Origin of the sequence: Teichococcus coralli (assembly GCF_009829925.1) — a bacterium.
GTDB classification, from domain to species: Bacteria; Pseudomonadota; Alphaproteobacteria; order Acetobacterales; family Acetobacteraceae; genus Pseudoroseomonas; species Pseudoroseomonas coralli.
Map to the genome: position 1 here is coordinate 53,014 of NZ_SNVJ01000004.1, position 107,670 is coordinate 160,683.

At 71.7% G+C, this 107,670-nt stretch carries 112 protein-coding genes and 1 other RNA gene (2 of these 113 cut by a window edge); 49 read left to right on the forward strand and 64 right to left on the reverse strand.

Annotation, left to right across the window (positions count from 1 at the left end; translation table 11 throughout):
- Positions 1–18 carry the start of a GntR family transcriptional regulator gene (locus E0493_RS05810; RefSeq protein ID WP_160935990.1) on the reverse strand. The gene continues 678 nt to the left of window position 1, outside the view, so the window shows 18 of its 696 coding nt (coding positions 1–18); it begins with the start codon at positions 16–18; the stop codon falls past the left edge of the window.
- A 141-nt stretch (positions 19–159) separates the two neighbouring features.
- On the opposite strand from E0493_RS05810, the gene E0493_RS05815 reads away from it, so the two are divergent.
- The 4 genes from E0493_RS05815 (at position 160) to E0493_RS05830 (ending at position 4,393) form a co-directional block, all read left to right on the forward strand.
- Positions 160–1,224 (forward strand): 4-hydroxythreonine-4-phosphate dehydrogenase PdxA, encoded by a 1,065-nt coding sequence (locus E0493_RS05815; RefSeq protein ID WP_235913617.1) that lies wholly within the window; start codon positions 160–162, stop codon positions 1,222–1,224.
- Between the two features lie 82 nt (positions 1,225–1,306).
- Positions 1,307–2,308: a Bug family tripartite tricarboxylate transporter substrate binding protein gene (locus tag E0493_RS05820; protein ID WP_160935991.1), complete on the forward strand. Its 1,002-nt coding sequence runs from the start codon at positions 1,307–1,309 to the stop codon at positions 2,306–2,308.
- Positions 2,309–2,355: 47 nt separating this feature from the next.
- Positions 2,356–2,862 carry a tripartite tricarboxylate transporter TctB family protein gene (locus E0493_RS05825; protein WP_160935992.1) on the forward strand — a complete coding sequence of 169 codons (507 nt, stop codon included), beginning with the start codon at positions 2,356–2,358 and terminating at the stop codon, positions 2,860–2,862.
- 13 nt (positions 2,863–2,875) lie between these two features.
- Positions 2,876–4,393 carry a tripartite tricarboxylate transporter permease gene (locus E0493_RS05830; protein ID WP_160935993.1) on the forward strand — a complete coding sequence of 506 codons (1,518 nt, stop codon included), beginning with the start codon at positions 2,876–2,878 and terminating at the stop codon, positions 4,391–4,393.
- A 286-nt stretch (positions 4,394–4,679) separates the two neighbouring features.
- Here the strand turns inward: E0493_RS05830 and E0493_RS05835 are convergent, their stop codons facing one another.
- The 3 genes from E0493_RS05835 to E0493_RS05845 all read right to left on the reverse strand — a co-directional run bounded on the left by E0493_RS05835 (position 4,680) and on the right by E0493_RS05845 (position 6,888).
- Entirely contained in the window at positions 4,680–5,093 is a 414-nt protein-coding gene (locus E0493_RS05835) for a hypothetical protein (protein WP_160935994.1), read from the reverse strand.
- Between the two features lie 80 nt (positions 5,094–5,173).
- The gene (locus E0493_RS05840) at positions 5,174–6,007 is read right to left on the reverse strand and encodes an inositol monophosphatase family protein (RefSeq protein ID WP_160935995.1); all 834 of its coding nucleotides are present in this window, start codon (positions 6,005–6,007) and stop codon (positions 5,174–5,176) included.
- Positions 6,004–6,888 (reverse strand): diacylglycerol/lipid kinase family protein, encoded by an 885-nt coding sequence (locus tag E0493_RS05845; RefSeq protein WP_160935996.1) that lies wholly within the window; start codon positions 6,886–6,888, stop codon positions 6,004–6,006. Before E0493_RS05845 ends, E0493_RS05840 begins: the two co-directional genes overlap by 4 nt.
- A gap of 136 nt (positions 6,889–7,024) precedes the next feature.
- Here E0493_RS05845 and E0493_RS05850 point away from each other — a divergent pair, with 136 nt between their 5' ends.
- A complete protein-coding gene (locus E0493_RS05850; protein ID WP_160935997.1) occupies positions 7,025–7,276 on the forward strand; it encodes a hypothetical protein in 252 nt (83 codons plus the stop codon).
- Positions 7,277–7,332: 56 nt separating this feature from the next.
- Here the strand turns inward: E0493_RS05850 and E0493_RS05855 are convergent, their stop codons facing one another.
- The 4 genes from E0493_RS05855 to E0493_RS05870 form a co-directional block, all read right to left on the reverse strand.
- Positions 7,333–8,100, reverse strand: a complete 768-nt coding sequence (locus E0493_RS05855) for an SDR family NAD(P)-dependent oxidoreductase (RefSeq protein ID WP_160935998.1) — start codon at positions 8,098–8,100, stop codon at positions 7,333–7,335.
- Between the two features lie 95 nt (positions 8,101–8,195).
- On the reverse strand, positions 8,196–8,360 hold the full coding sequence (locus tag E0493_RS05860) for a hypothetical protein (RefSeq protein WP_160935999.1): 165 nt from the start codon (positions 8,358–8,360) through the stop codon (positions 8,196–8,198).
- 88 nt (positions 8,361–8,448) lie between these two features.
- Positions 8,449–9,399: a glucokinase gene (glk, locus tag E0493_RS05865; RefSeq protein WP_160936000.1), complete on the reverse strand. Its 951-nt coding sequence runs from the start codon at positions 9,397–9,399 to the stop codon at positions 8,449–8,451.
- A complete protein-coding gene (locus tag E0493_RS05870; RefSeq protein WP_160936001.1) occupies positions 9,396–10,352 on the reverse strand; it encodes a 1-phosphofructokinase family hexose kinase in 957 nt (318 codons plus the stop codon). The genes glk and E0493_RS05870 overlap by 4 nt, the downstream gene beginning before the upstream one ends.
- A gap of 244 nt (positions 10,353–10,596) precedes the next feature.
- On the opposite strand from E0493_RS05870, the gene E0493_RS05875 reads away from it, so the two are divergent.
- Positions 10,597–11,439, forward strand: a complete 843-nt coding sequence (locus tag E0493_RS05875) for an esterase/lipase family protein (protein ID WP_160936002.1) — start codon at positions 10,597–10,599, stop codon at positions 11,437–11,439.
- Between the two features lie 381 nt (positions 11,440–11,820).
- On the opposite strand, the gene E0493_RS05880 is transcribed toward E0493_RS05875, so the two are convergent.
- The 5 genes from E0493_RS05880 to E0493_RS05900 form a co-directional block, all read right to left on the reverse strand.
- Positions 11,821–12,618 (reverse strand): ABC transporter ATP-binding protein, encoded by a 798-nt coding sequence (locus E0493_RS05880; RefSeq protein WP_160936003.1) that lies wholly within the window; start codon positions 12,616–12,618, stop codon positions 11,821–11,823.
- A 103-nt stretch (positions 12,619–12,721) separates the two neighbouring features.
- Positions 12,722–13,600, reverse strand: a complete 879-nt coding sequence (locus E0493_RS05885) for an ABC transporter ATP-binding protein (RefSeq protein ID WP_160936004.1) — start codon at positions 13,598–13,600, stop codon at positions 12,722–12,724.
- Positions 13,593–14,510, reverse strand: coding sequence for an ABC transporter permease (locus E0493_RS05890; RefSeq protein WP_160936005.1), 918 nt, complete (start codon positions 14,508–14,510; stop codon positions 13,593–13,595). The genes E0493_RS05885 and E0493_RS05890 overlap by 8 nt, the downstream gene beginning before the upstream one ends.
- Positions 14,511–14,512: 2 nt before the next feature.
- Positions 14,513–15,583 (reverse strand): ABC transporter permease, encoded by a 1,071-nt coding sequence (locus tag E0493_RS05895; RefSeq protein WP_160936006.1) that lies wholly within the window; start codon positions 15,581–15,583, stop codon positions 14,513–14,515.
- A gap of 7 nt (positions 15,584–15,590) precedes the next feature.
- A complete protein-coding gene (locus E0493_RS05900) occupies positions 15,591–17,231 on the reverse strand; it encodes an ABC transporter substrate-binding protein (RefSeq protein ID WP_160936007.1) in 1,641 nt (546 codons plus the stop codon).
- 145 nt (positions 17,232–17,376) lie between these two features.
- On the opposite strand from E0493_RS05900, the gene E0493_RS05905 reads away from it, so the two are divergent.
- The 4 genes from E0493_RS05905 to E0493_RS05920 all read left to right on the forward strand — a co-directional run bounded on the left by E0493_RS05905 (position 17,377) and on the right by E0493_RS05920 (position 23,466).
- Positions 17,377–18,381, forward strand: a complete 1,005-nt coding sequence (locus tag E0493_RS05905; protein WP_160936008.1) for a serine hydrolase domain-containing protein — start codon at positions 17,377–17,379, stop codon at positions 18,379–18,381.
- Positions 18,382–18,408: 27 nt separating this feature from the next.
- Complete coding sequence (locus E0493_RS05910; protein ID WP_160936009.1) at positions 18,409–19,956, forward strand: M81 family metallopeptidase; 1,548 nt, start codon at positions 18,409–18,411, stop codon at positions 19,954–19,956.
- A gap of 787 nt (positions 19,957–20,743) precedes the next feature.
- Positions 20,744–21,526 carry a winged helix-turn-helix domain-containing protein gene (locus E0493_RS05915; protein WP_160936010.1) on the forward strand — a complete coding sequence of 261 codons (783 nt, stop codon included), beginning with the start codon at positions 20,744–20,746 and terminating at the stop codon, positions 21,524–21,526.
- Positions 21,527–21,885: 359 nt separating this feature from the next.
- The gene (locus E0493_RS05920; protein ID WP_160936011.1) at positions 21,886–23,466 is read left to right on the forward strand and encodes an aldehyde dehydrogenase (NADP(+)); all 1,581 of its coding nucleotides are present in this window, start codon (positions 21,886–21,888) and stop codon (positions 23,464–23,466) included.
- Positions 23,467–23,680: 214 nt separating this feature from the next.
- Here E0493_RS05920 and E0493_RS05925 read toward each other — a convergent pair whose 3' ends face one another.
- From E0493_RS05925 to E0493_RS05940, 4 genes are read right to left on the reverse strand one after another with little or no spacing between them, the layout of a single operon-like run.
- A complete protein-coding gene (locus E0493_RS05925) occupies positions 23,681–24,970 on the reverse strand; it encodes an NAD(P)/FAD-dependent oxidoreductase (protein WP_160936012.1) in 1,290 nt (429 codons plus the stop codon).
- A gap of 14 nt (positions 24,971–24,984) precedes the next feature.
- Positions 24,985–25,722 (reverse strand): amino acid ABC transporter ATP-binding protein, encoded by a 738-nt coding sequence (locus tag E0493_RS05930; protein WP_160936013.1) that lies wholly within the window; start codon positions 25,720–25,722, stop codon positions 24,985–24,987.
- Positions 25,719–26,378, reverse strand: coding sequence for an amino acid ABC transporter permease (locus E0493_RS05935; protein ID WP_160936014.1), 660 nt, complete (start codon positions 26,376–26,378; stop codon positions 25,719–25,721). Before E0493_RS05935 ends, E0493_RS05930 begins: the two co-directional genes overlap by 4 nt.
- Entirely contained in the window at positions 26,375–27,139 is a 765-nt protein-coding gene (locus E0493_RS05940) for an ABC transporter substrate-binding protein (protein WP_160936015.1), read from the reverse strand. The genes E0493_RS05935 and E0493_RS05940 overlap by 4 nt, the downstream gene beginning before the upstream one ends.
- A gap of 129 nt (positions 27,140–27,268) precedes the next feature.
- Between E0493_RS05940 and E0493_RS05945 the strand changes: the two genes are divergently transcribed.
- Positions 27,269–27,847 (forward strand): helix-turn-helix domain-containing protein, encoded by a 579-nt coding sequence (locus E0493_RS05945; RefSeq protein ID WP_160936016.1) that lies wholly within the window; start codon positions 27,269–27,271, stop codon positions 27,845–27,847.
- A 54-nt stretch (positions 27,848–27,901) separates the two neighbouring features.
- On the opposite strand, the gene E0493_RS05950 is transcribed toward E0493_RS05945, so the two are convergent.
- The 6 genes from E0493_RS05950 to E0493_RS05975 all read right to left on the reverse strand — a co-directional run bounded on the left by E0493_RS05950 (position 27,902) and on the right by E0493_RS05975 (position 33,485).
- On the reverse strand, positions 27,902–28,867 hold the full coding sequence (locus tag E0493_RS05950) for an ABC transporter substrate-binding protein (protein WP_160936017.1): 966 nt from the start codon (positions 28,865–28,867) through the stop codon (positions 27,902–27,904).
- Positions 28,868–28,869: 2 nt separating this feature from the next.
- Positions 28,870–29,982: an LLM class flavin-dependent oxidoreductase gene (locus tag E0493_RS05955; protein WP_160936018.1), complete on the reverse strand. Its 1,113-nt coding sequence runs from the start codon at positions 29,980–29,982 to the stop codon at positions 28,870–28,872.
- Positions 29,983–29,993: 11 nt separating this feature from the next.
- Positions 29,994–31,136: an acyl-CoA dehydrogenase family protein gene (locus E0493_RS05960; RefSeq protein ID WP_202396940.1), complete on the reverse strand. Its 1,143-nt coding sequence runs from the start codon at positions 31,134–31,136 to the stop codon at positions 29,994–29,996.
- A complete protein-coding gene (locus E0493_RS05965) occupies positions 31,136–31,873 on the reverse strand; it encodes an ABC transporter ATP-binding protein (protein ID WP_202396941.1) in 738 nt (245 codons plus the stop codon). Before E0493_RS05965 ends, E0493_RS05960 begins: the two co-directional genes overlap by 1 nt.
- Positions 31,874–31,878: 5 nt before the next feature.
- Positions 31,879–32,736, reverse strand: a complete 858-nt coding sequence (locus E0493_RS05970; RefSeq protein WP_160936021.1) for an ABC transporter permease — start codon at positions 32,734–32,736, stop codon at positions 31,879–31,881.
- 251 nt (positions 32,737–32,987) lie between these two features.
- Positions 32,988–33,485 (reverse strand): Lrp/AsnC family transcriptional regulator, encoded by a 498-nt coding sequence (locus E0493_RS05975; protein ID WP_160936022.1) that lies wholly within the window; start codon positions 33,483–33,485, stop codon positions 32,988–32,990.
- 256 nt (positions 33,486–33,741) lie between these two features.
- Here E0493_RS05975 and E0493_RS05980 point away from each other — a divergent pair, with 256 nt between their 5' ends.
- Entirely contained in the window at positions 33,742–35,907 is a 2,166-nt protein-coding gene (locus E0493_RS05980) for an HWE histidine kinase domain-containing protein (protein ID WP_160936023.1), read from the forward strand.
- Positions 35,908–36,115: 208 nt separating this feature from the next.
- Here the strand turns inward: E0493_RS05980 and E0493_RS05985 are convergent, their stop codons facing one another.
- Entirely contained in the window at positions 36,116–36,358 is a 243-nt protein-coding gene (locus tag E0493_RS05985) for a DUF3297 family protein (protein WP_160936024.1), read from the reverse strand.
- Positions 36,359–36,434: 76 nt separating this feature from the next.
- Positions 36,435–36,815: a hypothetical protein gene (locus E0493_RS05990; RefSeq protein WP_160936025.1), complete on the reverse strand. Its 381-nt coding sequence runs from the start codon at positions 36,813–36,815 to the stop codon at positions 36,435–36,437.
- Between the two features lie 274 nt (positions 36,816–37,089).
- Between E0493_RS05990 and E0493_RS05995 the strand changes: the two genes are divergently transcribed.
- The 5 genes from E0493_RS05995 (at position 37,090) to E0493_RS06015 (ending at position 43,812) form a co-directional block, all read left to right on the forward strand.
- The gene (locus E0493_RS05995; protein WP_160936026.1) at positions 37,090–39,177 is read left to right on the forward strand and encodes a hydantoinase/oxoprolinase family protein; all 2,088 of its coding nucleotides are present in this window, start codon (positions 37,090–37,092) and stop codon (positions 39,175–39,177) included.
- Positions 39,174–40,847, forward strand: a complete 1,674-nt coding sequence (locus E0493_RS06000) for a hydantoinase B/oxoprolinase family protein (protein ID WP_160936027.1) — start codon at positions 39,174–39,176, stop codon at positions 40,845–40,847. The genes E0493_RS05995 and E0493_RS06000 overlap by 4 nt, the downstream gene beginning before the upstream one ends.
- A 73-nt stretch (positions 40,848–40,920) precedes the next feature.
- Positions 40,921–41,919, forward strand: a complete 999-nt coding sequence (locus E0493_RS06005) for a TRAP transporter substrate-binding protein (RefSeq protein WP_160936028.1) — start codon at positions 40,921–40,923, stop codon at positions 41,917–41,919.
- 1 nt (position 41,920) lies between these two features.
- Positions 41,921–42,511 (forward strand): TRAP transporter small permease subunit, encoded by a 591-nt coding sequence (locus E0493_RS06010; RefSeq protein WP_160936029.1) that lies wholly within the window; start codon positions 41,921–41,923, stop codon positions 42,509–42,511.
- Positions 42,508–43,812 carry a TRAP transporter large permease gene (locus E0493_RS06015; RefSeq protein WP_160936030.1) on the forward strand — a complete coding sequence of 435 codons (1,305 nt, stop codon included), beginning with the start codon at positions 42,508–42,510 and terminating at the stop codon, positions 43,810–43,812. The genes E0493_RS06010 and E0493_RS06015 overlap by 4 nt, the downstream gene beginning before the upstream one ends.
- A 199-nt stretch (positions 43,813–44,011) precedes the next feature.
- Here the strand turns inward: E0493_RS06015 and E0493_RS06020 are convergent, their stop codons facing one another.
- Entirely contained in the window at positions 44,012–44,701 is a 690-nt protein-coding gene (locus E0493_RS06020; protein WP_160936031.1) for a fumarylacetoacetate hydrolase family protein, read from the reverse strand.
- 175 nt (positions 44,702–44,876) lie between these two features.
- On the opposite strand from E0493_RS06020, the gene E0493_RS06025 reads away from it, so the two are divergent.
- Positions 44,877–46,277: an ethanolamine ammonia-lyase subunit EutB gene (locus E0493_RS06025; protein WP_160936032.1), complete on the forward strand. Its 1,401-nt coding sequence runs from the start codon at positions 44,877–44,879 to the stop codon at positions 46,275–46,277.
- Complete coding sequence (gene eutC, locus E0493_RS06030; RefSeq protein ID WP_160936033.1) at positions 46,267–47,016, forward strand: ethanolamine ammonia-lyase subunit EutC; 750 nt, start codon at positions 46,267–46,269, stop codon at positions 47,014–47,016. Before E0493_RS06025 ends, eutC begins: the two co-directional genes overlap by 11 nt.
- 34 nt (positions 47,017–47,050) lie before the next feature.
- On the opposite strand, the gene zwf is transcribed toward eutC, so the two are convergent.
- Entirely contained in the window at positions 47,051–48,529 is a 1,479-nt protein-coding gene (gene zwf / locus E0493_RS06035; protein ID WP_160936034.1) for a glucose-6-phosphate dehydrogenase, read from the reverse strand.
- A gap of 240 nt (positions 48,530–48,769) precedes the next feature.
- Between zwf and E0493_RS06040 the strand changes: the two genes are divergently transcribed.
- Both E0493_RS06040 and E0493_RS06045 read left to right on the forward strand, forming a co-directional pair.
- Positions 48,770–50,263 (forward strand): serine hydrolase domain-containing protein, encoded by a 1,494-nt coding sequence (locus tag E0493_RS06040; RefSeq protein ID WP_160936035.1) that lies wholly within the window; start codon positions 48,770–48,772, stop codon positions 50,261–50,263.
- Between the two features lie 297 nt (positions 50,264–50,560).
- A complete protein-coding gene (locus E0493_RS06045; protein ID WP_160936036.1) occupies positions 50,561–52,600 on the forward strand; it encodes an NAD(+) synthase in 2,040 nt (679 codons plus the stop codon).
- Between the two features lie 52 nt (positions 52,601–52,652).
- Here E0493_RS06045 and E0493_RS06050 read toward each other — a convergent pair whose 3' ends face one another.
- From E0493_RS06050 to aroA, 11 genes are all read right to left on the reverse strand, one after another.
- The gene (locus tag E0493_RS06050; RefSeq protein ID WP_160936037.1) at positions 52,653–53,900 is read right to left on the reverse strand and encodes a DUF2254 domain-containing protein; all 1,248 of its coding nucleotides are present in this window, start codon (positions 53,898–53,900) and stop codon (positions 52,653–52,655) included.
- Between the two features lie 189 nt (positions 53,901–54,089).
- Positions 54,090–54,920, reverse strand: coding sequence for a tryptophan synthase subunit alpha (gene trpA, locus E0493_RS06055; RefSeq protein ID WP_160936038.1), 831 nt, complete (start codon positions 54,918–54,920; stop codon positions 54,090–54,092).
- On the reverse strand, positions 54,917–56,158 hold the full coding sequence (trpB, locus tag E0493_RS06060; protein ID WP_367614461.1) for a tryptophan synthase subunit beta: 1,242 nt from the start codon (positions 56,156–56,158) through the stop codon (positions 54,917–54,919). The genes trpA and trpB overlap by 4 nt, the downstream gene beginning before the upstream one ends.
- A 190-nt stretch (positions 56,159–56,348) precedes the next feature.
- Positions 56,349–57,017: a phosphoribosylanthranilate isomerase gene (locus tag E0493_RS06065; protein ID WP_160936039.1), complete on the reverse strand. Its 669-nt coding sequence runs from the start codon at positions 57,015–57,017 to the stop codon at positions 56,349–56,351.
- Position 57,018: 1 nt separating this feature from the next.
- Entirely contained in the window at positions 57,019–57,729 is a 711-nt protein-coding gene (gene pyrF / locus E0493_RS06070; RefSeq protein ID WP_160936040.1) for an orotidine-5'-phosphate decarboxylase, read from the reverse strand.
- 1 nt (position 57,730) lies between these two features.
- Positions 57,731–58,075, reverse strand: a complete 345-nt coding sequence (locus tag E0493_RS06075; RefSeq protein WP_160936041.1) for a lipopolysaccharide assembly protein LapA domain-containing protein — start codon at positions 58,073–58,075, stop codon at positions 57,731–57,733.
- Positions 58,072–58,401, reverse strand: coding sequence for an integration host factor subunit beta (gene ihfB, locus E0493_RS06080; RefSeq protein ID WP_160936042.1), 330 nt, complete (start codon positions 58,399–58,401; stop codon positions 58,072–58,074). Before ihfB ends, E0493_RS06075 begins: the two co-directional genes overlap by 4 nt.
- Before the next feature lie 85 nt (positions 58,402–58,486).
- On the reverse strand, positions 58,487–59,398 hold the full coding sequence (sppA, locus tag E0493_RS06085) for a signal peptide peptidase SppA (RefSeq protein ID WP_160936043.1): 912 nt from the start codon (positions 59,396–59,398) through the stop codon (positions 58,487–58,489).
- Positions 59,399–59,539: 141 nt separating this feature from the next.
- Positions 59,540–61,261, reverse strand: a complete 1,722-nt coding sequence (rpsA, locus tag E0493_RS06090; protein WP_160936044.1) for a 30S ribosomal protein S1 — start codon at positions 61,259–61,261, stop codon at positions 59,540–59,542.
- Positions 61,262–61,820: 559 nt separating this feature from the next.
- Entirely contained in the window at positions 61,821–62,486 is a 666-nt protein-coding gene (cmk, locus tag E0493_RS06095; protein ID WP_160936045.1) for a (d)CMP kinase, read from the reverse strand.
- Positions 62,483–63,868, reverse strand: coding sequence for a 3-phosphoshikimate 1-carboxyvinyltransferase (gene aroA, locus E0493_RS06100; RefSeq protein ID WP_160936046.1), 1,386 nt, complete (start codon positions 63,866–63,868; stop codon positions 62,483–62,485). The genes cmk and aroA overlap by 4 nt, the downstream gene beginning before the upstream one ends.
- A gap of 82 nt (positions 63,869–63,950) precedes the next feature.
- Between aroA and E0493_RS06105 the strand changes: the two genes are divergently transcribed.
- Positions 63,951–64,268, forward strand: a complete 318-nt coding sequence (locus tag E0493_RS06105; RefSeq protein WP_160936047.1) for a TIGR02300 family protein — start codon at positions 63,951–63,953, stop codon at positions 64,266–64,268.
- A 229-nt stretch (positions 64,269–64,497) separates the two neighbouring features.
- Here the strand turns inward: E0493_RS06105 and ltnD are convergent, their stop codons facing one another.
- Entirely contained in the window at positions 64,498–65,409 is a 912-nt protein-coding gene (ltnD, locus tag E0493_RS06110) for an L-threonate dehydrogenase (protein WP_160936048.1), read from the reverse strand.
- A 121-nt stretch (positions 65,410–65,530) separates the two neighbouring features.
- Between ltnD and E0493_RS06115 the strand changes: the two genes are divergently transcribed.
- From E0493_RS06115 to E0493_RS06125, 3 genes are all read left to right on the forward strand, one after another.
- Complete coding sequence (locus tag E0493_RS06115) at positions 65,531–66,253, forward strand: DUF1868 domain-containing protein (RefSeq protein WP_160936049.1); 723 nt, start codon at positions 65,531–65,533, stop codon at positions 66,251–66,253.
- 65 nt (positions 66,254–66,318) lie between these two features.
- Positions 66,319–66,834: a DUF5872 domain-containing protein gene (locus E0493_RS06120; protein WP_160936050.1), complete on the forward strand. Its 516-nt coding sequence runs from the start codon at positions 66,319–66,321 to the stop codon at positions 66,832–66,834.
- Positions 66,831–67,193: a DUF3140 domain-containing protein gene (locus E0493_RS06125; RefSeq protein WP_160936051.1), complete on the forward strand. Its 363-nt coding sequence runs from the start codon at positions 66,831–66,833 to the stop codon at positions 67,191–67,193. Before E0493_RS06120 ends, E0493_RS06125 begins: the two co-directional genes overlap by 4 nt.
- Positions 67,194–67,281: 88 nt before the next feature.
- Here E0493_RS06125 and E0493_RS06130 read toward each other — a convergent pair whose 3' ends face one another.
- Positions 67,282–67,431, reverse strand: a complete 150-nt coding sequence (locus E0493_RS06130) for a hypothetical protein (RefSeq protein ID WP_160936052.1) — start codon at positions 67,429–67,431, stop codon at positions 67,282–67,284.
- Positions 67,432–67,449: 18 nt separating this feature from the next.
- Here E0493_RS06130 and E0493_RS06135 point away from each other — a divergent pair, with 18 nt between their 5' ends.
- The 4 genes from E0493_RS06135 to E0493_RS06150 all read left to right on the forward strand — a co-directional run bounded on the left by E0493_RS06135 (position 67,450) and on the right by E0493_RS06150 (position 70,501).
- A complete protein-coding gene (locus tag E0493_RS06135; RefSeq protein WP_160936053.1) occupies positions 67,450–68,688 on the forward strand; it encodes a methyltransferase in 1,239 nt (412 codons plus the stop codon).
- 10 nt (positions 68,689–68,698) lie between these two features.
- Positions 68,699–69,199, forward strand: a complete 501-nt coding sequence (locus tag E0493_RS06140; protein WP_160936054.1) for a YdcF family protein — start codon at positions 68,699–68,701, stop codon at positions 69,197–69,199.
- Between the two features lie 77 nt (positions 69,200–69,276).
- Complete coding sequence (locus E0493_RS06145) at positions 69,277–69,462, forward strand: hypothetical protein (protein ID WP_160936055.1); 186 nt, start codon at positions 69,277–69,279, stop codon at positions 69,460–69,462.
- Positions 69,463–69,544: 82 nt separating this feature from the next.
- Positions 69,545–70,501, forward strand: a complete 957-nt coding sequence (locus E0493_RS06150; protein ID WP_160936056.1) for an SMP-30/gluconolactonase/LRE family protein — start codon at positions 69,545–69,547, stop codon at positions 70,499–70,501.
- A 278-nt stretch (positions 70,502–70,779) separates the two neighbouring features.
- On the opposite strand, the gene E0493_RS06155 is transcribed toward E0493_RS06150, so the two are convergent.
- A complete protein-coding gene (locus tag E0493_RS06155; RefSeq protein ID WP_160936057.1) occupies positions 70,780–71,076 on the reverse strand; it encodes a phosphoribosylamine--glycine ligase in 297 nt (98 codons plus the stop codon).
- Positions 71,076–72,002, reverse strand: coding sequence for an NAD(+) diphosphatase (gene nudC, locus E0493_RS06160; RefSeq protein WP_160936058.1), 927 nt, complete (start codon positions 72,000–72,002; stop codon positions 71,076–71,078). Before nudC ends, E0493_RS06155 begins: the two co-directional genes overlap by 1 nt.
- 105 nt (positions 72,003–72,107) lie before the next feature.
- On the opposite strand from nudC, the gene ffs reads away from it, so the two are divergent.
- The 5 genes from ffs to E0493_RS06185 all read left to right on the forward strand — a co-directional run bounded on the left by ffs (position 72,108) and on the right by E0493_RS06185 (position 75,713).
- Positions 72,108–72,199: signal recognition particle sRNA small type (gene ffs / locus E0493_RS06165), an RNA gene on the forward strand.
- Between the two features lie 85 nt (positions 72,200–72,284).
- Positions 72,285–74,144, forward strand: a complete 1,860-nt coding sequence (locus E0493_RS06170) for a DNA polymerase III subunit gamma/tau (protein WP_160936059.1) — start codon at positions 72,285–72,287, stop codon at positions 74,142–74,144.
- 31 nt (positions 74,145–74,175) lie between these two features.
- Positions 74,176–74,526, forward strand: a complete 351-nt coding sequence (locus E0493_RS06175) for a YbaB/EbfC family nucleoid-associated protein (protein WP_160936060.1) — start codon at positions 74,176–74,178, stop codon at positions 74,524–74,526.
- A gap of 2 nt (positions 74,527–74,528) precedes the next feature.
- A complete protein-coding gene (gene recR, locus E0493_RS06180) occupies positions 74,529–75,134 on the forward strand; it encodes a recombination mediator RecR (protein ID WP_202396944.1) in 606 nt (201 codons plus the stop codon).
- Between the two features lie 108 nt (positions 75,135–75,242).
- Positions 75,243–75,713, forward strand: coding sequence for a hypothetical protein (locus tag E0493_RS06185; protein ID WP_160936062.1), 471 nt, complete (start codon positions 75,243–75,245; stop codon positions 75,711–75,713).
- Between the two features lie 4 nt (positions 75,714–75,717).
- On the opposite strand, the gene E0493_RS06190 is transcribed toward E0493_RS06185, so the two are convergent.
- From E0493_RS06190 to hslV, 3 genes are read right to left on the reverse strand one after another with little or no spacing between them, the layout of a single operon-like run.
- Positions 75,718–76,551, reverse strand: coding sequence for an EcsC family protein (locus E0493_RS06190; protein ID WP_160936063.1), 834 nt, complete (start codon positions 76,549–76,551; stop codon positions 75,718–75,720).
- A gap of 15 nt (positions 76,552–76,566) precedes the next feature.
- Positions 76,567–77,892, reverse strand: a complete 1,326-nt coding sequence (gene hslU / locus E0493_RS06195) for an ATP-dependent protease ATPase subunit HslU (protein WP_160936224.1) — start codon at positions 77,890–77,892, stop codon at positions 76,567–76,569.
- A gap of 3 nt (positions 77,893–77,895) precedes the next feature.
- Entirely contained in the window at positions 77,896–78,462 is a 567-nt protein-coding gene (gene hslV / locus E0493_RS06200) for an ATP-dependent protease subunit HslV (protein ID WP_160936064.1), read from the reverse strand.
- A 196-nt stretch (positions 78,463–78,658) separates the two neighbouring features.
- Here hslV and hisB point away from each other — a divergent pair, with 196 nt between their 5' ends.
- From hisB to hisA, 5 genes are read left to right on the forward strand one after another with little or no spacing between them, the layout of a single operon-like run.
- Complete coding sequence (hisB, locus tag E0493_RS06205; RefSeq protein ID WP_160936065.1) at positions 78,659–79,264, forward strand: imidazoleglycerol-phosphate dehydratase HisB; 606 nt, start codon at positions 78,659–78,661, stop codon at positions 79,262–79,264.
- Positions 79,264–79,704 carry a DUF2628 domain-containing protein gene (locus tag E0493_RS06210; RefSeq protein ID WP_160936066.1) on the forward strand — a complete coding sequence of 147 codons (441 nt, stop codon included), beginning with the start codon at positions 79,264–79,266 and terminating at the stop codon, positions 79,702–79,704. The genes hisB and E0493_RS06210 overlap by 1 nt, the downstream gene beginning before the upstream one ends.
- A complete protein-coding gene (gene hisH / locus E0493_RS06215; protein WP_160936067.1) occupies positions 79,701–80,354 on the forward strand; it encodes an imidazole glycerol phosphate synthase subunit HisH in 654 nt (217 codons plus the stop codon). The genes E0493_RS06210 and hisH overlap by 4 nt, the downstream gene beginning before the upstream one ends.
- Complete coding sequence (locus E0493_RS06220; protein WP_160936068.1) at positions 80,355–80,924, forward strand: GNAT family N-acetyltransferase; 570 nt, start codon at positions 80,355–80,357, stop codon at positions 80,922–80,924. It abuts the gene before it with no gap.
- 21 nt (positions 80,925–80,945) lie between these two features.
- Positions 80,946–81,665, forward strand: a complete 720-nt coding sequence (gene hisA, locus E0493_RS06225; protein WP_160936069.1) for a 1-(5-phosphoribosyl)-5-[(5-phosphoribosylamino)methylideneamino]imidazole-4-carboxamide isomerase — start codon at positions 80,946–80,948, stop codon at positions 81,663–81,665.
- 157 nt (positions 81,666–81,822) lie between these two features.
- Here the strand turns inward: hisA and E0493_RS06230 are convergent, their stop codons facing one another.
- The 5 genes from E0493_RS06230 to E0493_RS06250 all read right to left on the reverse strand — a co-directional run bounded on the left by E0493_RS06230 (position 81,823) and on the right by E0493_RS06250 (position 85,549).
- Positions 81,823–82,413, reverse strand: coding sequence for a malonic semialdehyde reductase (locus tag E0493_RS06230; protein ID WP_160936070.1), 591 nt, complete (start codon positions 82,411–82,413; stop codon positions 81,823–81,825).
- A gap of 132 nt (positions 82,414–82,545) precedes the next feature.
- On the reverse strand, positions 82,546–83,115 hold the full coding sequence (locus E0493_RS06235) for a NifU family protein (protein WP_160936071.1): 570 nt from the start codon (positions 83,113–83,115) through the stop codon (positions 82,546–82,548).
- Positions 83,116–83,251: 136 nt separating this feature from the next.
- The gene (locus E0493_RS06240; RefSeq protein ID WP_160936072.1) at positions 83,252–83,731 is read right to left on the reverse strand and encodes a universal stress protein; all 480 of its coding nucleotides are present in this window, start codon (positions 83,729–83,731) and stop codon (positions 83,252–83,254) included.
- Positions 83,731–84,573, reverse strand: coding sequence for a TIGR02186 family protein (locus E0493_RS06245; protein WP_160936073.1), 843 nt, complete (start codon positions 84,571–84,573; stop codon positions 83,731–83,733). The genes E0493_RS06240 and E0493_RS06245 overlap by 1 nt, the downstream gene beginning before the upstream one ends.
- Positions 84,574–84,583: 10 nt before the next feature.
- Positions 84,584–85,549: a sulfite exporter TauE/SafE family protein gene (locus E0493_RS06250; RefSeq protein WP_456316343.1), complete on the reverse strand. Its 966-nt coding sequence runs from the start codon at positions 85,547–85,549 to the stop codon at positions 84,584–84,586.
- Between the two features lie 99 nt (positions 85,550–85,648).
- On the opposite strand from E0493_RS06250, the gene E0493_RS06255 reads away from it, so the two are divergent.
- The 5 genes from E0493_RS06255 (at position 85,649) to E0493_RS06275 (ending at position 90,328) form a co-directional block, all read left to right on the forward strand.
- Entirely contained in the window at positions 85,649–87,268 is a 1,620-nt protein-coding gene (locus E0493_RS06255; protein WP_160936074.1) for a bifunctional metallophosphatase/5'-nucleotidase, read from the forward strand.
- Between the two features lie 110 nt (positions 87,269–87,378).
- Positions 87,379–87,903: a GNAT family N-acetyltransferase gene (locus E0493_RS23855; protein WP_160936075.1), complete on the forward strand. Its 525-nt coding sequence runs from the start codon at positions 87,379–87,381 to the stop codon at positions 87,901–87,903.
- Positions 87,904–88,195: 292 nt separating this feature from the next.
- The gene (locus E0493_RS06265; protein WP_160936076.1) at positions 88,196–88,945 is read left to right on the forward strand and encodes an amino acid ABC transporter ATP-binding protein; all 750 of its coding nucleotides are present in this window, start codon (positions 88,196–88,198) and stop codon (positions 88,943–88,945) included.
- An 18-nt stretch (positions 88,946–88,963) separates the two neighbouring features.
- Entirely contained in the window at positions 88,964–89,644 is a 681-nt protein-coding gene (locus tag E0493_RS06270; RefSeq protein WP_160936077.1) for an amino acid ABC transporter permease, read from the forward strand.
- Positions 89,645–89,656: 12 nt separating this feature from the next.
- Complete coding sequence (locus E0493_RS06275) at positions 89,657–90,328, forward strand: amino acid ABC transporter permease (protein ID WP_160936078.1); 672 nt, start codon at positions 89,657–89,659, stop codon at positions 90,326–90,328.
- Between the two features lie 384 nt (positions 90,329–90,712).
- Here the strand turns inward: E0493_RS06275 and E0493_RS06280 are convergent, their stop codons facing one another.
- Positions 90,713–91,267, reverse strand: a complete 555-nt coding sequence (locus E0493_RS06280; RefSeq protein WP_160936079.1) for a GNAT family N-acetyltransferase — start codon at positions 91,265–91,267, stop codon at positions 90,713–90,715.
- 284 nt (positions 91,268–91,551) lie between these two features.
- Here E0493_RS06280 and E0493_RS06285 point away from each other — a divergent pair, with 284 nt between their 5' ends.
- Positions 91,552–92,898, forward strand: a complete 1,347-nt coding sequence (locus E0493_RS06285) for a GDSL-type esterase/lipase family protein (protein ID WP_202396945.1) — start codon at positions 91,552–91,554, stop codon at positions 92,896–92,898.
- Between the two features lie 21 nt (positions 92,899–92,919).
- Here the strand turns inward: E0493_RS06285 and E0493_RS06290 are convergent, their stop codons facing one another.
- From E0493_RS06290 to E0493_RS06300, 3 genes are all read right to left on the reverse strand, one after another.
- Positions 92,920–93,585: an acetyltransferase gene (locus E0493_RS06290; protein WP_160936080.1), complete on the reverse strand. Its 666-nt coding sequence runs from the start codon at positions 93,583–93,585 to the stop codon at positions 92,920–92,922.
- A 2-nt stretch (positions 93,586–93,587) separates the two neighbouring features.
- The gene (locus tag E0493_RS06295; RefSeq protein ID WP_160936081.1) at positions 93,588–95,477 is read right to left on the reverse strand and encodes a potassium transporter Kup; all 1,890 of its coding nucleotides are present in this window, start codon (positions 95,475–95,477) and stop codon (positions 93,588–93,590) included.
- A 198-nt stretch (positions 95,478–95,675) separates the two neighbouring features.
- Positions 95,676–97,409 carry an MFS transporter gene (locus tag E0493_RS06300; RefSeq protein ID WP_202396946.1) on the reverse strand — a complete coding sequence of 578 codons (1,734 nt, stop codon included), beginning with the start codon at positions 97,407–97,409 and terminating at the stop codon, positions 95,676–95,678.
- A 467-nt stretch (positions 97,410–97,876) separates the two neighbouring features.
- On the opposite strand from E0493_RS06300, the gene E0493_RS06305 reads away from it, so the two are divergent.
- Both E0493_RS06305 and E0493_RS06310 read left to right on the forward strand, forming a co-directional pair.
- Entirely contained in the window at positions 97,877–98,272 is a 396-nt protein-coding gene (locus tag E0493_RS06305; protein WP_160936082.1) for a hypothetical protein, read from the forward strand.
- A gap of 128 nt (positions 98,273–98,400) precedes the next feature.
- The gene (locus E0493_RS06310) at positions 98,401–98,910 is read left to right on the forward strand and encodes a MarR family winged helix-turn-helix transcriptional regulator (protein ID WP_160936083.1); all 510 of its coding nucleotides are present in this window, start codon (positions 98,401–98,403) and stop codon (positions 98,908–98,910) included.
- 222 nt (positions 98,911–99,132) lie between these two features.
- Here the strand turns inward: E0493_RS06310 and E0493_RS06315 are convergent, their stop codons facing one another.
- The 7 genes from E0493_RS06315 to E0493_RS06345 form a co-directional block, all read right to left on the reverse strand.
- Complete coding sequence (locus E0493_RS06315; RefSeq protein ID WP_160936084.1) at positions 99,133–99,546, reverse strand: hypothetical protein; 414 nt, start codon at positions 99,544–99,546, stop codon at positions 99,133–99,135.
- 6 nt (positions 99,547–99,552) lie between these two features.
- Positions 99,553–99,819 (reverse strand): hypothetical protein, encoded by a 267-nt coding sequence (locus E0493_RS06320; RefSeq protein WP_160936085.1) that lies wholly within the window; start codon positions 99,817–99,819, stop codon positions 99,553–99,555.
- A gap of 181 nt (positions 99,820–100,000) precedes the next feature.
- The gene (locus E0493_RS06325; RefSeq protein ID WP_160936086.1) at positions 100,001–100,192 is read right to left on the reverse strand and encodes a hypothetical protein; all 192 of its coding nucleotides are present in this window, start codon (positions 100,190–100,192) and stop codon (positions 100,001–100,003) included.
- An 84-nt stretch (positions 100,193–100,276) separates the two neighbouring features.
- Positions 100,277–101,983 (reverse strand): sensor histidine kinase, encoded by a 1,707-nt coding sequence (locus tag E0493_RS06330; RefSeq protein WP_160936087.1) that lies wholly within the window; start codon positions 101,981–101,983, stop codon positions 100,277–100,279.
- A gap of 62 nt (positions 101,984–102,045) precedes the next feature.
- Positions 102,046–102,264, reverse strand: a complete 219-nt coding sequence (locus E0493_RS06335) for a NepR family anti-sigma factor (RefSeq protein WP_160936088.1) — start codon at positions 102,262–102,264, stop codon at positions 102,046–102,048.
- Positions 102,264–102,905: a sigma-70 family RNA polymerase sigma factor gene (locus E0493_RS06340; protein ID WP_160936228.1), complete on the reverse strand. Its 642-nt coding sequence runs from the start codon at positions 102,903–102,905 to the stop codon at positions 102,264–102,266. Before E0493_RS06340 ends, E0493_RS06335 begins: the two co-directional genes overlap by 1 nt.
- Positions 102,906–103,072: 167 nt before the next feature.
- On the reverse strand, positions 103,073–103,597 hold the full coding sequence (locus tag E0493_RS06345; RefSeq protein WP_202396947.1) for a sigma-70 family RNA polymerase sigma factor: 525 nt from the start codon (positions 103,595–103,597) through the stop codon (positions 103,073–103,075).
- A gap of 53 nt (positions 103,598–103,650) precedes the next feature.
- On the opposite strand from E0493_RS06345, the gene E0493_RS06350 reads away from it, so the two are divergent.
- Positions 103,651–104,376: a response regulator gene (locus E0493_RS06350; protein WP_160936090.1), complete on the forward strand. Its 726-nt coding sequence runs from the start codon at positions 103,651–103,653 to the stop codon at positions 104,374–104,376.
- Between the two features lie 280 nt (positions 104,377–104,656).
- A complete protein-coding gene (locus tag E0493_RS06355) occupies positions 104,657–104,818 on the forward strand; it encodes a DUF1328 domain-containing protein (RefSeq protein ID WP_160936091.1) in 162 nt (53 codons plus the stop codon).
- A gap of 153 nt (positions 104,819–104,971) precedes the next feature.
- Here E0493_RS06355 and E0493_RS06360 read toward each other — a convergent pair whose 3' ends face one another.
- From E0493_RS06360 to E0493_RS06370, 3 genes are all read right to left on the reverse strand, one after another.
- A complete protein-coding gene (locus E0493_RS06360) occupies positions 104,972–105,427 on the reverse strand; it encodes a hypothetical protein (RefSeq protein ID WP_160936092.1) in 456 nt (151 codons plus the stop codon).
- A 353-nt stretch (positions 105,428–105,780) separates the two neighbouring features.
- On the reverse strand, positions 105,781–106,386 hold the full coding sequence (locus E0493_RS06365; protein ID WP_160936093.1) for a DedA family protein: 606 nt from the start codon (positions 106,384–106,386) through the stop codon (positions 105,781–105,783).
- Positions 106,383–107,670: the 3' portion of an ArnT family glycosyltransferase gene (locus E0493_RS06370; RefSeq protein WP_160936094.1), read on the reverse strand. Its footprint extends 386 nt past the window's final position; the window shows 1,288 of its 1,674 coding nt (coding positions 387–1,674); the start codon falls outside the window, past its right edge — the gene reads right to left on this strand; the stop codon is at positions 106,383–106,385. The genes E0493_RS06365 and E0493_RS06370 overlap by 4 nt, the downstream gene beginning before the upstream one ends.

The following is a 107,670-nucleotide window of genomic DNA, read 5'->3' on the forward strand; positions in this document are numbered from 1 at the left end:
CGAGGCGATGCTGGTCATGGCACCCTGTCTTGTGATCACCGGAAGTATATGGCCCCTTTGGGGGGTGGCTGCGAAGCCTCTTGCGGAGTTTCTGCATACAGTGCACAAAACTCTCAACGCAGACTGGCCCTCCAGGGCCGGCTATCCCGGGAGAGATGCATGCCGGACGCCACCCTTCCGATCCTTGCCCTGGCCATGGGCGACCCCGCCGGGATCAGTCCTGAGCTGACCGCCCGCGTGCTGGCCGAGCCGGAAGTGCGCGCCGCCGCGGGCCTGATCGTCATCGGTGACCGCCGCGTTCTGGAGGAGGGCGCCCGGGTGGCCGGCGTCGCTCCCGCCCTGCGCTTCGTCGCGCCCGACGCGCCGCTGCCGCGCGACCTGGCTGAGCCGGTCTTCGTGGACCTCGGCACGCTGGATCCGGCCGCCATCGAGCGTGGCAAGATCAGCGAGGCGGGCGGCCGCTTCGCCGCCGAGAACTTCCGCTACGCCCTGGCCCTGGCCATGCGCGGCGATGTGGACGCCGTGACCTTCACGCCCTTCAACAAGGCGGCGATGCGGCTGCACGTGCCGGACTATGACGACGAGATCTCCTTCACCGCCCGCTTCATCGGCTTCGACGGCGTGGCCAAGGAGTTCAACGTGCTGGAAGGGCTGTGGAACGCCCGCGTCACCTCGCATGTGCCGCTCTCCGGCGTGGCGCCGCTGATCACCCGCGAGGCGATCCTGAACAACCTGCGCCTGACCGAGGCGGCGCTGCGCGATTCCGGCGTGGCCAGGCCGCGCATCGCGGTGGCCGGGCTGAACCCGCATGCCGGCGACGGTGGCAATTTCGGCCGCGAGGAGATCGACGTCATCGGGCCGGCGGTGGAGGAGGCGAAGCGCGAGCAGATCGGCTGCGACGGCCCCTATCCCTCGGACACCGTCTTCGTCCGCGCCAAGCGCGGCGACTTCGACGCGGTGCTGACCATGTACCACGACCAGGGGCAGATCGCGATGAAGCTGATCGGCTTCGAGCAGGGCGTGACGCTGCTCGGCGGCTTCCCCTTCCCGATCTGCACGCCGGCCCATGGCACGGCCTATGACATCGCCGGAAAGGGCATCGCCCATCCCGGCGCTGCCCGCAACGCGCTGCTGCTGGCCGCCCGGATGGGCGCGGCGCAGCGGCGCCAGCGGCCGGACGCGGCCGGCTCGCTGCTCGAGGCACGGGCCGCCATGGCGGCCTGAGACCCTCGCGGGTGCCGGCCCGGCGCCCGCGCAAGGCCCCGCAAGAGGGCCGGCGCAACGCTTCAAGGAGGAACAACGGATCATGCGCATGACCATCGCGGCGTTCGGCGCCGTTCTCGGCCTGAGTGCCACGCTGCCGGCGGCGGTCGCCGCCGAATGGAAGCCCACCAAGCCCGTGGAGTTCGTCGTCGCCTCCGGTCCCGGCGGCGGCACCGACAACTTCGCCCGCACGGTGCAGGCCATCATCGGCAAATACGACCTGCTGCCGGTCTCGGTCATCGTCTCGAACAAGGGCGGCGGCTCCGGCGCCGAGGGCTTCGTCTACACGAAGCTGGCCGGGGGCGACACGCACAAGCTGATCTTCGGCACCTCCAACGAGTGGCTGCTGCCGCTGGTCTCCAAGGTGGCCTGGAAGCCCGAGGAGCTGACGCCCGTCGCCGCCATGGCCTTTGACGAGTTCGTCCTCTGGACCAAGGCCGACGCGCCCTACAAGGACGCGGCGGACTACGTGAAGGCGCTGAAGGCCGCGCCCGAGGGCAAGTTCCGCATGGGCGGCGCGCAGTCCAAGGATACCGACCAGATCCTCACCCGGCTGATCGAGAAGGGCATCGGTGCCCGCTGGACCTATGTGCCCTTCCGCTCCGGCGGCGAGGCCGGCGTGCAGCTCGCCGGCGGCCACATCGACTCCAACGTGAACAACCCTTCCGAGAGCCTGGGCGCCTGGCGCGGCGGACAGGTGAAGCCGCTCTGCGTCTTTTCGCCGGAGCGCCTGCCGGAGGGGCCGGCGGTCACCGAGGGCAAGGGCTGGCACGACATTCCGACCTGCAAGGAGGAAGGCATCCCGGTCGCCGAGTACCGCATGCCGCGCACCGTCTTCCTGCCGCCCAAGGTCTCCGACGGGGTGCGCGAATACTACGAGGGCGTGCTCCGCCGCGTCGCCGAGACGCCGGAATGGAAGGAGTTCGTCACCCGCACCTCGCAGACCGCCCGCTTCATGGACGCCGAGCAGCTCAAGACCTTCATGGCCAAGGACCAGAAGAGCTCGACCGAGCTGTTCCGCGAGGAAGGCTGGCTGGTGAACTGAGGCGCCGGGCGGACGCGCCGGGCTGACGGGCAGGGGAGGACCGCGCCATGGACGAGAGCACCGAGGACAGCCCGCTGCTGTCCCGCCTCGCGCTCGAGCTGCTGGGGGCGCTCGTCGTCCTTGGCTTCGGCATCACGGTGGCGATGGGGGCGCTGGAGCACCCCGTCGCCTGGTCGGACCAGGGGCCGCAGGCCGGAACCCTGCCTTTCTGGCTCGGCGTCATCGCCATCCTGGCCAGCCTGGGCATCGCTGGCCAGGCTCTGGCGCAACGCCGCGTGCTGGCGGCGCAGGGCGTGCTGGGGCGGCAGGCGGCGCTGCGCATCGGCCGCTTCCTGCTGCCGATCGTCGCGCTGGTGGCGCTCGCCGTCCCGCTCGGCCTCTACCTGACCATGGCGCTCTACCTCGCGGGGATGCTGCTCTGGCAGGGCCATGGGTGGAAGGCGGCGCTGCTCACCGCGGCCGCCGCCGTCCTCTTCAGCTGGTTCGCCTTCGAGCACTGGTTCATGCTGCCGCTGCCCAAGGGACCCATCGAAGCCTGGCTCGGCCTGTACTGAGGAACAACGGCGCATGGAAAACCTTGAAGCGCTGATGCACGGCTTCACCGTCGCGCTGACCGTGCACCACATGGCGCTGATGATCGGTGGCGTGCTGCTGGGCATCCTGGTCGGCGTGCTGCCGGGGCTGGGAGCACCGAACGGCGTCACGCTGCTGCTGCCGCTGACCTTCACCATGGACCCGGTCTCGGCCATCATCCTGCTGACCAGCACCTACTGGGGGGCGCTGTTCGGCGGCTCGACCACCTCCATCCTGTTCAACATCCCCGGCGAGCCATCCTCCGTCGCCACCACCTTCGACGGGCACCCGATGGCGCGCCAGGGCCGCGCGGCCGAGGCGCTGACCACCGCCTTCCTGTCGGCCGGCTTCGGCGCGCTGGTGGGCATCGTCACCATCACGCTGCTGTCCAGCTTCGTCGCCAGCTTCGCGCTGCGCTTCGCGCCGCCGGAATATTTCGCGGTCTATTTCCTCGCCTTCGCCTCCTTTGTCGCCTTCGGCGGCGGCAAGCCGCTCAAGACCATCGTCTCCATTGTCACCGGCTTCGCGCTGGCGACGGTCGGCATGGACATCGTCTCCGGCGGCATGCGGCTGACCTTCGACATGCCGGAGCTGATCCGCGGCGTCAGCTTCCTGGTGGTGGTGATCGGGCTTTTCGGCATCGGCGAGCTGCTGCTGACCATGGAGGAGACGCTGGAGTTCCGCCCGGTCTCCGCGCATCTCTCGCCGCGCGCGGTGCTGCAGGCGGCGGCGCGGCTGCCGCGCTACTGGGTGGCGCTGCTGCGTTCGGCGGCCATCGGCGTCTGGATGGGCATCACGCCCGGCGGGCCGACGGCGGCCTCCTTCATGTCCTATGGCATCGCCCGGCGCTTCTCGCGCAACGGCGCGCGCTTCGGGCGCGGCGAGCCGGAAGGCATCGTCTCCCCCGAGACCGCCGACCACGCCGCCGGCACCGCCGCCATGCTGCCGATGCTGGCGCTGGGCGTGCCCAGCTCGGCCACCGCCGCGGTGATGCTGGGCGGCCTGATGATCTGGGGCCTCAACCCGGGGCCGATGCTGTTCATCGAGCAGCGCGACTTCGTCTGGGGCATGATCTCCTCGCTCTACCTGTCCAACGTCGTGGCGGTGGTGCTGGTGCTGGCGACGGTGCCGCTCTTCGCCGCCATCCTGCGCCTGCCCTTCACCGTGGTGGCGCCGCTGATCGTGGTGATCTGCGCCATCAGCGCCTGGAGCGTCGCCAGCGCCGGCTTCGACCTCTGGCTGATGCTGGTCTTCGGCCTGGTCGGCTGGGGCATGAAGAAGCTCGATTACCCGATCGCGCCGCTGGTGCTGGCCATGGTGATCGGCGACAAGGCGGAGGACGCCTTTCGCCAGTCCATGATCATCAGCCATGGCTCCTTCGGCATCTTCTGGGGGAACGCGCTGGTGGGCGGCATTTCCACCCTCGCCATCCTGTTCCTGCTCTGGCCGGTGGTGACGCTGATCCGGCGCCCGGCACGGGCGGAACCCGGCCCCGCGGAACATCTGTCGTGAAAACTCCGGGGGAAATGAATTCCCCCGGTTTCGGTGGCACCCGCGGGCGATGCGGCCTGCCACCGTCGCCCGTCATCGGCTGGCGGCGCACGGCGGAAAGTTTGAGCGGCTAAGGCGGTCGCTCTGTCACAGGAGCGTAGCAAACCGTGGAATCCGCCTGAGTCGCCACCCGGTTTTCCCGGTTGTCCACCAGCTTTTCCACAGGCATGTCCACCCGATCTGGGGATAAGGGCGCTGCCGCCGGCCAGCTTTCCAGCCTGGCCGCCTGTTGCGCCGCAGCGCGGCGCTATTGCGCCAGGGATTGCCGCAGATCGCCGACCGTGGCGCGCAGGGCCGCGGCCTTCGCCGCCACCTCGGGGCGCAGCAGGAAGGTGCGCAGCCTGCTGTGGATGTCGGCGGAAGCCGCATCGCCGCCGCCCTCCACGAGGTGCAGCGCATCGGCCAGGAAGCCCTGCATGGCCTCGGGAGAAGGCGTGGCGCCCTTCGCTCCCGCCTCGTCGATCCGCAGCATCAGGTTGCTGAAGCCGCGCAGCCAGGCGAAGTCGGGGTCGTGCATCACCGCCTGCAGCAAGGCGTAGGGGTTGCTGGCCAGGGGGCTGCCGGCCGCCTGGGCGTTCAGCAGGGCACGGTGCAGGTCGGCCAGGGCGGCGCTCAGGCGGCGGTGCGGGGGCGGAGCGGGGCGGGTGGGGCTTTGGGGCATCGGAAGGCCTTGTCGGAGGGAAGGGAAGGTCCTCGGACTGCCTAGCCGCACGGGCGGCGCGAGGCGAGCGGCGACCAGGGTCAGGAGGTCAGTTCGCAGAGTTGCCGGACCGCCTCCGGCCGCCCCAGGATCACCGGGCGGCGCCACTGCCCGGGATCGCCGTCGGGCGCCTCGGCGGCGAAGTCCGCGAAAGGCTTCCAGCCCTCCGGTCCCAGCGTGCGGATCTCGCCGCCGGTGGCGCGCACCAGCGCGAAGCCGCCAGCCACATCCCAGGCATTCGGCCGCTCGAAGCGGGCCACATCCATCACGCCGGCGGCGATGAAGGCGCATTCGATGGCCGCCGAGCCGGTCCGCCGCGCCTCCCAGGCTTCCGGCGAGCGCGGCGAGGCGTCCACGAAGCCGCCCAGCCGCCGCCGCACCGCCGGATTGAAAAGCGGCTGCACCGGCTCCTCCTCGAAGAACAGGCCGCCGCCGCGCATTGCATGGTAGACGCCGGCACGCAGCGCGTGGCTGGCGGCGCACCAGACCGCCCCGGCGACCGGCGCGCCGTCCAGCAGCACGCCGATGGAACCGGCATAGAGCGGAAAGCCGTTGATGTAGTTGGCGGTGCCGTCCACCGGGTCCACCGCCCAGAGGAAGCGGCTGCCGCGCGCCGGGCGTTCACCCGACTCCTCGCCGAGCACGTCATGCTCCGGGAAATGCTCCGCCAGATGCGCGCGGATCATCGCCTCCACCGCCTGGTCCACCTCGGAAACGGGATCCCTCAGGCTTTCCCCGCCATGCCCGCCGGGCTTGTAGCGGACTTCCGGCGTGCGGCGGAGCCCGGCAGCCATCTCCCGTCCCGCCAGCCGGGCGAGGTCGAGCGCCACCGCGCCGATCCGCTCCAGGGTTTCCTGCGGCAGCGCATCGCTCATGCTGAACTCCTTTCTGCGATTTCCGTGCTGGGCGGAACCAGCACCTGAAGCGCCTCGGCTTCCGGTTCGAGGCTGGCGGTGGAGGGCTGCTCATGCGGCATGCTCTCGTCGTCCAGGCGGATCGGGCCGCGGGGCCAGTCCACGGCGATGCGGCGGCCACGCCAGCTCTCCACCGGCGGCGGCCCCGCATCGGGCGCCTCCAGCCAGGCCAGCATGGCCTCGCGGCGCCCGGGAGGCAGGCTGACGACGTCCAGCCTGCCGTCGCCCGGTGCCGCTTCCGGCGCCAGTGGCAGGTTCGGGCCGAACAGGCCGATGTTCATGACCTCCAGGAACAGCGTTTCCACCTCGCGGCCCTTGCCGTCGATGGTCACGCAGGCGCGCAGCGGCTCCGCGGCCGAAAGAACGGCGCGAAAGGCGGCGCGGCCGGCCTCGACGCCCTTCAGCCCCTTCTGGTCGGCCCGCTCGACGGCCCGCGCGAAGGCGCCGAAGCCCGCCGCCTCGATGAAGCGGCGCCCTCCCCAGGGGCCGGTGGCGCGGATGCGGTTCAGCGGGCGGCGCTGGGCGGTGCGCCAGTTGGCGGCGAAGGCTTCCGGCGTCCCCCAGCTGCCAAGCGCGCGCGCGAGGTTGTTGGCCGTTCCCAGCGGCAGGATGGCGATGGGCAGCCGGTGGTCCCGCAGGCGGGTCGCGACCTTGCCCACCGTGCCGTCGCCGCCGGCGACGATGGCCAGCCCCTGCGCGGCTTCCAGCGCTTCGCGGAACCGCTCGCCCTTGGTGTTGCAGGGCCGGGCTGCCAGTCCGGCCGCCCGCAGCAGCTTCACCAGCGCTTCCGGGGAATGCCCTTCATCGCCGGCAGCGGGGTTGTGGAACAGTGTGGCGTCCATGCGGGCATGAACACCCGCCGGCGCGATGCGTTCCCGAAACGCTGCCGGGGCGTGCGGCGCATGGCTTCGGTTAAGAAACGCTTAACCGCATGGCCTCACCCTAACAGCCCTAACTAACCTGAAGTGGCAGCTGGCCGTGGAACAAGACGTCTATCGCGAACCTTCCGCCGAATTTAGCGCAGCGCTTGCCGCTGCGGCCGCCCGCAACACGCCGGAGGCCATCGAGCATGTCGCCGGCTGGATCGCCGATCACGCCCGGCTGGCGATCGAGGGCAGCGTGGAACTGCTGCCGGGGGATCTCGCCCTGACCGCCGGTGTTCTGCTGGCGATCGCGCAGGAGATGCGGCACGCACGCGTCGCGCCGCTGCGGCTCGTCGCCGCGCGCTGATCCCCGCGCGAGGCGAGCCGGGAACAGAGGGCTGCCCGGCTCTCCCCGCCTGCCGGTCAGGCGCCGCCCCAGTTCATCATCAGCCCGCCATCGATCACCCAGGTCTGGCCGGTGACGTAGTCGCCCGTGTCGGCGGCGAGAAACAGCGCGAGCTGCGCGATTTCTCCGGGCTGGCCGGCCCGGTGCCACGGGATCGCGGCGAAGGAGGATTCGCGCTCCTTCGGATCGTCGAGGCGCTTCTGCGTCATCGGCGTCTGGATCATGCCGGGAGCGATGTTGTTGACGTTGATCTTGTCCTCCGCCAGCTCCCGCGCCAGGCTGCGGGTGAGTGATCCCACCGCCGCCTTGGCCATGCCGTAGGGTGCGCTTTCCGGCGTCGGCAGGAACTGCGCCACCGAGCTGATGTTGACGATGCGGCCACGGCCGCCGTGCTGTCGGCGAAGGCGGATGAAGGCGCGGCAGCAGAACAGCGGGCCCTTCATGTCGGTGCGCAGGACGCGTTCCAGCGTTTCGTCGTCCAGTTCGGCAACGGGCATGTCCGACATCCCGGTGCCGGCATTGTTCACCAGCAGCTCGGGAACGCCAAGGCCGGCGGCCGCCCGGAACAGCGAATCGACCGAGGCCGGGTCGCCGACGTCGCACTGCACGACCAGCGCGCGCCTTCCTGCGGCCTGCACGCGGCGCCCGGTCTCCTCGCCGCCTTCCCGGTCATGGTAGTAGCTGAGGCAGACATCCGCCCCCTGCTGCGCGAACAGCTCGGCGATGGCGCGGCCGATGCCGGAATCCGCACCGGTGATGATGGCGAGCTTGCCGTCCAGTCTCATGCGTCTCTCCTGCCTTTGCGGATCAACCGGCAGGCGGCGCGGCGGTCGCACCGGCGCCGGTCACATCCACCGGCGCCGGCGCAACGCGCGGGCGGCTAGCGGAACTCCCAGTCGCGTTCCTCCTCGCGGCCGGGCAGCTCGGTGACCGCCTCCGAAACCACCACCGAAAGCAGCTCGTCCAGCGTGGTGCCCAGCTCGCTCGCCCGGCGTTCGATCTCCTCGGCGAGACTCTCTGGCAGCTCGATCCTCATCTCCGTCATCGCGGTTACCCTGGTCCCCGGTTGCACCGGAACAAGAACGCCTGTCCCGCCCACTGGATGCGCACCCGCCCCGCGATGTCGCCCCGATTCAGCCGGCGGTGAGGCGGGGACGATAGGCGGCGGCGCCGAGCAGACCGGTATGCGGGCGCAACACCTGCACAACAGGCACCGCTTCCAGCAGCCCGCCGAAGCGCCCCTTCGCGTGGAAGGCGGCCAGCAGGGCCTCCCGGTCCAGCAATGGGCCAAGGTTCCGGCAGAGGCCGCCGGCGAGGTAGACGCCGCCCTCGGCGAGCAGCGTCAACGCCAGGTTCCCGGCGGTCGCGCCGAGGATGGCGGAGAACAGCCGCAACGCCTCGGCGCAGACGGGGTCGCCGCCCGAGGCCGCCAGCCGGCTGACATCTGCCGGGTTCTCCACCGGCACCGGCCTGCCGCGGATCTCGCCCAGGCTGCGGGCGATCTGCAGGAGGCCCGGGCCGGAGAGCAGCCGTTCGGTGGAGACGTGCCCGCCATGGAGCGGCCGCATCCGCTGCAGGATCTCGGCCTGCAGCGCGTCCTGCGGGGCGAAGGAGGCGTGGCCGCCCTCGCTGGGCAGGATATGGGGCACGCCGCCTTCCCGCAGCACGAAGGCGACGCCCAGGCCGGTGCCGGGCCCCAGCACCACCAGCGGCCGCTCCGGCTGCGGCTGGCCGGGCTTGAGCACCCGCAGGTCCTCCGCCGACATCAGGCCGATGGCGGCCGCCTGGGCGACGAAGTCGTTGATCACCGTCAGCCGCTCCAGGCCCAGCGCGCGCTGCGCCTCCCGCACCGAGAAATGCCAGTCGTTGTTGGTGAAGGTGATGGCATCGCCGCCCACCGGCGTGGCGACGGCAAAGACCGCCTCCTCCACATGGCGGCCCTCCAGGTAGGCACGGGCGGCGGCCACCACGCCGGGATGGTCGGCCACCGCCAGCTTGCGCTCCTCCCGCGGCGGGCCGCCATCCTCGCTCAGCGCGAAACGGGCATTGGTGCCGCCGAGATCCGCCAGCAGCCGCCGGGTCACGGCAGGATCCCCGCCATCTGCGGCACGGAGGTGATGCGGGCGCGCAGCGCGCCCACTTCCGCCCGCGTGGGATGCGCCGTGCCGGCATTGGAAACCGCCGCCGCTCCGGCAGCGACGCCCCAGGCAAAGGCGTCCGTGGGCATGTCGCCGCGGGCCAGGGCGAGCGTCATGGCGGCGAGGAAGCTGTCCCCCGCGCCCACCGCGCCGCGCACCACCACGTCGAGCGCCGGCAGGCGCAGCGTGCCGTCCGCCGTGGCCAGCAATGCGCCGTCGCCCCCCAGCGTCACCGCCACCATCCGGGCGCCGCCGCCGCGGACCACTTCCATCGCCGCCGCTTCCTGCGCCGCCGCCTCGCGCAGCGGCCGGCCCATCAGCGTCTCGAACTCGCCAAGGCTCGGCTTGATCAGCTCCAGCCCACCCTGCCGCAGCGCCAGCTCCAGCCCCTCGCCGGACGTGTCGAGCACGCAGTGCAGCCCCTGCCGGGAAGCCTGGGCGGCCAGCCGGGCGTAGAAGTCGGCCGGCACGCCGGGCGGCAGGCTGCCGCTGGCCACCAGCCAGCCTTCGCGCAACTCGGCCATGGCGGCCAGGGCGGCCTCCCATTCCGGCGCGGAAATGGCCGGCCCCTCCGCCACGAAGCGGTATTCCAGCCCGGTTTTCCGCTCCAGCACCGTATGGCTGATGCGGGTGCGCCCGGCGATCGGGATGGCGCGGTGCGGCACGCCGCCTTCCTCCAGCAGCTCCTCCAGGAACCGCCCGGTGACGCCTCCGGCCAGGATGATGGCGAGCGTCTCCCCGCCCAGCTCCCGCACCACCCGCGCCACGTTGACGCCGCCGCCGCCGGGATCCTGCCGCTCGCCATGGGTGCGGATCTTGCGGACCGGATGCACTGTCTCGGCCTCGCTGGCGAGGTCGATGGTGGGGTTCAGGGTCAGGGTCGCTACGAACGAGGACATCGTGCCGGCACTCCTTGCTGGCCCCGACATATGGCGCGGGACTTGGTGTGTGTCATGGCGTGAGGCGGCGGAAGCCCGAAGGGTTGCCCCGCCCATGCCTCACCGCATCTTTACGAAGCCCTGGCGGCACCACGATATTGTTGCGGTTCGGCCCAGCCCGGAAGGAAGGCTCCTTGCGCACCACGCCCCGCCCACGTGTTTCCGTTCTGGCCGGCGCCCATGGGCGCCATGGAGGCTCCGGGCGATGCGCGTGAAGATGCGCACGCGGCGGTTCACGGGTGTGTTCCAGCCCTGGACGGATATCTGGTCCCGCTCCGGCTGGCGGGTGCAGACGCATTGCAAGACCGGCCTCGGCCGGGCGGTGGACCCCTTCGGTGGCATCGCGCTGACCGGGGCGGCGGAGGCCTGCCTCGCGCAGGCGTCGCGCCTGGCGCGCCCCGCCGGCTGCCGCCGCGCGGTGGTGGTGCTGCATGGGCTCGGGCACCATCCCGGCGGCATGGCGCGGATGGCCGGCGCGCTGGCCGATACCGGCTGGGCGGTGGCGAATATCGGCTATGCCAGCCTGCGGCAGTCCCTGGAGCACCATGCGCGTGCGGCCAGCCGCGTTGCCGCCGCGCTGGCGGAGGATGGGGCCGGCGAAGTCGCCTTTGTCGGGCACAGTCTGGGCGGGCTGGTGGCGCGGGCCGCCATGGCGCGCGCCGCCGAGGATGGCTGGCGGCCGGGGCGGCTGGTGCTGATCGGCTCGCCCGCGCGGGGTGCCGGAATCGCGGGGATGGCCACCCGGGTGGCCGCCTACCGGGCGCTGACCGGAAGCTGCGGCCAGACGGTGACGCCCGCGGGCGCGGCCTTGGTGCCTGTGCCGGATTGCCGTGGCCTGGCGGTGATCGCCGGAGGCACGGGCGGACGGGGCTTCAACCCGTTGCTGCCCGGCGACAACGACGGCATTGTCACCGTCGAGGAGACCCGCCTTCCCGGCCGGGAGGATGCCTTCACCCGCGTGCGCGCCCTGCACACGCCGCTGGCCGCCAGCCCCGGCGCCGTGATCTCGGCGATGAGCTTTCTGGAAAGCGGCCGGATGGCGGCCTGAGCACCCAGGGCCAAGGGGCTCGCTGCCGCAAAGCCTGCTTCTTCCGCGGCCGGTCTTCCGGCCGGAGAGCGGAGGCGGAACGCGGCGCTGACTTGGGGATGGGGAGGGTGCGGCCTTCCCGGCGCCTCTCTGGAGGAGGCGAGCATGCTCAACACCCGGGCCGTGCCCGCACGGGGTCGCAGCGGGCGCATGGGCGGCCAGGCCTGCCCGCGGGAACGCCGCCGTGAACGACGCGGACGCGCCCGCCGCTCCTCCGAACGACCGGTTGCCGCCGAAGCTGGCGCGGCTTCCGTTCGCCTTGGCGCACTTCAGCCGCTCCAGCCTTCTGTTTTGACGCGCATCTTCACCCAACCAGCCGGTGCCATCTGATCGGGATCTGCTCTAAGCCTCCGCGAAGGTGTCCTGCTCGGCGGCAGGCCGGTACCCGATGCTGGCGGCGAGAAGGGCCCGGCTGTACGGATCCGTCGCCTGCCCGGCGCGCAGCGCCGCGGCCGTCATTTCCTCGACGATGCGGCCGCCGTTCATGATGGCCAGCCGCTCGCAGAGATGCGCCACCACCGCGAGGTCGTGGCTGACCATCACGTAGGTGAGGCCCCGCTCGGCGCGCAGCCGGTGCAGGAGGTTGAGGATCTCGGCCTGCACGGAAACGTCGAGCGCGCTGGTCGGCTCGTCCAGCAGCAGGATCTTCGGCTCCAGGATCAGGCAGCGCGCGATGGCGACGCGTTGCCGCTGCCCGCCGGAGAGCTGGTGCGGGTAGCGGAAGCGGAAGGCGGGCCCGAGCCCCACCGCCCGCAGCACCTCGTCCACCCGCTGCTGCGGCCGGTCGAGCCCATGGATGACCAGGGGCTCCAGCAGCACCTGGTTGACCATCTTGCGCGGGTGCAGCGAGCCGTAGGGATCCTGGAAGACCATCTGCGTCTGCCGGAAGAACGCCTTGTCCCGCACCGCCGGCAGTTCCTGCCCGTGCAGCAGGATGGCGCCCCGGTACTCCGTGTTCAGGCCGGATAGGGCGCGGAGCACGGTGGACTTGCCCGAACCGGACTCGCCGATCAGCCCATAGGCCTCGCCCGGCGCGACGCGGAAGGCGACGCGCTGCACGGCGTGATTCGCCTTGGCGCCGCGGCCGAAGGTGATGTTGAGGTCGATGACCTCCAGCGCCGGCGGGATGGGAAGCGTCATGCCGTGTGAACCCTGGTCCAAGAGGCCGGGGGCGGGAATTCCCCAGGAACACACGGAAAAAAGAAGGGGGTTCGGGGGAATCCCTTCCTCCGATCTTGCTTTTTCATGCCAGCGCCTCCAGCCGATAGGTCGGCCCATCCCGCCAGGCGGGGTCGCGCGTCGGCACCGCCAGCTCCTCCACGGGCTGGTCGAGCCGCGGCAGGCTGCGCAGCAGGGCCTGGGTATAGGGATGCCGTGCGCTGTGCAGGTCCGCCGCGCGCAGCTCCTCGACGATCCGCCCGGCATACATCACCAGCACGCGGTCGCAGAACTCGGCGACGAGGTTGAGGTCGTGGCTGATGAAGATGAGGCCGACGCCGCGCCGCGACACTAGCTCGTCGAGGATGGTGAGCACCTGCCGGCGGATGGTGACGTCCAGCGCCGAGGTCGGCTCGTCGGCGATGATGAGGTCCGGCTCGGTGACCAGCATCATGGCGATCATGATGCGCTGGCCCATGCCGCCGGAAACCTCGTGCGGGTAGAGGTCAAAGACGCGGCGGGGGTCGCGGATATGCACCGCCTCCAGCATGGCCATCGCCTTGGCGTTGGCCTCGGCGCGGCCGGCGCGCTGGTGCAGCCGGCAGGTCTCGGCGATCTGGTGGCCGACGCGCATCAGCGGGTTCAGCGAGTATTTCGGGTCCTGCAAGATCATTGAGATGCGGGCGCCGCGCAGGCCGCGCATCCGCCGCTCCGAGGCGGCCAGGAGGTCGATGCCGGCGAAGTCCAGCCGCTCGGCGGTGACGCGCGCCGCCTTGGGCGAGAGCTTCAGCAGCGCGCGGCCCGTCATGGACTTGCCGGAGCCGCTTTCGCCGACGATGCCGAGCTTCTCGCGGCCGACGTCGAAGGATACGCCGCGCACCGCCTCGATGGGGCCGCTGGGGGAGGGAAAGGCGATGCGCAGGCCGCGCACGCGGATCAGGGGGGAGGTATCCGGGTCAGCCATGGCGCGGGTCCAGGATGTCGCGCAGCCCGTCGCCGAACAGGTTGAAGGCGAGGCTGGTGAACAGGATGGCGCAGCCGGGGATGGCGGCGATCCACCAGCTCGTCATGACGAACTGCCGCCCCGTGGAGAGCATGGCGCCCCATTCCGGGCTGGGCGGCTGCGCGCCGAGGCCGAGGAAGCCGAGGCCCGCGGCGGTGAGGATGATGCCCGCCATGTTCAGCGTGATGCGGACGATGACCGAGGGCAGGCACATCGGCACGACATGGTGCAGGATGATGCGCAGGCGGGAGGCGCCCTGCAGCCGCACGGCGGCGATGTAGTCGGACTTGCGCACCGTCAGCGTCTCGGCCCGCGCCAGCCGCGCGATCGGCGGCCAGGCGGCGAGCGAGATGGCGATGATGGCGTTCTCGATCCCCGGGCCGAGCGCGGCGACGAAGGCCAGCGCCAGGATCAGGCTGGGAAAGGAGAGAAAGATGTCCACCAGCCGCATCAGGATGGTGTCGGTCCAGCCGCCGAGATAGCCGGCGGTGGTGCCGATGACGAGCCCCAGCGGCGCCGCGATCAGCGCCGCCAGGAAGGCGATGTAGAGGGTGATGCGGGAGCCGAAGACGAGGCGGCTGTAGATGTCGCGCCCGAGGTCGTCGGTGCCGAGCCAGTGCGCGGCGGAGGGCGGCCGCAGCCGCGCCGTCAGGTCCTGGGCGTAGATGTCATGCGTGGCCAGCAAGGGAGCGGAAACGGCCACGGCGACCAGCAGCAGCAGGATCGCCGCGCCGGCCAGCGCCGGCGGGTTGCTGCGCAGCCGGCGCCAGCCGAGCCAGAGCGCCTGCATCCGCGCCTGGAAGGGCGAGGCGGGCACCGGCGCGCGCAGCCAGGCGCCGAGCGAGGAGGTGGGGAGGGAGGCGTCGGACATGTTCAGCGGGTCCGCGGATCGAGCAGGCGGTAGAGCAGGTCGGCCAGCAGATTCAGCGCGACGAAGATGATGCCGACAAGCAAGGTGCAGGCGACCACGGCGTTCATGTCGCCCGCCAGCAGGGCGTTGGTCAGATAACGGCCGAAGCCCGGCCAGGCGAAGACCGTCTCGGTCAGCACCGCGCCCTCCAGCAGGAAGGCATAGGCCAGCGCCACCACGGTGATGACCTGCACCACCACGTTGCGGAAGGCGTGCACCCAGACCGTGCGCATCCAGGAGAGCCCCTTCACCCGCGCGGCGATGACGTATTCCTGCGCGAGCTGCTCCAGCATGAAGGAGCGCGTCATGCGGCTGATATAGGCCAGCGCGCCGAAGCCGAGGATGGAGGCGGGCAGGATGATGTGGCTGAGGACGTTCCGGAAGATCTCCCACTGCCCGGCCATGGCGGTGTCGAGCAGCAGAAGGTCGGTCACCGGCTCGATGTCCCACTGGTAGGCGGTGTCGATCCGCCCGGGACCGCCGACCCAGCCGAGATTGGCGTAGAACAGCACCAGGCCCATCAGCCCGAGCCAGAAATTCGGCGTGGAATAGCCGAGCAGGCCGAAGATCCGGACGAAATAGTCGAGCGGCGTGTCGCGATGGGCGGCGGCCAGCACGCCCAGCGGGATGCCGAGGCCGGTGCCGATGAGGATGCCCACCGTGGCCAGCTCGATGGTCGCCGGGAAGACGCGGGCGATGTCCTCCAGCACCGGCTTGCCGGTGGTCAGCGCGGTGCCGAAGTCGAGCCGCAGCACGTCGCCGACATAGCGGCCGAACTGGATCCACAGCGGCTGGTCCAGGCCGAGCTGCGCCCGCATCGCCTCATAGGCTTCCTGCGTGGCGTTGTCGCCCAGGATGGCGGCGACGGGATCGAGCGGCAGCAGCCGGCCGATCAGGAAGGTCAGCGCCATCAGGCCGAACAGCGTGACGGCGATCGAGACGACCAGCCGCAGCGCCGTGCCGGACCAGGAGGGCAGGGCGGCGGCGGCACCGCCGCCGCTCCGCCGGGCGGGTGTCGCCGCCGCCTCAGCCATGGGAGCCTTACTCCTTGGAGGCCAGGTCGTAGTAGGCGCCGAAGCCGTTCCAGGTCCAGTTCTTCAGCGTGTCGCGCACGCCGGCGAGCATGATGGACTGGAACATGATCGCCGTCGGGCCGCGCTGCATCATGTCGCGCTGCAGCTCGTGGTACATCTCCGCGCGCTTCTCCTCGTCCTGCTCCAGCAGGGCGGCCTGGACCATCTTGTTGGCCTTCTCGTCCTGGAAGGAATGGCGCCAGGACGGGTACTGCGTCAGCTTCGCCTCGGCGCGGTTGTCGGGGTTGTAGATCTGGCGCGAGGCGTTGCCGTGCGCGTCCGGCACGCTGGTCTGCCAGGCCAGCATCGCCGTCTCGAACTCGCGGCCGCGGTGGCGGGCGAAGAGCTGCGCGTTGGCCATCTGCTCCAGCTTGATGCGCACGCCGATCTTGGAGGCGTTCTGCTGGATATGCTGCGCGATCGGCGCCGCATAGGGCAGGGTGCCGAAGATCATCGTCGCCTCGAAGCCGTCGGGATAGCCGGCCTCGGCGAGAAGCTGCTTCGCCTTCGCGGGATCGAGCCTGAAGGGCTGGCCTTCCTTCTCATCCAGCGCGCCGAAGGCGCCGAGCTGCGCGAAGCTGGCGCGCGGCACGCCGTTATAGGCCATCACCGTCTTGCCCAGGCCCTCGTAGTCGATCAGGTAGCGCATGGCGAGGCGCACCTTCTCCTTGGCGAAGATCGGGTTGGCGTTGTTGAAGCCCCAGTAGACGATCTGCGGCTTCAGCGTGCGCGAGAGGGTGATGCCGGGCATCTTCTCGATGGCCTGCATGTCCTCCGGCGTCAGGTCGCGCGCGATGTCCACATCGCCCTTCTCCAGCAGCAGGCGCTGCGTGCCGGCCTCGGCGACGTGGCGGATGATGACGCGCTTCAGCTTCGGCGCCGGGCCCCAGTACTTCGGGTTGGCCTCCAGCACCACGCTCTCGCCGGCGTTCCACTGACGCAGGTGGTAGGGGCCGACGCATTCGGTGTGCGTCGCGAGGTACTTGTTGCCGAGGTCGCCGTTCACCTCGTGCTTCATCACCGTCTCGCGGTCGAGCAGGGTGGCGACGCGGTTGGCGGCGACCGCCTGCAGCACGAGGTTCACCGGATAGGGCTTGTCCAGCTTCATCACCAGCGTACGGTCGTCCGGCGCGACGATGCGCTCGGCCGCGCTGTCCTTGGTGAAGCCGTATTCGGTCAGCGTCGCGGAGTTGCCGAAGCCGAGCTTCACCACGCGCTGCATGGACCAGGCGAGGTCCTTCGCCGTCGCCTTGTTGCCGGAAGGGAAGACCAGGTTGTCGCGCAGGTGGAAGGTGATCTGCTGCCTGTCGGGCGAAACCTCCCAGCGCTCGGCCAGGGCGGGGACGAGCTTTGATTCGTCCTTCGGGTTGAAGGCCACCAGCGAATCGCAGGTGTTCTGCATCAGCTCGCTGGTCACCACCTCGCCGATCTGCGCCGGGTCGAAGGTGCTGATGGCATCGATGTTCCAGGCCATCACCATGGCGTTGCCGGGGGTCGCGGCCTGCGCACCGCCGGTCAGCGCCGCCAGGCCGGTGCCGGCCAGCAGGCTCAGGGCGAGGCGCTGCCAAGGGCGCCGGATGGCGGCGCGGCCGGGATGGTGTTCGGTCATTCTGAGTTTCCCTCGCATGGCATAAGCGCTTGCGCTTGGCCGTCCGGCCAGCAAACCATGTGCCAGACTTTTCCCGTCTGTTTTCCCTGGCGCCATCCTTGCATCGGTCAGGGCGCCTGTAAAACGGTCAAAAGGAACAAATCCCGTGCAGAGAGCTCTCGGCGATGGAGATGCGGCGGAGGCCGAGCTCGGCGCCTGGCCGCGCTGGAACAGCCCGGAGGATGCCGGCTGGTCCGCGGCCGGCCTGCGGGCGGCGCTGGAGGATGCGGCGAACACGGACACCGCCGCCCTGATGGTGGTGGTGCGCGGCCGCGTGCTGCTGTCCGCCGGCCGGGTCGCCGCGCGGTTCAACGCCCATTCCATCCGCAAGAGCCTGCTCTCGGCCCTGATCGGCATCCACGCGGAAGCAGGGCGGATCGACCTGGAGGCCAGCCTGGAGGATCTCGGCATCGACGACCAGCTCGGCCTGACGCCGCGCGAGAAGCTGGCCACGGTGCTCGACCTGCTCTGCGCCCGCTCCGGGATCTACCACCCGAGCGGCTATGAATCGCCCTGGATGCTTTCCATCAAGCCGGCGCGGCACAGCGCCGGGCCGGGCACGGCCTGGTGCTACAACAACTGGGACTTCAACGCCCTGGGCACGATCTTCCGGCAGTGCACGGGCGCCGACATCTTCCGGGACTTCGCGGCGCGCATCGCCGCGCCCTGCGGCATGGAGGACTTCCGCCCGGAGCAGGACGGCGCCTATGTGCCGCTGCCCGAATCGCGCCACCCCGCCTATCCCTTCCGCCTGACGGCGCGCGATCTCGCCCGCTTCGGCCAGCTCTTCCTCGACGGCGGCCGCGCCGATGGCCGGCAGGTGGTGCCGGAGAACTGGATGCGGATGAGCGTGCTGCCGGTTTCCGAGGCCGGGCACCACGGCGCCTATGGCTACATGTGGTGGGTCGCGCGGCAGGGGGTGATGTTTCCCAACGTCGTGGTGCCGGAGGGCAGCTATGCCGCGCTCGGCACGCGCGGCCATGTGCTGCTGGTGCTGCCCGCCCTGCAGGCCGTGGTGGTCCACCGTGTTGATACCGACCAGCCCGGCCCCTCCGTCTCCTACGCCCGCTTCGGCCGCCTGCTGCGGCACCTGCTGGCTGCGGCGCCCTGAACTGCCCCATCCGGAAGCGAATCCCGCATGCGCAACAATCCCCGCATCGCCCTGCTCGGCTTCATGCTGGAGGCGAACGGCTTCGCGCCGGCCGCCGAGGAAGCCGAGTTCCGGCAGAAGCTCTGGCTCGAAGGGCAGGAACTGCTCGACGACGCGCGCGCCGCCCGATCGCGCGATCCCGGCGGCATCAAGGGCTTCGTGGAGGTGCTGGATGCCGCCGGCCCCTGGCGGCCGGTGCCGCTCGCCATCACCTCGGCCGGCGCCAGCGGCCCGGCCGAGCAGGGCTTCTTCAAGCGCTACCTCGCCCGCTTGGCGGAGGGGCTGAAGGCGGCAATGCCGCTGGACGGCGTCTTTGTCGAGGCGCACGGCGCCGCCTCCGCCACGGCCGAGCCGGACCCGGAGGGCGCCCTCTACGCCATGGTGCGCGGCATCGTCGGCCCGGAGGTGCCGGTCGTCTCCACGCTGGACCTGCACGCCAATGTCAGCCCCGCCATGGTGCGCAACACGGACCTGCTGATCGCCTTCCTGACCAACCCGCATGTGGACATGCGCGAGCGCGGCCAGGAGGCGGGGCGGGCGATGCTGGAACTGCTGGACGGGGTGAGGACGGCGAAGGCCTTCATCAAGCTGCCGCTGCTGCCGCCGTCCGTCTCGCTGCTGTCGGACCGCGGCCCCTATGGCGCGGCCATCGCGCGCGGGCAGGAGCTGTGCCGGGGCAGCATCCTGAACGTCTCCGTGCTGGCCAATTTCAGCCTCGGCGATTCGCCCAAGAACGGCATGAGCGTGATCGTCACCGCGCGGGGCGATCAGGCGGCCGCCGATGCGGTGGCGCGCGAACTCGCGGCCCTGCTCTGGTCGCGGCGCGAGGAACTGGCCGCGCGGCTGACGCCGATCCAGGAGGCGGCGCAGCGCCTCAGGGCCGCTTGCGACGACCCCGCCCTGCCGGCCCTGCTCTTCGCCGACGTGGCCGACAATCCCGGCGGCGGCGCGCGCGGCAACACCACCGACCTCCTGCGCGCCTTTCTGGAGGCCGGCGTCACCGAGACCGCCTTCGCCATCCATTACGACCCGGAGCTGGCGGTGGAGGCGCATGCGCGGGGGCAGGGCGCCCGTTTCCGCGCCGTGCTGAACCGCGCCGAGACGCAGGCGGACAGCCGGCGCCTGGAAGCCGGGGCGGAGGTGATGGCCCTGAGCGACGGCCACATCACCGGCCGGCGCGGCACCATCGCCGGCCGCCCCTACGCCCTCGGCCCCACCGCCTGGCTGCGGCTGGAGGGGCGGATCGACGTTGTCTTTGTCTCGATCCGCCACCAGTGCCACGATCCGGCGATGCTGGAGCATCTCGGCATCGACCTGCGCCGCCTGCGTGGGCTGGTGGTGAAGTCGCGCGGGCATTTCCGGGCCGGCTTCAACGATCTCTTCGCGGATTCGCAGATCCTGGAGGTGGATGGGCCGGGGCTGGTGACGCCGGTGCTGACACGCGTGCCCTTCCGCCAGGTGCCACGCCCGATCTGGCCGCTGGATCCCGCCATGACCTGGGAGGTGCCGGCCGCGCCGGCCATCGGCCCGGCCTGAGGAGAGGGGTGCCGGGAAGCCACGAACCCGGTGCCGCCCGGGCGGGCGAAGGATCGCGCTCGCCCCGCCTTCGTCGTCCCCGCTTCGTCAACCCGGAACCGCGGGCGTCGTGCGCGCGTGGTGTTGCCATGACAACACACCTGGGCGGGCCGGAAAGCGGCGCGTGAATCTCTCCTCCTGAAACGAACGCGCCGTGCTGTTCACAGAGTTGGGCGGGCTGCGGAGAATGAGACTTTCAATTCCTTGGCGCGGAAATTCAGCAAACGCGCCTTGTTCTGAGACTTTGACTCGTGGGCCGGAGTAATCCTCCGCTGTCGAAGCGGCTCAGATCCGCCAGCCCTCCAAAGCCCGGCGGAGGGGACCTTCTCTGGCGGCTTGCGGGAACCCGGCGCTGGCATGGCGAGAAGGTGGTTCTTCTCGAGGCGAGAAGGAAGCTTCGCGGCTCTGGTTCCGGCCGGCAGCGTCCAGGAGTCCTGATGCGGAAAGGGGGTTCGTCAGCCGCACGTCCCGACGCTGATGGTCTGCTGTTGAAACGATCCCATCTTTTCGACGTCCGTCTAAAATTCCAGGAATTGCCGTTTCGAAAGATACTATAGCCACCGGGCGACCTTCTGCGCTGCCTTCAAGACAACACCGGGAAAAGCAGGGGATTGCTACGAAAAATCCCTTGCGAGTGTTCAACCCCAGCTAGATTATCTTGTTTATCACGGATTCGTGAGTTAACCTCTGCTTGTTGGAGCCAGGAGGCTCTGACCTTCACCGCCAGCGAAAATCGCAAGGACGGGCCATGTACATTCTCCTCGCCAGCATCTTTGAGGATAAGTCGCGGTTGCGGGACAGCCTGATCCAAAAAGGATATGGCTGCGACCTCGCCCTCCCGTTCGCGGAGACGGCCGCGATCGCCCAGCACAGCGGGCCCTATGACGTCATCCTGCTGGAGGTGGACGAGATCCGCCTGCAGGCGCTGGCGATCCTGCGGGACATCCGCCGCCGCGGGGTGCAGGCGCCCGTTCTCGTTCTCGGAACGGCCCCGACGCATGACGAGGAGGTGGCGGCGCTGGAATTCGGCGCGGACGACGTGCTGCGCCGCGCCGTGCCGCTGGCGCTGCTGCATGCCCGGATGCAGGCGGTGCTGCGGCGCGGCTGCGGGCATGCCAGCGCACAGCTTCGCTGCGGCAACGTCGTGCTGGACCACACCCGCCGCACCGTGGCGGTGGATGATCGCCCGGTCCGGATCACCTGCCGCGAGTTCGACGTGCTGGAAATGCTCATGCTGCGGCGCGGCACGCTGCTCACCAAGGAGCACTTCATGGCCCGCTCCTACGGTGCCGAGGATGGGCCGGACCAGCGCATCCTCGACGTGTTCGTCTGCAAGCTGCGCCGCAAGCTGGCGGCCGCCGGCTCCGCCGAGATCGTGCGCACCATCTGGGGGCGAGGCTATGTGCTGGAGGAGCCGACCCCCGCCGCCCTTGAAGCGGCACGGCTGCGCTACCAGGCCGCGGCCCCGCGCACCCCGCGGGCACATCCCGGCCTCGGTGCAAGCGGCGGCCTGGCGATGGCCGTCGCCTGACCGCCCGTCGCTTGACCGCCCGTCCGCCGCCCGCCGCGATTTCGCGGCGCCCCGCTCCGCGCTGACATGCCGGCCTTCTCCCGATGGAGAGGGCCGGCTTCTTGTTTTCGCCGCCGCCCTCACTGGCATGTGTCGCCGCTTCTCCGCCACGGCCCGCCGCGCCGGTTGAGCGCCGGGGCGATATGCCCGAGGCTTTGCCCTCTTCCCGGCCGGCAGGCCTGGCCGGAATGCCCGGAACAGGAGGCAGCGCATTCCCGCTGGCCGCTCTTGCCCGCTCTGCCGAAAGCCTGTCCTATGACGTCAGACAAGTGCGGCGTGGCAGGAGATGGCCCGCCGCCCGAGCCACAAGGAACCACCGCATGGCCCTCACCGGCGAGATGCTGATCGGCGCCACGCGCCTGCGCGGGACGGAGCGCCCGGTCCGCGCCATCAATCCCTCCACCGGCGAGGCGATGGAGCCAGCCTATGGCGGCGGCACCGCGGCCGAGGTGGAGCGCGCCTGCGCCCTGGCCTGGGCGGCCTTCGACACCTACCGCGCCACCACCCTGGAGCAGCGTGCCAGCTTCCTGGAAACCGTCGCGCAGGAGCTGATGGAGCTTGGCGACGAACTGGTCGAACGCGCGGTGGCCGAGAGCGGCCTGCCGCGCGGCCGCATCGAGGGCGAGCGGGCGCGCACGGTCGGCCAGCTTCGCCTCTTCGCCCAGGTGGTGCGGGATGGGCTGTGGCTGGACGCCCGCATCGACCCCGCCCTGCCCGACCGCAAGCCGCTGCCGCGCCCCGACCTGCGCCAGCGCCAGATCCCGCTCGGTCCTGTCGCGGTGTTCGGCGCCAGCAACTTTCCGCTGGCCTTCTCGGTGGCGGGCGGCGACACCGCCTCGGCGCTGGCCGCGGGCTGCCCGGTGGTGGTGAAGGCGCATTCGGCGCATCCCGGCACGTCCGAGCTGGCCGGCCGAGCGGTGCAGGCGGCGGTGCGGAAATGCGAGCTGCCGGAGGGCGTCTTCTCCATGCTGTTCGGCGCCGGCAGCGTGGTCGGGCAGGGGCTGGTCGCCGATCCGCGCATCAAGGCGGTGGGCTTCACCGGATCGCGCGCCGGCGGCGTGGCGCTGATGAAGACCGCCGCCGCCCGCCCCGAGCCGATCCCGGTCTATGCCGAGATGAGCAGCATCAACCCGGTCTTCCTGCTGCCGGCCGCCATGAAGGCGCGGGCGGAGGCGATCGGCAAGGCCTTTGTCGGCTCGCTGACAATGGGGGCCGGCCAGTTCTGCACCAATCCCGGCCTGGTGCTGGCGGTGGAGGGGCCGGAGCTCGACCGCTTCGTCGCCGCCGCCGCCGAGGCGCTGGGCGCCGCCCCGGCCGCCACCATGCTGACGCCGGGCATCCTGAAGGCCTACCAGGAGGGCGTCGAGCGCCTCTCCAACGCGCCGAAGGTGCAGAAGGTGGCCGAGGGCCTGCTGCACAACGGCCCGACCCAGGGCCAGGCGGCGCTGTTCATGACCGACGCCGCCAGCTTCGCCGCCGACCCCGGCCTGGAGGAGGAGGTCTTCGGCGCCGCCTCCCTCATCATCCGCTGCCAGGACACCGGCACCATGCGGGACGTGGCGGAGAAGCTGGAAGGCCAGCTCACCGCCACCCTGCAGATGGAGAAGGAGGACGTGGAGGAGGCCCGCGCGCTGCTGCCGGTGCTGGAGCGCCGCGTCGGCCGCATCCTGGTGAACGGCTACCCGACGGGTGTCGAGGTCAGCCACGCCATGGTGCATGGCGGGCCCTATCCCTCCACCGCGGATGGGCGCAGCACCTCGGTCGGCACGCTGGCCATCCGGCGCTTCCTGCGCCCGGTCTGCTACCAGGACTTCCCGGCGGAGCTGCTGCCGGAGGAGCTGCGCGACAACAGCCCGCTGCACCTGCTGCGGCTGGAGGACGGCAAGCCCGTCCAGCACTGAGGAAAGGTCGGGGGAACGAAGTCCCCCGAACCCCCTTCTTCCTTCTGTCAGTTTCCGGTTTCGCCCCGGGTGGCGCCTCTCTGGCCGCTCTCATGGGGGCCGTCGCCGGGACGGTTTCCGTCGCGGCGCGGGCGCGTGCCGGCAGCGCTGGAAACCGGCAGAAAAGAAGAAGAAGGCGTCGGGGGGAGAATTCATTCTCCCCCGGTTGTCGACGTCAGGACAGCCCGAGCCGGTCCTTGACCCGCCCCTTCGCCACCGTTGCCGCGACGCCCAGCCGCCAGAAGCGGTGGAAGGGAATGGGGCGGATCGGCCGCAGGGGCATGTCGAGCGCCTCGGCCGGCGTGCCGAGCAGGCGGCGCGCCAGTTGGCCGCCCATGGCAGTGGCCATGGCGACGCCGCGCCCGTTGTAGCCCAGCGCCGCGAGCAGGCCCGGCGCCGGCTCGTGCAGGTGCGGATAGTGGTCCTGCGTCATCGCGAGCTGGCCGTTCCAGCCATGCGTCCAGGTGGCGCCCTTCAGCGCCGGCCACAGGCGCTCGGCGTAGCGCAGCAGGTACTGGACGGGGCCGGTGTCCTGCATCGGGCGCTGCGGGCCGCGCCCGCCCATCAGCAGGCGGTTCGCCTGGTCGAGCCGGTAATAGACGGTGATGTTGCCGCTCTCGTAGACCGAACCGCGCAGCGGCAGGATGCTCCGCGCCACGGCGTCCGGCAGCGGCGCGGTGGCGGCGATCGAGCTGAACACCGGCGCCAGGCTGCGGCGCAGCCCGGGCCAGAGGTCGCCGGTATAGCCGTTGGTGGCCAGCACCACCTGCTCCGCCAGCAGGCTGCCCTGCGGGGTGGCGATGCGCCACAGGGCGCCTTCGCGGGCGAGGGAGAGGGCCGGCGTTGCGCCATGGATGCGCGCGCCGCGCTGCGCCGCCGCCCGCGCGAGGCCGCGCGCGTAGGAGAGCGGGTTGAGGTCGCCGCCACGGCGGTCGAGCATCGCGCCGGCATAGCGGTCGGTGCCGGTCAGGGCGGCGACGGCGGCGCGGTCGAGATACTCCACCGGCATGCCGCGCCGGATGCACTGCGCCGCCGTGGCTTGGACGGCACTGGCGTTGGCCGGCGTGATGGCGGCGCGCAGCGTGCCCTGCTGGCGCGCGTCGCAGGTGATCTGGTGGCGCCGGATGATGTCAAAGACAAGCTCCGGCGCGCCGTAGGAGAGGGCGATCATTCGCGCCCCCAGCTCGGGGCCGAAATCGGCCTGCACCTGGTCGGGGTCCCATTTCAGGCCGGGATTGACCTGCCCGCCATTGCGGCCGGAGGCACCCCAGCCGGGTTCCGAAGCTTCGATCAGCGTCGGCGCGACGCCCTGCTCGGCGAGGTGCAGCGCGGTGGAAAGGCCGGTGAAGCCGCCGCCCACGATGGCCACCGGCACCCGGTGCTCGCCCTCCAGCGGCGGCGCGGGGAAGCCGGGCGCGGCGGTCTCGGCATAAAGGGAGGGCGGCAGGGGCGCGGGGGAGGGCATGCGGTTCGGCCTGTTCAATCCAGCGGCCGCAACACGCGGCGGAGGAATTCCTGGGTGCGCGGCTCGCGCGGGGTGGCCAGCACCTCGTCCGGCGGCCCCTCCTCGACGACGACGCCATGGTCCATGAAGACCACATGGTCGGCCACCTCGCGGGCGAAGGCGATCTCGTGCGTCACCACCATCATGGTCATGCCCTCGCGGGCCAGGTCGCGCATGACGGCCAGCACCTCGCCCACCAGCTCGGGGTCGAGGGCGCTGGTCGGCTCGTCGAACAGCACGGCCTGCGGGCGCATGGCCAGCGCGCGGGCGATGGCGACGCGCTGCTGCTGCCCGCCCGAGAGCTGCGCGGGGTAAGTGCCCTCCTTGCCGGACAGGCCGACCCGCGCCAGCAGCTCGCGCCCGCCCGCCTCGGCTTGCTGGCGTGGTTCGCCGAGGGCGTAGATCGGGCCCTCCGTGACGTTCTCCAGCGCGGTGCGGTGGCCGAACAGGTTGAAGCGCTGGAACACCATGCAGACGCGCTGCCGCACCGCGCGGATCTCCGCCTTGCGGCCGCGGTCCACAAGCCGCCCGTCCACGCGGATGGCGCCGCCCTGGTAGCCCTCCAGCCCGTTCACGCAGCGCAGCAGGGTGGACTTGCCGGAGCCGGAGGGGCCGATGACGCAGACCACCTTGCCCTCCGGCACGCGCAGCGAGATGCCCTTCAGCACCCGCAGCGGCCCGTAGCTCTTCTCGACCGCCTCGATCTCGATCATGCCCGGCCGAACCTCTTCTCCAACTGCCCGACCAGGATGATCAGCGGCACGCTGAGCGCCAGGTAGAGCAGCGCCGCCAGGGTGAAGACCTCCTGGTTCTTGAAGGTGGAGGCGGCGATCAGGCGGGACTGCGTGGAGATCTCGGCGACGGTGATGACGCTCGCCTGACTGCTGTCCTTCAGCATCATGATCAGCATGTTGCCATAGGGCGGCAGGACGATGCGCACGGCCTGCGGCAGCACCACCCGCGTCATGATGCGGAAGCGCGGGATGCCGAGGCTCTCCGCCGCCTCCACCGCGCCGGGATCGACCGCCAGCATGCCGGAGCGGAACACCTCGCCCATATAGGCCGAATAGGCGACGCCGAGGCCGATGACGCCGGCCTGGAAGGCGGTGAGGTCCAGGCCGAGCTCGGGCAGCACGAAGTAGATGTAGAAGAGCTGCACGATGATCGGGATGCCGCGCAGCGTGTTCACCACCGCCTTGGCCGGCCATTCCAGCCAGCGCGTGCCGGAGGTGCGCATCAGCGCCCAGAGCAGCCCGAGCAGGGTGGCGAGCACCAGGGCGCAGAGCGTGAGGGCGATGGTCACCCACACGCCCTGCAGCAGGATCGGCAGGAAGTCCCGTGCCGAGGTCAGGAAGCTTTCGAAGCTCATCCCTGCGCGGCGGGCGGCAGGTTCCACTTGGCGATCAGCTTGTCCACCGTGCCGTCGGAGAGCGCCTTGTGCAGCCCGTCGTTGATCTTCGCCATCACCGGGTCGCCCTTGCGGGTGCCGATGTTGATGGTGCCGACCACCGAGGGCTTGTAGCCCGGCAGCAGCTCGACGCCCTTGAAGCTGCCCTGGGCGATCTGGTAGCCGACGATCGGCCCGTCGCCGAAGCCCACCTGGATGCGGCCGAGCGAGACGTCGCGGATGATGTCGGCCACGCTGTCATAGGTGCGGACCTCGAGCCCGGCCTTCTTCGCCGCCTCGGCATAGGTGGTGCCGAGCTGCGCGCCGGCGGTGAGCCCCTTCATCTCCGCCATGGTCTTGCCGGGCAGCGTCGCGCCCGGCTTCACCACCGCGCCCTCGCCATAGGAATAGACCGGGTCGGAGAAGTCGATCTGCTCGCGCCGCGCCGGGGTCGCCGTCATGGCGGCGGCGATGATGTCGATGCGGCTGGTGGTGAGGGAGGGGATCAGCGCCGCAAAGGGCGTCGCCTGCACATCGACGGCGAAGCCCTGGCCCTTCCCGATCGCCTCGATCAGATCGACCATGAAGCCGGTGATGGTGTTGGTCTTGGTGTCGAGGAAGGTGAAAGGCACGCCGGTCGGCGTCGAGCCGACCTTCAGCGTCTGTCCCTGGGCGCGGGCCGGCAGCGCGGCTGCCCCCAGCGCCAGTGCGGTGCCACCCAGCAAGGCCCGGCGTGCGATCATCGCCAACTCCCCCTTCGCTTGAACGCTCGCGTGATTGGCGCACAGGGGCGCTGGCCTCGCAAGGCGAAATTTCATATCCATGAAATTCCAGGAAGGGACTTCATCTCGGTGGAAACTGCGGCGGAGCGCATGGTGGACCCCCTTGACGCCTCGATGGGCGGCCAGCTGCGGCGGCTGCGGCGGCAACGGGGCCTGTCCCTGCAGGAGGTGGCGGCGCGGGCGCAGCTTTCGCTCGGCTTCCTCAGCCAGATCGAGCGCGGGCTGTCCTCGCCCACGCTACGCGACCTGATCCGCGTCGCGGAGGCGCTGGAGGCCACCCTGGCCCAGCTGCTGGAGCCCGTGCAGCCCGCGGCGGAGCCCGCCGGGCCGGTGGTGCGGGTGGCGCAGCGGCGGGACGTCGCCTTCCACCAGGGCATCAGCAAGCAGGCGCTGACGCCGCCGGGCGCGCCCGGCCTGACGCTCTACCTGGTGACACTGGAGCCCGGGGCGCGCACGGGGGAGGGGCTCTATGCCCATGCCGGGCAGGAGGCGGGCATGGTGCTGCAGGGCCGCCTGCTGCTGACGGTGGACCGCACCGACCACTGGCTGAACGAGGGGGACAGTTTCGGCTTTCCCAGCACCGTGCCGCACGGCTTCGCCAATGCGGCCGCCGGTGTCACCCGCGTGCTGTGGAGCAACGCCACGCTGCCAGGGCCGGCCGACGCATGACGGGCCGGGGGCGCTGCCGCCCCCGGCCCGTGCCGCGTGCTCCGTGCGGGCGCCTCAGCTCGCCTTGAGCCCGGCCTGGACCGCGTCGTTGAAGCTGCGGTCGAGGATGTCGGCGGCCTTCACCGGACGGCGCACCAGCTTCGCGCGGGTGTAGAGGTCGATGTTCCACTGCTCGTCCCGCACCACGCTGTCGTCGATCGGCACGACGCGGGTGCGCGCGCGCTCGAACCAGCGCTGCGCCACCGGCTCGGGGACGTTCATCAGCCCCGACCAGGTGTTGGCGTAGGAGGGGATGTTGTCGTTCGCCCAGGCGCGCGCCGCGGCCAGCCGGCGGACGAAGTCGGCCAGTTCCGGCCGGCGGGCCTTGATGGCGTCCTCGCGCGCCGCCTGGAAGCTCATCCGCGCCATCTTCAGCGCGCCGCTGTCCACCACCGCGCGCGAGCCGGCCAGCACCTCCTCCTGCGAGACATAGGGCTCCCAGGTGGACCAGGCCTCCACCGCGCCGCTGCTGTAGGCCGCCTTGGCGTCGGAGGGCAGCAGGAAGACGAGCTGCACCGCGTCCTGCGGCCAGCCGGCATGCTCCAGCGCCGCCAGCACGAGCTGGTGGCCGATCGAGCCCCGCCCGGTGGCGATGCGCTTGCCCTTCAGGTCGGCGAAGCTCCGCGCCGGGCTGTCCTTCGGCACCAGGATGGCGAGGCCCTCGCCGCCCTCGCGCGTGGCGGCGATGGCCTTGATCGGCACGCCGGCGGCGGCGCCGAAGGTGAAGGGCGCGTCGCCCACCAGCCCGGTGTCGATGGCGTCGGCGTTCAGCGCCTCCACCAGCGGCGCGGCGGCGGGGAACTCGCTCCAGGCGATGCGGCCCTCGATGTCCTTCAGCACACCGGCCGCCTGCATCACCGCGCGGGCATTGCCGCGCTGGTCGCCGACGCGCAGCGGGGTTTCGGCGCGCAGGAGGCGCGGCGCGGCGAGGGTCAGCAGGCCGGCGCCGCCGGCGGTGAGGAAGGTGCGTCGTTGCAGCATGGTCACTCCGCCGCCTGAAGGTTGTTGTTGCGGCGGGCGAGGCGCTCGGCCACCAGCCGCCTGGTGAGGGGCAGCAGCGACCGCCCGTATTCCACGGCGTCCTCCAGCGGCTCGAAGCCGCGGATCAGGAAGGTGGTGACGCCGAGGTCGTGGTATTCGAGGAAAGCCTCCGCCACCTGCTGCGGCGTGCCGACCAGCGCGGTGGTGTTGCCGCGCGCGCCGGTCTCGCGGGCGATGGCGGTGTAGAGCCGCCCCTCCGGCCGGTCGCCCAGCGCGGCGGCGGCGAGCAGGCGCTGCGAGCCGGCGTTCTGCGGCCCGGGGCCGCGCCCGAGCGCCGCCTGGCCGCGCACCGCACGCACGCGCTGCAGGATGGCGTCGGCCTTGGCCCAGGCTTCCTCCTCGGTTTCCGCCAGGATCGGGCGGAAGGAGAGGCTGAAGCGCACCTCGCGCCTGTGCTTCGCCGCCTCGGCGCGCACGCGGGTGACGATCTCGCGCACCTGGGCATGCGTCTCGCCCCAGAGCGCATAGACGTCGGCATGCCTGCCGGCGACGCGCAGCGCGGCCTCCGAAGCGCCGCCGAAATAGATCGGGATGCGCGGCTGCTGCACCGTGCGCACCTCGGGCGAGGCGCCCTTGATGCGGTAGTAGGCGCCCTCATGGTCCACCGGGCCGCTGCCGGTCCAGACCGATTTCAGGATGGAGACGTACTCGTCCGTGCGGGCGTAGCGGTCGTCCTTGCCGAGCCAGTCGCCGTCGCGCGCCTGGTCGGCGTCGTCGCCGCCGGAGATGACGTGGATGGCGGCGCGGCCATTGCTGAGCTGGTCCAGCGTGGCGAAGGCGCGGGCGGCGTTGGTGGGCGACTGGAAGCCCGGCCGGTGGGCCACCAGGAAGCCGACCTTCGAGCTGTAGGCCGCCGCGTGCGAGGCGAGCAGCAGCCCGTCCGGCCCGTTGCTGTACCAGCCGATCAGGATGCGGTCGAAGCCGCCCTGGTCATGCGCCTCGACCGAGGCGCGCAAATAGCCGGGGTCGATCGCCGGGCCCTGGGCCGGATGGATCTCGGACTGCTGGCGCGGCTGCACCATGCCGATGAATTCGACGTCCGTTGCTTGCGTCATGGGGTCCTCCTTCAGCTTTGGCCGAGGGCGAGGCGCCCGGCGGCGAGATGGGCGGCATCGGGTTGCGGGGTATGGATGCGGGCGCAGAGCACGTCGCGCAGGTGGCGCTCCAGCGGGTTGCCGCGCGCCAGGCCGTGGTTGCCGCAGAGCGCGATGGCCTGCTGCACCACCTCGATGGCGTTCTCGGCGGCGATGGTCTTGATCAGCCCGGTCTGCGCGGCGGAGAGGCCCTCGCCGCGATCCTCCGCGGCGGCGGCATCGGCGGCCAGCCGGTCATTGGCCAGCAGCCGCGCCTCGATGCGGCCGACCGCCTCCTGCATGCGCGGCAGGGTGGCCAGCGCGGCGCCGAGGTTGGCGGGCCTGCGCGCGTTCAGGAACTCGACCAGCCAGTTCCGCGCGGCGCGCGCCACGCCGGTGTAGAGGGCGGCGATCAGCAGCGTGTTCCAGGCCGCCTGGCTGGCGTCCGGCCGGCCCCATGCGGCGGAAGGGCGCAGGTCGGGGGCGTTCTCCGGCGGCAGGGCGACGCCCTCGAACACCACGTCATGGCTGCCCGAGGCGCGCAGCCCGGCCTGGTCCCAGCTTTCCTCGATGCGCACGCCGCGGGCATTGGCCGGCACCAGCACGAGGCCGGTGCGCGGCTCGTCCTCCTCGGTGGCGGCGAAGACCAGCATCCAGTGCAGGCCCGGCGCGCCGGTCGCGTAGATCTTGCGGCCGGAAAGCACCCAGCCCTCGCCGTGCCGGCGCAGCCGGGTGGCCGGCAGGCCGCCGCGCGCCGGGGTGCCGAGCTCGGGCTCCACCCGCAGCGCGTTGACCAGCTCGCCGCGCCGCGCGGCGCCCTCGCCGAGCCGGGCGGCGAGCCCTGCCCAGCCGGCCTCGCGGCCGATCATGTGGTGCTGGATGAGCTGCATGGCCAGCACCAGGGCGGTGGCCGGGCAGCCCTCGGCGATGGCGCCGACCACGGCGGCGCTCCGCGCCAGCCCGCCGCCGCCGCCGCCATGCTCGCGCGGCACGGTCAGGCCAAGCAGCCCGGCCGCGTGCAGCGCGCGGAAGTTCTGGCGCGGGAAGCTGGCCTCGCGGTCGTGCCGCGCGGCGGTGGCGGCGAAGTCCCGCGCCAGGGTCTGGAAGGAAGGCGGGCGCAGCAGCAGGCCGTCCATCACGCCGCCTCCTGCTGGTCCACGCCGAGTTCCGTCAGCAGGCGGCGGCGCAGCGCCGCGAAGCCGGCATCGGCATGGGCGCGCGGGCGCGGCAGGTCCACCGCGATGTCGGCGGCGATGCGGCCGCCATCCAGCACCAGCACGCGGTCGGCCAGCAGCACCGCCTCGTCCACGTCATGGGTGACGATCAGCGTGGTCGGCCCGTGGTGGCGCCAGAGGTCCAGCACCAGCGCGTGCATGCGGATGCGGGTCAGCGCGTCCAGCGCGGCGAAGGGCTCGTCGAGCAGCAGCAGGCGCGGCTCGCGCACCAGGGCACGGGCCAGGGCGGCGCGCTGCGCCTCGCCGCCGGAAAGGGTGGCAGGCCAGACGTCCTGGCGGTGGTCGAGGCCGACCTCGGTCAGCGCCTGCGCGGCGCGGCGGCGCGCGCCGGCCGAGGGCAGCCCGAGCACCACGTTCTGCCAGACCTTCTTCCAGGGCAGCAGGCGCGGCTCCTGGAACACCACCGCCGCGGGGCGGGGCAGGTCGAGCCGCGCCTCGTGCGGCGCCTCGTCCAGCCCGGCCAGGGTGCGCAGCAGCGTGGTCTTGCCCGAGCCGCTGCGGCCGAGGAGCGCGGTGAAGCTGCCGGGCGCGAGGTCGAGGTTCAGCGCGTCCAGCACCGTGTTCTCGCCGAAGCGGCGGGTCAGGTTGCGGACCCGCAGCGGGTCGTGCGTGGCGAAGGCGGGGGCGTGCATGTCCATCGGTCTCATGCCTTCAGCAGGCCGGGGCGCCAGGCCAGGGCGCGGCGCTCGACCAGGCGCACCAGCGCGTCGGCGCCGAGGCCGAGCAGTGCGTAGACCACCAGGCCGACCACGATGACGTCGGTGCGCAGGAACTCGCGCGCATCGTTGATCAGGAAGCCGATGCCGGCGGTGGCGTTGATCTGCTCGGCGATCACCAGGGAGAGCCAGGCGCTGCCGAGCGCGTAGCGCAGCCCGACCAGCGCCGAGGGCAGGGCGCCGGGCAGGATGACGTGGCGGATCAGCCCGCGCCGGTCGAGGCCGAAGACGCGGGCGGCCTCGGCCAGCTTCGGGTCGGTGCCGCGGATGCCGGCGAACAGGGTGAGATACACGGGGAAGGTGGCGCCGAGCGCGACGAGCGCGATCTTCGGCGTCTCGCCGATGCCGAACCACAGGATGAAGAGCGGCACCAGGGCCAGGAAGGGCATGGTGCGCAGCATCTGCATCGGCGCGTCCACCACCTCCTCGCCGAGGCGGGACAGGCCGGCGACCAGCGCCAGCGCGGCGCCGGTGGTGACGCCGAGGGTGAAGCCGGTCAGCACGCGGCCGAGCGAAACCAGCAGGTGATAGGGCAGCTCGCCGGTCTCGATCAGCTCCCAGGTGCTGGCCAGGACGGTGGTCGGCGCGGCCAGGGTGCGCGGCGGGATCAGCCCGGCCATGGAGGCGGCCTGCCAGAGCACCACCAGCACCAGCGGCGAGGCGAAGCGGCGCCAGCGCTGGGCGGCGGGCTTGCGGGCGGTGGCCGGAAGGCGGGCCGGCGCGGTGGTGGCGGAGGCGCGGGGCGCGAGCTGGCGCGGGGCGGCCGCCACTTGGGTGTCGGGCATGCGGGCTCCTTCGCGGCCGCGGCCGCGTTCAGGGCGGGTTCGGAGGCGGGGGCGAGGGTTGGCGGGTCAGCGCCGACAGCGCATCGCGGGGTCGGCCCTGCCGCGCGCCAGCCAGGACACCGGCAGGGGGGCGGGATGTTGCATCGCCAAAAAAGCTAAGGATCGCAGGGCTTTGGCGAAAGAGAGGTGTTTTTCAAACTTTCCCGGCGCCGCAGCATGATCTTGTCGTCGCGAGGCCCGTGAAGGAAATTCTATTCCTTCGCCGGCTCCGGCGCGGCGCGGTCGCGGAAGGCGGGGCCGCCCAGCGGGTAGGCGGTGGTGTGCTTGATCCGCTCCATGGCGAATCGCGAGGTGACATCGCGCATCGGCACGGCTTCGACCAGCCGGCGGTAGAAGGCGTCATAGGCCGCCATGTCGGCCACCGCGACGCGCAGCATGTAGTCCACCTCGCCGGCCATCCGGTACACCTCCATCACCTCCGGCATGGCGGCGACCGCCTCGCGGAAGCGGGCCATCCAGGCCGGGCTGTGCTCGCCCGCCTCGATGGCGACGAAGACATGCAGGCCGAGCCCCACCGCCTCCGGCGCGACCAGCGCCACGCGGCGGGTGATCACGCCGGCGGCCTCCAGCTTCTGCACCCGCTTCCAGCAGGGGGTGGGGGAAAGCCCCACCCGGTCGGCGAGCTGGGCGACGGAGAGGGTGGCATCCGCCTGCAGCAAGGCCAGCAGCCGGCGGTCAATGTCATCCATGAAGCGGCGCCTCCCGTAGGTGTTGGCGGAGGGGGTGTGCTGCGGCGTTCCGGCCGGGCGCCGGCAGGCTCGGAGTGATGGCGGGAAGCTTTGGCCCGGCCTGGAGGTTCAGCGCGGGCGCGGGCGTGCCGGTGAAGAGTTTATTCACTTTTCCGTGCTCAACCTCGCCGCGAGAACAGCATCACAACGGGCACACAGCTCCGCGGCCACCTTCAGCGGTTGACGGCGGTCGCGAGAACACAGGTCGAGGCGAACCATGCGCGGACGGCAGGGACTGGGCAAGCTGCTGCGGCCGAAGCATCCGCGCGGACTCTGGCTCCCGCTCCTCGTCCTGGCGCTTGTCGCGCTGGTGCCGGCGCTTTCCGTGGGCGCGGCCGGCGCCTGGCTGGCACTGGCGTCGTACGACCGTGCCCTGCAGGACCGCCTGCAGGACACCACCCGCGCGCTGGGGCTCGCCGTCGAGCGCGAGATGGAACGGCACCGGGGCGTCGTGGCGAGCCTGGCGGCCTCGCCGGCGCTGGATGCGGGGCTGGAGGGCGACCTCGCGTTCTTCAACAGTCATGCCCGCCGCGCGGCGGAGGCGGTCGGGGCGTCGATCGCGCTGATCGGGCCCGACCTCCGCATCCGCCTCGACACCGGCAACCCCCTGGGCGCCACGCTGCTTGCCCCCCCGGCGCTTGCCCCCTCGGCGGCCGCCGCGGCGCGCATGGCCCTGGATGCCGGGCGCCCCGCGGTCAGCGCCCTGCTGGCGGGCCCGGCTTCCGGCCCCCCTACCGTGATGGTGAACAGCCCGGTGGTCCGGGACGGGCAGGTCCTGGCGGTGGTGAGCGGCAGGATCGAGCCGGCCAGCCTGTCCCGCCTGCTGGCGACGCCCGATCTGACGGGGGAGACCTTCGCCGCGCTGATCGACAGCCGCCACATCCTCGTCGCCCGCTCGCGCGCCGCCGAGCGCCTCAGCGGCGCCGCCATCCCGGCAACGCTGGTCCAGGCGATGCAGCACCGCAGCATGGGCGGCGGCGAGGGGCGGACGCTGGAGGGCGAGGAGGTGCTCTACGCCTTTCGCACCATCGCGGGGCTGCCCGGCTGGAACATTGTTGTCGCCGCGCCGCTCGCGGCCTCGCGGGCCACCTGGAACCGCCCGCTGATGGCGCTCGCCTTCGGCGGACTGGCCGCGGCGCTGCTGGCGATGCTGGCTGCGCGGCAGCTCGGCCGGCGCGTGCTGTCGCCGGTGGCGGTGCTGCAGCGTCAGGCGGAGGCGGTCGCGCAGGGCAGGGACCTCGCCCTGCTCGCCGCGGTGGCCGAGACCTCGGACGTCAAGGAGTTCGCCGCCCTGCAGCGCGCCCTGGCCGCCGCCGCGGTGACGCTGCGGCGGCAGATGGAGGCGGAGCGGCGCGCGGTGGAGGCGCTGAGGGCCAGCGAGCGGCGGTGCCGCGCCCTGGCCGAGGCCGGAGCGGTCGCGCTGTGGCAGGCCGATGCGGCCGGCAACGTCCTGGAAAGCCGCGGCTGGGAACTGCTGACCGGGCAGACGCGGGAGCAACTCCAGGGCACCGGCTGGACCGCCGCCCTCCACCCGGAGGACGCGGTTCCCGTCCTGACGGGCTGGCGCGCCGCCTTCGCGGGGCGCCGGCCGGTGGACGTGCAGTTCCGCGTCCGACGGCGCGACGGCGCCTGGCTCTGGGTCCGCAGCCGCGGTGTGCCGGTGCTCGGGCCGGAGGGCCGGCTGCTGGAATGGGCGGGGGTGGTGGAGGACACCGACGCCCAGCGCCGCGCCGCCGAGCTGCAGCGGCTGCTGGCGCGCGAGGTGGACCACCGCGCCAGGAACGTGCTCTCCGTCGTGCAGTCCGTGGTGCGGCTGACCCGGACGGAGGAGCCGCGGGCATTCGTCGCCGCCGTGGAGGCGCGCATCGCCGCGCTGGCCCGCGCCCATGCGCTGCTGGCGCAGGAGGGCTGGACGGGAGCCGAGCTGCGCGCCATCGCCGAGCGGGAATTCGCCCCCTATGCGACGGTGCGGTGCCATGCCGGCAGCAGCATCCGGCTTGAAGGGCCGCCGGTGCCGCTGGCCGCCGCGGTGGTGCAGCCGCTGGCCATGGTCCTGCACGAGCTGGCCACCAATGCCGCGAAATACGGCGCCCTTTCCCGGCCGGACGGCACCCTGACCCTGCGCTGGACCATCGACCCGGAGGCGGACCGGCTGGTGCTGGACTGGCTGGAGGGCGGCGGCCCCGTCCTGCAGGGACCGCCGGGCCGAAGCGGCTTCGGCTCCCGCGTCATCGAGACCTCCCTGCGCAGCCAGCTGCGCGGCCAGCTGGAGCGGCGGTGGGAAAGCGCCGGGCTGGCCTGCCGGATCACCCTGCCGCTGGGCCGGACGGTGCTGGCCGAAGCCGGGCAGCAGGGCCGCCGGATGCTGGTGGCCACGGGCTGAGAGCCCGTTTGAGAATGGCTGCGGGTCGGTCTGGCGGGTCGTTTCCGCGCCGGGGGCGTCAGACCCTTGCCCCGGCGCCCCGCATCGGGGCGGCAGGATCTTCCGGCATGGCACGAAAAATCCCTCGCCCGCCTTCCGCCGCCCCCTTCCCGAACGGCTTCTGAGGCGCGCCGGCGCCGCGACGCACCTCCAAGCGCCGCCTCCGCCTTCAGGAGGCGCTGCGGAAATAGGGCTCCACCGGACCCTGCAGCTTGACGGTCATCGGATTGCCCTTGCGGTCCATGGTGGTGCCCACGGTCAGCCGGACCCAGCCTTCGCTGACGCAGTACTCTTCCACGTTGTTCTTCTCGACGCCCTTGAACCGCACGCCGATGCCGCGCTCCAGCAGGGCGGCGTCGTAGAAGGGGCTGCGCGGGTTGCTCGACAGGCGATCGGGCGGGGTCTCGGTCATCGTCTGGCTCTTTCTCCGGCGGGGATGAGGGCGGGTGATAGCCAAGCCGCCCCGCGCTGCCAAATCGGCCCCCGGCTCAGCTCTCGCGGGCGATGATGCCGTTCACCGTGCGGCAGGCTGCCACCACCGCGAGCAGCAGCAGGCCCTGCCGGATCAGCCCGCCCGGGGTGAACAGGTACCCGCCTGCCCGCAGCTGGCCGGGGACGTAGTGCAGGAACTGCTGCAATTCCGGGTCGAGCGGCAGGCTGCCCAGGGCCTGCAGGCCCAGCCACCACAATGCGCCCACCAGCAGCAGCAGAGGGCCGGCCAGCTCCGCCACCAGCTCCACAAAGGTGAGGCCGAAGGTCACCAGCCCCCAGAACAGGATCGAGGCCCCGCGCAGAACCAGCCGGGAACTGCGGCCGCGGCTCGGGCGATAGGCGGCGAAGCTGTCGGAACGGGCCGGGGCGGTGGGCATGGCGGCGTTTCCTTCTGGAAGAGGCCGCCCCGCAGGCGCCGGGCGGACCCGTCGGTCCCTGCGGCGCGGCGGGCCTGCAAGCCATACCTGCAAAGGTGTCGGCGTTCAAACCAATCGCGCGTGTTGAACCGCATGCCTCGCCAAGCGGCGCCGGAATGGGCATGCTGGCACGAGGGTTGCTCCGGCTCAATCGCGCATGGCGGAGGCGGGCGCGGATCGTCGGGCCGCGGAGAGGCAGCCGGACGGGCGGTCCAGGAACGCAGGGAGACAGAAGTTGAGTTTGAGTTCGAACGTGCGGCTGGCGGCGGATATCGGCGGCACCTTTACCGACATCGTCCTCGATGCCGATGGCACGCGCCGCACGCGCAAGGTGCTGACCACGCCCGCCGCCCCGGAGGAGGGCGTGCTGCAGGGCATCTCCCTGGTTCTGCAGGATGCCGGGCTGCGCTTCTCGGACATCGACGTCTTCGTGCATGGCACGACGCTGGCCACCAACGCCATCATCGAGCGGCGCGGTGCCAGGACGGCGCTGATCGCCACCGAGGGCTTCCGCGACGTGCTCGAGATCGGCACCGAGAGCCGCTACGACCAGTATGACCTGACGCTGGAGAAGCCGGTGCCGCTGGTGCCGCGCGAGTTGCGCTTCACCGTGCCGGAGCGGATGGACGCCGAGGGCCGCGTGCGCCTGCCGCTGGACGGGGCGGCGCTGGATGCGCTGGTGCCGGCGCTGCAGGAGGCGGGGGTGCAGAGCGTCGCCTTCGCCTTCCTGCACGCCTATGCCAACCCGGCGCACGAGGCCGCCGCCGGGGCCCGGCTGAAGGCCGCCATGCCCGGGCTCTCCATCACCCTCTCGCACGAGGTCTGCCCGGAAGTGCGCGAGTACGAGCGCACCTCGACGGCGGTGGCCAACGCCTATGTGCAGCCGCTGATGGAGGGCTATCTCGGCCGCATGGCCGCCGCCCTGCGCGAGCGGCAGTATCGCGGCGCCACCTACCTGGTGACCTCCGGCGGCGGCCTCACCGCGCTGGAGACGGCGCAGAAGTTCCCGGTGCGGCTGGTGGAATCCGGCCCCGCCGGCGGCGCCATCTTCGCCGCGCAGATGGCGCTGCGGGCGGGCGAGCCGAAGGTGCTCTCCTTCGACATGGGCGGCACCACCGCCAAGATCTGCCTGATCGAGAAGGGCGAGCCGGCCACCTCCCGCTTCTTCGAGGTGGACCGCACGGCGCGCTTCCTGAAGGGCTCCGGCCTGCCGCTGCGCATCCCCGTCATCGAGATGGTCGAGATCGGCGCCGGCGGAGGCTCGATCGCCCAGGTGGATGCGCTGCAGCGCGTCACGGTGGGGCCGGAGAGCGCCTCCTCCGTGCCTGGTCCGGCCTGCTACGGCCATGGCGGCACCCGCCCGGCGGTGACCGACGCCGACGTGGCGCTCGGCCTGATCGAGCCGGAAGGCTTCGCCGGCGGCAGCATGACGTTGCAGCCCGAGCTCTCCCGCCAGGCGCTCGGCGCCGAGATCGGCGAGAAGCTCGGCCTCTCGCCCGACATGGCGGCCTATGCCGTCTACGAGATGGTCTGCGAGAACATGGCCAGCGCCGCCCGCGTGCACGCCGCCGAGCGTGGCGCCGTGATCGGGCAGCACACCATGATCGCCTTCGGCGGCGCCGCGCCGCTGCATGCCGCGCGGGTGGCCGAGAAGGTCGGCGTGCCGCGCGTGGTGGTGCCGCCCAATGCCGGCGTCGGCTCGGCGGTGGGCTTCCTGGCCGCGCCGGTGGCCTATGAGATCGTGCGCAGCCGCCACGCCCTGCTGGACGAGAGCTTCGACGGCCCGGCCATCTCGGCGCTGTTCGGCGAGATGGGGGACGCGGCCCGCGCCCTGGTGGAGCCCGGCGCGCGCGGCGCCCCGCTGTTCGAGCGGCGCACCGCCTTCATGCGCTATGTCGGCCAGGGCCACGAGATCACCGTGACCCTGCCGAACCGCGAGCTGGCCGCCGAGGACGTGGCCGAGCTGCGCCGCATCTTCGAGGCGGAGTACGCGGCGCAGTTCGCCCGCGCCATTCCGGCGGCGGCGATCGAGGTGCTGAACTGGTCGGTGCTGGTCTCCACGGTGGCCGAGCCGCCGGCGGTGACGCCGCCCGTCGCGCCCGCCCCCGCGCCGGAGCCCGCCGGGCGGCGGCGGGTCTTCGACGGCCGCAGCGAGAAGGCCGTGGAGGTGCCGGTCTACCACCGCACCGCCATGGCGCCCGGCGCCGTGGTGCCCGGCCCGGCGCTGATCGCCGAGGACGAGACCACCACCTACGTTTCCGGCAGCTTCGATGCCCATGTGGACGGCAGCGGCTGCATCGTGATGGAGCAGAAGGCGGCATGAGCACCGAGACCCGCCCGCAGGCGAGCCTGATCGACCTGCAGATCATGTGGAACCGCCTGATCGCCGTGGTCGGCGAGCAGGCGCAGGTGCTGATCCGCACCGCCTTCAGCCCGATCGTGCGCGAATGCGGCGACATCTCCGCCGGCATCTTCGACCTTGAGGGGCGGATGCTGGCGCAGGCCGTCACCGGCACGCCGGGCCATGTCAACTCGATGGCGGAATCGGTGAAGCACTTCCTTCGCCACTTCCCCGTCGAGACGATGAAGGAAGGCGACGCCTACATCACCAACGACCCGTGGATGGGCACGGGCCACCTGAACGACTTCGTCATCACCACGCCGGCCTTCCACCGCGGCAAGCTGGTCGGCCTGTTCTCCTGCACCAGCCACCTGATGGACATCGGCGGCATGGGCAACGGCCCCGAGGCCTCCGATGTCTTCATGGAGGGCCTCTACATCCCGATGCTGAAGCTCATCGACCAGGGCCGCGTCAACGAGACGCTGATGGCGATGATCCGCGCCAACACCCGGCTGCCGGTGGACACCGAGGGCGACACCTACTCGCTGGCCGCCTGCAACGACGTCGGCGCGCGCGCCCTCTCCGCCATGATGGAGGAGTTCGGCATCGACACGCTGGCGCCGCTCGCCGAATACATCATCGCGCGCTCGCGCGAGGCGGTGCTGGCCGAGGTGGCGAAGCTGCCCAAGGGCACCTGGCGCTACAGCATGACGGTGGACGGCTACGACCACCCGCTGACCCTGGAAGCCGCGCTGACCGTCTCCGAAAGCGGCATCCATGTGGACTATACCGGCACCTCGGAGCAGGTGCGGCGCGGCATCAACGTGCCGCTGGCCTATACCACGGCCTATACGGTGTTCGGCCTGGGCTGCGTGGTCGCCGCCGAGATCCCGAACAACGCCGGCTCGCTGGCGCCGCTCACCGTTTCCGCGCCGCGCGGGGTGGTGCTGAACGCGCCAAAGCCGGCGCCGGTCTCCTCGCGCCACATCCTCGGCCAGATGCTGCCGGACATGGTCTTCGGCTGCCTGCGGCAGGCGATCCCCGATCGCGTGCCGGCGGAAGGCACCTCCTGCCTCTGGAACATCACCGTGCGCGGCGAGCGGCGGGAGAGCCGCGGGCCGAACCATGGCTACGCGCTGACCATCACCACCAATGGCGGCACCGGCGGCCGCCCGGCGCAGGACGGGCTCTCGGCCACCGCCTTCCCCAGCGGCGTGCAGGGCACGCCGGTCGAGATCGTCGAGATCCAGACGCCGCTGATCTTCTGGCGCAAGGAGCTGCGGCCGGACAGCGGCGGCGCCGGCGCGCATCGCGGCGGGCTCGGGCAGGTCATGGAGATCGCCAGCAACGAGGAGGCGCCCTTCGAGCTGCTGGCCGCCTTCGACCGCATCACCTATCCGCCGCGCGGCGCGGCGGGCGGCGCCGGCGGCGCGGCGGGCCATGTCGGGCTCGCCTCGGGCGCCACGCTGCGCGGCAAGGGGCTGCAGGTCATCCCGCCGGGCGACCGGATGGTGGTGCTGACCCCCGGTGGCGGCGGCCTCGGCGACCCGAAGGCGCGCCCGGCGGCGCAGCTCGCGGCCGACCTGCGCAACGGGCTGGTGACGCCGGAGGCGGCGGCGCGGCTCTACGGGGCGCCACAGGCCGCCGAATAGCGGTTTTTCTGGATTCCACAGGGAAAAGCCGGGCCGCAGAGCCCGGCGCAGAGCTTCACGGGAGACTTTACGAATGACCACGCGTCGCATCCTGATGACGGCGGCCCTCGGCACGCTCGCCGCCCCCGCCCTGATCCGCTCCGCCCGGGCGGCCACCCAGCTCGACCTGGCCACTGTCTGGCCGGACGGCAACTTCCACACCCAGAACGCCAAGCGCTTCGCCGCCGAGGTGGGCAAGGCGACCGACAATGCCGTGCAGATCACCGTCCATTCCGGCGGCGCGCTCGGCTTCAAGGGACCGGAGCTGCTGCGCTCCGTGCGCGATGGCCTGGTGCCGATGGCCGACGTGCTGAACAACCAGCAGATCGGCGACGCGCCGATCATGGGCATCGAATCGATCCCCTTCCTGATCGGCTCCTTCAGCGAGCTGAAGGTGCTGGATAAGTACCTCGTGCCGGAATACGACCGCGTCACCAAGGCCAACAACCAGAAGATGCTCTACACGGTGCCCTGGCCGACGCAGTACATGCACCTCAAGACGCCGATCAACTCGCTCGACGGGCTGCGCGGCGTTCGCATCCGCGCCTCGGACAAGGGCGTGGCCGACATGTGCACCGCGCTCGGCGCCGCCGGCACCATGATGCCCTGGGGCGAGGTGGTGCCCGCGCTGGCGTCCGGCCGCATCGACGGCGTCTGCACCTCGGCGACCTCGGGCGTGGACGGGCGCTTCTGGGAGTTCATGAAGATCGCCTACCGCACCAACCACACCTTCTCCTCCCAGCTCGTCACCATCAACCTCGACACCTGGAACGAGCTTTCCGCCGCCAACCGCGAGAAGATCGAGGCGCTGGCCAAGAAGCTGCAGCCGGAGTTCTGGGATGTCGCCGCCAAGGACGACACCACCAGCGTGGCGCGGCTGACCAAGGAGGGCATGCAGGTGGTGGACGTGGATCCGGCCATGCTCGCCGAGATGCGCAAGCGCACCGCCTTCATGAAGGACGAGTTCATCAAGCGCGTGCCCTCGTCCAAGCCGATCATCGAGGCCTACCTGGCCGAGCTCGGGAGGGCCTGATTTGGCCTCTCCCGTGCTGCATCCGGCACGGGCGGCGCCATCCTCCGGGGTGGCGCCGGCGGTGCTGCGCTTCTCGGACGGCATCGCCACGGCCAGCGGCGCCTTCGCCTCCCTCTGCCTCGTGGCGCTGCTGCTGCTGATCCTGGCCGAAGTGGGGGCCGGCCTGCTCGGCAAGCTATTCCCCGGCTTCGGCGGCGAGATCACCGTCGCCTGGGAATACGGCGCCTACCTGATGGGGGCCGTCTTTCTGTTCGGCGCGGCGGCGGGGCTGCGCGCCGGCACCCATATCCGCGTCGCCATCCTGCTCGCCCGCGCCGGGCGCGGCTTCACCCTGGTGCTGGAACTGGCGGCGACGCTGATCGGCCTCTTCGTCACCGGCTTCCTTGCCTGGGCGCTGGTGCAGTTCGCCCTGCGCGCCTGGAGCAGCGGCCGCCTCTCCAGCGGCAGCCTGACGCCGCTCTGGATCCCCGACGCCGTGCTGGCGCTCGGCGCCATCCTGCTGGCCGTGCAGATGGCGACGCGGCTGGTGCGGGTGCTGCTCGGCCTGCCCACCGAGGATGAGAGCCTGAAGGCCGGGAGCGTCGGCGAATGACGGGCGTGATGGGCGCGCTCTTCGCCGCGCTGTTCGGCATGCTGGCGGTCGGCGCCTGGGTCGGCATCGCGCTGATCGCCACATCGCTGGTGCTGCTCTGGGGCTTCCGCAGCCTGCCGGTGGACCGGCTGCTGGCGCAGTACACCTTCAACATCCTGACCACCTCCGAGCTGGTGGCGCTGCCGCTCTTCATCCTGATGGGCGAGTTCCTGTTTCGCACCCGGCTCTCGCGCTCGCTGTTCAACGGGCTCGCCCCCTGGGCGGCGCTGCTGCCGGGGCGGCTGCTGCACGTCAACGTGGTGGGCTGCACCATCTTCGCCGCGATCTCCGGCTCCTCGGCCGCGACGACGCAGGTGGTGGGCCGCATCGCGCTCAGCGAGCTGAAGGCGCGCGGCTACGACCGGCGGATCGCCATCGGCAGCCTGGCGGGGGCGGGCACGCTCGGCTTCCTGATCCCGCCCTCCAGCGTGATGATCATCTACGGCGTGCTGGCCGACGAATCGGTGCTGCGGCTATTCACCGCCGGCTTTCTGCCGGGCATGCTGCTGGCCGGCTGCTTCATGGCCTGGGTGATGCTGCACAGCACGCTGCAGCCGGGGCTGCTGCCGCCGCAGAGCGCCGAGGAGCGCGGCATGCGCTGGGGCCAGCGCTTCGCCGCGCTGCGCGAGCTGGCGCCGACGCTGTTCCTGATCCTCTGCGTGCTGGGCTCGATGTATGCCGGCATCGCCACGCCCTCCGAGGCGGCCGCGGTGGGCGTGCTGGGCGCCGTGCTGGTGAGCGGCCTGCAGGGCGAGCTGAACTGGCCGACGCTGCGCGCCATCGGCCTTGGCGCGGCGCAGACCTGCGGCATGATCGGGCTCATCGTGCTCGGCGCCTCGATCCTGGGCAATGTCGCGGCCATCCTCGGCGTGCCGCGCCAGGTGGCGGAGATCGTCACCAGCTGGGGCCTCTCGCCGCTGATGCTGATCGTGGCGCTGACGCTGCTCTACCTGATCCTCGGCTGCTTCCTCGACGGCTTCTCGATGATCGTGATGACGCTGCCGGTGGTGCTGCCGCTGGTCACGGCGGCGGGCTTCGACAAGCTGTGGTTCGGCGTCTACCTCGTCGTCGCCGTGGAGATGGCGCAGATCACGCCGCCGGTGGGGTTCAACCTCTTCGTCATCCAGGGGCTGACGGGGGAATCGCTCGGCACCATCGCCCGCGTCACGATGCCCTACCTGCTGATCATGACGGGCTTCGTCATCCTGCTGGCATTGGTGCCGGGCATCGTCAGCCTGGGACCGTCGTTGCTGCTCGGATGAAACGCCGGGGGAGAATGAATTCTCCCCCCGGACCCCCTCTTCTTTTTTCTGGCAGTTTGGCTGCGCTGGTTCCGCGCGCGCACGCCGGGGCTCAAACAGCCCCAGCGGTTGTGTTCCGGCGCGACCCTTGCCGCGGGCGTGGGGACTCGAAGAAAGAAGATGGGGGGGCGGGGGGAATTCTTTCCCCCCGACCTTTTCCTCACCCCGCGTAGGTGACGCGCACCTCGCCGACGCCCTCGCAGGTGCCGTGCAGGCTGTCGCCCGGCTTTACGGCGCTGACGCCGGCCGGCGTGCCGGTCATCAGCAGGTCGCCCGGCAGCAGTTCCACGTAGCGCGAGAGGTAGGCGATGCTTTCCGGCACGGACCAGATCATCTGGTTCATGTCGCCGGTCTGCTGCACCTTGCCGTTCACGCTGACCTCGATCTTGCCCTTGCCGGGATGGCCAATCTTGGCGGCGGGAACGATGGCGCTGATCGGGCAGGACTGGTCGAAGCCCTTGGACAGTTCCCAGGGCCGGCCGAGCTTCTTGGCTTCCGCCTGGATGTCGCGCCGGGTCATGTCCAGGCCGACGGCATAGCCATAGACGTGCGAGAGCGCGTCCTCCACGGCGATGTCCTTGCCGCCCTTGCCGATGGCGACGACCAACTCGATCTCGTGGTGCAGGTCCTTGGTCTGCACGGGGAAGGGCAGGCTGCCGCCGCCGGGCACCACCGCCGTCGCCGGCTTGGCGAAGAAGAAGGGCGGCTCGCGGTCGGGGTCGTGGCCCATCTCGCGGGCGTGGTCGGCGTAGTTGCGCCCGACGCACCAGATGCGGCGCACCGGGAAGACGGCGGTCTCGCCCTCGACCGGCACGGTGGCCGGCTGCGGGGCCTCGATGACGTACTGCAAGGCAGGTCCTCCCCTGGCCCGCTGCCGGGCCGGTCCAAGCGGTTGCCCGGATGGGTTAGGAGTGCCCGGAAATCCCGTCAAGCCAGCGGCCCTGCGCGCGCCGCCGGGGCGCAATCCGGTGTTGGCCGCGGGGAGGGGAATGCTAGGCTGGCCGCCTCTGCGGAGGGAGGTGGCGATGGGCCGCTATGTCAGCGACTTCCGGGGCGAGCGGCACCGCTTCGACGACCTGCGGGCGGTGCTGGTCAAGGCCTCCCCCCGCCGATCGGGCGACGAGCTGGCCGGGCTGGCGGCCGAGAGCGACGCCCAGCGCATCGCCGCCCGCGCCGTGCTGGCCGACCTGCCGCTGACCCGCTTCCTGGAGGAGCCGCTGGTCCCCTACGAGCGGGACGAGGTGACGCGGCTGATCCAGGACACGCAGGACCTGGCCGCCTTCGCCGCCGTCCGGCACCTCACGGTGGGCGGGCTGCGGGACTGGCTGCTCTCCGACGCGGCCTCCGCCGAGGCGCTGGCCGCCCTGGCGCCGGGGCTGACGCCGGAGATGGCCGCCGCCGCCTCCAAGCTGATGCGCAACCAGGACCTGATCGCGGTGGCGCGCCGCTGCCGGGTGGTCACCGCCTTCCGCAGCACGGTCGGCCTGCCCGGGCGGCTGGCCACCCGCCTGCAGCCCAACCACCCGACGGACGACCTGCGCGGCATCGCCGCCGCCACGCTGGACGGGCTGCTGCTCGGCGCGGGCGATGCGGTGATCGGCGTCAACCCGGCCACCGACAGCCTGCCCAACTGCCTGGCGCTGCTGGAGATGCTGGACGGGCTGCGCGCCCGCCACGCCATCCCGACGCAGACCTGCGTGCTGACGCATGTGACCAACGCCATCCGCCTCGTCGAGCGCGGCGCGCCGGTGGACCTGGTGTTCCAGTCCATCGCCGGCACCGAGGCGGCCAATGCCGGCTTCGGCGTCAGCCTCTCCGTGCTGCGGGAGGCGCGGGAGGCCGCGCTGGCCCTCAAGCGCGGGACGGTGGGCGACAACGTCATGTATTTCGAGACCGGCCAGGGCGCCGCCCTTTCCGCCGAGGCGCATCACGGCATCGACCAGCAGACGGTGGAGGCCCGCAGCTACGCCGTCGCGCGCGCCTTCCGCCCGCTGCTGGTGAACACCGTGGTCGGCTTCATCGGGCCGGAATACCTCTATGACGGCAAGCAGATCATCCGCGCCGGGCTGGAGGACCACTTCTGCGCCAAGCTGCTCGGCGTCCCGATGGGGGTGGACGTCTGCTACACCAACCATGCCGAGGCCGACCAGGACGACATGGACACGCTGATGACGCTGCTCGCCGTCGCCGGCTGCAACTTCATCATCACCGTGCCGGGCGCCGACGACGTCATGCTCAACTACCAGAGCACCTCCTTCCATGACGCGCTCTATCTCCGCTCCACGCTCGGCCTGCGCGCCGCGCCGGAGTTCGAGGCCTGGCTGGAGGCGATGGGCATGATGGACGATGCCGGCCGCATCCGCCCCCTGGCGGAAGCCCCGACGCGCCGCCTGCTGGCGGGCGGAGGCGTCGCCGATGCCGCCTGAGCGCGACACCCCTGCGACCGATCCCTGGACCCCGCTGCGGCGGATGACCCCGGCGCGCATCGGCCTCGGCCGCCGCGGCGACGCGCCGCCGCTGGAGGCGGTGCTCGACTTCCAGCTCGCCCATGCCCGCGCCCGGGATGCGGTTCATGCCGCATTGGACGTCGATGCGCTTGCCGCCGCGCTGGAAGGGCGGCCGCATGTCGCCGTGCGCAGCCAGGCGCCGGAGCGCGGCACCTATCTGCGCCGCCCGGACCTCGGGCGCCGGCTTGAACCGGCCTGCCTGGAGGCGCTCCCGCGCGGCGAGTGGGATGCGGTCTTCGTGCTGGCCGATGGACTTTCCGCCACGGCGGTGCAGCGGCATGCCGTTCCGTTGCTGAATGCCACCCTGGCCCGGCTGCCGGGTTTTCGCGTCGCGCCCGTCGTCATCGCCACCCAGGCACGGGTGGCGCTGGGCGACGAGATCGGCGCCGCCATTGGCGCGCGGCTCTGTGCCATGCTGATCGGTGAGCGGCCCGGGCTTTCGGTGGCGGACAGCCTGGGCGTCTACCTCACCCATGCCCCGCAAAGCGGGCGGCGGGACTCGGAGCGCAACTGCATCTCCAACATCCACCAGTCCGGCGGGCTCTCCTATGCGGCCGCGGCCGACAAGCTCGCTTGGCTGATGGCCGAGGCGCTGCGGCTGAAGCTAACGGGGATCGGGCTGAAGGACGAGCAGCAGGCGGCGCTGCCGGAAGCGTAAGGCCGGGGAAGTTCCTTCCCCGGCCTTCCCCTTTTCAGTCCTCGCTCTCGTACCAGGTGCGCCCGTCACGCTCGATCATGGCGATCGCCGCGGTCGGCCCCCAGCTTCCCGCGACATAGGGGCGCGGTCCCTCCGGGCGCTCGGCCCAGGTCTCCAGCAGCGGCTCGACCCAGCCCCAGGCGGCCTCCACCTCGTCGCGCCGCATGAAGAGGGTGGTGTTGCCGCGCACCACGTCCATCAGCAGGCGCTCATAGGCGTCGGGGTAGCGGATGCCGAAGGTCTTCTCGAAGCTGATGTCGAGGCCGGTCGGGCGCAGGTGCAGGCCGCCGGGGCCGGGCTCCTTGGTCATCATCTCCAGCCGCATGCCTTCCTCGGGCTGCAGGCGGATCAGCAGGCGGTTCGGCTGCAGGTCATGCTGCTCGCGCGGGAAGATGCTGAAGGGCGGCGTGCGGAACTGGATGACGATCTCGGAAACCTTGCGCGGCAGCCGCTTGCCGGTGCGCAGGTAGAAGGGCACGCCGGCCCAGCGCCAGGAGTTCACCTGCACCTTCAGCGCCACGAAGGTCTCGGTCAGGCTGCGTTCGGTGCCGCCGATATCGGCGAGATAGCCGGGCACCGGGTGGCCGTTGGCCGCCCCCGCCGTGTACTGGCCGCGCACGGTGAAGCTGTTCACCTCGTGCGGCTCCACCCGGCGCAGGGCGCGCAGCACCTTCAGCTTCTCGTCGCGCACCGCGTCGGCGTCGAGCGAGATCGGGCTTTCCATGGCCAGCAGGCAGAGCAGCTGGAGCATGTGGTTCTGCACCATGTCGCGCAGCGCGCCGGAGCGGTCGTAGTAGCCGCCGCGCCCCTCCACGCCGACCGTCTCGGCCACCGTGATCTGCACGTGGTCGATCATGTCGGCGTGCCACAGCCGCTCGAAGATCGGGTTGGCGAAGCGCAGCGCCAGCAGGTTCTGCACCGTCTCCTTGCCGAGGTAGTGGTCGATGCGGAAGATCTGCGACTCCGGCATCACCTCGCCCACCGCGTTGTTGATGGCGCGCGCCGAGGCGAGGTCGTGGCCGATCGGCTTCTCCAGCACCACGCGGGAAAGCGGGTGCAGCCCGCCATGCCGCGCGAGCTTCTGGCAGATCGGGCCGTAAAGCTCGGGCGAGGTGGCGAGGTAGAAGGGCCGCACCTGCTCCGGCCGCTCCTTGAGGATGGCGACCAGGGCCGCCCAGCCCTCGTCGGAAAGCGCGTCCACCGTCTGGTAGCGGATCAGGGCAAGAAAGCCCTGCAGCGTCTCGGCATCGAGGCTGGCCGGAGTGACGAACTGGCGCAGCGCCGCCTCCGCCTTGGCGCGGTATTCCTCGGTCTCCATGGCGGTGCGCGCGACGGCGATGATGCGGCTGGTCGGAGAGAACTGCCGGTCCCGGAAACGGTCGTAGAGCGCGGGCAGGAGCTTGCGCATCGTCAGGTCGCCCGTCGCGCCGAAGACGACGCAATCGAAAGGCGCTACGGGTAGAAATCGGGCCATGCTGCCGCTCCTCAAGGATCAGAGGGAGGGCGCAAGGTAGCGTGCTGCGGCGCGAGGCTCCACGCGTGATCTGCGCTGTCGCTGCGGCCCATGGAAGGGGCGGGGCGGGCCAGCGATCTGGCCTGTCATCTGTTTGCCCCCGCCGCGGTTGACAACGCGCCGGTTGACAACGCGCCTGGGATCGGGCGGAGCGAAGCACGGCGGCCGTGGTCCGCCCGGAACAGTGGGGAAGCTGCGACGATGTCTCTCTCCTGGCGGCAGGCGGCGTCCTGCGCGGCCGAGTTGGTATCGGGCTGGAGGGCGGACGAGCCGGGGGGCCTGGTGCTCGGCTTCGACGCCTCCGGACCGCGCTTCGTCGAGGCGCGCGGCCTCGCCAGCATCGAGCACGGCCTGCCCTTCGGCCTCGCGACGCCGACGCGGCTGGCCTCCATCACCAAGCATGTGTTCTGCGCCGTCGCCTTGCGCGAGGGGATGGACATGGCGGCCCCGCTCGGCGCGCTGGTGCCGGACCTGCCGGAGGCGGTCGCCGCCGTGCCGCTCGGCCGCGCGCTGGGCATGACCGGCGGCCTGCCGGACCTGGTGGAGAGCTTCGGCCTCCTGGGCGTGCCCGCCAGCGCGAGCTTCGGCCGCGCCACCCTGCTGGCGATGGCGCGCGCCCTGCCCAGGCTGAACTTCGCGCCTGGCGCCAGCATCTCCTACACCAACACCGGCTACCGGCTGGCCGAGTCGGCGCTCCCCGCCCCCTTGGGCGCCTTGCTGGAGCGGCACTTCCCAGGCCTCGGCTTCTTCTATCCGGAAGACGAGACGGTGCCGGTGCCCGGCCTCGCCACCGGGTACTGGCGCGACGCCGGGCTTGGCTGGCGGCGCGGCCGCTACGGGCTGAACTACTCGGCCTCGGGCGGCCTCGCCTGCTCGGCCGAGGCGCTGATGCGCTGGTCCTTGCGCCTGCTGGCCGGGCAGGGCGGCACGGCCGGGCTGTGGGAGGCGCTCACCCGCTCCGGCAAGCTGCGGGACGGGCGCGAGACCGGCTATGGCCTCGGCCTCTCCCGCGTTCCGCTGGAAGGGCCGGTGCTCTGGGGCCATGGCGGCTCGCTGCCGGGCTACAAGAACCACCTGCTGCTGGCCCCGGAGCTGGGCGCCGGCGTCATCGTCCTCAGCAACCGCGAGGAGACCGGCGCCTATCGCCTGTCCCTTGCGGTCATGGCGGCGCTGGCGGGGCTGACCCTGCCGCCAGCCGGCCGTCTTCCCGCCGGCCTCTTCGCGCAGGCGGATGGCCCGTTCTGGGTGGAATCCACGGGCGACTCGCTTTTCCTGCTGGGCGCGCAGGAGGCCCTGACCCAGGGAGGCGGCGGGCTGGTGCATGGGTTGCAGGCGCATCTGGCCTTCGCCGTGCGGGCGGCGGCGGACGGCACGCTGGAAGGCAGCCTCGGCCACCAGGAATGCCGCCTGCTGCCCGTGCCGGAGGACGCCGCGCTCGATCCGCGCCTGCTCGGCGACTGGGTGGGCGAGGAACTGGGCTGCGAGGCCCGGCTGACCGTGGCCGAGGGAGGCCGCCTATGCCTGCCTGGCCAGCCCCGGCAGTGGACGGCGTTGCGCCCCCTCGGCCCCGGCAAGGCGCTGGCGGAGCGTGCGTCCCCGCCCTCGCGCAGCCGCTTCGCGCTCTGGCTGGCGGCGCCCGACGAGCTGCGCCTTGTCTCGCAGCGCAGCCGGGTGCTCACCTTCCGGCGCGGCTGAAAAGATGGGGGAAAGAAAGAACTCCCCGGCTTCCCCTCCTCTGGCCCGTTCTGGCGCTGTCCGCCAGGAGCGCAGGGAGCGCCAGGAGCGCAGGGAGCGCAGGGAGCGGCGGAGGAGGAGGGAGGAGGCAAGGCGCCCCATCCCTGCCGGCCCGCACTGCCCGTGCGGACACCCCCCAGGCTTGGCCGGGCCGGTCCTTTTCACGGCGGGAAAGGGAACCCCCGGCGGAGCCGCCGCGTTCCCCTTGCGCGGGCAGGTGACTGGACGGAAAGCCCGCTGCAAGGGCAGGCTGCGCGCATGAGCTTCCACGCCATCTATCGCCACGGTTTCGCGCGCGTCGCGGCCTGCACCACGCGCTGCACCCTGGCCGATCCCGCCGCCAATGCCGAGGCCATCCTGGCGGCCGCGCGACAATGCGACGCCGAGGGGGCCGCGCTCGCGGTTTTCCCCGAGCTGTCGCTCTCCGGCTACGCCATCGACGACCTTCACCTGCAGGACACGCTGCTGGACGCGGTGGAACGGGCCATCGGCACGCTGCTGGCGGCCTCCGCCGCGCTGCGCCCGGTGCTGCTGGTCGGCGCGCCGCTGCGGCATGGACGGCGGGTGTACAACACCGCCGTCGCCATCCAGCGCGGTCGGCTGCTCGGCGTGGTGCCGAAGCTCCACCTGCCGAATTACCGCGAATTCTACGAGCGCCGCTGGTTCGCCTCCGGCGCCGGCACCGAGGGCGGCGAGATCGCCCTCGGCGGCCAGCGCGCGCCCTTCGGCCCGGACCTGCTCTTCGCCGCCGAGGACCTTCCCGGCCTCGTGCTGCACGCCGAGATCTGCGAGGACTTCTGGGTGCCGGTGCCGCCCAGCGCCACGGCCGCCCTGGCCGGCGCCACCGTGCTCGCCAACCTTTCCGCCAGCAACATCACCGTGGGCAAGGCGGACACGCGCCGGCTGCTCTGCCAGTCGCAATCCGCCCGCTGCCTGGCGGCCTACCTCTACGCCGCGGCGGGCGTGGGGGAATCCACCACCGACCTCGCCTGGGACGGCCAGGTCTCGATCTTTGAGAACGGCGCCATCCTGCAGGAGAGCGACCGCTTCCCCGAGGCCGACCAGGTCGTCGTCGCCGACGTGGACCTCGACCTGCTGCGCCAGGAGCGTGCCCGCCAGGGCAGCTTCGACGACAACCAGCGCCTGCACGCCCGCGACTTCCGCACCGTGGCCTTCCGGCTCGACCCGCCAATGGAGGACATCGGCTTCCGCCGCGCGGTGGAGCGCTTCCCCTTTGTCCCGGCCAATCCGGAGCGGCTGAGCCAGGACTGCTACGAGGCCTACAACATCCAGGTCTCCGGCCTCGTCCAGCGCTGCCAGGCGACGAACAACCGCAAGATCATCATCGGCGTCTCGGGCGGGCTCGACTCCACCCAGGCGCTGATCGTCGCCGCCAAGGCGCTGGACCGCATGGGGCGCCCGCGCAGCGACATCATCGCCTACACGCTGCCCGGCTTCGGCACCTCCGCCGGCACCAAGACCAACGCCCACCGGCTGATGGAATCGCTCGGCGTCACCGCGCACGAGCTGGACATCCGCCCGGCCGCCCGGCAGATGCTGGCCGATCTCGACCACCCCTTCGCCAGGGGCGAGCCGGTCTATGACGTGACCTTCGAGAACGTCCAGGCCGGCCTGCGCACCGACTACCTGTTCCGCGCCGCCAACCGCCACGGCGGCATGGTGCTCGGCACCGGCGACCTGTCCGAGCTGGCGCTGGGCTGGTGCACCTATGGCGTGGGCGACCAGATGTCGCACTACAACGTCAATGGCGGGGTGCCGAAGACGCTGATCCAGCACCTGATCCGCTGGGTCATCGCCTCCGGCCAGTTCGAGGCGGGCGTGAACGAGACGCTGCAATCCGTGCTGGAGACCGAGATCTCGCCCGAGCTGATCCCGGCCGACGACGAGACCCAGCAGCTCCAGAGCACCGAGGCCAGGATCGGCCCCTACGCGCTGCAGGACTTCAACCTGTTCTACACGCTGCGCTACGGCTTCCGCCCTTCCAAGATCGCCTTCCTGGCGCTGCAGGCCTGGGGCGAGGCGGCGCGCGGCACCTGGCCGCCCGGCTTCCCGGAGGCCAGCCGCAAGGCCTACGACCTGCCGACCATCCGGCAGTGGCTGGAGGTCTTCCTGCAGCGCTTCTTCGGCTTCGCGCAGTTCAAGCGCTCGGCCCTGCCCAATGGGCCGAAGGTGGTGGCGGGCGGCTCGCTCTCCCCGCGCGGCGACTGGCGCGCGCCTTCGGATGGCAACGCCAACGCCTGGCTGGCCGAGCTGCGGAACAACGTGCCGGGCGAGTGAGGCAAGGCCTGAGGGGAGGGATTCCCCCGGACCCCGTCGTCTTTCTGTCAGCTCATGCGGCGGTCTGCGGTTCGGTGAGCGCCAACTCGCGCAGGATCCGGCGCTCGGAGGCCATGCCGAGCGCCTTTTCCGCATGCTCCAGGGCCGCCTGCGAATGCCGCCGGGCAGTGAACCGGAACCCGCCGAGTGGCGCCAGCATCTGCAACGTCTTTTGCAGCCGGATGCCCACCTCCAGCATGGCCGCCCCATCGCGCGCGATGGGCTGGAAGAAGTCGTCGAACAGGTCCTCCGCCGAAAGGCTGGGCGCATGGACATGCGGCAGCGGGCCTTCCGGCCGGACGCGCGCCTGGCCTTCCGCCCATTCGGCGAGCAGCTGCCCGCCCGCGGTGAGCACGCCGATCGCCGTGCCGGGGTCGTTCACCGCCGGCGAAAGGGCGCGGGAGGCGATCTCCGAGAGCACGATCATCCCGAAGCGCGGGTCCTGGTCGTAGGAGCGGTTGCTGCCGAGGGTGAAGGCCGCGCGCAGATGCTTGGCCACATCCTCCTCGCAGGGGCTTTCCAGCCAGAGCATCGCCCGGTGCGGGTGCAGGTAGGTGCCGGGAAGCGCCAGCAGATGCACCGCCTGCCCCATCTCCTCGCCCAGCTCGGAAAGCCGGCCAAGATCGACATGCTGCAGGTAGCCCCGCTCCTCCGGAAAGACCTGGTGCGCGGCCTCCGGCTGGGGCACGGAGGGTCGGGCTCCCAGATGGGGCCGGTCCACCCATTGCCGCAGCGCCTGACGCGTCGCCTCCTGCACGCGCATGACCGTCTCCTCGACGCGGCCCAGCCCGGAGAGCCGCTCGATCCAGCGCAGCAGGGTGACCACGATCCAGGCGATCACCAGGATGGTGACGACGAACAGGATGACCCGCCCGTTCTCGCCATAGATCCCCGTGCTGAGCGCGACGATGCCGGCGACGCTGAACAGGAAGCTGCCGAGGAAGGTGGCGATGGCGTTCTGCGCCGTCCGGTCCTCGATCACCAGGCGGGTCGCGCGGGGGGTGGTGTTGTTGGTGACGGCGGAATAGGCCGAGACCATGGCGGTGAGGGAGAAGGTGGTCACCGCCAGCATGCTGGAAGCCAGGATGCCGAGGATGTTGTCCACCGCCTTGGCGCCGATGCTGACGGTGATCTTGTAGGGAATGAAAGGCTCGGCCACCGAGGCCACCAGGGCGGTGGCCACGGCGAGCAGCGTGAACAGCGCCGCGCGGAACCACAGGCGACGCGTCAGCCGCCGCCAGAGCCATTGCCAGCGACTCATGCGGGCCTCCTTCCGATACGTGCCGGCTGAACCCGCCATGGCCTCGGGAAGTTGCCGCGCCACAGGCCGGGAGGATCAGCGCCGCCGCGCCGGGAACTGGCAGAAGAAGGCGGGGGGAGGGGGGAGTTCACTCCCCCAAGCTTGCCTTGTCCGGCGAACCAGGGGCCCTGGTTTGCCCGGCGCGCGGCTTCAGGCGGAAACGCGCGCCCCGCGCACCGCCTCGGCGAGGCCGCGCACCTGGTCCAGCACCTTGCGCAGCGTGTCCGGCCGGGCGCGGCCCTTCTCGTCCAGGCTGGCGGCGAGGGTCTCGATCAGCGCCGAGGCGACCACGGCGCCGTCCGCCACCTGCACCGCCTCGGCGGCCTGCTGCGGCGTGCGCACGCCGAAGCCGATGGCGATCGGCAGGTCGGTATGCCGGCGCAGGCGCGGAATGGCCGCGGCCAGCGCCTCCTGCGTGGCGCTGCGCGTGCCGGTGATGCCGGTGATGGCCACGTAGTAGATGAAGCCGCTGGTGCCTTCGAGCACCTTGGGCAGCCGCGCGTCATGGGTGGTGGGGGCGACGAGGCGGATCAGGTCCAGCCCCTGCTCGCGCGCCGGCCCGGCCAGCTCGTCGGCTTCCTCCGGCGGCATGTCCACCACGATCAGCCCGTCCACGCCGGAATCGGCGGCGCAGGTGCAGAAGCTCTCGATGCCATAGGAGAGGATGGGGTTCAGGTAGCCCATCAGCACCACCGGCGTCTCGTCATCCTCGCGGCGGAAGTCGCGCACCATGGCGAGCGCCCCGGCCAGGCTGCCGCCCGCCTTCAGCGCCCGCTGCCCGGCGCGCTGCACGGTCGGTCCGTCGGCCATCGGGTCGGTGAAGGGCACGCCGATCTCGATCAGGTCCGCCCCCGCGCCAGGCAGGCCGCGCAGCAGCGCCATGGAGGTCGCGGGATCGGGGTCGTAGGCCTCCAGGAAGGGCATCAGCGCGCCCCGGCCCTCCGCCTTGAGCTGCGCGAAGCGGGCGGCGATGCGGCTCACAGCGACTCTCCCAGGTGCTTGGCGACGGTGAAGATGTCCTTGTCGCCGCGGCCGGACAGGTTGAGGACGATGATCTCGTCCTTGGCCATGGTCGGCGCGAGCTTCAGCACATGCGCCAGCCCATGCGCCGATTCCAGCGCCGGGATGATGCCCTCCAGCCGCGAGCAGAGCTGGAAGGCGTCCAGCGCCTCCTGGTCGGTGATGGCCACATATTCCACGCGGCCGATCTCGTGCAGCCAGGAATGCTCCGGCCCGATGCCGGGATAGTCCAGCCCGGCGGAGATCGAATGCGCCTCCTGGATCTGCCCGTCGCCGTTCTGCAGCAGGTAGGTCTTGTTGCCGTGCAGCACGCCCGGGCGCCCGCCGCCGATGGCGGCCGCGTGCTCGCCCGATTCCATGCCGCGCCCGGCCGCCTCGACGCCGATGATCCGCACCTCGGCGTCATCGAGGAAGGGGTGGAACAGCCCCATGGCGGAGGAGCCGCCGCCAACGGCGCAGACCAGCGCGTCCGGCAGGCGCCCCTCGGCGGCCAGCACCTGCTGCCGCGTCTCCTCGCCAATCACGCACTGGAAGTCGCGCACCATCTGCGGGAAGGGGGCGGGGCCGGCGACGGTGCCGATGCAGTAGTAGGTGTCGGCGACGTTGGCGACCCAGTCGCGCATCGCCTCGTTCATCGCGTCCTTCAGCGTGCCGGCGCCGGAGGTGACGGGGATCACCTCGGCCCCCAGCAGCTTCATGCGGAAGACGTTGGGCTGCTGCCGCTCGACGTCGGTGGCGCCCATGTAGACGATGCACTTCAGGCCGAAGAGGGCGCAGGCGGTGGCGGTGGCCACGCCGTGCTGCCCGGCGCCGGTCTCGGCGATGATGCGCGGCTTGCCCATGCGCCGGGCCAGCAGGATCTGGCCGAGCACGGCGTTGATCTTGTGCGCGCCGGTGTGGTTCAGCTCCTCGCGCTTGAAGTAGACCTTGGCGCCGAGGTCCGGTCCCGCGCTGCCCGCGCGAAGGTGCTCCGTCAGCCGCTCGCAGAGCCAGAGCGGGCTGGGGCGGCCGACATAGTCCTTCAGCAGCCGTCGCCATTCCTGCATGAAGGCCGGGTCCTGACGCGCGGCATTGTAGGCCTGTTCGACCTCCTGGATGACCGGCATCAGCGTCTCGGCGACATAACGTCCGCCGAACTGACCGAAACGGCCCCGCGTATCGGGGCCCTGGCGCAAGGAATTGGGCAGAGGCTGGTTCACGCTTCCCTCCAGACGGCACCGACTGTTAGCGCGCCCTGCCATATGGGGATAGGGGAAGGAAAAGCGCGGGGGAATGAATTCCCCCGGACCCCCTGCTTCTTTTTGTCAGTTCTGGCGCGCGCGGGCGGCTTGGGCGGGAAACTCGGAAAAGGAAGACGGGGGCTTGGGGGAATTCCTTCCCCCAGCCTTTCTACTCCTGCTCCGCATGCGCGGCCGCGACGAAGGCGGCGATCAGCACCGGGTCCTTCACGCCGCGCATCCGCTCGACGCCCGAGGACACATCCACCGCGGGAGCGCCGGTCGCGCGGATGGCGGAGGCGACGTTGGCCGGCGTCAGCCCGCCGGCCAGCATCCAGGGGCGGGGGATCGGGTGCCCGGCCAGCAGGGACCAGTCGAAGCTGGCGGCGTTCCCGCCCGGCAGGGCGGCGCCGCGCGGCGGCTTGGCATCGAGCAGAAAGCGGTCCACGGCCGGAGCATAGGCCTCCAGCAGCCCGAGATCCTCCGGCGTGGCGATGCCAAGCGCCTTCATGACGGGCAGGCCGAAGCGCGCGCGGATGGCGGCGCAACGTTCCGGGCTCTCCATGCCGTGCAACTGCAGGAGGCTGAGCGGCGCGGACTTCAGCACCTCGCCGATCTCGGCATCGCTGGCGTCCACCAGCAGGCCGACGCAGAGCGGGCGGCGCCCGGTGCCGCCGCGTGCCGCCAGTTCGCCGGCCTCCTCGGGCGTCACCGCTCGGGGAGAAGGCGGGTAGAAAACGAAGCCGACCCAGTCGGCCCCGGCGTGGCAGGCCGCGTCATAGGCCGCCGCGTCGTTGATGCCGCAGATCTTGACCTGCACCTTGGGGAGAGGACCGCTCATCTCAGCCTGGCAGGCTGCCGGCGATGGCGGCCGCCGCGGCGGCAGGATCGGGCGCGGCGGTGATCGGGCGCCCCACCACCAGCCAGTCCGCCCCGGCGGCGGCGGCGTCCTCGGGCGTGGCGACGCGCGCCTGGTCGCCCTTGTCGCTGCCCGCCGGCCGGACGCCGGGCACCACCAGCAGCGGCGCCTGGCCAAAGGCGTCGCGCAGGCGGGAGATCTCATGCGGCGAGCAGACCAGCCCGTCCGCACCGGCCTCCAGCGCCAGCCGTGCCAGGCGCAGCACCTGCTGCACCGGGCCGCCGGCGACGCCGGTCTCGGCCAGGCCGGCGGCGGTGAAGCTGGTCAGCACCGTCACCGCCAGAATGGCGGGCCTCGCCTCGCCCAGGCTGTCCTCGGCGGCGCGGCGGGCGGCCTCGATCATGGCGCCGCCGCCGCCGCCGTGCAGGGTCAGCATGGCCGGGCGGGTGGCGCAGACCGAGCGCACCGCCCCGGCCACGGTGTTCGGGATGTCGTGGAACTTCAGGTCCAGGAAGACCGGCCGCTGCGCGGCGATGCGGGACACCACCGCCGGGCCGGCGGCGCAGAACAGCTCCAGCCCCACCTTCACCAGCCCGACATGCGGCGCCACCGCGCGTGCCCAGGCCTCGGCCCGAACTGCGTCGGGCGTGTCAAGCGCGGCGATCAGGCCGGTGCGATTGGGCTTGGCGCGCATCTCAGTGGGTCGGCGCCAGGGCGGTGGAAGCCGCCGGCGCGGTGGAGGGAACCGGGCTGGCCGCATCCTGCTGCGCGCGGATCTCGGCCAGCTCGGCTTCCAGCAGCTGCGCGGCCCGCTGCATCCTGCGGGCGCGGCGGCGGTAGTGCAGGGCGCTGCCCCAGGTCAGCAGCGCGCCCAGCAGAAAGGCGAGCGCTGCGGCACCGAGCACCGCACCGGCCAGCGGCACCTCCCAGCTCACGTCAAAGGGCCAGAGCTGCAGCGCCACCGGCGCGGCGTTGGAGACGGCGAAGAGCACCAGCACCAGCAGCAGCAGGGCGGTGAGCAGGAGGCCGATGATGGTCATGGAGAGGTCACCGTGGTGCGGGGGCTGCGCTTCGGCGCCTGCAGCGGGCCGCCATTGACGCGCTCGCGCAGTTCCTTGCCGGGCTTGAAATAGGGAACGGACTTGCCCGCGACCGGCACGGACTCGCCGGTGCGCGGGTTGCGGCCGGTGCGCGGGTCGCGCTGCTTGGCGGAAAAGGCGCCGAAGCCGCGCAGCTCCACCCGGTCGCCGCGGGCCAGCGCGGCGGTGATCTCGTCGAAGATGGTGCTGACGATCAGCTCCACGTCCGGTTGGCGCAGATGCGGGTTGGCCGCGGCCAATTGCGCGATCAGTTCGGATTTGGTCATGGCCCGCCTGCCTCCTGCCCCGCGCCGGAACCCCGGCCGGAAGATTGCCACCCCGCCGCAGGACCGCAAGCGCGCCCGCGGCACCTCATCGCGGAAGCTGCCAAACAGCCTGCGGGCCGTCAATTGCAAGCCATTCTGATATCAGGCTTTTTGTCAGCGCATGCACGGAGAAGCCAAGCGCGCGCTCCACCGCGTCGCGCGGGTCGAGGTCGCGCACGCGCAGATCGGCCGGGATGTCATGCGTGCCCGCGAGCCAGGCGCGCGCCTCCGGCTCGCCGCCGATGGCATCCACCAGCTTGAGGTCCAGCGCCTGCCGGCCGGTGTAGATGCGGCCATCGGCCAGCGCCTCCACCTGCTCGCGCGGCAGCTTGCGGCCCGCCGCCACCATGCCGACGAATTGCCCGTGCAGGTCGCGCAGCACGGCCTCCAGCACGGCCTGGCCCTCCGGAGCGAGCGGGCGGAAGGGGCTCGGCACGCCTTTCAGCGGCCCGGAGGTCAGCATCTCCGCCTGCACGCCCAGCATGGTCAGCAGCTCGCTGACGTCGAAGGACTGCAGGATCACCCCGATCGAGCCGGTGACGGTGGACTCGCGCGCGAAGATCCGCTCCGCCGGCAGGGCGATCATGTAGGCGGCCGAGGCGGCGGTGCCGCGCATCACCGCCACCAGCGGCTTGCGCGCGCGGAAGCGGGTGAGCGCGGCGTGCAGCCCCTCGCCGCCGGCGACCGTGCCGCCGGGGCTGTCGATGGACAGGATCATGCCGCGCACGGCCGGGTCGCGCGCCGCGCGGGCGATGGCCTCGGTGATGCGGTGGTCGTCCCCGATGGCGCCCTCTACGCTGAAGCGCAGCAGATGCGCCCGCGTCGTCTCCAGCTTCGTGCCGAACAGGGCGAACAGCGCCGCCGCGGCCAGCATGACGGCCGCCACGCGCCAGCCGAGCAGGCGGCGCTTGAGGCGGCGGCGATCGACCAGCAGGTCGTGTTCCAGGGGGGCGCTCATGCTGCGCGCATCAATGGCGGCGGGCGGGCCGCCGGGTCAAGGCTTGCCCTCGCACCGCGCCGGGGGCACCGCGAAAAGCAAACGCCCCGGGTGGCGGACCACCCGGGGCGCTGCGGTTCCTCCAGAAGGAAGAGCCGACGATTACTCGTCGCCCGCCATCTGGTTGCGGCGGCGGATGGCCGCGCCGAGGATGTCGCCCAGGGAGGCGCCGGAGTCGGCGGTGCCGTACTCCTTCATCGCCTCGCGCTCCTCCTCCACTTCCTTGCCCTTGATGGTCAGGGCCAGGCGGCGGGCGGCGCGGTCCACGGCGGTGACCTTCGCATCGACCTTCTCGCCGATGGCGAACTTGTCGGGGCGCTGGTCGCCACGGTCGCGGGCCAGCTCGGCGCGGCGGATGAAGCCGGTGAGCACGTCCTCGACCTTCACCTCGATGCCGTTCTGCTCGACCTTCGTCACGATGCAGGTGACGATGTCGTTCTTGCGGACGCGGTCCAGCACCTCGGCGGCGGGGTCGGCGGCCAGCTGCTTGATGCCGAGGGAGATGCGCTCCTTCTCGACGTCAACGTCCAGCACCTTGGCCTTGACCATGTCGCCCTTCTTGTAGTCGGCCATGGCCTGCTCGCCAGGGACGTCCCAGGAAAGGTCGGACATGTGCACCATGCCGTCGATCTCGGGAGCCAGACCCACGAACAGACCGAACTCGGTGATGTTGCGGATCTCGCCCTCGACGATGGAGCCCGGCGAGTGCGCCTCGAGGAACAGCTCCCAGGGGTTGCCCTGGGCCTGCTTGAGGCCGAGGCTGATGCGGCGCTTCGGCTCGTCCACGTCCAGGATCATCACGTCGACCTCCTGCGAGGTGGCGACGATCTTGCCCGGATGGACGTTCTTCTTGGTCCAGCTCATCTCGGAGACGTGGACCAGGCCCTCGACGCCCGGCTCCAGCTCCACGAAGGCGCCGTAGTCGGTGATGTTGGTCACGCGGCCGGTGAACTTGGCGCCGACCGGGTACTTGATCGACACGCCCTCCCACGGGTCGGACATCAGCTGCTTCATGCCCAGCGAGATGCGCTGCGTCTCGGGGTTGAAGCGGATGACCTGCACGCGGACCTGCTGCCCGATGGACAGCGCCTCGGAGGGGTGGTTGATGCGGCGCCAGGCGATGTCGGTGACGTGCAGCAGCCCGTCCACGCCGCCCAGGTCCACGAAGGCGCCGTAGTCGGTGATGTTCTTCACCACGCCGTCCAGGATCATGCCTTCCTTGAGGCCCTGGATCAGCTCGCTACGCTGCTCGGCGCGCGTCTCTTCCAGCACCGCGCGGCGGCTGACGACGATGTTGCCGCGGGCGCGGTCCATCTTCAGGATCTGGAAGGGCTGCGGCGAGCCCATCAGCGGCCCGACGTCGCGCACCGGGCGGATATCCACCTGGGAACCCGGGAGGAAGGCCACGGCGCCGCCGAGATCGACGGTGAAGCCGCCCTTCACGCGCCCGAAGATGACGCCATTGACGCGCTGCTGCGCGTTGAACGCCTTCTCCAGGTTGGTCCAGGCTTCCTCGCGGCGCGCCTTCTCACGCGACAGGACGATCGAGCCGTCCTTGTCCTCATAGCGCTCGACGAACAGCTCGACGGTGTCGCCGGCCTTCACCTCGGGCTTCTGGCCCTGCGGCGCGAATTCCTTGAGGGGCACCCGCCCCTCGCTCTTCAGCCCGACATCCACGACCGCGAAATCGTCGTCGACCCGGACCACCTTGCCGGTGACGACCGAGCCGGCGAAGCCGGTGTCGGCGCCCAGGGTGGCGTCGAGCAGGGCGGCAAAGTCCTCGCCACCGGCCGGGGTCATGGAAAGGCTGTCGGCATGTGCCATGTAGCAGTGTGTTCCTGATCCGCCCGGGAGGCTCCCGGAGGGATTCTTGCGCCCCCGCCTGCGCGAGCACGACTTGGCCGGGCGCCTGCCTCTGCAGGCGGCGCCGTTCGGCCCTGTTGCGATAAGCGGAATTGCGGCCCGCCCGTTCCGGTCCGGTGGCGCGGGCGCCTGGTCAGCGCACCGCAGAGAGCCGGACACCCCGGCACCGGCCGGTGACAGGGTTCAGCGTTCGCCTAGGCCAGTCAGCCCCTCGGCGTCAAGGGGATTCGGACAGGAGCGCAACGTTTCGCCGACGCGTGAAAACCGGAGCGGTGAGCCCCTTTCCAAAGAAGCGGGAGGAGAATGAATTCTCCCGCAGACCCGCACTTTTTTCTTTTCCATCAGCCTGTTGCATCGGCGGCGCGCGCTCGCGCCGGAGCGGGCGCCGCGCTTGCGGCCAGAACCGTTCTCGCCGTCGGCGAAACCGAAAACTGACAGAGAAAGAAGAAGGTTTGGGGGGTGGGCGCCGCCTGGCGCAGCTCTCCCATTCCAGTCTGGGCCAGGAAGCGGAGGACCGGCCTCAGAGGCCGAGGCGCTCCGCCACCAGGGCGCGCGCGGCCCGGAAGGCGGCTTCCGCATCCAAAGCGGTGGTGTCCAGCAGCAGGGCATCGGCCGCCGGCTTCAGCGGCGCCACGGCGCGGCCGGCATCCTGCGCGTCCCGCGCGCGGAGGTCGGCCAGCACCGCCGGCAGCTCGGCTGTCACGCCACGCCCCCGCAGTTCCAGCCAGCGGCGGCGGGCGCGCTCCTCGTCGCTGGCGGTGACGAACAGCTTCACCGGCGCGTCGGGAAAGACCACGGTGCCGATGTCCCGCCCGTCCAGCACCGCGCCATGGGTGCGGCCGAAGCCGCGCTGCCAGTCCAGCAGCGCGGCGCGCACGGCGGGAATGGCGGCAACGGCGCTGGCCGCGCGGTCGGCCTCGGGGCCGCGCAGGTCCGGGCGCTCCAGGTCGGCGGGGGAAAGGGAGCGGGCTGCCGCCTCGGCGGCGAGGGTGTCCCGCGGGTCGGCCCCGGCATCCAGCAACCGGCGGCCGGTGGCGCGGTAGAGCAGGCCGGTGTCGAGGTAGGGCAGGCCCAGCTCGGCGGCGAGGCGGCGGGCCAGCGTGCCCTTGCCAGCCGCCGCCGGCCCGTCCACGGCGATGACGACCCCGGCGAGGCCGCGGCCGCCGGCGTCCGGCGTGGGGTTCACGCCCGGGCCGGGCGGTTCAGGCGCTGCAGGGCGTCGCCGCCCGCCGCGCGGTTGATCAGCTCGGCGAAGCCGGGGAAGGAGGTGTCGATGAAGCTCGAGTCATCCACCGCCACCGGCGCCTCGGTCGTCAGTCCGAGCACCAGGGCGCTCATGGCGATGCGGTGGTCCATGTGCGTGACGACCCGGCCGCCGCCGGGCGGCGCGCCACCCACGCCGTGCACCAGCATGTCGTCGCCCTCGATCTCCACCTTCACCCCGTTGGCGGCGAGCAGCGCGGCGGTGGCGGCCACGCGGTCGCTCTCCTTCACCCGCAGCTCGGCCAGGCCGCGGAAGCGGCTGACGCCCTGGGCGCAGGCGGCCGCCACGGCCAGGACCGGGTACTCATCCACCATGGAGGGCACCCGCTCGGCCGGCACGTCCACCGCGCGCAGCGCGCCGTGGCGGGCGGTGAGGTCGCCCATCGGCTCGCCGCCTTCGGTGCGCGCGTCGCTGACCTCCAGCGTGGCGCCCATCTCGCGCAGGGTGGTGAAGAGCCCGGTGCGCAGCGGGTTCAGCCCGACGCTCTCCACCGTCACCTCGGAGCCCGGAACCAGCAGCGCCGCCACCAGCGGGAAGGCGGCGGAAGAAGGGTCGCCCGGCACCGCCACCGGCGCGGCGACCAGCTCCGGCTGGCCCTCCAGCTCGATGACGCGGCCATGCCCCTGCGGCGCCACCCGCACGGTGGCGCCGAAATGGCGCAGCATGTTCTCGGTGTGGTCGCGACTCGCCTCCGGCTCGACCACGCGGGTCACCCCGCGCGCGCCCAGCCCCGCCAGCAGCACGGCCGACTTCACCTGCGCCGAGGCCATCGGCAGGGTGTAGTCCAGCGGCAGCGGCTCGGCGGCGCCCTTGATGGCGAGCGGCAACCGGCCGCCCTCGCGGCCGGCGAAGCGGGCGCCGCAGGCGGCCAGCGGATCGGTCACGCGCTTCATCGGCCGCTTGCGCAGCGAGGCGTCGCCGGTCAGCACGGCGAAGATCGGGTGGCCGGCGATGAGGCCGCAGATCAGCCGCGCGGCGGTGCCGGAATTGCCCATGTCCAGCACGTCGGCCGGCTCGGTGAGGCCGCCGACGCCGCGCCCGGCCACCTGCCAGTGGCCGGGGCCCAGCCGCTCCACCGTGGCGCCGAGCGCGCGCATGGCGGCGGCGGTGCGCAGCACGTCCTCGCCTTCCAGCAGCCCGGTGATCTCGGTGCTGCCGACGGCGAGGGCGCCGAACATCAGCGCGCGGTGGCTGATCGACTTGTCGCCGGCGACGGTGAGGCGGCCGGAGAGGCCCTTCTGCGGCCGGGTGGCGCGCAACGGCCGTGCATTCGCTTCGTGTTCCACGGAGCGAGGGTTTGACATGGAGCCGGGGGGCGTGGCAATGCGCGCCCCTGTTTCGCGGCCGGCCCGCGCCTGGCCCCTTTTTCCCGGGATACTCACGCTGATGGCCAAGCCCGAACTGGGTCTGAAACGCACCTGCGTCGCCTGCGGCGCAAAGTTCTACGACCTCGCCCGCCAGCCTGCCGTTTGCCCGAAATGCGGCACCGAGCAGCCGGCCGAGCAGCCGCGCCTGCGCCGCGCCGCCGCGCCGGTGGAGGAGAAGGTCAAGAAGCGCCCTGCCCCCGAGGCCGACAGCGACGATGTCGACCTGGAGGACGTGGACACCGACGAGTCGCTGGACGACTCCGAGGACCTCGAGGACAGCGAGGACGACATCGACACCGACATCGAGGTCGAGACGGACCGCGAGGAAGAGAACTAGGCCGCGCCGGCCCGCAGGGGCGGCGGAACCGGGGGAGAATTCATTCTCCCCCGAACCTCCTCTTCCTGCTTTTCTGTCATTTTGTCGCTCTGGCTAGACGCGCCCACGCCGGGGCCGCGACAGCTTCGGCGGCCATCCGTGCGCTGATCATCGGACGCGCCTTCGCCGCAAGCCGCGCCGGGAATCGACAGAAAAAGGAGGGGGTCTGGGGGAGTTCACTCCCACAGCCTTATTTTTCATCCCCCGCCTCTTCATCCCCCGGCAGGGCGATCCCCGTCATCGCCTGCCAGACGCGGATGACGAACCCGTCGTCCTTCTGGCCCTGCCCCATGGCATGGGCGGCGGTGAAGAGCTGCTGCGCCTGCGCCGCCAGCGGCACCGGGAAGGCCAGCGCGCGCGCCATCTCCGTCACCAGCCCCAGGTCCTTGACGAAGATGTCCACCGCCGAGCGGGGGGCATCGTCGCCGGTCAGCACCCGCGCCATGCGGTTCTCGAACATCCAGGAGTTGCCGGCGGCCGAGGTGACCACGTCGTAGAGCGCCTTCGGGTCCGCCCCGGCGCGGATGCCGAGCGCCATGGCCTCCGCCGCCACCGCGATGTGCACGCCCGCGAGGAGCTGGTGCACCACCTTCACGGTGGCGCCGATGCCGGGCTGCTCGCCCAGCCGCCAGACCTTGGTGGCGATGGCCTCCAGCACCGGCGCCGCCTTGTCGAAGGCCGCGGCGCCGCCGGCCGCCATCACCGTCATGGCGCCCTCGCGCGCCTTGGCCGCGCCGCCGGAAACGGGGGCGTCGAGCGGCAGCATCCCGGCCTGTTCCAGTTTCGCGGCGATGGCGCGGGCCGCGTCCGGCGCCATGGTGGCGCAGGAGAGCACCGCCGCGCCCGAGGCCAGGCGGGGCAGGGCGCCCTCCGGCCCGAACAGCGCCGCCTCGGTCTGCGCGGCGTTCACCACCAGCACCACCAGCGCCTCGGTGCCCTGCGGCAACGCGCCGGCGCTGGCCACCGCCCTCCCGCCGGCCGCGATGAACTCCTCCCGCGCCGCCGGGCGGGGGTCGCACCCCGTCACCTCCAGCCCGGCCCGCAGCAGCGACCGCGCCGCGCCCATCCCCATGCTGCCCAAGCCGATGACGCCCACCCGCATGGCCGCCTCCTCCCGTTCCTGCGCCACAGGGTGGCGCCGGGCACGCCGGCTGCCAAGGCGCCCCCTTCGCAAGGGCCGCGGGATGCCCGCTCATGCGGTCGCCACCGCCGAAGGACCGCGCATGCCACCTGATGCCGCCGCCATCGCCCGCCTGGCCGGCAGGGCCGGCCAGCCGCACCCCGTGCCTGGCGTGAAGTTCGCCCGGAGTGGCGCGCCGCTGCCTTTCCCGGGCAACACGGTGCTCTGCCTGCTGCCGGCGGAGGCGCCGGAACACGCAGCCCTGGCCGCCATGGCCGCCGAACTGGCCCGGGCACCCGGCTGGGGCGCGAAGCTGGCGCCGCTGGATCCCGCCAGCTTTCACATGACGGTGTTCAACGGCGTGCACGACCGCGCCCGCCGGCCACGGGACTGGCCGGCGGGCCTGCCGCTCGACGCGCCAATTCCTGAGGTGACGCGCGCCTTCGCCGAACGCCTGGACGGGCTGCGGGCACCCGGCGGCTTCGCCATGCGCCCGGCCGGGCTGGGTCCGACCTCCGGCGGGGGCACCGTGCTGTGGCTGGAGCCGTGCGACGCCGCCACCGCGGGGCGGCTCGCCGCGCTGAGGGAGGACCTGGCGCGGGCGCTCGGCCTCCGGCAGCCCAACCATCGCCGCCACGCCTTCCACCTGACGCTGAACTATTCCCTGGCCTGGCTGGACCCGGCCGAGGCAGCCGCGCTCGCGGCGGCGCAGCGCCGGATGGGGGAAGGCTTCGCCACCCGCCACCCGGTGCTGCGCTTCCCCCCACCCGCCCTTTGCGCCTTCGAGACGCTGGGCGCCTTCCACCCGGTGCTGCGACTCGGTTGAACACCCCGCGCGGCAACCGGGCGGCGCTTCCTCACGTTGCAGGCGGGCGCAGCGGAGATGGCGAAATGGCAGGAACGGCGGAAAAGACCGACCCCGCGCTCTGGAACAAGGTGAAGCGGGCGGTCACGCGCGGGGCCAAGGGCGGCAAGCCCGGCCAGTGGTCGGCCCGCAAGGCGCAGCTCGCGGTCAGCGAATACAAGGCGGAAGGCGGCGGCTATCGCGGCCGCAAGTCGGCCGACAACCACCTGGAGCAGTGGCAGCGCGAGGACTGGGGCACCAAGTCCGGCCGCAAGAGCGGCAGCACCGGCGAGCGCTACCTGCCCCGCAAGGCGCGCGAATCGCTTTCCGACGAGGAATACCGCCGCAGCACGGCGAAGAAGCGCGCCGACAGCCGCCAGGGCCGCCAGTTCAGCGCCCAGCCCAAGGACGTGGCGCGCAAGGCCGCCAAGGCGCGCCATGCCGCCGATGCCGGGGGAACCACCAAGGCGGCGCTGATGGCCGAGGCGCGCAAGCGCGACATTCGCGGCCGCTCCCGCATGACCAAGGGCGAGCTGGCCAAGGCCCTGGGACATGCCGCATGACGGAGGCGGCGGACCGCAAGGAGACCCTCGCCGAGTTCCGCCGGGTGGTGAACATGACCCCCGCCAAGCTGCGCCACTGGCTGGAGAGCGAGGAAAGCCGCTCGGTCGGCATGGCGCCGGGCGGCAAGAAGGTGACCGGCCCGGAGCAGCACGAATCGGTCGGCCACCACATGGGCGAGCGGATCCTGGCGATCAAAGCCCGCAAGCAGGACGAGCTGACCGAGGCCGACTGGGCCGACATGCGCAAGGTCATCGGCTACGTGCATCGCCACATGGCGCAGCGGCCGAAGGGCGACGTCCGCGACACCCGCTGGCGCAGGTCGCTGATGAACTGGGGCCATGATCCGCTGGAAGATTGAGCGGGGGCACCCATGAATGTCGGGGTCAGGGGTGGTTCAACCACCCCGGCGGGTGGCTCCGGGGAGGGCGCCGCCCTCCCTGGCCGCGCTATCCCAGGGCATGGACGGCGATGCGGATGAGAGCGCTCACCACCAGCAGCGCGAGCACGATGCGGGAGAGGGTGGAAACCGGCGGCATGGCGGGGAGATGGGCGCCCTGAGCCCGAACGGGAAGCCCGCTGGCGCGCCCGCCGCGCATCGCCTATCCCAGCAGGCCATGGACGCCACCGATGCCCGCCTCGCCGCGCAGTACGAAGCCTACCCCTACCCGCAGCGCCACCCGCGCGAGGAGGCGAGGCGGCTGATCGTCGGCAGTCCCAGCCACCTGCGCGAAATCGACCACTGGATCTTCGGCGCCCGCCGCCCGGCAAGCCAGCCCCTGCGGGCGCTGATGGCCGGCGGCGGCAGCGGCGACGGCACCATGATGCTGGCGCAGCAGATGGCCTGGGCCGGCCGGCCGGGCGAGGTGGTCTGGCTCGACCGCTCGGCGGCGGCGCGCGAGGTGGCGGAGGCGCGGGCCAGGGCGCGCGGCCTCACCAACATCCGCTTCGTCAGCGGCTCGCTCCTGGACCTGCCGGAACTTGGCCTCGGCGCGTTCGACTACATCGACTGCTGCGGCGTGCTGCACCACCTGCCCGACCCGGCGGCGGGGCTGGCGGCGCTGGCGGGCGCGCTGGCGCCCGGCGGCGGCCTGGGGCTGATGGTCTATGCCCCGCATGGCCGCACCGGCGTCTACATGCTGCAGGACGCGCTGCGGCTGCTCGCCCCGGATACCGAGCCGCCGCCCGAGCGCGTGGAGGCCGCCAGGCGCCTCTGGAAGCAGGCGCCCGAGACCGCCTGGCTGCGCCGCAACCCCTGGATCACCGACCACATCGATGGCGGCGATGCCGGCCTTTACGACCTGCTGCTGAACCCGCGGGACGTCGCCTTCACCGTGCCGGCACTGGCGCGGCTGATCGAGGGCGCCGGGCTCACGCCGCGCTGCTTCGTCGAGCCGCTGCGCTACGACCCCGACCGCTACCTGAACGACCCGAGGCTGCGCGCCCGCACCGCGCGGCTGGACCCGGTGGCGCGCGCCGCATTGGCCGAGGCCATCACCGGCAACATGGGCATCCACATCGCCTACTGCACGCGGGGCCCCGCACCGCTGCCGGACTGGGAGGATCCCGCCGCCATCCCTGTGCTGCGCGAGCTGGATGGTCCCGCCCTCGCCAAGGGCCTGCCGGCGGACGGCATGCTGCGCGTCACTTTCGACGGGCTGCGCGTCGGCGTGCCGGTGCCACGCCTGGCGGCGGCCATCCTGGGCCAGGTGGACGGGCGCCGCAGCCTGGGCGAGATCGGCGACGTGCTGGCCGCGCGCGGCATCGCCCGCGAGGCCTATGCGCGCGACCTCGCCGCGCTGCGCGCCGCCATGGAGCCGCTGAACCGCCTCCTGCTCGCCGCCCCGCCCGGATGACCCGGCACCCGTGACCCGCCCGGCCATCATCATCTTCGGCGCGGCCGTGCGCGCGGATGGCGGCCCGAGCCTGACCCTCCGCCGCCGGGTGATGGCCGCCGCCAGCTTCGGCGCCACGCTGGAGGACCCGCTCTACATCCCCACTGGCGGCCAGGGCCGCCACGGCCCGCCCGAGGCCGAGGTGATGGCGCGCCTGCTGCAGGATCTCGGGGTTCCGGCCGCGGCGATCCGGCTGGAACTGACCGCCACCGATACCTTCAGCTCCGCCCGCGCCTGTGCCCGCATGTTGCGCGGCCATGATGGTCCGGTCTTCGCGGCCAGCAGCGGCTACCACCTGCCGCGCTGCGTGATGCTGCTGCGCGCCTTCGGCCTGCCGGCCCGCGCCGCGCCGCCACCGGAGGCGGCGCATGGCTGGCAGGAGCGCTGGTGGTGGCGCGGGCGGGAAGCGCTGGCGCTGCCCTATGACGCCGTGCTGGCGGGCTGGGAAAGGCTGCGGCGGCGCCGGAGCTGAGGAACCGGCCGCGGGCATGGAACAGTGCCTCCGCTCCGGCGTTCCGGAAGGGTATTCCAGGCACAAGGGAGCCCAGCATGACGGTAAAGCCACCGGAAGGCCCGAAGGCCCGCTATCCCGCCGAGAAGGCCTCGGAAGGATATATTCCGAAACCGCCCTCGAAAGGCGAGACGGACCGGATCAGCGAGCAGCAGGGCCTGATCACCGACGAATGGACGGGCGAGCCGCCCGCCGCGGGGAAGCCCGGCAAGCGCGGCGCCTGAGCGTGGATTGAGGGCCGCCCCTCCCTGGCCGCGCCCTGCCGCCCATGGCAGGCTGCGCCGACCCGACGGGGAGAGAAGCCTGATGATCCAGAACGAGACGCCCTGGGAGCCGAGCCAGCGCTACCCGGACCCGCGCTTCCGCGCCTTCCACCCCTCCTTCCATCGCTTCCGGGCGATGAACGGGGCGGTGGAGAAGCTGGCCGGCGGCTGCCGCTGGGCCGAGGGGCCGGTCTGGTTCGGCGACCACCGCGCCCTGCTGTGGTCCGACATCCCGAACGACCGCATCCTGCGCTGGGACGAGGTGACCGGGCAGGTCAGCGTGTTCCGCCAGTCCTCCAACTTCGCCAACGGCAACACGCGGGACCGGCAGGGCCGCCTCGTCACCTGCGAGCATGGCGGCCGCCGCATCACCCGCACCGAGTATGACGGCCGCATCACCGTCCTCGCCGACCGCTACGACGGCAAGCGGCTGAACTCGCCGAACGACATCGTGGTGAAGTCGGACGGCAGCGTCTGGTTCACCGACCCGCCCTTCGGCATCGCCGGCCATATCGAGGGCGAGAAGGCCGAGGCCGAGTTGCCGCACGGCGTCTACCGCATCGACGGCCAGACCGGCGCCGTGACGCTGCTGACCGACGAACTGGCCGGCCCCAATGGCCTCGCCTTCTCGCCCGACGAGCGCATCCTCTACGTGGTGGAGAGCCGCGCCGAGCCGCGCCGCATCGTCGCCTATGACGTGACGGAGGATGGCCGCATCGCGAACCGCCGCGTCGCCGTGCAGGGCGAGCCGGGCGACACGCCCGACGGCTTCCGCGTGGACACCGAGGGCAACCTCTGGTGCGGCTGGGGCATGGGAGGGCCGGAATTCGACGGCGTGCGCGTGTTCAGCCCGCAGGGCGAGCCGCTCGGCCATATCGACCTGCCGGAACGCTGCGCGAATGTCTGCTTCGGCGGCCGCCACCGGAACCGGCTGTTCATGGCGGCCTCGCGCTCGATCTACAGCGTCATGCTGACCGTGCAGGGCGTCGCGGGCGGCTGAAGGGAAGTGCGGGGGGGGGGGGGGGGGGGGGGGGGGGGGGGGGGGGGGGGGGGGCGCTGCCCCCTGAACCCCCGGACCCCGCCATTCGTTTTTCGCTCCCCCTCCGAAGACGCGTCTGCCGGATATCAAAAAATCCAAAACGGCAGCACGCGCTGCAGGAAAAGTCGCCGGAGGGCCAAGCCTTCCGGCGCGAGGCGATGCAGCGGCCGCTCCTGGCGGGGTCCGGGGGGGATACTATCCCCCCGGTGGGGGCCCAGGGGGCAGCGCCCCCAGGCCTGTCACTGCGCTGGGCGCGGCGACTCGACGCCGCCCGGCGCGGCGAGGCCGTTGCGGCGCAGGCAGTCGCGGTAGGCGCGCAACTCCGCCACCCGCATGTCGTGGGTCACCCGTTCGCGGTTGTTGACGTTGTTCATGTTCATCTGCCTGGCGAAGTCGTCCACCGGCTGCGCATTCCGCGCCTCCTCCCGGCAGGCGGCCTGAACGGGCGAGAGCGGCTCGTCGGCGAGGATCGGGGCGGGCGCCCTGGCGCAGGCGGCGAGCAGCGGCAGCAGGGCCAGAAAGGAAAAGGCGCGCATCACTCGGCCTCCAGCCAGTCCTCGATCAGCCGCCGCGCGATCGAGTCGAGCCGCGGCAGCGCGAAGCCGTGCTGCTCCGGCGCGCGGATCTGGGCGCGGGTGAACCAGCGGGCATCCCGCAACTCCTCCGGATCGATCTGGATCGCGTCGGAGAGCGCCTCGGCGTGGAAGCCGAGCATGATCGAGGCGGGAAAGGGCCAGGGCTGCGAGGAGTGGTAGTGCACCGCCCCGACCTTGACGCCGACCTCCTCCAGCACCTCGCGCCGCACCGCCTCCTCCAGGCTCTCGCCCGGTTCCACGAAGCCGGCCAGCGTCGAGTACATCACGCTGTTGGGGAAGCGGGTGGAATGGCCGAGCAGGGCGCGCTTGCCGTCCGTCACCAGCATGATCACCGCCGGGTCGGTGCGCGGGAAGTGCTGCGCGCCGCAGGCCGTGCAGGCCATGGCGTTGCCGGCCGAGCGCGGCTCGCAGGCGCCGCCGCAGACGCCGCAGAAACGGTGCCGCACACGCCAGTGCATCAGGCCGCGGGCATGCGCCAGCACGCTGGCCTCGCCCGCCGGCAGCAGGCCGGCCACGGCGCGCAGGTCGGTGAAGCCGCCAAAGCCCTCGGGCAGCAGGGGGAGCGGGTCCTCGGCGGCGGAGCAATCCACCGCGAAGACGGGGCGGCCGTCCCATAGGCCCAGGAAGGCCCAGGGGCCGCCGGCCATGCGCACCGCCTCGGCGGCGGCAGGGGAGAGCAGGATGGCCTCGGGATGGCCTTCCTCCACGCCGCGCATCAGCGAGCGGCTGCGCCAGACCGGCACGTAGAGCGCCTCGGGCGAGCCCAGGGCGGCGTTGATGAAGCCGGCATCCTCCCGCCGGCCGGAGGCGCGGTCGAGGGGGCTGCCGGTATAGGCGTTGGGACGGGAAGCCGGGATGGACAGCATGCTGCCCCGGACCCTGCCACGCGGCGGCGGCCCCGGCAACCGGCCGGGAGTTGCGCGGTCCCCCCTTGCCCCGAAGGGGGCCAGGGCCGATATTGGGTGCCGGAAGGTCGGCGGCGGACAGGCGCCTCGCCAACCCGGTCAGGTCCGGAAGGAAGCAGCCGCAACGAGTTTCCGTCTGGGTCGTTCCGCCGGTCTTCCACCGGAGGCCTCCCCCATCAGGCGGCCTTCCAAACTCCCGCTCCACGGCCCGCCGCGGCCAGCACCGGATCTTCGCCGCGCGCCATGCCAAGCGACCTGCTCCCCGACGATCTCGACCAGCCGCCCCCGCCCGAGGGGCCGGGCCTGTTCGGCGAGGAGCCCACGCCCGCAGCGCCGCCGGCCGCCACGCCCGAGGCGCCGGCCACGCCCTACCGCGTCCTGGCCCGCAAATACCGCCCGCAGACCTTCGCCGACCTGATCGGCCAGGAGGCGCTGGTGCGCACCCTGCGCAACGCCTTCGCGCAGAACCGTGTGGCGCATGCCTTCATGCTCACCGGCGTGCGCGGCGTCGGCAAGACCACCACCGCCCGCATCATCGCCCGCGCGCTGAACTGCGTCGGGCCGGATGGCCAAAGGAACCTGAGTCGCGGCCCGACCGCCGACCCCTGCGGCGTCTGCCCCGAGTGCCAGGCCATCCTGGCCGACCGCCACCCGGACGTGCTGGAGCTGGACGCCGCCTCCAACAACGGGGTGGACAACATCCGCGAGCTGCGCGAGGCGGTGCGCTACCGCCCGGCCCGCGCGCGCTTCAAGGTCTATATCCTGGACGAGGTCCACATGCTTTCGACGGCGGCGTTCAACGCGCTGCTGAAGACGCTGGAGGAACCGCCGCCGCAGGTGAAGTTCCTCTTCGCGACCACCGAGATCCGCAAGGTCCCGACCACCATTCTCTCGCGCTGCCAGCGCTTCGACCTGCGCCGCGTGCCGCAGGAGCAGCTCCGCGCGCATTTCGCCCGCATCGCCGAGGCCGAGGCCGTGCCCGCCTCCGAGGAGGCGCTGGCCATGGTCGCCCGCGCGGCGGACGGCTCGGTGCGAGACGGGCTCTCGCTGCTCGACCAGGCGATCGCCCAGGCCGCCGGCAGCCCCGAGGGGGTGCAGGCCAACCTGGTGCGGGACATGCTGGGCCTCGCGGACCGCGGCCTGCTGTTCGACCTGCTGGAGGCCGCCTTCCAGGGCGACATCGCCGCCGTGCTGGCCGCCATAGACCGCGGCCACGAGCGCGGCGCCGATCCCGGCGTGGTGCTGGCCGACCTGCTGGACCTCACCCATACCCTGACCCGCCTGCGCGCCGTGCCCGCGCTGCGGCAGGACCCCTCCCTGCCCGAGGCCGAGCGGGTGCGCGGCGTGGCGCTGGCGGAAAAGCTTTCCGTGCCCGTGCTGGGCCGCGCCTGGCAGGTGCTGCTGAAGGGCATCGGCGAGGTGGCCGAGGCGCCGGACCGCCGCGCGGCGGCCGAAATGGTGCTGATCCGCCTTGCGCACCTGGCCGAGATGCCGACGCCCGGTGAGCTGGTGAAGCGCCTGACCGAGGGCGGCGCCATCCTGCCGCAGCCCGGGGCGGCGCCGAATGGCGGCGCCGGGGGCAGCCGCGCCATGGCTGGCGGCGGCGTCGTCATCGCCGCCGAGCCGGCGCCCGCCGCCCCGCCGCAGCCGCGCAACTTCCGCGAGGTGGTGGCGCTGGCCTCCGGCCGCGCGCCGATGCTGCACGCCCACCTGCTGCATCACACGCATCTGGTCTCCTTCGCCCCCGGCCGCATCGAGCTGCGGCAGACCGAGAACGCCCCGCGCGACCTCGCCGCCCAGCTTTCGCGCCTGCTGCAGGAGCAGGCCGGCACCCGCTGGACCATCGCGCTCTCCAATGCGCCGGGCGAGCCGACCATCGCCGAGCAGCGCAGCCACGTCGCCGGCGAGCGGCTGGAGATGGCCAAGGCGCATCCCCTGGTGCAGTCCATCCTGCTCGCCTTCCCCGGCGCCCAGGTGGAGGCGCTGCGCGACGACAGCCTGGACGAGTACGGCCTGCCGCCCCTCCCGGAGGCGGAGGATGACGGCCCCGATTTCGCGCCGCCCGATGCCGAGCCGGCCGATCTCGACGATTTCGACCCCTAATCCCAACCTTTCACCCCCCTGGGGAGGTCCCATGAAGAACCTTGGCGCGATGCTGAAGCAGGCGCAGCAGATGCAGACCCGCATGCAGGAGATGCAGGCGAAGCTGGAGGCCATGACGGTGGAAGGTGCCGCCGGCGCCGGCATGGTGAAGGTGACGCTGAGCGGCAAGGGCGACCTGAAGCGCCTCGCCATCGACCCCAGCCTGATGGCGGCCGATGAGCGCGAGGTGCTGGAGGACCTGATCGTCGCCGCGCATGCCGACGCCAAGCAGAAGGTCGAGGCGATGATGGCCGAGGAGATGCAGAAGGCCACGGCCGGGCTGAACATCCCCGGCATGGGCGGCGGTCTCGGCGGCCTTGGCGGCTTCAAGCTGCCGTTCTGAGCATGTCGGGTGTGCGTGGCCCGGATCAGGTCGAGCGCCTGGTGGCCATGCTCGCCCGGCTCCCCGGCATGGGCCGGCGCAGCGCCCGCCGCGCCGCGCTGAAGCTGCTGCAGGATCCGGGCGGGCTGATGCTGCCGCTGGCGCAGTCCCTGCGCGAGACGGCGGAGGCGGTGCGCCCCTGCCGCGTCTGCGGCAACCTCGATACCCAGGACCCCTGCCGCATCTGCACCGATCCCTTGCGCGAGCAGGAGGTGCTCTGCGTGGTCGAGGGTGTCTCGGACCTCTGGGCGCTGGAGCGCGCGCATGTCCATCGCGGCCTCTACCAGGTGATGGGTGGCGTGCTGTCGGCGCTGGCCGGTGTCGGGCCTGAGGATCTGCGCATTGCCGCGCTGCTGGAGCGCGTGGCGGCGGGAGAGGTGCGGGAGGTCATCCTGGCGCTGCCCGCCACGGTGGATGGCGCCACCACGGCGCATTACCTGACCGACCGGCTGCGCCCTACGGGCGTCGCGGTCACCCAGCTCGCCCAGGGCGTGCCGATGGGCGGGGCGCTGGACGTCATGGACGACGGAACGCTGGCGGCGGCGCTGAAGGCGCGGCGGCCTGCGTGAGAAAGGCCGGGGGAAATCGAATTCCCCCGGCCTTTTCGGACGATTCCGCTTGAAATTCACGAGTCCGTGATGAGAGAACGGGGCTCTCCTCCAAAATCGAGGGTGGGCATGACGACGATCGCCTGGGATGGCACCACGCTGGCCGCGGACCGCCGCATCAGCAGCGGCACCACGACCTACTCGACCACCAAGATCCGCCGCACGGGCGATGGCCGCCTGATCGGCGCCACGGGCGACTTCGGCGTCTGCACGCAGATGCTGGACTGGCTGGAAAAGGGTGGCGAACGCCCGAACTGCCAGGACAGCGACCGCTGGGCCTCCGCGCTGGAGGTGCTGCCGGACGGCACCTGCTGGATGCACAACCGCGACAGCCGCTGGCCGGTGGAGGATGGCTTCGTGGCTATCGGCTCCGGGCGGGATTACGCGATGGCGGTGATGGCGCTTGGCCACGCGGCGGAGGCGGCGGTCGAGGTGGCCGCCCGCTTCGACCCCGGCACCGGCAACGGCATGGACACGCTGGCGCTCGCCCCGGCCACCGCCGGGGCGGTGCCGGAGGAAAGCATCAAGCTGGTGGCCTGAAGGCTCAGGCGGCGCGGTGCCTCGCCCGCGCCGCCAGCACCTCATAGGCCGCCCGCACGGCGTCGGCGCCGTATTCCCGCTCCAGCCGGCGGACGCAGAAATGCGCCCGGGCGATGGAGCGGAAATGCTCCAGGAAGGCGAGGTTCACCGCCGCGCCCGCGGCCGCGCCCAGCACCGGCGCCGCCTGCACGGAAAGCTTCAGCATCATCGGCCCGGTGAAGCGCGCGGCGATGGCGGCGATGAAGCGCGGCATCAGCGCCGCGCCCACATTCGGCAGGAACTGCGCCAGCGCCAGGCGGGTGGCGAAATAGCCGGTCTCGGTCGCGTCGTCCCCGGGGCTGGGGCCGCCGAGGGCGAAGACCTTCAGGCATTCGGCGCCGGTTTCCGGCTGGCTCGGGTCCTCGCCGGCGGCGGCGGCCTCGGCGCCGATCTGCCGCAGCAGCAGGGTGGTCGAGACCGGCAGTTCCACCAGCGTGCCCGGCAGGCCGAAGGCGCCGCCCGCGGCGCCGCTGGCGGCGGCGAGGCCGCGGTGCAGCCATTCCGTGCTGAGGCCGGGCAGGCTGCGGCCGGGCTCGCTGCGCATGGCGGTCTCCAGCGCCTTGGAGAGCGCCTTGCGCACCGTCGCGTCCACCATGCCGCGCGCGGCGGCGGGCAGCCGCGCGCGCAGCGCCTCCACCGGCGTGCCCGCCATGCCGGCGAGGCGCGCGGCGAGCGAGGTCTCATCGAGCACGCGCCGCGCCTCGGCCAGTTGCGCCTCGGCTTCGGCGGGCAGGGGCAGCGGGGCGGGCAGGGCCTCCAGCTGTCGGGCGTCCTGGCTCTCGCCGGTGGTTTCGCTCATGCGCAGATGCCCCCGTTACAGGATGAAGCGGCTGAGGTCGGCGTTCGCGGCCAGCGGCGCGACCTTTTCCTTCACATAGGCCGCATCCACCCGCACCGTTTCACCGGAGCGGTCGGACGCGCTGAAGGAAACCTCCTCCAGCAGCCGCTCCAGCACCGTGGCGAGGCGGCGGGCGCCGATGTTCTCGACCCGCGCGTTGATCTCGGCGGCGAGGTCGGCGATCGCCTCGATCGCGTCCTCCGTCAGGTCGAGCGTCAGGCCCTCGGTGTCGAGCAGCGCCACGTACTGCTTGGCCAGGCTGTGCTCCGGCTCGGTCAGGATGCGGCGGAAGTCCTCCCGCGTCAGCGCGCCGAGCTCGACGCGGATCGGCAGGCGGCCCTGCAGCTCCGGCAGCAGGTCGGAGGGCTTGGCCACGTGGAAGGCGCCCGAGGCGATGAAGAGGATGTGGTCCGTCTTCACCGTCCCATACTTGGTGGCGATGCTGGTGCCCTCGATCAGCGGCAGCAGGTCGCGCTGCACGCCCTCGCGCGAGACGTCGCCGCCGCGGAAGCCGCCCTCGCTGGTGCGGGCGCAGACCTTGTCGATCTCGTCGACGAAGACGATGCCGTTGTTCTCGGCGTTCTCCACCGCGGCGCGGTTCAGCTTCTCCTGGTCGAGCAGCCGGTCGGCCTCGTCCTGGATGAGGGCGGTGCGGGCATCGGCCACCGTCATCTTGCGGGTGCGGGCCGGCTTGCCGAACATCTTGCCCATCATCTCCTGGATGTTGGCCATCTGCCCGGGCGGCATGCCCGGCATGTCCATCATCCCGATCGGCGTGCCGCCGCCCTGGTCGGCGACCTGCACCTCCACCTCCTTCTGCTCGATCTGCCCCTCTCGCAGCATGCGGCGGAACTTCATCCGCGTCTCGCCCGAGGCGCCCTCGCCGACCAGGGCGCTGACCAGCCGCTCCTCGGCGGCCAGCTCCGCCTTGGCCTGCACCTCCTTGCGCGCGGCCTCCCGCGTGCGGGTGATGGAGACCTCCACCAGGTCGCGCACGATGCTGTCCACGTCGCGGCCGACATAGCCGACCTCGGTGAACTTGGTGGCCTCGACCTTGACGAAGGGGGCGTCGGCCAGGCGGGCCAGGCGGCGGGCGATCTCGGTCTTGCCGCAGCCCGTCGGGCCGATCATCAGGATGTTCTTGGGCACCACCTCCTCGCGCATGCCCTCGGGGAGCTGCTGCCGGCGCCACCGGTTGCGCAGCGCGATGGCGACGGCCCGCTTGGCCTCATGCTGGCCGACAATGAAGCGGTCCAGCTCGGAGACGATCTCGCGCGGGGAGAGGTTGACGGTCTCGTTCATCATTCAGAGGGTTTCCAGCACGAAGCGGCCGTTGGTGTAGACGCAGATGCCCGCGGCGATGGTCATGGCCTTCTTCGCGACCTCCTCGGCGGAAAGGCCGTCCAGGTCGATCAGCGCGCGCGCGGCGGCCAGCGCGTAGTTGCCGCCCGAGCCGATGCCGATGATCTCGTCCTCCGGCTCCAGCACGTCGCCGTTGCCGGTGATCAGCAGGGAGCGGCTCTTGTCGGCCACCGCCAGCAGCGCCTCCAGCCGGCGCAGGTAGCGGTCGGTGCGCCAGTCCTTGGCGAGCTCCACGGCGGCGCGCTCGAGCTGGTCGGGAAAGCGCTCCAGCTTGGCCTCGAGCCGCTCCAGCAGGGTGAAGGCGTCGGCCGTGGCGCCGGCGAAGCCCGCCAGCACACGCCCGTTGGCGATGCGGCGCACCTTGCGCGCATTGCCCTTGACCACGGTCTGCCCGAGGCTGACCTGGCCGTCGCCGGCCATGGCCACCTTGCCGTCCTTGCGCACGCACAGGATGGTGGTGCCGTGCCAGCCGATCGGATCTTGGATCGGAGTTTGCGAAGTCGCGTTCATGCAGGGCAGATGGCATCGCGCCCCGGCCGCCACAAGCGGGGGTGCCCGCCAGCGCGGCCACGGCGGTTCAGGCCTGCCCGGCGCCGGCCGGATGGCCGCCCTGCGCATCCCCCTGGCATGTTCACGCTCCGGTCTCCATCTCCAGCATGCCCGTCTCCCCTGGGCAAGAGCCCCCCTGGCGGTCTAGGAAGCCCCCATGGACGCAAAGCCCCGCACCGCCGACATCGCCCGCAGCACCAGCGAGACCGAGATCCGCATCTCCCTCGGGCTCGACGGCACGGGCGCGAGCCAGATCTCGACCGGCATCGGCTTTCTCGACCACATGCTGACCGCCCTGGCGCGGCACGGCATGCTGGACCTGCAGGTGGAGGCCAAGGGCGACCTGCACATCGACTTCCACCACACCGCCGAGGACGTCGGCATCGTGCTCGGCCAGGCGGTGAAGCGCGCGCTGGGCGACAAGCGCGGCATCCGCCGCTACGGCCATGCCGTGGTGCCGATGGACGAGGCTTTGGCCGAGGCCGCCATCGACATCTCCGGCCGCCCCTTCCTGGCCTGGAGCGCGAGCTTCCCGCGCGACAAGGTCGGCGCGATGGACACCGAGCTGTTCGAGGAGTTCTTCCGCGCCTTCGCGATGAATGCCGGCATCACGCTGCATGTCGTGCAGCGGGCCGGCGCCAACGCCCACCACATCGCCGAGGGCATCTTCAAGGCGGTGGCGCGGGCGCTGCGGATGGCGGTGGAGCACGACCCGCGCGCCGCCGGCGCCATTCCCTCGACAAAGGGGATGCTGGAGGGCTGATGCGGGCCTGGACCGTTCATCCGCCGCCCGCGCCGCCTCCCGCCTCGGTGCCCGCGACAGGGCAGGCGCCGCCGCGCGGCGGGGCGCGGCAAGCCGGGCTGGTGCTGGTGCCCGAGCGCTTCTCGCTGCTGGCCGCGCTGCTGCCGCCGCTGTGGTTCCTGCTGCACCGCATGTGGCTGGTGCTGGTGGTCTACCTGGCGCTCGCCATCCTGGCGGCGGTGCTGCTGCCGGCGGGCACGGGGCTCTATGCCGGCCTCGCCGCGCATGTGCTGGCCGGGCTGCAGGCGCAGGATCTGCGGCGCTGGACCCTGGCGCGGCAGGGCCGCCCCGCCGCCGGCGTGGTGCTGGCGCGGGACGAGGAGGCGGCGCTGCTGCGCGCCCTGAACGGCCGGCCGGACTGGGCGCGGCTGGAAGCCGGCATGGAAGGTAGGGTGGCATGAAGGTCGCGGTCGTCGATCCCGGTTCGGGCAACCTCGCCTCGGTGCTGCGGGCGCTGCATCGCGCCGCGCGCGACGGCGGGCACGCCGCCGAGATCACCGTCGAGACGCGGCCGGAGGCGGTGGCGAAGGCCGACCGCCTCGTGCTGCCGGGGCAGGGCGCCTTCGCGGCCTGCCGGCACGGGCTGGACGCCATGCCCGGCATGGTCGAGGCGGTGCGGGAGGCGGCGGGCCGCCGCGCCGTGCCCTTCCTCGGCATCTGTGTCGGCATGCAGCTCATGGTCGAGCGCGGCCTGGAGCATGGCACGACGCCAGGCCTCGGCTGGATCGCCGGCGAGATGGCGCCCATGGACCCGCGCGGCACCGCTGGCCAGCCTCTGCCGCTGCCGCAGATGGGCTGGAACGCGCTCGACTTCGCGCCCGGCGCGCATCCCGTGCTCGCGGGCCTGGAGCCGGGCGACCATGCCTATTTCGTCCACTCCTACGCACTGGCCGGTGGCCGGCCGGAGGAGATCCTCGCGACCACCGACTATGGCGGCCCGGTGGTCGCCATTATCGGCCGCGACAACCTGTTCGGCACCCAGTTCCATGTCGAGAAGAGCCAGTTCACCGGGCTCCGCATGCTGGCGAACTTTCTCTCCTGGCGTCCATGAATGAGCACGACTGAGCATGAACTCCTCGTCGAGCGCACCGAGGCGCTCGACGAGGTGGACCTCGCCGATCTCTGCGAGGCGACGGATGCGGCGATCATCGAGGGCGGCGGCTTCGGCTGGGTCGAGCCGCAGGGCCGGGAGGCGCTGGCGCGGCACTTCCGCGGCGTGCTGCTGGTGCCGGCGATCGAGCTGTTCATCGCCCGGCTGGACGGCGTGCCGGTCGGCTCGGCGCAACTGATCCGCCCCCCGCGCAACAACGAGGCGCAGGCCTTCAGCGCGCAGCTCACCCATGCCTATGTGGCCCCCTATGCGCGCGGCCACGGCCTGGCGCGGCTGATGGTGCACCGGGTGGAGGAGCGCGCCGCCGCCCTCGGCCACCGCGTGCTGAACCTGGACGTGCGGGAGACGCAGAACACCGCCATCGCGCTGTTCGAGGGGCTGGGCTACACCCGCTGGGGCACCCACCCCGCCTATGCGCGGGTGCGCGGCCGCACGGTGGCCGGCCACTACTACTTCAAGCTGCTGGAGCCAACGCGCGGCCGCGCGCTCGACCTGCGCGCCGGCGCCTGACCCTCGACCGGACCACGCCCCATGCCCTTCACCCTCTACCCCGCGATCGACCTCAAGGCCGGCCAGGTGGTGCGCCTCAAGCGCGGCGACATGGCGCAGGCCACCGTCTACGGCGACCCCGCCACCCAGGCCCGCGCCTTCGACGAGGCCGGCTTCGAATGGCTGCACGTAGTGGACCTCGACGGCGCCTTCGCCGGCCGGCCCGCCAACGCCGAGGCGGTGGCCGCGATCCTCGCCGCCACCACGCGCCCGGTGCAGCTCGGCGGCGGCATCCGCGACATGGCGACGGTGGAGGCCTGGCTCTCCCGCGGCATCGCCCGCGTCATCCTGGGCTCCGCGGCGGTGAAGGACCCGGACTTCGCCCGCGCCGCCTGCCGCGCCTTCCCCGGCAAGGTGGCCGTGGGCATCGACGCGCGGGACGGCATGGTGGCCACCGAGGGCTGGGCCGAGGTCAGCAGCGTCTCGGCCCTCGACCTGGCGCTGGGCTTCGAGGATGCGGGGGCGGCCGCCATCATCCACACCGACATCGAGCGCGACGGCATGCTGGGCGGCGTCAACGTCGAGGCCACGGCGGACCTGGCGCGGCGCCTCTCCACGCCGGTGATCGCCTCGGGGGGCGTCGCGGGGGTGGCCGACATCGTTGCACTGAAGGCCACCGGCAGCGTGGCCGGCACCATCATCGGGCGCGCGCTCTACGACGGGCGCCTGACGCCGGACGAGGCGCTGGCGGCGAGCCGGTAGGAGAGCAGGCTGGGGGAAGGAATTCCCCCCGGCCCCCATCGTTTTTCCTCAAGTTCGGCTGCGCCCGCTTCGCTGGCGGCAGGGAAGCCGGCAGAAGAAAAGCAGGGGCAAGCCGGTCGGTTTGACCGGGGAAATTTCCTGCCCCGCGCCGCCTCGTTCAGGCGAACTGCACCGCCTCGTCGAAGCCGAGGCGCGGAAGACGGCCGAACAGGCCGGAGGGCTCGCCATAGCCCAGGTTGACCAGCATGTTGGTCTTGCATCCGCCATCGGGGAAGAAGGCGGCGTCCACCTTGGCGGTGTCGAAGCCGCTCATCGGGCCGGTGTCGAGCCCGAGCGCACGGGCCGCCAGGATCAGGTAGCCGGCCTGGAGGGAAGAGTTGCGGAAGGCGGTCGCCTCGGCGAAGGCCGGGCTGCTGGTGAACCAGGACCTGGCGTCGGCATGCGGGAAGAGCACCGGCAGCTTGTCGTAGAACCTCACCTCCCAGGCGACGATCACCACCACCGGTGCGCTCATCGTCTTCTCCAGGTTGCCGGAGCTCAGCGCCGGGCGCAGCTTCTCCTTGCCCTCCTCGCTGCGGATGAAGACGAAGCGGGCCGGCTCGCAGTTGGCGCTGGTGGGGCCCATCTTCACCAGGTCATAGAACTCGCGCAGCGTCTCCTCGGAAACGGGGCGGTCCTGCCACTTGTTGTGCGTGCGGGCGGTGCGGAAAAGCTGGTCCAGCGCGGCGCCGTCGAGAGTCTCAGCCATGTCGGTCACTCCAGTGCAGTGCACACAGAATGAGGCCGGTGGCGGCGGGTGCCAATCCCGGCCGGGAATGGGCATCATTCACCGGCCGGATGCGAACGGGGGAGCGGCGGGCCACTCCCCCGGGGAACAGCCTCAGACCTCGACCTGCTCCACGGCGACCACCTCGGGCACGTAGTGGCGCAGCATGTTCTCCACCCCGTGCTTCAGCGTGGCGCGCGAGGAGGGGCAGCCGGAGCAGGCGCCCTGCAGGTGCAGCCGCACGATGCCGTCGCGGTAGCCGCGGAAGACGATGTCGCCGCCGTCGCCGGCCACCGCCGGGCGCACGCGGGTGTCGAGCAGCTCCTTGATCTGGGCGACGATCTCGGCATCGGCCGGATCGGTCTCCTCCTCCTCCAGCGCCGCCTCGCCCTCGGCCTCCAGCATCACCGGCCGGCCGGCCATGTAGTGCTCCATGATGGCGCCGAGCACCTGCGGCTTCAGCGCCTGCCAGTCCGTGGCGTCGGACTTGGTGATGGTGACGAAGTCACCGCCGAGAAAGACGCGCGCGACGCCCTCCAGCCCGAACAGGCGCTCGGCCAGCGGGCTGCGGGCGGCACCTTCGGCGCTGGTGAAGTCGGCGGTGCCGCGCAGCCCCATCACGTCCTGCCCGGGCAGGAACTTCAGGGTGGCGGGATTGGGCGTGGCTTCCGTCTCGATGAACATGGGTCTGGCTTTTCCGTGCGTAGGGGGTCGGGCTCTCGCTGCCCAGGATTTGGGCGATCCGCGCCCTTCCCGCAACCCGCGCAGCCATTCGCCGGGGGCGGGCCAGGGGCGAGGCAGGCCGCCGGGGCGGCCCGGTTCAGGTGACGCGCAGGAGGTCCTCGTCGCTCAGGTTGCCGGGCACGATGGTCATCGGCACGTGCAGGCGCGGGGCGTAGCGGCCGGTCAGCGCGGTGATCAGCGGCCCCGGCGCGCCGCCGGTCGCCGCCGTGGCCAGGATCAGGATGGACAGGCGCGGGTCCTCGTCCAGCAGCGCCAGCAGCTCGTCGCGCGGGTCGCCCTCGCGGATCAGCAGGATCGGCAGGCCGTCGGTGATCTCCTGCACCTCGGCGGCGAGGGCGGAAAGCAGCTTCTCCGCCTCCTCCCGCCGCTCCTCCTGCAGCATGGCGCCGACGCCGGCCCATTCGACGGTGCCTTCCTCCTCGATCACCCGCAGCAGGGCGACGCGGCCGCCGCCGTTCTTGGCGCGCAGGCAGGCATAGCGCAGGGCGATCCGGCGCTCCGGGCTGTCATCGACGACCACCAGGAAGACGCGGTCGCGTCGGGCGGCTTCGGGCATCAACCCCTCCGGAACAGCACGCTGCCCAGCCAGCCGGCGAAGGCCGCAAGCAGGACGCAGATCCCTCCGTATAGCACCGGCTGCCCGGTGGCGACATCGGCGATGCGGGCGGCGGCGCCGACGCGCACCACGCCGAAGTCCAGCTCCTGCCGCGCCACCACGCGGCCGTCGCGCACCAGCAGCACCGAGACCTGGTAGTCGCCGGTGTCGGTGGTGGCGGGGAGGGGGATCCGGGCGCGGAACAGGCGGGCGCCCGAGACCTGCATCAGCGCCTCGTCCTCGTACCACAGCCGGGCGCCCTGCTTCAGCCGCATCAGGGCGTCGCGGAATTCCGGGTCCTGCGTGCCCGCGGCCTGCAGCGGCAGGTTGTCGAGGCCGAGCCGCTTGGCCTCCCGTTCCTCCGGCGGCAGCACGGCGCGCAACGGCCGGGTGCCGGTCAGCAGGTAGAAGCCCGGCACGTGGCGGAAGCGGGCTGAGGCGCCGTTGATCCAGAAGCCCAGCACCCGCGTCTTGCGGCGCACCACCATCGGCTCCGGCGAGCTTTGCACAACAACCAGCACATCATCGCCACCGGGGCCGAGCAGCCGCTCGGTGGCGCCGAAGACCAGCAGCTCGGTGCCGCTGAAGCCGGTGGTGATCTCGATGCGCGACTGCGACAGCTCGGCCACCAGCGGGGGGCGGCCGACGGCGGGGGCGGCGGGCGGTGGCGGCGGCGGTGGCGGCGTGGGGAGGGCGGGGCGCGCGCCCGCCGCGGGGGGCGGCGCGGGCTGTTGCGCCAGGGCCGGACCGGCGAGCAGCGCGCAGGCCAGGCCGAGCGCCGGCAGCAGCCGTGCGGCCCTCATGCGCGCGGCCTCATGTCGGGATCGGCCCGATCGCGAACAGGCTGGCCGGGGTGCTGAGCAGCCCCCAGAGCAGGCTGGCGGCCACCGCCAGCACCAGCAGGCCGAGCAGCGCGCGCGTCTCCTCGCCGCGCAGCCGGGTGCCCATGGCGGCGCCGAACTGCGCGCCCGCCACGCCGCCCGTCAGCAGCAGCAGGGTCAGCACGATGTCCACGCTGCCCGTCTGCACCGCGAGCAGCATGGTCACGTTGGCCGAGACGAAGACCACCTGGAACAGCGAGGTGCCGATCACCACCGCCGTCGGCATGCCGAGCAGGTAGATCATGGCCGGCACCAGCATGAAGCCGCCGCCGACCCCCATGGTCGCGGAGAGCGTGCCGATGCCGAAGCCGACCAGCAGCGGCGGGATGACGGAGATATAGAGCCGCGACTTGCGGAAGCGCAGCTTCAGCGGCAGGCCGTGCATCCAGAAATGCGGATGCAGCCGCGTCGGCCCGGCCTGCCGGCGGCGGCGCAGGATGGCGCGCACGCTTTCCCGCACCATCAGCCCGCCGACGCTGCCGAGCACCACGACGTAGAGAATGGATACCGCCAGGTCGAACTGGCCGAGATGGCGCATCCAGTCGAAGAGCTGCACGCCGGCCGCCGAACCGGTGAAGCCGCCGGTCAGCAGGACCAGCCCCATCCGCACGTCCACATTGCCGCGGCGCCACTGCGCCAGCAGGCCGGAGACGGAGGCGCCCAGCGTCTGGTTGGCGCCGCAGGCCACGGCCACGGGGGCGGGAATGCCGATCAGGATCAGGATCGGGGTCAGCAGGAACCCGCCGCCGACGCCGAACAGGCCGGAAAGCCAGCCGATGGCGAAGCCGATGCCCAGCAGCAGCAGCGCATCCACCGACATCTCGGCGATCGGCAGGTAGACCTGCATCGCGTCCCCACTCTTCACGCCACGAAGGAAGGGCTGGCGATTCGAACCCATTGCCCAATTCGCGCAAGGGGGATTCCGAATGCGGCGAGTCGTGGGCTAAAGCATTAAGTGTCGGGAGAGCCTCGCCGCAGCAACCGGGAATCGCCGCCCATGCCCGCCTTCCTCAGCCGCCGTGCCCTGCTGGCCACAACCCTCGCGGCGCCGCTCGCCGCACCGGCGCTTCGCCGGGCCCATGGGGCGGGTCAGGCGGCCGATGCGGCCGCCCGCATCAGCCTGCTGCACCTCAATGACTTCCATGCCAAGCATGAAGGGCTGCAGGCCAGCGGCGCCGCCTGCCGGGCGGACCGGCCCTGCCTCGGCGGCAGCGCGCGCCTGGCCACCGGCTGGAGCGCCCTCGACGCCGAGGCGCGCGCCGAGGGCCGCCCGGCGCTGCGACTCGATGCCGGCGACCAGTTCACGGGGAGCCTCTTCCACACCGCCCATCACGGCAAGGCCGAGGCGGCGGTGCAGCGCGCCACCGGCTGCCAGGCCATGGCGCTCGGCAACCACGAGTTCGACGGCGGGCCGGAGCGGCTGGCCGCCTATGCGGAATGGGTGGACTTCCCGCTGCTCTCCGCCAACCTCGACACCCGCAACGAGCCCCGGCTGGCCGGCAAGATCCGCAGCCATGCCGTGTTCCGCCATGGCGGGGCGCGGATCGGCCTGATCGGCCTCACCACCGAGACCACCCCCGAGGCCTCCAGCCCAGGGCCCACCGTCGCCTTCACCGACGCGCGGGAGGCGGCGCTCCGGGCCATCGCCGCCATCCGCGCCGAGGGGCCGGCCACCATCGTGCTGCTTTCCCATCTCGGCTACCTGCCGGACCAGCAGCTCGCGGCGGCGGTGCCGGGGGTGGACCTGATCGTGGGCGCGCATTCCCACACCCTGCTGGCCAACGACCTGCCGGAGCGCGAGGGGCCGAGCCCGACCATGATCGACGGGCCGGACCGGCCGGTGCGCATCGTGCAGGTGGGCGCCTATGGCCGCTGGCTTGGCCGCCTCGACCTGGACCTCGCGGCCGACGGGCAGGTCCTGGCGCATGGCGGCCGCGTGCTGCCCGTCACGCCCGCCCTGGAGGAGGACGCGCAGGTGGCGGCGCTGGTCGCCGACTACGGCAAGCCGCTTGCCGAGTGGCGCGCCCGTCCGGTGGGCCGCAGCCCGGAGACGCTTTCCAACAACAACTGCCGCAAGGGCGAATGCGCGCTGGGCAACGTCATCGCCGAGGCGATGCTGGCGGCGGTGCCCCATGCCGAGGTCGCGGTGACCAATGGCGGCGGGCTGCGCGCCGGCCTGCCGGACGGGCAGGTGACGCTCGGCAACGTGCTGGAGGTGCTGCCCTTCGGCAACACGCTGGCGACGCTGGTGATCCGCGGCGGCGACCTGAAGGAGGCGCTGGAGATCGGCCTTTCGCGCTACCAGGAGAATGGCGGCGGCTTTCCGCAGGTGGCGGGCCTGCGCTACCGCTTCGACCCCGATGCGCCGGTCGGGCAGCGGGTGCGCGAGGTCAGCGTGCGCGACGGCGACCGCTTCCGGCCGCTGGAGCCGGAGCGGGCCTACCGCGTGGTCACCAACAACTTCACCCGGCGCGGCGGCGACGGCTACACGCCCTTCAAGGACAAGGCACTGGACGCCTACGACAACGGCCCGCCGCTGGAGGACGTGGCAGCCGCCTACATCGCCGCCGACGGCGCCTTCCGCACCCGGCTGGACGGGCGCATCAGCCGGGAATGAGGAAAGGAAGGTCGGGGGAAGGAATTCCCCCGAACCCCCATCTTTTTTCTGTCGACTGACGGGGAGACTTGGTCAGGCAGGACTTCGGACCCTCAGGGGGTGAGCTGCGCATGCTGATAGAAGTCCGAGAAGGCCCGGCTAGCCGCCCTGCGGTGCGGCCTCTGTTTGCCCAAGTCTATCCTGATGCCGTTTTGAAGAACGTCCCCTGGCGGAACGTGGTCTCCGCACCCGCTGACCGTCGCGTCCTCGTTCTGGACGATGAGGGCAATGTTGTTGCGGCTGCGGGGCTAACCATTAGAGCCGGCGCCTGGAACGGTGTTCCTGTCCGAATAGGGGGTATCGGCGGGGTCATGGTTTCGCCGAGCCGGCAACGGCAGGGCTTGGGCCGCACTGTCATGTGCGCTGCCCACGAAAACCTGCAATCCGACCCTTGTGTGCAATTCGGGCTTCTATTTTGCGAACCACACAACGTCACCTTTTATAAGGCTCTGGGATGGTGCCGATTCAAAGGGCAGGTTCGTGTGGAGCAACCTGCAGGATCATTGCTGTATGACATCATGCAGACGATGATGCTGCCCTTCTCCACCGAGACACCCCGCGCCGGATGCATCGACTTGCGGGGGCTGCCTTGGTGATCGCACGCTAAAAACAATGGCAGTGAAACGCCGGGGAGATATCGGGAATTCCGGCCGGCGCAGGAGGAGTTTCCTTTCCTCAGCTCCTGCCTGAAAGCGATCGGTCCGCAAACCACCCAGTTCGCCCAAAGCCGCCCGGCGTCTTCACCTAAAAAATCCGACCTTTGCACTCGCGCGGGCAACTGACAGAAAAAAGAAGGGGGTCCGGGGGAATTCTTTCCTCCGGCCTTCCTTGCGTCGGCGTGGCACTTGCATAGGGTGGCGCCCGCCATTGTCCCGCCGAGGAGCCCTGATGTCGACCACCCCGTCCCCGATCATCGACGCGCGCGGCCTTTGGAAGCGTTTCGGCAACCTGGCGGTGCTCAAGGGGGTGGACCTCAGCGTGGCCGAGCGGGAGCTGGTCTTCATCATCGGCCCGTCCGGCTCGGGGAAGTCCACGCTGCTGCGCTGCCTGAACCGGCTGGAGGAGCCGGATGACGGCTCGATCCAGGTGGACGGCATTGAGCTGCTGAGTCCGAAGACCGACATCAACGCCGCCCGCCGGCGCATCGGCATGGTGTTCCAGAGCTTCAACCTCTACCCGCACATGACGGCGCGGCAGAACGTGATGCTGGCGCTGCGCAAGGTGCTCGGGAAGGGCAAGCCGGAGGCCGGCGAGATCGCCGCGCGCGCGCTCGACCGGGTCGGCCTCGGCGACCGGATGGAGCACTACCCGGCGCAGCTCTCGGGCGGGCAGCAGCAGCGCGTCGCCATCGCCCGCGCCATCGCGCTGGAGCCGCGCGTGATGCTGTTCGACGAGCCGACCAGCGCGCTCGACCCGGAGCTGGTGGGCGGCGTGCTGAACGTGATGCGCGAGCTGCGGCAGGACGGCATGACCATGGTGGTGGTGTCGCACGAGATGGCCTTCGCCAGAGCGGCCGCCGACCGCGTGGTGTTCATGGCCGATGGCGAGAAGCTGGAGGAGGGGCCGCCCGCCCGGATCTTCGGCGAGCCGCAGCACGAGCGCACCCGCGCCTTCATCCGCCAGATCGACCGTCATTGAAGGCGGGGCACGGATCCCATGGGCGGCTTCGAGAGCTTTCTTTTCTCCTTCTTCAACCTGAAGGTCATGGCGACCTACCTTCCGCTGGTCGCCAAGGGCTTCGGCCTGACGGTGGTGCTGGCGCTGCTGATCGTGGCCTGCGGGCTGTCGCTGGGGCTGCTGCTGGCGGTGGTGCGCAGCTTCGGCCTGCGGGTGCTGAACTGGGGCATCATCTTCGTGGTGGACCTGTTCCGCGCCCTGCCGCCGCTGGTCATCATCGTGCTGCTGTTCTTCGGCCTGCCGGCGGCGGGCATCACCGTCTCCGGCTTCGCCGCCACCTGGCTCTCGCTGACGCTGGTGCTGATGGCCTTCGCCGAGGAGATCTACTGGGCCGGCATCACCGCGGTGCCGAAGGGGCAGTGGGAGGCGGCGCGCTCCACCGGCCTTGGGTTCCTGCAGACGCTGCGCCTCGTCGTGCTGCCGCAGGCGCTGCGCATCACCATCCCGCCGCTGACCAACCGCACCATCGCCATCACCAAGGGCACGGCGCTCGGCTCGGTGGTGGGGGTGGCGGAGATCCTCGGCGCCTCGCAGAGCGCCATGTCCTTCTCGGCCAATCCCTCGGCGCTGACGCTGGGCGCCATCGCCTACCTGATCCTGTTCATCCCGGTGGTGGCGCTCGGCCGCTGGGTCGAGACCCGCTTCGCCTGGAAGCGGTGAGGGAGCGCCACCATGCAGGATTTCACCTTCGCCTTCCTCAACCTGGAGATCGTCCGCGAGGCCTGGCCGATCCTCTGGAGCGGCTTCCTCTACACGGTCACGCTTTCGCTCATCACCGTGCCGCTGGGGCTTGTCGGCGGCGTGGCGCTGGCGCTGCTCGCCACCTCCGGCCCCTGGGCGGTGCGGCTGGCGGCAGCGTGCTGGACCGACCTGTTCCGCGCCATCCCGCCGCTGGTGCTGCTGGTTTTCCTTTATGCCGGCCTGCCCTTCGCGGGCTTCGACATCAGCGCCTGGGGGGCGGTGGCCATCGGCTTCTTCCTCAACACCGGCGCCTATTACGGCGAGGTGCTGCGCGCCGGCATCGAGAGCGTGCCGCGCGGCCAGATGGAGGCCGCCCGCTCCACCGGCCTCTCGCGCGGGCAGGCGCTGGGCTATGTGGTGTTGCCGCAGGCGGTGCGGAACGTGCTGCCGGACCTCATCAGCAACACGCTGGAAGTGGTGAAGCTCACCTCCATCGCCAGCGTGGTGGCGCTGCCGGAGCTGCTGTTCCAGGCCCGGCAGGCACAAAGCGTGACCTACAACGCCACGCCCATCGTGGCGGCGGCGGTGGCCTATTTCCTGCTGCTCTGGCCGCTGGTGCGGCTTATCTCGCGGTTGGAGAACAAAGCCATGGCCGGCCGCTGAGGCAGGCGGCCAAACCGCCAGCGGCAACACGGGCCCGTTCCCGGACGTGCCGGGAAGGCGACGCCTGGGCGAGTAGAATCCGCCCCGGCCCCCTTCTTCCCCCCGGCGGCGCGGCCGTGCCGGCGGGGGCGCGCGTGCAGCAGGGGCCGCAGGCGCTGCCGCCCAGTGTTCTGATCGCAAAGGTCTTCGGACTTCGGGATCAGGGCGCCAGGCTCTGTTTACAGTGGCCTGCCAGTCCGCGGCCTTCGTGGATAGACCCACGAAAATCCCGATCGGGAAACTAGAGCAGATCCCGTTCCGATGGCATCATCGGGACGGGTGAAAATGCTCTTCAAAACAAACAGCTAGAGCATTTCCAGTGAGCCAGTGCGAACGGAAAATGCTCTAGAGCGCGACGCGAAAGCGGAGCGCGTCCGCGCCGCCATAGGCCTCGGGCTTGCGGAAGTGCTCCACCAGCACGCCGCCGCAGGCGAGAATGACGCGCTGGGAGGCGAGGTTCTCCGGGCTGGTGGTCAGCTCGACATAGGGGAGGCCCCGTGCCCTTGCCTCCGGCAGCAGCATCGCCAAGGCGCGCTTCGCGTGGCCGCGCCCGCGCTTCCAGGGCACGACGGCATAGCCGATATGGCCCAGCACATGCGGCGGAAGCGCAGCGGTTCCGGGCTGCCAGCGGAAGCCGATGGTGCCGCAGAAATCGCCGTCCCAGATCCAGCGGCGGAAGCCCGGCAGCATTCTTCCCCCGGCGCCATCGGGCGGCGGGCCTGGTGGCGCGACGCCGTCCAGCCCATCCAGGAAGTCCGCCGCGTCCAGGGCGATGGAGGCGAGGTGCCGGAGCCGGGTCTGGTGCGGGTGAAGGTTGTCGGGCGACCAGCCCTGCTCCAGCGCCGCCACATAGGCTGGCAGGCAGGCGAAGGAGGGTCTGACGAGCGTGGTCTCCGGCATGATGCGAATCCGGGCTGGCGCAGTCCCCTTGCGGAAGATGGGGTTCGAAAGAATGAATGCCTGCCTGGCGCCATGTTGCCGATCAATTCCACGGGCGTAAGCCCCGCCTGGCTTGGCGCGCTGGGGCGCAAGCCGGCGTTGGGAGAAATTTTGCCTTCGGGCGCAAGGCTCCTGCGGAGCACCGTTGCGCGGCCGGGGCCGCCGGGACCGCCGGCCGCTTCCAGCTTTGGTGAAAAGGTGGAATGGTTTGCCCGCCGGCCGGAGAGCCGTGCAGGAGGACCGCCATGAAGCGCAGAGAACTCGCACAGGGCATGATGCTCGCAACCGTCTTCGGCCTCACCGCCCCGGCCTCCGCACAACCCGCGGGAGCGGGTGCCACGGCCTGGGCCACGGCCTGGGCCGCGTCGGCCCATGGGCCCTATCCCGTCGGCAATCCTTCAGCGCAGCCGAACCAGTCCTTCACCTTTCCCGAGCCGCAGCAGGGGGCACGCGACCAGACCTTCCGCCTGGTGCTCCGCCCCAGCCTCTGGGGACGGCAGGCGCGGCTGCGCTTCACCAATGCCTTCGGCACGCAGCCGCTGCGAATCGACGGCGCCCATGTTGGGCTGCAACTGGGCGGCGCCGCCCTGGTGCCCGGCAGCAATGCGCCGGTGCGCTTCGGCGGGCAGGAGGGCGTCACCATCCCGCCGGGCGGGCAGGCCTGGTCGGACCCGGTGGACCTGGCCTTCGCCGCCGATCCGGACAGTCCGTTGCTGATGGGCCGCAAGCTGGCCGTCTCCTTCCATGTCGCCGACCGCTCAGGGCCGATGACCTGGCACGCCAAGGCGCTGCAGACCTCCTACCTCACCGCGCCCGGCGCCGGCGCGCAGGGGCAGGACGAGGGGGAGGCGGCCTTCCCCTTCTCCACCACTTCCTGGTTCTTCCTGGATGCGCTGGACATGATGGCGCCGGCCGGCACGCCGGTGATCCTGTGCTTCGGCGACTCGATCACCGACGGCACCGCCTCCACGCTGAACGGCGACGACCGCTGGCCCGACGTGCTGGAGCGCCGGCTGAAGGCGGCGATGGGCAACCGCGTGGCGGTGATCAATGCCGGGATCGGCGGCAATCAGGTGGTCGGCCCGGCCGAGTACGGGCCGGACAAGCCCTTCCCCGGCGGTCCCTCGGCGCTCTCCCGACTGGACCGCGACATCGCCAGCCTCTCGGGCATCCGCACGGTGATCTGGCTGGAGGGCACGAACGACTTCAGCCGCAACGGCAATGCCTCGTTGGAGGCGGTGCAGGACGGGATGCGGCAGGGCGTGCAGCGCCTGCGCGAGGCGATCCCCGGGGTGCGGCTGGTGGGCGCCACGGTGACGCCGGCGCTCGGCAGCACCAGCCCGGCGCATGGCCATGCCGAGCAGGACGAGAAGCGCCGCGGCCTGAACGACTTCATCCGCACCTCCGGCCTGTTCGACGCGGTCGTGGACTTCGACACGGCGACACGGGACCCGGCGAGCGGCGGCCTGAAGCCCGAGATGGTGCCCGAGTCGACCATGGGCGGCCCGGGCGACAAGCTGCACCCGAACCGCGCCGGCTATCTGGCGATGGCCATGAGCATCCGGCCGGCCGACGTCCTGCCCACGCGCTGACGGGCGGCGGAGGCGGGGAAGCTATTCCCCCGGCGGGCGTGCGGGGGGAGGCGCTCCCTGCCGCACGGGCCGGGCCGGCACGCCGCCCACCACGCTGCCGACGGGGACATCCGCCACCACCGCGGCGCCGAGGCCAATGGTCGCCCCGGCACCGATCCTGATGCCCGGCCGAATGCCCGCGAGGATGCCGACCATGGCCGCCTCCCCGATTCGCACCCCGCCGCCAAGGACGGCGCCCGGAGCGATGTGGCAGGCCGCCGCCAGCTCGCAGTCATGCTCGACGATGCTGCCGGTGTTGAGGATGACGTGGCGCCCGACGGTTGCGGCGGCGCCGAGCACCACGCGCGGCATGGCGACGCTTCCGGCGCCCAGCCGGGCATCCTCGGCCAGCACGGCCGTAGGGTGGCGGACGGGCGGCAGGTCGAAGCCTAGGCCCAGGAGCTGCTCCCCCAGTTCCCGCCGCCGCGCATTGCCGCCGAGTGCGACATGCGCGGCGCCAAGTCCCTCTGCCCGCAATGCCGCGGCGCGGTCAACCGGCCCGAGCCAGGGCACGCCGGGCAGGCCGGGGCAGGCGGGGTCATCGTCCAGCACGCCGGCGGGAAGCGGCCAGCCGGCGTCCCGCAGGGCGGCGAGCACGGCGCGGCCATGGCCGCCCGCGCCCACCAGCAGCAGGCGCGGCGGCGCCATGTTCAGATGGCGACGCGGACGCCGAGCTCGACCACGCGGTCGCTCGGGATGCGGAAGAACTCGGTGGCCGGCATGGCGTTGCGGCTCATGACGGAGAACAGCCACTGGCGCCAGGTGGCCATCTTCGGCGCGGCGGCGGCCACCAGGGTCTCGCGGCCGAGGAAGTAGCTGGCCTGCATCGGCTCGAACTCGATGCCGTATTCGCGCAGCGCCTCCAGCTCGCGCGGGATGTTCGGGCTTTCCTGGAAGCCGTAGCGCAGCATGACGCGGTGGATGCCCGGCGCCAGCTCGGTCACCTCGCGCCGCTGGGGGGCCAGGGGAACATCCGTGTTCTCCACCGTGACGAACAGCACCCGCTCGTGCAGCACCTTGTTGTGCTTGAGGTTGTGCAGCAGGGCGTTGGGCACGTAGTCGGCCTGGCCGGTCATGAAGACGGCGATGCCCGGCACGCGGATGGTGCGCGACTGCGGCAGGCGGGCCAGGAAGGACTTCAGCGGCAGGCTGTCCTGCCGGAAGCGGGCGAAGAGCAGCTCGCGCCCGCGCCGCCAGGTCAGCATCAGCACGAACATGACCGAGCCGAGCAGCAGCGGCACCCAGCCGCCATCCGGCACCTTCAGCACGTTGGAGATGAAGAAGGCGGCGTCGAGCAGGAAGAGCGGCACCACCACCGCCGCGACGGCGGGCCGGGACCAGCCGAACTGGCGGCGGAAGATCAGTCCGGCCAGCGTCGAGGTGCAGAGGAAGGTGCCGGTCACCGCCAGGCCATAGGCGGCGGCCAGGCTGTCCGAGTCCTGGAAGGCCAGCACCAGGATGATGACGCCGGCCAGCAGGGCGAAGTTGATCTGCGGCATGTAGATCTGCCCCTCCTCGGTCTCGGAGGTGTGGCAGACCACCAGGCGCGGCAGGAAGCCGAGCTGCACGCATTGCCGGGCGATCGAGAAGGCGCCCGAGATCATCGCCTGGCTGGCGATGATGGTGGCGCAGGTGGCCAGCACCACCAGCGGCAGGCGGAACCAGTGGGGCGCCAGCAGGTAGAAGGGGTTCTCCAGCGCGGCGCGGTCGGCCAGCAGCAGCGCACCCTGGCCGAAATAGTTCAGCGTGAGCGCCGGCAGCACGGCGACGAGCCAGACGAGCTGGATCGGGCGACGGCCGAAATGCCCCATGTCGGCGTAGAGCGCCTCGGCGCCGGTCACCGCCAGCACCACCGAGCCCAGCGCCACGAAGGCGGCCAGATGGTAGCGGATGCAGAACTCGATGGCGTAATGCGGCGAAAGGGCCAGCAGCACCACCGGCTCGCGCACGATCTCGACCAGCCCCAGGATGGCGAGGCTGAGGAACCAGAGGGCGGTGACCGGGCCGAAGACCCGGCCGATGCTGTGGGTGCCCTTGTACTGCACCAGGAACAGCGCCAGCAGCACGCCGAGCGAGATCGGGATCACGAGGTCGCTGAAGGCGGGGGAGATCACCTTCAGGCCCTCCACCGCCGAGAGCACGGAGATGGCGGGGGTGATGGTGCCGTCGCCGAAGAACAGCGCGGCGCCGGCGATGCCCACCAGCATGATGAGCTGGCGCCCGCGCTCGCCGCGGCCGACGCGCTGCGCGAGCGCCATCAGCGCCAGGATGCCGCCTTCGCCGCGGTTGTCGGCGCGCATCACCAGCAGCACGTATTTCACCGTGACCACCAGCACCAGCGACCAGAAGATCAGGCTCAGCACGCCCAGGATCTCCCAGCGCTCCAGCCCGTCGGCGGCGAAGTGCAGGAGGGAGGCGCGGAGCGCGTAGAGCGGGCTGGTGCCGATGTCCCCATAGACCACGCCGAGCACGCCGAGCAGGAGTGCGGGAGTGAGGGGACGGCTCGCCGAGGGGGGGGTGCTCTCTTTGGACACTGCCATGCTGCGCTGCTGCGGGGCGCAAGGAGTAGGATGTGCTTCATATGCGGCGCAAGAGGGCGTGCGGAGGAAGGGGGGAGGCCGCCGGGTGCGCAGCCCCGCCGCCGGCGGCATGATCCGGAGAAGGAGGCAGGCGGGCGGGAGCGGCGCCGGGCGCCGGGAAGGGAGGCCGGGAGCCGCGCTGGGCTCCCGGCCGGGCCGTCAGATGCGGGCGCGCGCCGCGCTGCGGGGCGCGGTTTCCGCCAGGTCCTCCGCGAAAATGTCGCGGTCCTTGGTCTCGGGCACAAAGAAGGTGCCGATCACCACCGTGGCCAGGGCGATCACCACCGGGTACCAGAGGCCGTAATACACGTCGCCGGTCTGTGCGATCATGGCGAAGGAGGTGGCGGGCAGCAGGCCGCCGAACCAGCCGTTGCCGATGTGGTAGGGCAGCGACATCGAGGTGTAGCGGATCCGGGTCGGGAAAAGCTCGACCAGCGCCGCGGCGATCGGGCCATAGACCATGGTGACGTAGATCACCATCAGGGTCAGCACCCCGATAAGCAGCAGCTTGCGGCCGCTGAAGATGTCGAGCGGGTGGTTGACCTTCACCACCGTCGGGTTGCTGGCGGCGGGATAGCCGGCGGCGACGACGGCGGCGGTGACCGCCTGCGCGAAGTTCGCGTCGGTCGAGGAGACGGTGGCGTCGCCCACCCGCACCACGGCGGCGCTGCCGGCCGGCGCCTCCTCGACATGGTAGTTCACCGAGAGCCGGGCCAGCGCGGCCTTGGCGATGTCGCAGGAGTTGGTGAAGCGCGCCGTGCCGGTCGGGTTGAACTGGAAGGAGCAGTTGGCCGGGTCCGCCTGCACCACCACCGGGATGTTGGTGTGGGCGGCATAGAGGGCGGGGTTGGCCTCGGCGCTGAGCAGCTTGAACAGCGGGAAGTAGGTCAGCGCGGCCAGCAGGCAGCCGCCCAGGATGATCGGCTTGCGGCCGATCTTGTCCGACAGCCAGCCGAAGAGGACGAAGCCGCCGGAGCCGAGCAGCAGCGCCCAGGCGATCAGCATGTTGGTCGTGTAGCTGTCCACCTTCAGCACGTTGCCCAGGAAGAACAGCGCGTAGAACTGGCCGGTGTACCAGACCACCGCCTGGCCGGCGACGAGGCCGAACAACGCCACGATGGCGACCCGGGCGTTCTTCCACTGGCCGAAGGCCTCGGTCAGCGGCGCCTTGGATTGGGTGCCCTCCTCCTTCATCTTCTTGAAGGCCGGGCTTTCCTGCATCTGCATCCGGATCCAGACGGAGATGCCGAGCAGCACCACGGAAACCAGGAAGGGCACCCGCCAGCCCCATTCGCGGAAGGCCTCGGCGCCGGTGATCGCCTGGGTGCCCAGGATCACGAACAGCGAAAGGAACAGGCCGCCCGTGGCGGTGATCTGGATGAAGCTGGTGTAGAAGCCGCGGCGGCCATGCGGGGCATGCTCGGCCACGTAGGTGGCGGCGCCGCCGTATTCGCCGCCCAGCGCCAGGCCCTGCAGGCAGCGCAGCACCAGCAGGATAATGGGGGCGAGGATGCCGATCTGCGCGGCGGTGGGCAGGATGCCGACCAGGAAGGTCGAGGCGCCCATGATCAGGATGGTGACGAGGAAGGTGTATTTCCGCCCCACCAGGTCGCCCAGCCGGCCGAACACCAGCGCGCCGAAGGGCCGCACCAGGAAGCCGGCGGCGAAGGCCAGCAGGGCGAAGATGTTGCGGGTCGTCTCGTCGAAGATCGGGCGCCCGTCATCGCCCAGCACGGTAAAGAACTTGGCGGCCACGAAGGCCGCCAGCGAGCCGTAGAGATAGAAGTCATACCACTCGAACACCGTGCCGAGTGAGGAGGCCAGGATGACCTTCTTCTCCTCGCGCGTCATCGGCCGGATCGCCGCATCTGATTTCGGAATGGTGGCGCGCATCTGTGAACTATCCCCTACCCGTTCCCGGCCGCGCGCCTGCGCGCACCGGGCTTCTCCGTTGAAGCTTCTTCCTGTTGGGCCACCCTGCGCGGGCATCCGGGCCAGCCCTCGCGCCCTGGCCCGGAAGGGGCGCGGGGTGGGGGGCCTGGCGGCTTCGCTGCGGCAGCCCCATTATTCATCAGACCTGCCTTCGGAAGCGCAACAGATTTCGCCGCTCCGCGAGGAGCGCCGCTCCGGGCGGCACAGCCATGCAGCGGGCCTGCAACGCTTTCCAGGAAGCGATGTTCCCCCCATATCGCCAGCAGGCCGTGCCGCCACGCCATTCCGGGTGCTCCGGCAAGGCGCCGTGCGGCGAGACCGGCTTACGGGTGGACCCACCGCGGAGAGCGTTCCGGGCGTTGGGCGGCACAAAAGCAACTGGCATCTTCGTGTGCGGGGCGTCAGCATGCGGAGGGAAGGGGGCCTCGATGGATACGCTCCGCACTTTGGCTGACCACTCGATTCGCCGGGTTCTCGGCTGCATCGCGCTCGGCATCGCGCTCGTCATGCTCGCGCTGGCCAGCCGGCCCTTGCTGGCGCTGCAGAGCGGCGCCCTGCTGACGGCGGCGACCTGGCTGGGCCTCTGGGGTGCCGCGCTGCAGGTGCCGCGGCAGGACCTGCGGCGCACCGCCCTGTGGAGGCAGCTGGCCGTGTTGGCCGGCGAGGGCGCGCAACGGCTGCGTGGGTCGCGCGGACGCCAGCAGCTGGCCTCCGTCCTGGCCGAGCGCCTGATGTGGCACGCCGACCGTGCCGCGTTCGCAGCGGCCGCGCTGGGCAGCCTGGCCCTGGCCTTCTCGGGCTACCGCCTGCTGCTGCAGGAGTAACCCGCGCCTCCGGCGCAACGGGGGAAGGTTGACGCGCCCGCCCCCTGGCGTGAAGGTGGCTGCGGTCACTCTTCCGACGGAGGTGCGAAGCCATCACCGATCATGATCTGGCGCTCCTGGTTGATGCGGTGCGGAACCAGGAAACCGTTGTTCCCAATCCGCCGGCCTACCGCCTCGACGAGTCGGTCGGTCACCTGCTGCGCCGGGCGCACCAGCGGCATGCCTCGCTGTTCCAGGACCGCGGCGCCGTCGGCGGCCTCACCTCCACCCAGTTCGCCACGCTTCTGAAGCTTGCCGAGTTGGGGCAGGCGACGCAGAACGCCCTCGGGCGTGCCGTGGCGCTGGACCCCGCGACCATCCAGGGTGTTGTTGCACGGCTGCGTGACCGCGGGCTGGTGGAGGTGGGCCGCGACCCGCTGGACCGCCGCACCGTGGTGCTTTCGCTGGCTGCCGCCGGCGAAGCGGTGCTGTCCGAGGCCGTCGGCCAGGGGCGCCGCGCCAACGATCAGCTCCTGGCCCCGCTTTCCGGCGGCGAGCGCGCGGTGCTCGTGCGCCTGCTGCGTCGCCTGCTCGACGAGTGTCCTGCCCGCGAGGTTCGCGGGTCCATCCACGAACGCAGCGGCCCGGCAGGCCCCTGAAAGCGAAGCCTGGTCCCCTGGTCCCGAAGTCCGGAGGAGTTTGCGATCAGGGCGCCCGGGCGGCTCCCGTTTGCCCTGGCGCGTTCCGAACGCACCGGCTTCATTGATTTGAAGAGGGCCTTCACCCGATCCGTCGATTCCACCTGATCGGGATCCGCTCGAGCGCGGCTTTCCCGGTGGAAAAGGCACCGGCCGCGGGGCCTGCGCCCCGGCAGCCGGCGGTCAGCGCGGGGCGCGGCGGCGGCGCACCAGTCCGGCGATGACGCCGATCCAGGAAGAACGGGCGACGCTGCCGAGCAACGGCACCAACCCCACGCTGGCCCTGGCCTGCGCCATGGCGGTGTCACGCAGCAGCCGGGCCTCGATCTCCTGGGCGGTCGGCCGGTCGCGCAGCGCCAGCATGAGGAGGATCACGGCGACCACCAGGTCGCCGCTGGTCAGCCAGGCGGCGCGCGCCAGCGGGCTCCAGCCCTCCAGGGCGAACCAGATCAGCACATGCGCCATGGCGAAGGCGGCGCAGAGCAGGATGGCGGCGATGGCGCCGAGCACCGCGCGCCCCACCATGCGGCGTGCCTGCAGCCCCAGCAGGACGCGCTCGGCCTCCCAGGCGGCGGCGGCCAGACGGAATGCGCGCATCGCGCCTCAGCGCCGCAGCAGGCGGGCGATGAGGTAGCCCACTCCCAGCGCCACCAGGATGGTGGCCACCGGCCGCTCGCGCACCACGCCGAGCGCCTGCTCGGCCTCGCGGCGGGTGGTGGCGCTCATCTCATGCGCCAGGTGCTGGGCGCGGCCGGAGGCGCGGGAGACGGCGGGGGTCACCTGCTCGCTCATCAGCGTTTCGACCTTGCGGCGCAGGTCGGCGATGCGCTCCTCGATGGAGCCCAGGTCGACGGACGGATAGCGGCTCATGGCGGTCCTCCTGCACGAGTGCGGCGCGGTCTTGAAACCCGCCCGCCCCGGTTCCGTGCCGGGCGGTCGGTCAGGGCGCCCACCCGCGCGCCGACATCGGGAGGGCTGCGACCCTGTTCATTCCGGGCTTTCCCCGCCGGCAGGGCTGGCGGCCCCGCCGGGCGAGGCGCCGGCCGTTCCGTCAGTTCAGCGCGCGGTCGATGCTGCGCCCCATCCGCTCGCCCGGGCCGCTCGGCGGGTCCACGGCATCGCGCAGGTTCTGTCCGGCGCGGTCGATCTTCTCGCCGGTCCGCTCGGCCGGGCCCTGGCTGCAGGCGGCGAGCGGGCCCAGCAAAGCCATAACCGGCAGAATGGCCACGAAGAACTTGCGCATCAATGATTCCTTCTCTGTCAGCCCGGACAACGCAAGGTCAAGTTCAGGGTTGCGCCCTGGCTCCCGAATGGCTGCGGGAGCGGCTCAGGCGGCGGCGCCGCGCGGGGCCGCCGGATTTTCGTCGCCTGCGGCCTCGGCTTCCCGGCGGCGCAGGGTGAAGCGAAGCACCAGCTCGGTGCCGCCCTCGCCGCGGATCTCGATCTCGCCCCCGAGATGCTGGGCGAAGCCGCGGATCAGCGTCAGGCCGATGCCCTGGCCGGCTTCCTCGTCGTCCAGCTTCATGCCGAGCCCGTCGTCCCGCACGGTCAGGGTCACCGCATCGCCCTCGGCATGCACCGTCACCGTCACGGTGCCGCTGCGCGCGTCGGGGAAGCCGTGCTTGATGGCGTTGGTCACCGTTTCCGTCACCAGCAGGGCGAGAGAAACCGCCTGGTCGGTGACGATCTCCAGCTCGTCCGCCTCCACCACCAGGGAGATGCGCTGGCCCGGCCGCTCCCCGAGCGCGGCGAAGAGCTGCTGCCCCAGCTCCTCCAGGAAGGGCCGCAGGGCGATCATCTCAAAGGTCTGGTTGGTGTAGAGGTGGCGGTGCAGCGTCGCCAGCGCCTGCACGCGGTCCCGCGCGGTGATGAACTCCGCCTTGGCGCGCGGGTCGCGCAGCCGGCCCGCCTGCAGGTTCAGCAGCGAGGCGACGATCTGCAGGTTGTTCTTCACGCGATGATGGATTTCCGCCATCAGCAGGTCGCGCTGCCGCAGGGCGCTGCGCAGTTCCTCCTGGCGGCCGCTGATCGCCTGCGCGGCGTCGGCCACCGCCTGCTCCAGCGCCCGCACCTCGTCGGGCTCGCCCTGCAAGGGCTGGCTGCGGAAGGGAGCGCCAGGGCGCCATTTCCGCACCCGTCCCGCCAACAGCCGCAACGGCCGGGCGATGGCGAGGTCCGCTCCCACCACAATGACCACCAGGCAGGCCAGCAGGAAGGTCGCCAGCTCAAAGGCGCGGCGCAGCAGCACGGCGTTGGCGGCGCTGCGGATGCTGCCGGTGGGCAGGCCGACCAGCAGCCGCAGCCCGGGCGCCAGCGGCGTGCTGGCATAGGCGAATTCGGCGCCGCCCTGGGCGCGCGCTTCCACCGTCACCGCGCCGGGCTGCTGGATCAGCCGCTGCAGAACGGCGGGCGGTGGCAGGTCGAGGGGAGCGGCGCGGGTGAGCGGCAGCGGGACGGCGCCGCGGTCCACCAGCCAAGTGCGTTGCGCGGCGCGCTCCTGGCTGCGCGCTTCGTCGCGGATGAAGTGGTCGAGCAGCAGGCTGCCGGCAACCACCCCCTGCAAGGCTTCGCCGGCCAGGATCGGCACGGCGCCGATGATGACGGCCTCTCCGGCCGGGTCGCGCCGGAAGGAGGTCAGGACGAATTTCCGCTCCGTGGCGGCCATCCGGAAGTAGTCGGTCTGCTGGAGCGAGCGACCCGACTGGGAGGGCTGCGTGCTGCAGACCAGCTTTCCCGCGGCGTCGAGCACCCAGAAATTCGCATAGCGCTCGGCGTAGAGGGAAAGCAGGGCCCGCACGACAGGGGGGCAGCCCGTGGACTGGGCGCCAGCGGCCACCAGCTCAGACCGGCGTGCCAGGCCTGCAAGCGTCTGCTGCAAGGTCTCGATGGTCGCGCCATGGCGGGCGGCGGCGACGTCGCCGAGAATGGTGGCGGTGCGCCGCCCGGAAGCCAGCTCCGCTTCGTAGCCGAGAATCGCATTGGCGCTGGCAATGCCGACAACGGGCACGCTGGCCACCAGCAGAAGAAGGAACATGCGGCCACGGACGCCGCGAAGCATCTGGCGCAAGGCGGGCCTTTGCGGCCGCGCCGCCAGCTTCATTTCTTGGGGTCCTGCGCCCGATCCTGCTCGATCAGCCGAAGAAGTTCCTCCGGGATGGGCTCGCGCGCGACATCATCGTACATCGCGTGCAGCCCCCGCTGGAGCCAAAGGTCGAAAGCCGCATCAGGCGTGCCCTTACGGGCACGCTCGGGACGCGAAGGGGCCGTCTCGACGGCCGGTTCCGCCAACATGCGCTTGTCTGTTCGTTCGTCCATCAGCTTCCCGCATGCAGCGCCCGCGTCGCGTTTGCAGAGCTTCCATTGCGCAGCGTACCACCACGGCGGCGGCTCTCACCAGCCTGAGCCTGTGCCGTTCCGCGCTTGCTACCCTGCGGCTCACCGGTCAGCCAAGCCTCGAGCTGGCGGCGCGCCCGGAACACGCGGCACTTGGCGGTGCCGACGGCGCAACCCATCGCCTCGGCGGCCTCCTCGTAGGACATGCCCTGGACGGTGACCAGCATCAGCGCGGTGCGATGATCCGGCGGCAGGTCGGTCAGGCGCCGGCGCAGCTCGCGCAGCGCCAGGTTGTCTTCCTGGGCGGCCGGACGGGCCAGCGCCTCGGCAGGCGCGTTGTCCATGTCGCAGGTGTCGCGGCGACGGCGGATGTCCGACAGGAAACGGTTGCGCAGGATGCGGAACATCCAGGCGCCAAAATTGGTGCCGGGCGTGAAGCTGTGCTGCGCGGCCAGGGCGTTGCTCACCGCCGCCTGCACGAGGTCGTCGGCATCGGCGCGGTTGCGCGTCATCGACACGGCCTGCACCCGCAGCCGCGGAAGGATGGCGACGAGCTGATCATGGAAGCTCGGGGCCGTGCTGGCGGCGGCGGTGCGCGCCTCGGTGATGGTCATGTCGTTCATCGTGCTGTGCTCGCCTTGCATGTCGAACCAATGCACGAGCGAAGAAGCCAGTTGCATCGTATCCATTCATGATTTGCATGCCAGTTACCCGAAATACGCATGGAACCATTCTTCGGGCAGGTCTTTGTGACCGGCGCAATCCATGCCTGAACCTTTTCCCACGCGGATCACGCCCCAGGGCGGACCATGCTTCCCTCCTGGCCATCCGGCGCCACGCCGCGGGCGAGCGCCACGCGTGCCCGCGCCACGCGCGCCTTCACCGTGCCGACAGGCACATTGCAGACCGCGGCCGCCTCCTCATGTGAGAGGCCATGCGCACCAACAAGAATCAGCGCCTCCCGCTGCGGCAGGGGCAACATGTCCAGCGCCCTGGCCAGGTCCGACACCGCGTGCTGCGCCTCCTGGGCGGCGGGTTGCGGGGCGTCCGACGCCGGCAACTGGGCCAGGACGCGGCGTTCGGTGCCATGGCGCCTGATCTGCTCGAGAAAGGCGTTGCGCAGTATCCGAAACAACCACGCCCGCAGGCTGGTTTCCGGATCCCATTGCGATTCCGCGCGCAAGGCGCGCAGAATCGCCTCCTGCACGAGATCGTCCGCCGCCGTGGGATCCCGCGCCAGAAAGCGCGCGAAGGCGCGCAGATCCGGCAGCAGCCCGGCCAAGCGTGGGCGGATCGGGTCAGTGTGATTTGCCATCAGCTTCCATTAGCGGTCTTCCTGCATCACAGGATCGAGACGAGGGCCACGAGATGAACGCCGTAACGCAAGCCGAGCTGCTTCGATGCCTGCCGCACGCCCGCCGCTATGCCCGTGCGCTGACCGGCAGCCAAGCCGCCGGCGACGGTCTGGTGGCCGGGGCGCTGCGCGAGGGGCTGCCGTCGCTGCCGGCCCGCCTCGCGCTTTATGCCGGCGTCACCCGCATGGCGCCGCCTCCTGCCGTGCCGGCCGCCGGAAGCAACCTTTCGGCGCGCCACCGGCAGCTGTTGCTGCTGACCGCGCTGGAGGAGCTCCCGGTCCATGACGCCGCCACCGTTGTGGGCGTTCCGCTGGATGTCGCGGAAACCGAGCTGGCCGAGGCGCGCGAGGCCCTGCGCAGCGCCGCGGCCACGAATATCCTGGTGATCGAGGACGAGCCCATCATCGCCATGGATGTGCGCCAGCTCGTCGAGGCCTGCGGGCACCGGGTGATCGGCGTGGCGGCCTCGGAAACGCAAGCGGTGAAGCTGGCGCAGGAGCGGCATCCCGGACTGATCCTCGCCGACGTCAATCTCGGCATGGGAGGGGACGGCATCATCGCCGTCAACCGCATCCAGGAACAGTTGAAGGTGCCGGTGATCTTCGTCACCGCCTATCCCGAGCGCCTGCTGACGGCCGAGCAGGTCGAGCCCGCCTTCGTCATCAGCAAGCCCTTCGAGCCGCTGGCACTCGCCATCGCCACCTATCAGGCCGTCTCGTCCACCGTGCCGATCGGCTGAAACCGGCGGCTGAAGCAGGGCGTTGCTTCGGCGTTGCCGGCCCAGACCTTCCGGCCGGCCTGACCGAAGGGAAGCAACGCCATGCACCGCCCCCAGGCCCTCCGCCCAAGCCTTCGGCGGCCTGGGCCCGCGATGGAGGGCGGGAGGCAGCGGGCGGACCGCATCGCGGCCCTGCGGACCGGGCCGAACCGGCTGGGGGGCCTGACGGAGGGAGGGTCCTCCACGAGGACTTCTTCTGCTGCCGGTGTTCCTGCTGCCTGATTGGAAGGACCGCTCCGCAATGCTCTACTGGACCATCATCTTCCTTGTTATTGCCCTGGTGGCTGGCGTGCTTGGCTTCACTGGCGTGGCTTCCGCCGCCAGCGGCATCGCCAAGATCCTCTTCGTCATCTTCCTGGTGCTGTTCCTGGTTTCCCTGATCGCCGGCCGCGGCTGGGCATGACCTGCTGCCGGCCGGCGCGCGCGCCGGCCGGCTGATTCCCGTGAAACACCAAGGCCGCGCGGGCGGAGGGCATGGCAGCCTTCCGCCCGCGCGGCCTTGATGGGTAAGTGGCAGCGATGGCTGAGCCGGGGCATGACGCCCCGGCCCCTTTCGTCAGCGGGAAGAGCTGTTCTGCGGATAAGCGCCGGAGGTGTTGGTGCCGGCGGCGCGGTCAAGCGTGCGGGTAGCCTCGGTGCCAGAGGGGTTGCGCCGCGTTCCATCAGACTGGGAGGGGTAGGCGCCGGAGGTGTTGGTGCCAGCGGCGCGGTCAAGCGCGCGGGTGGCCTCGGTGCCGGAGGGGTTGCGCCGCGTTCCGTCGGACTGGGAGGGATAGGCGCCGGAGGTGTTGGTGCCGGCGGCGCGGTCAAGCGCGCGGGTGGCCTCGGTGCCGGAGGGGTTGCTCCGCGTTCCGTCGGACTGGGAGGGATAGGCGCCAGAGACATTGGTGCCGGCCGCGCGGTCGAGGGCGCGGGTGGCCTCGGTGCCGGGAGGCGGACCGTTGTTGCAGGCGGCCAGGGCCAGCAGTGCGGCCGAGGCCGCGAGAACAGGCAGGCTCGTGAACTGGCGCATTCGGAAGCTCCTTTTTCGTCTCGCCGCCCCGCTGGATCAAAGGGGGCGGCTAGCCTCTTCAACGCCGCGCTTCAGCTTGGGTTCCACCCGCATGGCGTGATTTCCCGCCAGGCTTCCAAAAAGGGGGAAGACGCGCAACCGGAACGGTAATTTCCACGTTCTCGCTGCTGTTGCGGGCCCTATTCAGGGCGTGGCGTGTCAGGCACCGCCTTGCAGCCGGAGCGAGGAAAGACAAGGCAATGCGTTCCATCCTGCTGTGGCTGCTGGGCCTCCCCATTCCCATCATCATCCTGCTGCTCATCTTCAACGTGATCTGAGCCCGCCGTTCCGCCTCTTCCCCGGGCGCCTGGCTCTCAGCAGCGCGCCGAGCGGCGGGTGCGCCAGAGATGCCAGAGATAGGCGCCCACGATCCCCGCGACGACCACGTAGCTCAGCGGCTCGATAACCGATTCCACCTTGCGGTACTGGTCGCGCAGCAGGTAGCCGGCGGCGGTCAGCAGCATCACCCAGAGCGCGCTGCCGATGCAGGTCCAGATATAGAAGACCTGTCGCGGAATCCCCGCCAGCCCGGCCGGGATCGAGATCAGGGTGCGGATGGCGGGCAGCATGCGGCCAAAGAACAGCGCCACCGGGCCGTAGCGCCGCAGGGCGCGCTCCGCCCGGTCCATATCTTCCGTGGAGACGCCAAACCAGCGGCCATGGCGCGCCACCAGCGCGCGGATGCGGCGGCTGCCGACGGCGCGCGCCACCTCGTACCAGAGCCCGTTGCCGACCAGCGAGCCGGCGGTGCCCGCGGCCACCGCCGCCACCAGTGACATCCGGCCCTCCGCGGCGGCGAAACCGGCCAGCGGCATGATCAGCTCGGACGGGATTGGCGGGAACAGGTTCTCCAGGAACATCAGAAAGAAAACACCGGCCGCCCCGGCGCTGCCGACGGTCTGCGTAATCCACTCAATCATGTCGCCCCCTGGAACACGTGCAGGGTTAACCGCCGCCCACGCGTATAGTTGTAGCCCTCCACTGTGCCCAGGCTGCGCACCGCCAGAGCGCGCTGCTCCAGCGCAGCAAAGAAGGCCGCCTTGTCCCGGTCGCTCACCGCCACGATGCGGCCGGGCGCCCCGGCCAGGAACCCGGCTGCCGCCGCGCCGTCGCGCAGCAGCGTGGTGTCCGCCCCGGTGGCGAAGACCAGCGAGGGCTCGTGGTAGCCGACAATGCCGAACTGCCCCTGCACCTCGCCGGAGGGGGCCGCCTCGGCCAGCAGCTCGGCGAGGCGCGGGCCGATCCACGGCGCCGTCAGCCTTGGCAGCACGCCGCCGAGCACCACGGCGTAGAGCGGCACGGCCAGCAGCGCGGCGGCGAGCCCGGCCTGGGCGATGCCGCGCCGCCGCAGCGCCGCGAGGGTGCCCCAGACCAGCAGCCCGGCGGCGGGAAGCGCGAGCAGCGCCACCGGGTCGGGGCGGTGGTCGGCGAACCAGGGCAGCAAGGCCGCCGCGATGCCGAGCGCCGCCGCCACCACGACCAGGAGACCCATGCCGAGGGCCGCCAGCCAGCGCGGCGCCGGGCGGCGCAGCGGGTCCATCGCCCAGGCGGCGCCGAGCAGCATCACCGCCGGAAAGGCGGGCAGCACGTAGTGCGGCAGCTTGGTGGCCACGGCCTCGAACATCAGCCAGGAGGGCGCGGCCCAGGCCAGCAGGAAGCGCGTGCCCGGGTTCAGCCGGTCGCGCCAGGCGGCGGGCAGCGCCCGCAGCGCCAGAAAGGCGGCGGGAAAGGCGGTGAGCGGGAAGAGCAGCAGGTAATAGCCGGGCGGCCCGCCATGCGCCTCCTCGCCCGCGGAAACCTTGGCCAGCATGTCGCCGCCCACCGATTCGCTGAAGAAGCGGCCCTCGGTGGCGATGCCGATGGCGACGAACCAGGGCGCCGCGACCGCCAGCATCAGCGGCAGGCCCCAGAGCGGCCGCAGCCGGCGCAGCCAGGGGGCGCCGCGGTCGGCCGCCGCGAGGGTGACGCCGGCGAGCAACGCCACCAGCGGGCCGATCGGCCCTTTCAGCAGAATGGAGACGCCGAGCACCGCCCAGAATCCGGCCGCCTGGGCGGCGGTGAAGGTGGGCGGCGCCAGATAGGCGCGGCCGAGCAGCCCCATCGCCGCCGCGACGGTGGCGAGCAGCGCCGCGTCGGTCTTGGCGATATGGGTCTCCACCACCAGCACCACCGAGGAGGCGAGCAGCGCGGCGGCCAGAAAGGCG

Excerpts from the sequence above, each read along its gene's own strand:
- E0493_RS05815 (WP_235913617.1), top strand. The coding sequence starts at position 160 with ATGCCGGACGCCACCCTTCCGATCCTTGCCCTGGCCATGGGCGACCCC.
- E0493_RS05820 (WP_160935991.1), top strand. The coding sequence starts at position 1,307 with ATGCGCATGACCATCGCGGCGTTCGGCGCCGTTCTCGGCCTGAGTGCC.
- E0493_RS05825 (WP_160935992.1), top strand. The coding sequence starts at position 2,356 with ATGGACGAGAGCACCGAGGACAGCCCGCTGCTGTCCCGCCTCGCGCTC.
- E0493_RS05830 (WP_160935993.1), top strand. The coding sequence starts at position 2,876 with ATGGAAAACCTTGAAGCGCTGATGCACGGCTTCACCGTCGCGCTGACC.
- E0493_RS05835 (WP_160935994.1), bottom strand. The coding sequence starts at position 5,093 with ATGCCCCAAAGCCCCACCCGCCCCGCTCCGCCCCCGCACCGCCGCCTG.
- E0493_RS05840 (WP_160935995.1), bottom strand. The coding sequence starts at position 6,007 with ATGAGCGATGCGCTGCCGCAGGAAACCCTGGAGCGGATCGGCGCGGTG.
- E0493_RS05845 (WP_160935996.1), bottom strand. The coding sequence starts at position 6,888 with ATGGACGCCACACTGTTCCACAACCCCGCTGCCGGCGATGAAGGGCAT.
- E0493_RS05855 (WP_160935998.1), bottom strand. The coding sequence starts at position 8,100 with ATGAGACTGGACGGCAAGCTCGCCATCATCACCGGTGCGGATTCCGGC.
- E0493_RS05860 (WP_160935999.1), bottom strand. The coding sequence starts at position 8,360 with ATGACGGAGATGAGGATCGAGCTGCCAGAGAGTCTCGCCGAGGAGATC.
- E0493_RS05870 (WP_160936001.1), bottom strand. The coding sequence starts at position 10,352 with ATGTCCTCGTTCGTAGCGACCCTGACCCTGAACCCCACCATCGACCTC.
- E0493_RS05875 (WP_160936002.1), top strand. The coding sequence starts at position 10,597 with ATGCGCGTGAAGATGCGCACGCGGCGGTTCACGGGTGTGTTCCAGCCC.
- E0493_RS05880 (WP_160936003.1), bottom strand. The coding sequence starts at position 12,618 with ATGACGCTTCCCATCCCGCCGGCGCTGGAGGTCATCGACCTCAACATC.
- E0493_RS05885 (WP_160936004.1), bottom strand. The coding sequence starts at position 13,600 with ATGGCTGACCCGGATACCTCCCCCCTGATCCGCGTGCGCGGCCTGCGC.
- E0493_RS05890 (WP_160936005.1), bottom strand. The coding sequence starts at position 14,510 with ATGTCCGACGCCTCCCTCCCCACCTCCTCGCTCGGCGCCTGGCTGCGC.
- E0493_RS05895 (WP_160936006.1), bottom strand. The coding sequence starts at position 15,583 with ATGGCTGAGGCGGCGGCGACACCCGCCCGGCGGAGCGGCGGCGGTGCC.
- E0493_RS05900 (WP_160936007.1), bottom strand. The coding sequence starts at position 17,231 with ATGACCGAACACCATCCCGGCCGCGCCGCCATCCGGCGCCCTTGGCAG.
- E0493_RS05910 (WP_160936009.1), top strand. The coding sequence starts at position 18,409 with ATGCGCAACAATCCCCGCATCGCCCTGCTCGGCTTCATGCTGGAGGCG.
- E0493_RS05915 (WP_160936010.1), top strand. The coding sequence starts at position 20,744 with ATGTACATTCTCCTCGCCAGCATCTTTGAGGATAAGTCGCGGTTGCGG.
- E0493_RS05920 (WP_160936011.1), top strand. The coding sequence starts at position 21,886 with ATGGCCCTCACCGGCGAGATGCTGATCGGCGCCACGCGCCTGCGCGGG.
- E0493_RS05925 (WP_160936012.1), bottom strand. The coding sequence starts at position 24,970 with ATGCCCTCCCCCGCGCCCCTGCCGCCCTCCCTTTATGCCGAGACCGCC.
- E0493_RS05930 (WP_160936013.1), bottom strand. The coding sequence starts at position 25,722 with ATGATCGAGATCGAGGCGGTCGAGAAGAGCTACGGGCCGCTGCGGGTG.
- E0493_RS05935 (WP_160936014.1), bottom strand. The coding sequence starts at position 26,378 with ATGAGCTTCGAAAGCTTCCTGACCTCGGCACGGGACTTCCTGCCGATC.
- E0493_RS05940 (WP_160936015.1), bottom strand. The coding sequence starts at position 27,139 with ATGATCGCACGCCGGGCCTTGCTGGGTGGCACCGCACTGGCGCTGGGG.
- E0493_RS05945 (WP_160936016.1), top strand. The coding sequence starts at position 27,269 with ATGGTGGACCCCCTTGACGCCTCGATGGGCGGCCAGCTGCGGCGGCTG.
- E0493_RS05950 (WP_160936017.1), bottom strand. The coding sequence starts at position 28,867 with ATGCTGCAACGACGCACCTTCCTCACCGCCGGCGGCGCCGGCCTGCTG.
- E0493_RS05955 (WP_160936018.1), bottom strand. The coding sequence starts at position 29,982 with ATGACGCAAGCAACGGACGTCGAATTCATCGGCATGGTGCAGCCGCGC.
- E0493_RS05960 (WP_202396940.1), bottom strand. The coding sequence starts at position 31,136 with ATGGACGGCCTGCTGCTGCGCCCGCCTTCCTTCCAGACCCTGGCGCGG.
- E0493_RS05965 (WP_202396941.1), bottom strand. The coding sequence starts at position 31,873 with ATGGACATGCACGCCCCCGCCTTCGCCACGCACGACCCGCTGCGGGTC.
- E0493_RS05970 (WP_160936021.1), bottom strand. The coding sequence starts at position 32,736 with ATGCCCGACACCCAAGTGGCGGCCGCCCCGCGCCAGCTCGCGCCCCGC.
- E0493_RS05975 (WP_160936022.1), bottom strand. The coding sequence starts at position 33,485 with ATGGATGACATTGACCGCCGGCTGCTGGCCTTGCTGCAGGCGGATGCC.
- E0493_RS05980 (WP_160936023.1), top strand. The coding sequence starts at position 33,742 with ATGCGCGGACGGCAGGGACTGGGCAAGCTGCTGCGGCCGAAGCATCCG.
- E0493_RS05985 (WP_160936024.1), bottom strand. The coding sequence starts at position 36,358 with ATGACCGAGACCCCGCCCGATCGCCTGTCGAGCAACCCGCGCAGCCCC.
- E0493_RS05990 (WP_160936025.1), bottom strand. The coding sequence starts at position 36,815 with ATGCCCACCGCCCCGGCCCGTTCCGACAGCTTCGCCGCCTATCGCCCG.
- E0493_RS06000 (WP_160936027.1), top strand. The coding sequence starts at position 39,174 with ATGAGCACCGAGACCCGCCCGCAGGCGAGCCTGATCGACCTGCAGATC.
- E0493_RS06005 (WP_160936028.1), top strand. The coding sequence starts at position 40,921 with ATGACCACGCGTCGCATCCTGATGACGGCGGCCCTCGGCACGCTCGCC.
- E0493_RS06015 (WP_160936030.1), top strand. The coding sequence starts at position 42,508 with ATGACGGGCGTGATGGGCGCGCTCTTCGCCGCGCTGTTCGGCATGCTG.
- E0493_RS06025 (WP_160936032.1), top strand. The coding sequence starts at position 44,877 with ATGGGCCGCTATGTCAGCGACTTCCGGGGCGAGCGGCACCGCTTCGAC.
- eutC (WP_160936033.1), top strand. The coding sequence starts at position 46,267 with ATGCCGCCTGAGCGCGACACCCCTGCGACCGATCCCTGGACCCCGCTG.
- zwf (WP_160936034.1), bottom strand. The coding sequence starts at position 48,529 with ATGGCCCGATTTCTACCCGTAGCGCCTTTCGATTGCGTCGTCTTCGGC.
- E0493_RS06040 (WP_160936035.1), top strand. The coding sequence starts at position 48,770 with ATGTCTCTCTCCTGGCGGCAGGCGGCGTCCTGCGCGGCCGAGTTGGTA.
- E0493_RS06045 (WP_160936036.1), top strand. The coding sequence starts at position 50,561 with ATGAGCTTCCACGCCATCTATCGCCACGGTTTCGCGCGCGTCGCGGCC.
- E0493_RS06050 (WP_160936037.1), bottom strand. The coding sequence starts at position 53,900 with ATGAGTCGCTGGCAATGGCTCTGGCGGCGGCTGACGCGTCGCCTGTGG.
- E0493_RS06065 (WP_160936039.1), bottom strand. The coding sequence starts at position 57,017 with ATGAGCGGTCCTCTCCCCAAGGTGCAGGTCAAGATCTGCGGCATCAAC.
- pyrF (WP_160936040.1), bottom strand. The coding sequence starts at position 57,729 with ATGCGCGCCAAGCCCAATCGCACCGGCCTGATCGCCGCGCTTGACACG.
- E0493_RS06075 (WP_160936041.1), bottom strand. The coding sequence starts at position 58,075 with ATGACCATCATCGGCCTCCTGCTCACCGCCCTGCTGCTGCTGGTGCTG.
- ihfB (WP_160936042.1), bottom strand. The coding sequence starts at position 58,401 with ATGACCAAATCCGAACTGATCGCGCAATTGGCCGCGGCCAACCCGCAT.
- sppA (WP_160936043.1), bottom strand. The coding sequence starts at position 59,398 with ATGAGCGCCCCCCTGGAACACGACCTGCTGGTCGATCGCCGCCGCCTC.
- rpsA (WP_160936044.1), bottom strand. The coding sequence starts at position 61,261 with ATGGCACATGCCGACAGCCTTTCCATGACCCCGGCCGGTGGCGAGGAC.
- aroA (WP_160936046.1), bottom strand. The coding sequence starts at position 63,868 with ATGTCAAACCCTCGCTCCGTGGAACACGAAGCGAATGCACGGCCGTTG.
- E0493_RS06105 (WP_160936047.1), top strand. The coding sequence starts at position 63,951 with ATGGCCAAGCCCGAACTGGGTCTGAAACGCACCTGCGTCGCCTGCGGC.
- ltnD (WP_160936048.1), bottom strand. The coding sequence starts at position 65,409 with ATGCGGGTGGGCGTCATCGGCTTGGGCAGCATGGGGATGGGCGCGGCG.
- E0493_RS06115 (WP_160936049.1), top strand. The coding sequence starts at position 65,531 with ATGCCACCTGATGCCGCCGCCATCGCCCGCCTGGCCGGCAGGGCCGGC.
- E0493_RS06120 (WP_160936050.1), top strand. The coding sequence starts at position 66,319 with ATGGCAGGAACGGCGGAAAAGACCGACCCCGCGCTCTGGAACAAGGTG.
- E0493_RS06125 (WP_160936051.1), top strand. The coding sequence starts at position 66,831 with ATGACGGAGGCGGCGGACCGCAAGGAGACCCTCGCCGAGTTCCGCCGG.
- E0493_RS06130 (WP_160936052.1), bottom strand. The coding sequence starts at position 67,431 with ATGCGCGGCGGGCGCGCCAGCGGGCTTCCCGTTCGGGCTCAGGGCGCC.
- E0493_RS06135 (WP_160936053.1), top strand. The coding sequence starts at position 67,450 with ATGGACGCCACCGATGCCCGCCTCGCCGCGCAGTACGAAGCCTACCCC.
- E0493_RS06145 (WP_160936055.1), top strand. The coding sequence starts at position 69,277 with ATGACGGTAAAGCCACCGGAAGGCCCGAAGGCCCGCTATCCCGCCGAG.
- E0493_RS06150 (WP_160936056.1), top strand. The coding sequence starts at position 69,545 with ATGATCCAGAACGAGACGCCCTGGGAGCCGAGCCAGCGCTACCCGGAC.
- E0493_RS06155 (WP_160936057.1), bottom strand. The coding sequence starts at position 71,076 with ATGCGCGCCTTTTCCTTTCTGGCCCTGCTGCCGCTGCTCGCCGCCTGC.
- nudC (WP_160936058.1), bottom strand. The coding sequence starts at position 72,002 with ATGCTGTCCATCCCGGCTTCCCGTCCCAACGCCTATACCGGCAGCCCC.
- E0493_RS06170 (WP_160936059.1), top strand. The coding sequence starts at position 72,285 with ATGCCAAGCGACCTGCTCCCCGACGATCTCGACCAGCCGCCCCCGCCC.
- E0493_RS06175 (WP_160936060.1), top strand. The coding sequence starts at position 74,176 with ATGAAGAACCTTGGCGCGATGCTGAAGCAGGCGCAGCAGATGCAGACC.
- recR (WP_202396944.1), top strand. The coding sequence starts at position 74,529 with ATGTCGGGTGTGCGTGGCCCGGATCAGGTCGAGCGCCTGGTGGCCATG.
- E0493_RS06185 (WP_160936062.1), top strand. The coding sequence starts at position 75,243 with ATGACGACGATCGCCTGGGATGGCACCACGCTGGCCGCGGACCGCCGC.
- E0493_RS06190 (WP_160936063.1), bottom strand. The coding sequence starts at position 76,551 with ATGAGCGAAACCACCGGCGAGAGCCAGGACGCCCGACAGCTGGAGGCC.
- hslU (WP_160936224.1), bottom strand. The coding sequence starts at position 77,892 with ATGAACGAGACCGTCAACCTCTCCCCGCGCGAGATCGTCTCCGAGCTG.
- hslV (WP_160936064.1), bottom strand. The coding sequence starts at position 78,462 with ATGAACGCGACTTCGCAAACTCCGATCCAAGATCCGATCGGCTGGCAC.
- hisB (WP_160936065.1), top strand. The coding sequence starts at position 78,659 with ATGGACGCAAAGCCCCGCACCGCCGACATCGCCCGCAGCACCAGCGAG.
- E0493_RS06210 (WP_160936066.1), top strand. The coding sequence starts at position 79,264 with ATGCGGGCCTGGACCGTTCATCCGCCGCCCGCGCCGCCTCCCGCCTCG.
- hisH (WP_160936067.1), top strand. The coding sequence starts at position 79,701 with ATGAAGGTCGCGGTCGTCGATCCCGGTTCGGGCAACCTCGCCTCGGTG.
- E0493_RS06220 (WP_160936068.1), top strand. The coding sequence starts at position 80,355 with ATGAGCACGACTGAGCATGAACTCCTCGTCGAGCGCACCGAGGCGCTC.
- hisA (WP_160936069.1), top strand. The coding sequence starts at position 80,946 with ATGCCCTTCACCCTCTACCCCGCGATCGACCTCAAGGCCGGCCAGGTG.
- E0493_RS06230 (WP_160936070.1), bottom strand. The coding sequence starts at position 82,413 with ATGGCTGAGACTCTCGACGGCGCCGCGCTGGACCAGCTTTTCCGCACC.
- E0493_RS06235 (WP_160936071.1), bottom strand. The coding sequence starts at position 83,115 with ATGTTCATCGAGACGGAAGCCACGCCCAATCCCGCCACCCTGAAGTTC.
- E0493_RS06240 (WP_160936072.1), bottom strand. The coding sequence starts at position 83,731 with ATGCCCGAAGCCGCCCGACGCGACCGCGTCTTCCTGGTGGTCGTCGAT.
- E0493_RS06245 (WP_160936073.1), bottom strand. The coding sequence starts at position 84,573 with ATGAGGGCCGCACGGCTGCTGCCGGCGCTCGGCCTGGCCTGCGCGCTG.
- E0493_RS06250 (WP_456316343.1), bottom strand. The coding sequence starts at position 85,549 with ATGGGTTCGAATCGCCAGCCCTTCCTTCGTGGCGTGAAGAGTGGGGAC.
- E0493_RS06255 (WP_160936074.1), top strand. The coding sequence starts at position 85,649 with ATGCCCGCCTTCCTCAGCCGCCGTGCCCTGCTGGCCACAACCCTCGCG.
- E0493_RS23855 (WP_160936075.1), top strand. The coding sequence starts at position 87,379 with ATGCTGATAGAAGTCCGAGAAGGCCCGGCTAGCCGCCCTGCGGTGCGG.
- E0493_RS06265 (WP_160936076.1), top strand. The coding sequence starts at position 88,196 with ATGTCGACCACCCCGTCCCCGATCATCGACGCGCGCGGCCTTTGGAAG.
- E0493_RS06270 (WP_160936077.1), top strand. The coding sequence starts at position 88,964 with ATGGGCGGCTTCGAGAGCTTTCTTTTCTCCTTCTTCAACCTGAAGGTC.
- E0493_RS06275 (WP_160936078.1), top strand. The coding sequence starts at position 89,657 with ATGCAGGATTTCACCTTCGCCTTCCTCAACCTGGAGATCGTCCGCGAG.
- E0493_RS06280 (WP_160936079.1), bottom strand. The coding sequence starts at position 91,267 with ATGCCGGAGACCACGCTCGTCAGACCCTCCTTCGCCTGCCTGCCAGCC.
- E0493_RS06285 (WP_202396945.1), top strand. The coding sequence starts at position 91,552 with ATGAAGCGCAGAGAACTCGCACAGGGCATGATGCTCGCAACCGTCTTC.
- E0493_RS06290 (WP_160936080.1), bottom strand. The coding sequence starts at position 93,585 with ATGGCGCCGCCGCGCCTGCTGCTGGTGGGCGCGGGCGGCCATGGCCGC.
- E0493_RS06295 (WP_160936081.1), bottom strand. The coding sequence starts at position 95,477 with ATGGCAGTGTCCAAAGAGAGCACCCCCCCCTCGGCGAGCCGTCCCCTC.
- E0493_RS06300 (WP_202396946.1), bottom strand. The coding sequence starts at position 97,409 with ATGCGCGCCACCATTCCGAAATCAGATGCGGCGATCCGGCCGATGACG.
- E0493_RS06305 (WP_160936082.1), top strand. The coding sequence starts at position 97,877 with ATGGATACGCTCCGCACTTTGGCTGACCACTCGATTCGCCGGGTTCTC.
- E0493_RS06315 (WP_160936084.1), bottom strand. The coding sequence starts at position 99,546 with ATGCGCGCATTCCGTCTGGCCGCCGCCGCCTGGGAGGCCGAGCGCGTC.
- E0493_RS06320 (WP_160936085.1), bottom strand. The coding sequence starts at position 99,819 with ATGAGCCGCTATCCGTCCGTCGACCTGGGCTCCATCGAGGAGCGCATC.
- E0493_RS06325 (WP_160936086.1), bottom strand. The coding sequence starts at position 100,192 with ATGCGCAAGTTCTTCGTGGCCATTCTGCCGGTTATGGCTTTGCTGGGC.
- E0493_RS06330 (WP_160936087.1), bottom strand. The coding sequence starts at position 101,983 with ATGTTCCTTCTTCTGCTGGTGGCCAGCGTGCCCGTTGTCGGCATTGCC.
- E0493_RS06335 (WP_160936088.1), bottom strand. The coding sequence starts at position 102,264 with ATGGACGAACGAACAGACAAGCGCATGTTGGCGGAACCGGCCGTCGAG.
- E0493_RS06340 (WP_160936228.1), bottom strand. The coding sequence starts at position 102,905 with ATGAACGACATGACCATCACCGAGGCGCGCACCGCCGCCGCCAGCACG.
- E0493_RS06345 (WP_202396947.1), bottom strand. The coding sequence starts at position 103,597 with ATGGCAAATCACACTGACCCGATCCGCCCACGCTTGGCCGGGCTGCTG.
- E0493_RS06350 (WP_160936090.1), top strand. The coding sequence starts at position 103,651 with ATGAACGCCGTAACGCAAGCCGAGCTGCTTCGATGCCTGCCGCACGCC.
- E0493_RS06355 (WP_160936091.1), top strand. The coding sequence starts at position 104,657 with ATGCTCTACTGGACCATCATCTTCCTTGTTATTGCCCTGGTGGCTGGC.
- E0493_RS06360 (WP_160936092.1), bottom strand. The coding sequence starts at position 105,427 with ATGCGCCAGTTCACGAGCCTGCCTGTTCTCGCGGCCTCGGCCGCACTG.
- E0493_RS06365 (WP_160936093.1), bottom strand. The coding sequence starts at position 106,386 with ATGATTGAGTGGATTACGCAGACCGTCGGCAGCGCCGGGGCGGCCGGT.